94 protein-coding genes and 5 pseudogenes (1 of these 99 cut by a window edge) are annotated in these 115,343 nt (G+C 69.7%); 50 read left to right on the forward strand and 49 right to left on the reverse strand.

What is annotated here, in order from left to right; genetic code table 11:
• Positions 1 to 141: 141 nt before the first annotated feature.
• The 3 genes from G9272_RS05490 to G9272_RS05500 all read right to left on the reverse strand — a co-directional run bounded on the left by G9272_RS05490 (position 142) and on the right by G9272_RS05500 (position 1,871).
• Positions 142 to 552, reverse strand: a complete 411-nt coding sequence (locus G9272_RS05490) for a (R)-mandelonitrile lyase (protein WP_171395475.1) — start codon at positions 550 to 552, stop codon at positions 142 to 144.
• A 62-nt stretch (positions 553 to 614) separates the two neighbouring features.
• The gene (locus tag G9272_RS05495; RefSeq protein WP_171395476.1) at positions 615 to 1,457 is read right to left on the reverse strand and encodes an SDR family oxidoreductase; all 843 of its coding nucleotides are present in this window, start codon (positions 1,455 to 1,457) and stop codon (positions 615 to 617) included.
• A gap of 90 nt (positions 1,458 to 1,547) precedes the next feature.
• Positions 1,548 to 1,871 (reverse strand): carboxymuconolactone decarboxylase family protein, encoded by a 324-nt coding sequence (locus G9272_RS05500; RefSeq protein ID WP_171395477.1) that lies wholly within the window; start codon positions 1,869 to 1,871, stop codon positions 1,548 to 1,550.
• A gap of 193 nt (positions 1,872 to 2,064) precedes the next feature.
• On the opposite strand from G9272_RS05500, the gene G9272_RS05505 reads away from it, so the two are divergent.
• The 5 genes from G9272_RS05505 to G9272_RS05525 all read left to right on the forward strand — a co-directional run bounded on the left by G9272_RS05505 (position 2,065) and on the right by G9272_RS05525 (position 6,160).
• The gene (locus G9272_RS05505) at positions 2,065 to 2,928 is read left to right on the forward strand and encodes a helix-turn-helix domain-containing protein (protein ID WP_171395478.1); all 864 of its coding nucleotides are present in this window, start codon (positions 2,065 to 2,067) and stop codon (positions 2,926 to 2,928) included.
• A 94-nt stretch (positions 2,929 to 3,022) separates the two neighbouring features.
• Positions 3,023 to 3,745 carry a metal-dependent hydrolase gene (locus G9272_RS05510; protein WP_171395479.1) on the forward strand — a complete coding sequence of 241 codons (723 nt, stop codon included), beginning with the start codon at positions 3,023 to 3,025 and terminating at the stop codon, positions 3,743 to 3,745.
• 29 nt (positions 3,746 to 3,774) lie between these two features.
• The gene (locus tag G9272_RS05515; protein WP_253267715.1) at positions 3,775 to 4,320 is read left to right on the forward strand and encodes a helix-turn-helix domain-containing protein; all 546 of its coding nucleotides are present in this window, start codon (positions 3,775 to 3,777) and stop codon (positions 4,318 to 4,320) included.
• A gap of 18 nt (positions 4,321 to 4,338) precedes the next feature.
• Complete coding sequence (locus G9272_RS05520; protein WP_171395481.1) at positions 4,339 to 5,400, forward strand: threonine aldolase family protein; 1,062 nt, start codon at positions 4,339 to 4,341, stop codon at positions 5,398 to 5,400.
• A 52-nt stretch (positions 5,401 to 5,452) separates the two neighbouring features.
• Entirely contained in the window at positions 5,453 to 6,160 is a 708-nt protein-coding gene (locus tag G9272_RS05525; RefSeq protein WP_171395482.1) for a carbon-nitrogen hydrolase family protein, read from the forward strand.
• An 81-nt stretch (positions 6,161 to 6,241) separates the two neighbouring features.
• On the opposite strand, the gene G9272_RS05530 is transcribed toward G9272_RS05525, so the two are convergent.
• Positions 6,242 to 6,892, reverse strand: a complete 651-nt coding sequence (locus G9272_RS05530; protein ID WP_171395483.1) for a TetR/AcrR family transcriptional regulator — start codon at positions 6,890 to 6,892, stop codon at positions 6,242 to 6,244.
• Positions 6,893 to 6,958: 66 nt separating this feature from the next.
• Between G9272_RS05530 and G9272_RS05535 the strand changes: the two genes are divergently transcribed.
• Positions 6,959 to 7,621: an O-methyltransferase gene (locus tag G9272_RS05535; RefSeq protein WP_171395484.1), complete on the forward strand. Its 663-nt coding sequence runs from the start codon at positions 6,959 to 6,961 to the stop codon at positions 7,619 to 7,621.
• Between the two features lie 532 nt (positions 7,622 to 8,153).
• On the forward strand, positions 8,154 to 9,917 hold the full coding sequence (locus G9272_RS05540; protein WP_253267716.1) for an immunity 49 family protein: 1,764 nt from the start codon (positions 8,154 to 8,156) through the stop codon (positions 9,915 to 9,917).
• 12 nt (positions 9,918 to 9,929) lie between these two features.
• Here the strand turns inward: G9272_RS05540 and G9272_RS05545 are convergent, their stop codons facing one another.
• The gene (locus G9272_RS05545) at positions 9,930 to 10,700 is read right to left on the reverse strand and encodes an SDR family NAD(P)-dependent oxidoreductase (protein WP_171395485.1); all 771 of its coding nucleotides are present in this window, start codon (positions 10,698 to 10,700) and stop codon (positions 9,930 to 9,932) included.
• A 297-nt stretch (positions 10,701 to 10,997) separates the two neighbouring features.
• On the opposite strand from G9272_RS05545, the gene G9272_RS05550 reads away from it, so the two are divergent.
• Positions 10,998 to 11,699: a 2-phosphosulfolactate phosphatase gene (locus G9272_RS05550; RefSeq protein ID WP_171395486.1), complete on the forward strand. Its 702-nt coding sequence runs from the start codon at positions 10,998 to 11,000 to the stop codon at positions 11,697 to 11,699.
• A gap of 305 nt (positions 11,700 to 12,004) precedes the next feature.
• Here the strand turns inward: G9272_RS05550 and G9272_RS05555 are convergent, their stop codons facing one another.
• The gene (locus G9272_RS05555; protein ID WP_437184253.1) at positions 12,005 to 12,877 is read right to left on the reverse strand and encodes a SigB/SigF/SigG family RNA polymerase sigma factor; all 873 of its coding nucleotides are present in this window, start codon (positions 12,875 to 12,877) and stop codon (positions 12,005 to 12,007) included.
• A gap of 295 nt (positions 12,878 to 13,172) precedes the next feature.
• The gene (locus G9272_RS05560) at positions 13,173 to 13,652 is read right to left on the reverse strand and encodes an ATP-binding protein (RefSeq protein ID WP_437184254.1); all 480 of its coding nucleotides are present in this window, start codon (positions 13,650 to 13,652) and stop codon (positions 13,173 to 13,175) included.
• A 163-nt stretch (positions 13,653 to 13,815) separates the two neighbouring features.
• On the opposite strand from G9272_RS05560, the gene G9272_RS05565 reads away from it, so the two are divergent.
• Positions 13,816 to 14,184 carry an STAS domain-containing protein gene (locus tag G9272_RS05565; RefSeq protein ID WP_171395487.1) on the forward strand — a complete coding sequence of 123 codons (369 nt, stop codon included), beginning with the start codon at positions 13,816 to 13,818 and terminating at the stop codon, positions 14,182 to 14,184.
• A gap of 732 nt (positions 14,185 to 14,916) precedes the next feature.
• On the opposite strand, the gene G9272_RS05570 is transcribed toward G9272_RS05565, so the two are convergent.
• The 3 genes from G9272_RS05570 to G9272_RS05580 form a co-directional block, all read right to left on the reverse strand.
• Positions 14,917 to 15,210: a putative quinol monooxygenase gene (locus G9272_RS05570; protein WP_171395488.1), complete on the reverse strand. Its 294-nt coding sequence runs from the start codon at positions 15,208 to 15,210 to the stop codon at positions 14,917 to 14,919.
• Positions 15,211 to 15,291: 81 nt separating this feature from the next.
• Complete coding sequence (locus G9272_RS05575) at positions 15,292 to 17,853, reverse strand: glycoside hydrolase family 32 protein (RefSeq protein WP_171395489.1); 2,562 nt, start codon at positions 17,851 to 17,853, stop codon at positions 15,292 to 15,294.
• A 227-nt stretch (positions 17,854 to 18,080) separates the two neighbouring features.
• On the reverse strand, positions 18,081 to 19,043 hold the full coding sequence (locus G9272_RS05580; RefSeq protein ID WP_171395490.1) for a carbohydrate kinase family protein: 963 nt from the start codon (positions 19,041 to 19,043) through the stop codon (positions 18,081 to 18,083).
• A gap of 259 nt (positions 19,044 to 19,302) precedes the next feature.
• Between G9272_RS05580 and G9272_RS05585 the strand changes: the two genes are divergently transcribed.
• From G9272_RS05585 to G9272_RS05605, 5 genes are all read left to right on the forward strand, one after another.
• Positions 19,303 to 20,319: a sugar ABC transporter substrate-binding protein gene (locus G9272_RS05585; RefSeq protein ID WP_171395491.1), complete on the forward strand. Its 1,017-nt coding sequence runs from the start codon at positions 19,303 to 19,305 to the stop codon at positions 20,317 to 20,319.
• Between the two features lie 155 nt (positions 20,320 to 20,474).
• A complete protein-coding gene (locus G9272_RS05590) occupies positions 20,475 to 21,470 on the forward strand; it encodes an ABC transporter permease (protein ID WP_171395492.1) in 996 nt (331 codons plus the stop codon).
• A complete protein-coding gene (locus G9272_RS05595; protein WP_171395493.1) occupies positions 21,467 to 22,303 on the forward strand; it encodes an ATP-binding cassette domain-containing protein in 837 nt (278 codons plus the stop codon). The genes G9272_RS05590 and G9272_RS05595 overlap by 4 nt, the downstream gene beginning before the upstream one ends.
• 76 nt (positions 22,304 to 22,379) lie before the next feature.
• Positions 22,380 to 23,411 carry a LacI family DNA-binding transcriptional regulator gene (locus G9272_RS05600; protein WP_171395494.1) on the forward strand — a complete coding sequence of 344 codons (1,032 nt, stop codon included), beginning with the start codon at positions 22,380 to 22,382 and terminating at the stop codon, positions 23,409 to 23,411.
• 235 nt (positions 23,412 to 23,646) lie between these two features.
• The gene (locus tag G9272_RS05605) at positions 23,647 to 24,882 is read left to right on the forward strand and encodes an MFS transporter (protein ID WP_171395495.1); all 1,236 of its coding nucleotides are present in this window, start codon (positions 23,647 to 23,649) and stop codon (positions 24,880 to 24,882) included.
• A gap of 75 nt (positions 24,883 to 24,957) precedes the next feature.
• Here G9272_RS05605 and G9272_RS45120 read toward each other — a convergent pair.
• Positions 24,958 to 25,146: pseudogene (locus G9272_RS45120) on the reverse strand (hypothetical protein); the annotation flags it as partial.
• Positions 25,147 to 25,380: 234 nt separating this feature from the next.
• Here G9272_RS45120 and G9272_RS05610 point away from each other — a divergent pair.
• The 6 genes from G9272_RS05610 to G9272_RS05635 all read left to right on the forward strand — a co-directional run bounded on the left by G9272_RS05610 (position 25,381) and on the right by G9272_RS05635 (position 31,202).
• Positions 25,381 to 27,321: an ATP-binding cassette domain-containing protein gene (locus tag G9272_RS05610; protein WP_171395496.1), complete on the forward strand. Its 1,941-nt coding sequence runs from the start codon at positions 25,381 to 25,383 to the stop codon at positions 27,319 to 27,321.
• A gap of 63 nt (positions 27,322 to 27,384) precedes the next feature.
• A complete protein-coding gene (locus G9272_RS05615; RefSeq protein ID WP_171395497.1) occupies positions 27,385 to 28,527 on the forward strand; it encodes an NUDIX hydrolase in 1,143 nt (380 codons plus the stop codon).
• A 57-nt stretch (positions 28,528 to 28,584) separates the two neighbouring features.
• Positions 28,585 to 28,746, forward strand: a complete 162-nt coding sequence (locus G9272_RS45125; protein WP_171394564.1) for a hypothetical protein — start codon at positions 28,585 to 28,587, stop codon at positions 28,744 to 28,746.
• Complete coding sequence (locus tag G9272_RS44695) at positions 28,743 to 29,351, forward strand: NUDIX domain-containing protein (protein WP_253267717.1); 609 nt, start codon at positions 28,743 to 28,745, stop codon at positions 29,349 to 29,351. The genes G9272_RS45125 and G9272_RS44695 overlap by 4 nt, the downstream gene beginning before the upstream one ends.
• 28 nt (positions 29,352 to 29,379) lie before the next feature.
• Positions 29,380 to 29,919 carry an ArsR/SmtB family transcription factor gene (locus G9272_RS05630; protein WP_171401857.1) on the forward strand — a complete coding sequence of 180 codons (540 nt, stop codon included), beginning with the start codon at positions 29,380 to 29,382 and terminating at the stop codon, positions 29,917 to 29,919.
• Positions 29,920 to 29,936: 17 nt separating this feature from the next.
• Positions 29,937 to 31,202, forward strand: a complete 1,266-nt coding sequence (locus G9272_RS05635) for an MFS transporter (protein ID WP_253267718.1) — start codon at positions 29,937 to 29,939, stop codon at positions 31,200 to 31,202.
• A gap of 127 nt (positions 31,203 to 31,329) precedes the next feature.
• Here G9272_RS05635 and G9272_RS46125 read toward each other — a convergent pair.
• Both G9272_RS46125 and G9272_RS05645 read right to left on the reverse strand, forming a co-directional pair.
• Positions 31,330 to 32,057: pseudogene (locus G9272_RS46125) on the reverse strand (hypothetical protein); the annotation flags it as partial.
• Positions 32,058 to 32,295: 238 nt separating this feature from the next.
• Positions 32,296 to 32,778 (reverse strand): MarR family winged helix-turn-helix transcriptional regulator, encoded by a 483-nt coding sequence (locus tag G9272_RS05645; protein ID WP_171395499.1) that lies wholly within the window; start codon positions 32,776 to 32,778, stop codon positions 32,296 to 32,298.
• Between the two features lie 108 nt (positions 32,779 to 32,886).
• On the opposite strand from G9272_RS05645, the pseudogene G9272_RS05650 reads away from it, so the two are divergent.
• The 3 genes and pseudogenes from G9272_RS05650 to G9272_RS45130 form a co-directional block, all read left to right on the forward strand.
• Positions 32,887 to 33,353 (forward strand): annotated as a pseudogene (locus tag G9272_RS05650) (dienelactone hydrolase family protein); the annotation flags it as partial.
• Between the two features lie 74 nt (positions 33,354 to 33,427).
• Positions 33,428 to 33,637, forward strand: coding sequence for a hypothetical protein (locus G9272_RS05655; RefSeq protein WP_253267719.1), 210 nt, complete (start codon positions 33,428 to 33,430; stop codon positions 33,635 to 33,637).
• Positions 33,638 to 33,915: 278 nt separating this feature from the next.
• Entirely contained in the window at positions 33,916 to 34,071 is a 156-nt protein-coding gene (locus G9272_RS45130; protein ID WP_253267720.1) for a hypothetical protein, read from the forward strand.
• Positions 34,072 to 34,177: 106 nt separating this feature from the next.
• Here G9272_RS45130 and G9272_RS05665 read toward each other — a convergent pair whose 3' ends face one another.
• Together G9272_RS05665 and G9272_RS05670 are read right to left on the reverse strand one after the other, a co-directional pair.
• Positions 34,178 to 34,606 carry an ester cyclase gene (locus tag G9272_RS05665; protein ID WP_216377808.1) on the reverse strand — a complete coding sequence of 143 codons (429 nt, stop codon included), beginning with the start codon at positions 34,604 to 34,606 and terminating at the stop codon, positions 34,178 to 34,180.
• A 156-nt stretch (positions 34,607 to 34,762) separates the two neighbouring features.
• A complete protein-coding gene (locus tag G9272_RS05670; protein WP_171395501.1) occupies positions 34,763 to 35,353 on the reverse strand; it encodes a TetR/AcrR family transcriptional regulator in 591 nt (196 codons plus the stop codon).
• 102 nt (positions 35,354 to 35,455) lie between these two features.
• Here G9272_RS05670 and G9272_RS05675 point away from each other — a divergent pair, with 102 nt between their 5' ends.
• Together G9272_RS05675 and G9272_RS05680 are read left to right on the forward strand one after the other, a co-directional pair.
• Positions 35,456 to 35,887, forward strand: a complete 432-nt coding sequence (locus G9272_RS05675) for a tautomerase family protein (protein WP_171395502.1) — start codon at positions 35,456 to 35,458, stop codon at positions 35,885 to 35,887.
• On the forward strand, positions 35,880 to 36,890 hold the full coding sequence (locus G9272_RS05680; protein ID WP_171395503.1) for a zinc-dependent alcohol dehydrogenase: 1,011 nt from the start codon (positions 35,880 to 35,882) through the stop codon (positions 36,888 to 36,890). Before G9272_RS05675 ends, G9272_RS05680 begins: the two co-directional genes overlap by 8 nt.
• Positions 36,891 to 37,147: 257 nt before the next feature.
• On the opposite strand, the gene G9272_RS05685 is transcribed toward G9272_RS05680, so the two are convergent.
• Positions 37,148 to 37,816, reverse strand: coding sequence for a Type 1 glutamine amidotransferase-like domain-containing protein (locus G9272_RS05685; protein ID WP_171395504.1), 669 nt, complete (start codon positions 37,814 to 37,816; stop codon positions 37,148 to 37,150).
• 14 nt (positions 37,817 to 37,830) lie between these two features.
• On the opposite strand from G9272_RS05685, the gene G9272_RS05690 reads away from it, so the two are divergent.
• Positions 37,831 to 38,013, forward strand: a complete 183-nt coding sequence (locus G9272_RS05690) for a hypothetical protein (protein ID WP_171395505.1) — start codon at positions 37,831 to 37,833, stop codon at positions 38,011 to 38,013.
• 275 nt (positions 38,014 to 38,288) lie between these two features.
• Here the strand turns inward: G9272_RS05690 and G9272_RS05695 are convergent, their stop codons facing one another.
• The 4 genes from G9272_RS05695 to G9272_RS05710 all read right to left on the reverse strand — a co-directional run bounded on the left by G9272_RS05695 (position 38,289) and on the right by G9272_RS05710 (position 42,462).
• Positions 38,289 to 39,257, reverse strand: coding sequence for an aldo/keto reductase (locus G9272_RS05695; RefSeq protein WP_171395506.1), 969 nt, complete (start codon positions 39,255 to 39,257; stop codon positions 38,289 to 38,291).
• A gap of 33 nt (positions 39,258 to 39,290) precedes the next feature.
• Complete coding sequence (locus tag G9272_RS05700; RefSeq protein WP_171395507.1) at positions 39,291 to 40,274, reverse strand: aldo/keto reductase; 984 nt, start codon at positions 40,272 to 40,274, stop codon at positions 39,291 to 39,293.
• Positions 40,275 to 40,457: 183 nt separating this feature from the next.
• Entirely contained in the window at positions 40,458 to 40,871 is a 414-nt protein-coding gene (locus tag G9272_RS05705; protein WP_171395508.1) for a (R)-mandelonitrile lyase, read from the reverse strand.
• A 67-nt stretch (positions 40,872 to 40,938) separates the two neighbouring features.
• Positions 40,939 to 42,462 (reverse strand): MFS transporter, encoded by a 1,524-nt coding sequence (locus tag G9272_RS05710; protein WP_171395509.1) that lies wholly within the window; start codon positions 42,460 to 42,462, stop codon positions 40,939 to 40,941.
• A gap of 331 nt (positions 42,463 to 42,793) precedes the next feature.
• Between G9272_RS05710 and G9272_RS05715 the strand changes: the two genes are divergently transcribed.
• Positions 42,794 to 43,699 carry a helix-turn-helix transcriptional regulator gene (locus G9272_RS05715; RefSeq protein WP_171395510.1) on the forward strand — a complete coding sequence of 302 codons (906 nt, stop codon included), beginning with the start codon at positions 42,794 to 42,796 and terminating at the stop codon, positions 43,697 to 43,699.
• On the opposite strand, the gene G9272_RS46385 is transcribed toward G9272_RS05715, so the two are convergent.
• From G9272_RS46385 to G9272_RS05730, 3 genes are all read right to left on the reverse strand, one after another.
• On the reverse strand, positions 43,585 to 44,373 hold the full coding sequence (locus G9272_RS46385) for a PQQ-dependent sugar dehydrogenase (RefSeq protein ID WP_437184255.1): 789 nt from the start codon (positions 44,371 to 44,373) through the stop codon (positions 43,585 to 43,587). The two genes, G9272_RS05715 and G9272_RS46385, sit on opposite strands and share 115 nt — an antisense overlap.
• Positions 44,374 to 44,460: 87 nt before the next feature.
• The gene (locus tag G9272_RS05725; RefSeq protein WP_171395511.1) at positions 44,461 to 45,306 is read right to left on the reverse strand and encodes an SDR family oxidoreductase; all 846 of its coding nucleotides are present in this window, start codon (positions 45,304 to 45,306) and stop codon (positions 44,461 to 44,463) included.
• Between the two features lie 457 nt (positions 45,307 to 45,763).
• Positions 45,764 to 46,669 carry a helix-turn-helix transcriptional regulator gene (locus G9272_RS05730; protein WP_171395512.1) on the reverse strand — a complete coding sequence of 302 codons (906 nt, stop codon included), beginning with the start codon at positions 46,667 to 46,669 and terminating at the stop codon, positions 45,764 to 45,766.
• A 201-nt stretch (positions 46,670 to 46,870) separates the two neighbouring features.
• Between G9272_RS05730 and G9272_RS05735 the strand changes: the two genes are divergently transcribed.
• The 3 genes from G9272_RS05735 to G9272_RS05745 all read left to right on the forward strand — a co-directional run bounded on the left by G9272_RS05735 (position 46,871) and on the right by G9272_RS05745 (position 48,988).
• Positions 46,871 to 47,170, forward strand: a complete 300-nt coding sequence (locus G9272_RS05735) for a DUF2255 family protein (RefSeq protein WP_171395513.1) — start codon at positions 46,871 to 46,873, stop codon at positions 47,168 to 47,170.
• A 180-nt stretch (positions 47,171 to 47,350) separates the two neighbouring features.
• Positions 47,351 to 47,884 (forward strand): hypothetical protein, encoded by a 534-nt coding sequence (locus G9272_RS05740; protein ID WP_216377809.1) that lies wholly within the window; start codon positions 47,351 to 47,353, stop codon positions 47,882 to 47,884.
• Between the two features lie 66 nt (positions 47,885 to 47,950).
• Positions 47,951 to 48,988, forward strand: a complete 1,038-nt coding sequence (locus G9272_RS05745) for an SMP-30/gluconolactonase/LRE family protein (protein WP_253267721.1) — start codon at positions 47,951 to 47,953, stop codon at positions 48,986 to 48,988.
• A 30-nt stretch (positions 48,989 to 49,018) separates the two neighbouring features.
• Here G9272_RS05745 and G9272_RS05750 read toward each other — a convergent pair whose 3' ends face one another.
• Positions 49,019 to 49,621 (reverse strand): TetR/AcrR family transcriptional regulator, encoded by a 603-nt coding sequence (locus tag G9272_RS05750; RefSeq protein WP_253267722.1) that lies wholly within the window; start codon positions 49,619 to 49,621, stop codon positions 49,019 to 49,021.
• 154 nt (positions 49,622 to 49,775) lie between these two features.
• Between G9272_RS05750 and G9272_RS05755 the strand changes: the two genes are divergently transcribed.
• The 3 genes from G9272_RS05755 to G9272_RS05765 are packed head-to-tail and all read left to right on the forward strand — an operon-like array spanning position 49,776 to position 52,672.
• Positions 49,776 to 50,654 carry a CPBP family intramembrane glutamic endopeptidase gene (locus G9272_RS05755; RefSeq protein ID WP_171395515.1) on the forward strand — a complete coding sequence of 293 codons (879 nt, stop codon included), beginning with the start codon at positions 49,776 to 49,778 and terminating at the stop codon, positions 50,652 to 50,654.
• A gap of 49 nt (positions 50,655 to 50,703) precedes the next feature.
• Positions 50,704 to 51,975 (forward strand): sensor histidine kinase, encoded by a 1,272-nt coding sequence (locus G9272_RS05760; RefSeq protein WP_171395516.1) that lies wholly within the window; start codon positions 50,704 to 50,706, stop codon positions 51,973 to 51,975.
• Between the two features lie 4 nt (positions 51,976 to 51,979).
• A complete protein-coding gene (locus tag G9272_RS05765; protein WP_253267723.1) occupies positions 51,980 to 52,672 on the forward strand; it encodes a response regulator in 693 nt (230 codons plus the stop codon).
• A 428-nt stretch (positions 52,673 to 53,100) separates the two neighbouring features.
• Here G9272_RS05765 and G9272_RS05770 read toward each other — a convergent pair whose 3' ends face one another.
• The gene (locus G9272_RS05770; protein ID WP_171395518.1) at positions 53,101 to 54,003 is read right to left on the reverse strand and encodes a helix-turn-helix transcriptional regulator; all 903 of its coding nucleotides are present in this window, start codon (positions 54,001 to 54,003) and stop codon (positions 53,101 to 53,103) included.
• Positions 54,004 to 54,256: 253 nt separating this feature from the next.
• On the opposite strand from G9272_RS05770, the gene G9272_RS05775 reads away from it, so the two are divergent.
• From G9272_RS05775 to G9272_RS05795, 5 genes are all read left to right on the forward strand, one after another.
• Positions 54,257 to 55,102 (forward strand): helix-turn-helix transcriptional regulator, encoded by an 846-nt coding sequence (locus G9272_RS05775; protein ID WP_171395519.1) that lies wholly within the window; start codon positions 54,257 to 54,259, stop codon positions 55,100 to 55,102.
• Positions 55,103 to 55,551: 449 nt separating this feature from the next.
• Positions 55,552 to 56,391, forward strand: a complete 840-nt coding sequence (locus tag G9272_RS05780) for an SDR family NAD(P)-dependent oxidoreductase (protein WP_171395520.1) — start codon at positions 55,552 to 55,554, stop codon at positions 56,389 to 56,391.
• Positions 56,392 to 56,683: 292 nt separating this feature from the next.
• A complete protein-coding gene (locus tag G9272_RS05785; RefSeq protein ID WP_171395521.1) occupies positions 56,684 to 57,355 on the forward strand; it encodes a winged helix-turn-helix domain-containing protein in 672 nt (223 codons plus the stop codon).
• 23 nt (positions 57,356 to 57,378) lie between these two features.
• On the forward strand, positions 57,379 to 58,740 hold the full coding sequence (locus G9272_RS05790; RefSeq protein ID WP_253267724.1) for a sensor histidine kinase: 1,362 nt from the start codon (positions 57,379 to 57,381) through the stop codon (positions 58,738 to 58,740).
• Complete coding sequence (locus G9272_RS05795) at positions 58,737 to 60,689, forward strand: glycoside hydrolase family 9 protein (RefSeq protein ID WP_171395522.1); 1,953 nt, start codon at positions 58,737 to 58,739, stop codon at positions 60,687 to 60,689. The genes G9272_RS05790 and G9272_RS05795 overlap by 4 nt, the downstream gene beginning before the upstream one ends.
• A 12-nt stretch (positions 60,690 to 60,701) precedes the next feature.
• Here G9272_RS05795 and G9272_RS05800 read toward each other — a convergent pair whose 3' ends face one another.
• On the reverse strand, positions 60,702 to 63,428 hold the full coding sequence (locus tag G9272_RS05800; protein ID WP_253267725.1) for an MGH1-like glycoside hydrolase domain-containing protein: 2,727 nt from the start codon (positions 63,426 to 63,428) through the stop codon (positions 60,702 to 60,704).
• Between the two features lie 762 nt (positions 63,429 to 64,190).
• Between G9272_RS05800 and G9272_RS05805 the strand changes: the two genes are divergently transcribed.
• A complete protein-coding gene (locus tag G9272_RS05805; RefSeq protein WP_253268174.1) occupies positions 64,191 to 65,813 on the forward strand; it encodes a glycoside hydrolase family 76 protein in 1,623 nt (540 codons plus the stop codon).
• Between the two features lie 159 nt (positions 65,814 to 65,972).
• Here the strand turns inward: G9272_RS05805 and G9272_RS05810 are convergent, their stop codons facing one another.
• Both G9272_RS05810 and G9272_RS05815 read right to left on the reverse strand, forming a co-directional pair.
• The gene (locus G9272_RS05810; RefSeq protein ID WP_171395524.1) at positions 65,973 to 67,364 is read right to left on the reverse strand and encodes an amidohydrolase family protein; all 1,392 of its coding nucleotides are present in this window, start codon (positions 67,362 to 67,364) and stop codon (positions 65,973 to 65,975) included.
• A gap of 203 nt (positions 67,365 to 67,567) precedes the next feature.
• Positions 67,568 to 68,323 (reverse strand): Atu4866 domain-containing protein, encoded by a 756-nt coding sequence (locus G9272_RS05815; protein WP_171395525.1) that lies wholly within the window; start codon positions 68,321 to 68,323, stop codon positions 67,568 to 67,570.
• Positions 68,324 to 68,670: 347 nt separating this feature from the next.
• On the opposite strand from G9272_RS05815, the gene G9272_RS05820 reads away from it, so the two are divergent.
• Entirely contained in the window at positions 68,671 to 68,949 is a 279-nt protein-coding gene (locus G9272_RS05820) for an Atu4866 domain-containing protein (protein WP_171395526.1), read from the forward strand.
• A gap of 550 nt (positions 68,950 to 69,499) precedes the next feature.
• Here G9272_RS05820 and G9272_RS05825 read toward each other — a convergent pair.
• On the reverse strand, positions 69,500 to 70,774 hold the full coding sequence (locus G9272_RS05825; protein WP_171395527.1) for an MFS transporter: 1,275 nt from the start codon (positions 70,772 to 70,774) through the stop codon (positions 69,500 to 69,502).
• On the reverse strand, positions 70,771 to 72,168 hold the full coding sequence (locus tag G9272_RS05830; protein WP_171395528.1) for an NAD(P)-binding domain-containing protein: 1,398 nt from the start codon (positions 72,166 to 72,168) through the stop codon (positions 70,771 to 70,773). The genes G9272_RS05825 and G9272_RS05830 overlap by 4 nt, the downstream gene beginning before the upstream one ends.
• A gap of 31 nt (positions 72,169 to 72,199) precedes the next feature.
• Here G9272_RS05830 and G9272_RS46130 point away from each other — a divergent pair.
• From G9272_RS46130 to G9272_RS05840, 3 genes and pseudogenes are all read left to right on the forward strand, one after another.
• Positions 72,200 to 72,547 (forward strand): annotated as a pseudogene (locus G9272_RS46130) (hypothetical protein); the annotation flags it as partial.
• A 3-nt stretch (positions 72,548 to 72,550) separates the two neighbouring features.
• Positions 72,551 to 72,874 (forward strand): hypothetical protein, encoded by a 324-nt coding sequence (locus tag G9272_RS46135; protein WP_367398588.1) that lies wholly within the window; start codon positions 72,551 to 72,553, stop codon positions 72,872 to 72,874.
• A gap of 253 nt (positions 72,875 to 73,127) precedes the next feature.
• Positions 73,128 to 73,496, forward strand: a complete 369-nt coding sequence (locus G9272_RS05840; RefSeq protein WP_171395529.1) for an ArsR/SmtB family transcription factor — start codon at positions 73,128 to 73,130, stop codon at positions 73,494 to 73,496.
• A 93-nt stretch (positions 73,497 to 73,589) separates the two neighbouring features.
• Here G9272_RS05840 and G9272_RS05845 read toward each other — a convergent pair whose 3' ends face one another.
• Entirely contained in the window at positions 73,590 to 74,381 is a 792-nt protein-coding gene (locus tag G9272_RS05845; RefSeq protein ID WP_437184256.1) for an aquaporin, read from the reverse strand.
• Positions 74,382 to 74,429: 48 nt separating this feature from the next.
• Complete coding sequence (locus G9272_RS05850) at positions 74,430 to 74,744, reverse strand: ArsR/SmtB family transcription factor (protein WP_171395530.1); 315 nt, start codon at positions 74,742 to 74,744, stop codon at positions 74,430 to 74,432.
• A gap of 103 nt (positions 74,745 to 74,847) precedes the next feature.
• On the opposite strand from G9272_RS05850, the gene G9272_RS05855 reads away from it, so the two are divergent.
• The 4 genes from G9272_RS05855 to G9272_RS05870 all read left to right on the forward strand — a co-directional run bounded on the left by G9272_RS05855 (position 74,848) and on the right by G9272_RS05870 (position 77,849).
• Positions 74,848 to 75,480, forward strand: a complete 633-nt coding sequence (locus G9272_RS05855) for a low molecular weight phosphatase family protein (protein ID WP_171395531.1) — start codon at positions 74,848 to 74,850, stop codon at positions 75,478 to 75,480.
• 48 nt (positions 75,481 to 75,528) lie between these two features.
• Positions 75,529 to 75,948: an arsenate reductase ArsC gene (locus tag G9272_RS05860; protein ID WP_171395532.1), complete on the forward strand. Its 420-nt coding sequence runs from the start codon at positions 75,529 to 75,531 to the stop codon at positions 75,946 to 75,948.
• The gene (gene trxB / locus G9272_RS05865; protein ID WP_171395533.1) at positions 75,945 to 76,934 is read left to right on the forward strand and encodes a thioredoxin-disulfide reductase; all 990 of its coding nucleotides are present in this window, start codon (positions 75,945 to 75,947) and stop codon (positions 76,932 to 76,934) included. Before G9272_RS05860 ends, trxB begins: the two co-directional genes overlap by 4 nt.
• 132 nt (positions 76,935 to 77,066) lie before the next feature.
• Positions 77,067 to 77,849: a sulfite exporter TauE/SafE family protein gene (locus tag G9272_RS05870; RefSeq protein ID WP_171395534.1), complete on the forward strand. Its 783-nt coding sequence runs from the start codon at positions 77,067 to 77,069 to the stop codon at positions 77,847 to 77,849.
• A 521-nt stretch (positions 77,850 to 78,370) separates the two neighbouring features.
• Here G9272_RS05870 and G9272_RS05875 read toward each other — a convergent pair.
• Complete coding sequence (locus G9272_RS05875) at positions 78,371 to 78,739, reverse strand: MmcQ/YjbR family DNA-binding protein (protein ID WP_171395535.1); 369 nt, start codon at positions 78,737 to 78,739, stop codon at positions 78,371 to 78,373.
• Positions 78,736 to 79,131 carry an MmcQ/YjbR family DNA-binding protein gene (locus G9272_RS05880; protein ID WP_171395536.1) on the reverse strand — a complete coding sequence of 132 codons (396 nt, stop codon included), beginning with the start codon at positions 79,129 to 79,131 and terminating at the stop codon, positions 78,736 to 78,738. Before G9272_RS05880 ends, G9272_RS05875 begins: the two co-directional genes overlap by 4 nt.
• A gap of 234 nt (positions 79,132 to 79,365) precedes the next feature.
• Here G9272_RS05880 and G9272_RS05885 point away from each other — a divergent pair, with 234 nt between their 5' ends.
• Positions 79,366 to 80,196 carry a helix-turn-helix domain-containing protein gene (locus G9272_RS05885; RefSeq protein ID WP_253267726.1) on the forward strand — a complete coding sequence of 277 codons (831 nt, stop codon included), beginning with the start codon at positions 79,366 to 79,368 and terminating at the stop codon, positions 80,194 to 80,196.
• Positions 80,197 to 80,499: 303 nt separating this feature from the next.
• Here the strand turns inward: G9272_RS05885 and G9272_RS46140 are convergent.
• Positions 80,500 to 80,619: pseudogene (locus tag G9272_RS46140) on the reverse strand (NADPH:quinone reductase); the annotation flags it as partial.
• A gap of 433 nt (positions 80,620 to 81,052) precedes the next feature.
• On the opposite strand from G9272_RS46140, the gene G9272_RS05895 reads away from it, so the two are divergent.
• Positions 81,053 to 81,367 carry a class I SAM-dependent methyltransferase gene (locus G9272_RS05895; RefSeq protein ID WP_171401864.1) on the forward strand — a complete coding sequence of 105 codons (315 nt, stop codon included), beginning with the start codon at positions 81,053 to 81,055 and terminating at the stop codon, positions 81,365 to 81,367.
• Positions 81,368 to 81,651: 284 nt separating this feature from the next.
• Here G9272_RS05895 and G9272_RS05900 read toward each other — a convergent pair whose 3' ends face one another.
• From G9272_RS05900 to G9272_RS05925, 5 genes are all read right to left on the reverse strand, one after another.
• On the reverse strand, positions 81,652 to 83,739 hold the full coding sequence (locus G9272_RS05900) for a caspase family protein (protein ID WP_171395538.1): 2,088 nt from the start codon (positions 83,737 to 83,739) through the stop codon (positions 81,652 to 81,654).
• Positions 83,736 to 84,599, reverse strand: coding sequence for a hypothetical protein (locus G9272_RS05905; RefSeq protein WP_171395539.1), 864 nt, complete (start codon positions 84,597 to 84,599; stop codon positions 83,736 to 83,738). The genes G9272_RS05900 and G9272_RS05905 overlap by 4 nt, the downstream gene beginning before the upstream one ends.
• Positions 84,600 to 84,689: 90 nt before the next feature.
• Positions 84,690 to 87,230, reverse strand: coding sequence for a WD40 repeat domain-containing protein (locus G9272_RS05910; protein WP_171395540.1), 2,541 nt, complete (start codon positions 87,228 to 87,230; stop codon positions 84,690 to 84,692).
• Positions 87,231 to 87,816: 586 nt separating this feature from the next.
• Positions 87,817 to 88,602 (reverse strand): ABC transporter permease, encoded by a 786-nt coding sequence (locus G9272_RS05920; RefSeq protein ID WP_171395541.1) that lies wholly within the window; start codon positions 88,600 to 88,602, stop codon positions 87,817 to 87,819.
• The gene (locus G9272_RS05925) at positions 88,599 to 89,570 is read right to left on the reverse strand and encodes an ATP-binding cassette domain-containing protein (protein ID WP_171395542.1); all 972 of its coding nucleotides are present in this window, start codon (positions 89,568 to 89,570) and stop codon (positions 88,599 to 88,601) included. The genes G9272_RS05920 and G9272_RS05925 overlap by 4 nt, the downstream gene beginning before the upstream one ends.
• A gap of 71 nt (positions 89,571 to 89,641) precedes the next feature.
• Here G9272_RS05925 and G9272_RS05930 point away from each other — a divergent pair, with 71 nt between their 5' ends.
• Positions 89,642 to 90,451 carry a TetR/AcrR family transcriptional regulator gene (locus G9272_RS05930; RefSeq protein ID WP_253267727.1) on the forward strand — a complete coding sequence of 270 codons (810 nt, stop codon included), beginning with the start codon at positions 89,642 to 89,644 and terminating at the stop codon, positions 90,449 to 90,451.
• A gap of 81 nt (positions 90,452 to 90,532) precedes the next feature.
• Here G9272_RS05930 and G9272_RS05935 read toward each other — a convergent pair whose 3' ends face one another.
• The 9 genes from G9272_RS05935 to G9272_RS05975 form a co-directional block, all read right to left on the reverse strand.
• The gene (locus tag G9272_RS05935; protein ID WP_171395543.1) at positions 90,533 to 91,699 is read right to left on the reverse strand and encodes an NAD(P)/FAD-dependent oxidoreductase; all 1,167 of its coding nucleotides are present in this window, start codon (positions 91,697 to 91,699) and stop codon (positions 90,533 to 90,535) included.
• A gap of 36 nt (positions 91,700 to 91,735) precedes the next feature.
• Positions 91,736 to 92,449 carry a GntR family transcriptional regulator gene (locus G9272_RS05940; protein WP_171395544.1) on the reverse strand — a complete coding sequence of 238 codons (714 nt, stop codon included), beginning with the start codon at positions 92,447 to 92,449 and terminating at the stop codon, positions 91,736 to 91,738.
• A 2,053-nt stretch (positions 92,450 to 94,502) separates the two neighbouring features.
• The gene (locus G9272_RS05945) at positions 94,503 to 95,096 is read right to left on the reverse strand and encodes a malonic semialdehyde reductase (protein ID WP_171395545.1); all 594 of its coding nucleotides are present in this window, start codon (positions 95,094 to 95,096) and stop codon (positions 94,503 to 94,505) included.
• Between the two features lie 263 nt (positions 95,097 to 95,359).
• The gene (locus G9272_RS05950; RefSeq protein ID WP_253267728.1) at positions 95,360 to 96,193 is read right to left on the reverse strand and encodes a shikimate dehydrogenase family protein; all 834 of its coding nucleotides are present in this window, start codon (positions 96,191 to 96,193) and stop codon (positions 95,360 to 95,362) included.
• An 88-nt stretch (positions 96,194 to 96,281) separates the two neighbouring features.
• On the reverse strand, positions 96,282 to 97,232 hold the full coding sequence (locus G9272_RS05955; RefSeq protein WP_171395546.1) for a class I SAM-dependent methyltransferase: 951 nt from the start codon (positions 97,230 to 97,232) through the stop codon (positions 96,282 to 96,284).
• A 62-nt stretch (positions 97,233 to 97,294) separates the two neighbouring features.
• Positions 97,295 to 98,935, reverse strand: a complete 1,641-nt coding sequence (locus G9272_RS05960) for a bifunctional 3-(3-hydroxy-phenyl)propionate/3-hydroxycinnamic acid hydroxylase MhpA (RefSeq protein WP_171395547.1) — start codon at positions 98,933 to 98,935, stop codon at positions 97,295 to 97,297.
• A gap of 17 nt (positions 98,936 to 98,952) precedes the next feature.
• Positions 98,953 to 99,735: an arylamine N-acetyltransferase family protein gene (locus G9272_RS05965; protein ID WP_171395548.1), complete on the reverse strand. Its 783-nt coding sequence runs from the start codon at positions 99,733 to 99,735 to the stop codon at positions 98,953 to 98,955.
• A 4-nt stretch (positions 99,736 to 99,739) separates the two neighbouring features.
• On the reverse strand, positions 99,740 to 109,645 hold the full coding sequence (locus G9272_RS05970; RefSeq protein WP_171395549.1) for a type I polyketide synthase: 9,906 nt from the start codon (positions 109,643 to 109,645) through the stop codon (positions 99,740 to 99,742).
• A 30-nt stretch (positions 109,646 to 109,675) separates the two neighbouring features.
• A protein-coding gene (locus tag G9272_RS05975) for an SDR family NAD(P)-dependent oxidoreductase (RefSeq protein WP_437184360.1) crosses the window boundary here: on the reverse strand, positions 109,676 to 115,343 show its 3' portion. 4,739 nt of this gene lie beyond the right edge of the window; the window shows 5,668 of its 10,407 coding nt (coding positions 4,740–10,407); the start codon falls outside the window, past its right edge — the gene reads right to left on this strand; the stop codon is at positions 109,676 to 109,678.

Raw genomic sequence — 115,343 nt, forward strand, 5'->3', positions numbered from 1 at the left:
TTTCAGCGTGACACCGGCGACCGACAATCGCGCGTCGGCCACGTCCAGCGGCGCCCGGCCGCGGGCTGGGGGGTGGCAGGGCGTCGAGTCCGGCGAGGTCTGCCGTGCTCAGTTCCAGGTCTGCCGCGCCGGCGTTGTCCTTCAGGCCATGGTGCGCCGGCCGTTGTACTGCTCGTCGGTGACCTTCTCCAGCCAGGTGGTCTCCGGGCCGCCGTCACCGCGGCCCTCCCACAGGGCGAGGTGCTCCATGAAGGCGTCGGGGGCGGCGCCGTGCCAGTGCTCCTCGCCCGGCGGAGTGTGGACCGTGTCGCCGGGGCGGGCCTCGATGACCCTGCCGTCACGGCCGCCGATCAGGGCGATGCCGGAGACGATGTGCAGGGTCTGGCCCAGGGTGTGGGAGTGCCAGTCGGTCCGGGCACAGGGCGCGAACCGTACGAGGTTGAGGCGCGCCCGGGAGGGCTCCTGCCCGGCGTAGACGACGTCCCACCACACGTCACCGGTGAACCAGTCGGCCGGGGCCTTGCTGGTGGGCTGCTTCTTGAGGATCTCCATCGGCTTCTCCTGACGGTGCTACCGAGTCGGGGGTGTTGGGGGGGGGAGGATCGGGTCCGGGTTCAGGCGGCGTCGTCGTGAGCCAGGTCAGCGCCCAGCTCACGGGAGGCCTCCGCCTGCGCCAGCAGTTCCTTGGCCTTGGCCTCCGCGGTCGGGATCGCGTCGGAGCCCGCGACGAACCGCTGCGGCGGCTCCGGAAGTTCGGCGACGGCGAGCAGAGCGCGGGCGAGCTTGGCCGGGTCGCCCGCCTGCTGACCGTTCATGCTCTGCCAGGCGGCCTTCGTCGCCGCGGTGCGCTCCGCGTAGTCGTCGACGGACAGCTCCGCCCAGCTGGTGGAGGCATCCACCAGCAGCTCCGTGCGGAAGAAGCCGGGCTCCACGACCGTCGTACGGATGCCGAACGGCTCCACGTCGAAGCGCAGGGACTCCATCCAGCCCTCGACGCCGAACTTGGCGGCGGCGTAGGCGACACAGAACTCCTGGCCGACCAGCCCGGCGATGGAGGAAACGGTGATGATGTGACCGTCGCGCTGCCTCCGCATGACGGGCAGGACGGCACGGGTCACGTTCATCGGCCCGAACAGGTTCGTCTCGATCTGCTGACGCATCTGCGCGTCGGAGATCTCCTCGAAGTAACCGGCGTAGAAATTGGCGGCGTTGTTGACCAGCACGTCGATGCGGCCGAAGCGGTCCACGGCCTCCCGTACGGCGGCGTGGGCGTTCTCGAGGTCGGTGATGTCCAGGGCGGTCGCCAGCAGGTTGTCCTGCTCGCCGCCGAGGGCCTCGACGACCTGCTCCGGCCGACGGCCGGTGGCCACTACCCGATGACCGGCCTTCAGTGCCTCGCGGGCGATGTCGACGCCCAGACCGCGGCCGGCGCCGGTGATGAAAAGGACCTTGCTCATGAGGGTGGTGCTCCGTGGTGTGGTGGGGTGTCGGTCGTTGAGGGACCCGGCGCGCCGGGAACCATTGCGGGGGATCCCCTCCGTAGGGGGTTACCGACCGTTCTCGGCCAGGGCCTTCAGCTGGGTGACGGCGCTCATGGCATTGGGCCAGCCGGCGTAGAAGGCCAGGTGTGTGATGGCCTCGACCAGCTCTTCCTGGGTGACCCCGTTCTCCAGGGCCTTGGCCAGGTGGAAGCCGAGCTGGTCGGTGCGGTACAGCGCCACCAGGGTGGAGACGGTGACCAGGCTGCGATCCCTCGGGGACAGGCCCGGTCGTTCCCAGACGTCGCCGAACAGGACTTCGTCGGTCAGGTCGGCAAGCTTGGGTGCGATGTCACCGATGGCCTTCTGGGCTGCGGACTGCTGCTCCGCCATGATGCTGCTCCTGTCGTAGGGAAACGCACGGGAATTCCAAGAGGTTTCTGTCGGCCCCCTCGGCCGGGCACGTTCTTCACGCTCACACGCTTTCCCACGCGCGCAAAGAGGAGGGTTTCCTCCTGGGAGAGAAACATCCTGGGACAGATCTCTCCCACCCACGGTTCCGGTGACCGGTGCGAGACTGGCCGACATGGCCACCAGTGCGCACCTCAAGGAGCTGGGTGACTTCCTCAAGACCCGGCGTGCCGAGCTCAGCCCCCGCACCGTGGGACTGCCCGACACGAGGACGCCCCGGAGAGTGCCGGGCTTGCGCCGGGAAGAGGTCGCCCAGCTCGCCGCGATCAGCACGGACTACTACATCCGTCTGGAGCAGGGCCGTATGCAGCCTTCCGCTCCGGTCCTCCAGTCGCTCGTGCGGGTGCTGCACCTGAGCGACGACCAGCGGGACTACGTGTTCGAGCTGGCAGGCAAGGCGAACGACCGGCCCCTTCGGCGCTCCGGGCAGAAGGTGCAACCTCAGCTGCGGCGCCTGCTGGACGATCTCGCCGCCACGCCGGCCATTGTCCTGGGCCGCCGTATGGACATTCTCGCCTGGAATGCGCTCGGCGCGGCACTGGTCACCGATTTCTCCCTGATCCCGGAAAAGAAGCGCAATTACGTGCGGCTGCTTTTCACGGATCCGGCCATGAAACAGCTTTATCCGGACTGGGAACGCGTGGCCGGCACAGCCGTCGCCCAACTGCGCATGGAAGCCGCCAGGTATCCCCAGGATCCGCGGCTGACCGCACTGGTCGGCGAGCTGTCCGTGCAGGACGACGACTTCCGCACGTGGTGGGGCGGTCACCACGTCGCCGCGCTGAACGTCGGAACCAAGACCCTGCACCACCCCATCGCCGGGGAGCTCACCCTCGACTGGGACACCCTCACCGCCAGTACCGACCCCGAGCAGCAGCTCGTCGTCTGGACCGCCGAGCCCCACACCCCCTCCCACGACGGCCTGCGCCTCCTCGCCTCCTGGGCCGCGACGCATCAACAGGAGCAACACCAGCAGTAGTGCCGGGCGGCGGAGCGCACGGACGCCAGCTAAGGAACCGTTCAGTAAAACGAACGTCGCGTTCACTGCCTCAGGGGTTCGGTATAGTGAACGTATGGTTCATTCAATCGAGGCTCCTCGGGTGGGCGCACAGGTCAGCGTCTACCTCGATGACACCTACCTGGATCAGGTCGATTCGCGGGTGATCGCGGTCGGCGAGAGGGACGGGGCGCGATGGGCGGCCGTCGAGCACTGCGTGTTCCATCCGCAGGGCGGAGGCCAGCCCGCCGACCGAGGGTGGCTGGAGGACACGGAGATCGTCCCGGTCCGGGACCGCGAGTCGGGACTGATCGTGGCGACGGCGCCGGAGGGCGGCAGCCTTCCGCCCCTCGGCGAGGGGCAGAGGGTGCGAGCCCGGATCGACCTTCGGACCCGGACAGCTCACGCCGCGCTGCACACGGCCGGACACCTCGTCGAAGCGGTCGGACGGATGCAGGGGTGGGAGATGGTCGGCAGCAACCATTTCCCCGGCCAGGCACGCATCGAGTTCCAGGCACCCCAGTCGGACACGCGGCTGACCGACCCCGAAGGGCGGGAGGAGGCGACTGCCGCGCTGCGCGCCGCGGTGGCAGCCGCGGTCGCCGACGATCTGCCGGTCTTCGCACGGTGCCTCGCCGACGGGCGGCGCGTGGTGCACCTGGACGCCCTGCACGCTGCGCCGTGCGGGGGCACGCACGTGCGCAGCCTCGGCGACCTGGCCGAAGTGGTACTGCCGACGCTGAAGGTCAGGAAGGGCCGCATCCGCGTGTCCTACACCGCGACCCACAGGAGCCGCTGATGACGCCCCCGCCGTCCGGTCGCCAGCCCGTGAGCAGTACCGCAGCGGCAGTCGGCGCGAAGATCCGCCTGCGCCGCCAGCAGCGCGGCATGAGCGCCGCGGAGATGGCCCGGCGTGCCGGGCTCAGCAAAGCCACGCTGTCGCAGCTGGAGGCCGGCAACGGCAATCCGACGATCGACACCCTGGATGCGATCGCGATCGCCCTGCGCATCCCGATCGCCGACCTGCTGGCACGTGACGCCGACACCGGGCCGGTCTTCCGGCCGGGCACGGACATCGAGCCCGGCGAGGTCTCCCGGGAACTGCTGCGCCGCATCAGCAGCGGCAACAGCCTGGAGATCTGGCGGCTGCGCATCCCGCCCGAGACGGAGCTGCCCGGCGTCCCGCACGCCACCGGCACGATCGAGCACCTGCTCGTCGCCACCGGGCACGTCACCGCCGGCCCCGTCGACGCCCCGCAGGATCTGGGCCCCGGCGACATGCTCGCCTTCGCCGGAGACGCGCCGCACTTCTACCGCACCGGCTCCGAGGAAGTGGACATCACCGTCGTCTTCGCCTCCCCCATCAGCACCTGAGACCGAGGAAGACCTCTCATGAGCGCCACCATCGTCACTACTCCCTCCAGCCGTGCCTTCATCAGCGACAACATGGCCGGGGCGTCCCCGCAGATAGCCCAGGCCGTCGCCGACGCGGCCGCCGGGCAGGTCCTGCCGTACGGCAACGATCCCTACACCGACAGCGCCCGCCGCAGGCTCAGCGAGATCTTCGAGCGGGACGTCGATGTCTTCCCGGTCTCCACAGGGTCCGCCGCCAACGGGCTGAGCCTGGCCGCCCTGACCCCGCCGTGGGGCAGCGTGCTCTCTCACCCCGACAGTCACATCAACCACGACGAATGCGGCGCTCCGGAGTTCTTCACCGGCGGCGCCAAGCTGGTCGGTGTCCCCGGCCCCGACAGCAAGATCGACCCCGAAGCGCTGGAGGCGGCGGTGCGCCGCCGGGCCGGTGACGTGCACAGCGTGCAGCCGTCCGCGGTGAGCATCAGCCAGGCCACCGAGAGCGGCAGCGTCCACACCCTTGAGGAGATCCGCCGGCTGTCCGCCGTCGCCAAGGACGCAGGACTGCGCGTCCACATGGACGGCGCACGCTTTGCCAACGCCCTGGACCATCTCGGCGCCACCCCGGCCGAGATGACCTGGAAGGCCGGCATCGACGTCCTGTCCTTCGGCGCCACCAAGAACGGCGCGATGACCGCCGACGCCATCGTCTCCTTCGACCCCGCACTCGGCGCCGAGCTCGCCTTCCGCGCCAAGCGCGCCGGTCAGCTCGCCGCGAAGATGCGCTTCCACGCCGCCCAGATCGACGCGTACCTCACCGACGGCCTGTGGCTGCGCAACGCCCGCCAGGCCAACGCGATGGCCACCCGGCTCGGCGACGGTCTCAAGACCATCCCCGGCACCGGCCTGCTGGCCACGCCGCAGGCCAACATCCTCTTCTGCCGTCTGCCCCAGCAGGTCACCGAAGGACTCCTTGCCGAGGGCTACGTCTTCTACCACGACCGCTGGGAACCGGGGATCGTCCGGTTGGTCACCGCCTTCTCCCACAGCGCCGACGACATCGACCAGCTCCTCGACGCGGTCCGCCGCCACACCCACTGACCGACGGCCGGAGGACGCGGCGTGTGTCGGACGGGCTGGCATGCTGAGTTCCATGAAGATCGCGACAGCCCAGTTCACCTGTGTCCCTGCCGACATCCCGGCGAATGTGCAGCAGATGACGTCCCTGGCCACCGGGGCGCGCGAGCAGGAGGCCGAGCTGCTGGTGTTTCCTGAGCTGGCGCTGACCGGGTACGAGCTCGAAGCCGTTCTCGCCCGCCGCGATCTCTGGGTACGTGCGGACGACCCTCGCCTGGATGCGGTCCGGGAGAGCGGTGTCGCCACCGTCGTCAATTGCGTCGCGGCCACCGACGGGGAACGGCCTGCCATCGAGACGTTCGTCTTCGGGACCGACGGGGAACTGATCACCACGTATCGCAAGCAGCACCTGTTCGAGCACGAGCAGGACGTCTTCGTCGCAGGACGACACGACGGACGATTCGAGTTCGGGGGGCTGCGTTTCGCCCTGGCCACGTGCTTCGACAACCACTTCCCGGAGCTGATCTCCCGTGGGGCCGCCGAGGGATGTCAGGTTCATCTGGCCAGCTCGCTGTACGGCACGGGCGGTGGAGTGGAAGAGCTGGCGGCGGTGTATCCGGGGATCGCAAAGGACTTCGACATGCACGTAGTCGTGGCCAACCATGTCGGCCCGGCTGGTGCGTGGACGGGCTGTGGCCGCTCGGCACTGTGGGCTCCGGGCGGCGCCCTGCTGATGGAGGCCGACGCCGACACGAGCATGGTGATCACCGCCGAGGTCGGATAGGCCGTGCCCCCGATCTGCCGAGCAGGGCTTCCTTGAGGCGATCACGGCATCACACAGTCAGTCCCTGGGTGTGCTGATCGGTCAGGACTTCGTCCGCGCCGTCAACTTGTGCCGTCGGAGGAACGCGTCGACGAGCCCGTCGGTGAACTCGTGGCCGATCGGCTCGTCGGTCACCAGCACGCGGTAATAGAGGGGGCCTACGAGCTGGTCCGTCTCGGCCGCCATGTCGAGGTCCGGAGGCAGCTGGCCCCTGTCCACGGCCCGCTCCAACGGCAGGCGGTCGCGGCGGCGTTGCCCGTCAAGGTATCGGGACCGGAAGTCCTGGGCGAACACCGGATCATGCTGCGCCTGGGCGATCAGCGCCTTGAAGACGGCGCCGGGGTCGGACTCACTGAGGAACCACGCCAGTCGGCGCAGATAGTCGCGCAGGTCGAGGGCGATGTCGCCGAAATCGGGAGCCGTGAGGTCCTCGGTCGCGTCCTGGAGGAAGGCGTCCATCAGGACGTCGGTCTTGCTCTTCCACCAGCGGTAGATGGTCTGCTTGGCCACACCGGCCCGTGCGGCGATGCCCTCCATCGTGACGCCGGCGAAACCCTTCTCGACGAGCAGGCCGTCGGCCACCCGCAGTACCGCCAGCCGGGCCTGTTCGCTGCGTCCGTGCCGGTTGCCGTGGTGACGCCGCCCCGATCCGCCGGTGCTGCTCGCCTCGGCGGCGTTTGTCGCAGGTGCCATTTCCCCTCCCGTCGGTCAGAGTATCGCCTCTAGAGATAACGCAACGTTGCGTCTACTCTAGCGCCCATGACACACACCCACACGCTGGCCGACCCCCGCATCGAGACAGCCCTCAGTCGGATGTTCGAGCGGGCCGAGCAGGACGAAGTCACCGCCGCGCGCGTCAGCGCGCAGCTGCCCGGCGGGTTCACGACGCTGACACCCCAGGAGCGGGCCGACACCGTGGCGGAGGTCTACATGCCGATCTCCGCCAGGGGCGGGGAACTGCTGTACAACCTGGTCCGGGCCGCCCGCCCGGCCACGGTCGTCGAGTTCGGCATGTCCTTCGGGATCTCCACGCTGTACCTGGCCGCGGCCGTACGGGACAACGGCGCCGGACGCGTCATCACCACGGAACTCAGCAAGGACAAGATCGCCGCAACCCGCCGGACCTTCGCCGAGACCGGCCTGGACGACCTGATCACCGTGCTGGAGGGAGACGCCCGCGACACCCTCCGCGGCCTCGACGACCCCGCGGACTTCGTCCTGCTGGACGGCTGGAAAGAGCTGTGCCTGCCCGTCCTGCGGCTTCTCGAGCCGCGTCTGCGGCCCGGCACGCTCGTCGTGGCCGACGACGTCGGCCTGAGTGGCCTGCGGCCGTACCTCGACTACGTACGCGACCCGGCGAACGGATATCAGAGCGTGACGTTCCCCGTCGAGGACGGCATGGAGATCAGCTGCCGCCTCTGAGCGGCGCGGCGAAGCACACCCGGCCGGATCGGGATGAACCACCGGTCCCGCGCATGTCCCCTGCCAGTGCTGCGCTGCTGCGGTGAGACCTCACGCCCTCGCCGCCAAGAGGGCGTGCCCGAGGCCTGCATGACAGGTCTTCATGGCAATGTCGGGGGTCGTCGGCATGATCGCGTGCATGGATGTCACCTGGACGGCTGACGAGGCAGCCGCGATCCGTGCCGAGGGCAAGGAGGTCGCCCGGCTCGCGGAGGCCGGCCGCTTCCCCTTCGACGGCCGGTGGTGCGATTTCCGCCCCCCGCCCGACTGGGGCCTGCCGGGCAGGCCGACCGAACCGACCGCCACCGTCGGCCCCTGGGCGCCGAGTCACAGAGATCACTGCGCAGTTCGTACGCGGCAGGGGCCGAGACGCGCACCGTGTGGTGAGCGAGCAGCCGTGCCGTTCGGGGCCCGCGGTCGGCCGCACCTGCCGCGTGCGTGTCAGACCAGGCGTCTAGGCTGGCCATCAGACAAGTGATCAAGGAGCGGCGTAGTGCGGATAGAGCGTCACCAGGTGGGCGGGGCAGTGGTTTCGGCGGCGCGCGAGGACTTCGTGAACCGGATCGGAGGCCAGGTCCGGTCGATGTCGAAGGCCGGCCGGATGGCCACGTACGAGTGGACGTCGATCGCCGAGGAGTTTCTCGACTACCTGGGTGCCCTCTCTGTCGAAACGCCTGACCTCGACACCCCGGAGGCGAAGGCGGCGCTCAAGGACGCCACCGAAGCCGCGGCCGGCGCGGTGGCATTCGCGGCGTACTTCCCGCACTGCTCCTTCCACATCACGCTCAACTACGTGAACTTCGGCATGGGGTACGACGCCGGAGACGAGGAGGCGGCCGAGGAGAGCGTCACCCCGGGCGAGTGGATCGACGCGTTCTGTCTCGCCATCCTCTCGGACAAGGCCAAGTGGCACGGAGAGGCCTTCCACTTCGCCCGCCAGAAGTTCGGCGCCGTCGCGGACGGAACGCCCGCCGTCGAGCTCGCCAAGGGCTTCATGGCACAGGTCCTCGACGACACGGGAGACGACGACGCGGACTACCCCCCGAGCCCCCGGCAGAAGCTCGCCGCCCTCGACGCCGCGCTGGCCCGTATCCGCAGCCGGGAGGAGCAGACGGGCGAAAGCCTCCTCGACCGGCCGGACAGCGTGGCGCTCAAGACCCTGCGCGCGCTGGCCGCCGAGGACCAAGTGGGCTTCGACTCCGGACTGACCGCTCTCCTGCTGCCCTACAGCACCCTGCCTGGCCCGGGCGCCTCGGCGGGCAGCCTCCTCCCGCTCCTGCCGGTCGCCCTGGCCGCACTCGCGTACCGGACCTTGGGCTGGGCGCCGGCCCTCGAGACCGACTACCTTCCGCGCGCCCTGGTCACCGGCTTCGAGACCCGCGGCCCGCGCGTCGAAGGCTTCGGCCGCCGTCGGCGCCCGGAGGCGGTCGCCGCGCTGGCCGCCGGGCCGCTGGTGGTAGGACGGCCGACCCCCGAAAGGGCCCCGGCCCCGGAGAGCGAGGCCCTGTTCGACCAGTACACCCAGGAGGCCCTCACCCCGGTGGACGGGCAGCCCCCCGCCGTATGGCAGCTCGGGAGCGCCCTGCGCTACCAGGAGCTCCTCTTCAAGTGGCGTGCCTCGGACTCCGGCGACGTCACGGACGCCCAGCTCGCGAACCTGCGCCTGGCCTCCCAGTTGGGCGCGGCCCTGTTCCGCATCGCCCTCGCCGAGCCGGGCACCGAGGCCCGGGTGACGGTCGACGGCCGTACCCTCGGCTACCCGGCCACCCGTGGCGAGGAAGCGAGCGCGGGCAACTGGCAGACCGCCACCGCTTTCGCCCTGATCACCGGCGTACGCGAAGACCTCGCTCCGCTGGTCCTGACCGGCCCCGCCTTCACCACCGAGGACCGCTCCGCGTTCGCGTCGTACCGCGTGGCCCTCCACGACTACCTGAAGGGCGCGGACCCGGAGCCGGCGATGGAACGGGCGCTGCGGGACGTCGACAAGGCCAGGGACTGGGGCTTCTTCCCGCCGCCGGGGGCTCTCCTGTCGCAGCTCGTGGAGGGTGACGAGGAAAGCTTCAACCTCGCCCTGGCCGACGCTCTCGAAGCCCACCGCGACTACTACCGGGTCGCCGACCGCGCCGACGACCCGGACGCCCGGATCGACCTCAACGTCCTGGGCCTGGCCTGCCACGCCCGCCGCAGAGGCTGGAACGTCCGGGTCGAGTCCCCCTACCTGCCCGAGCGGTTGCTCCAGGCGGCCGAACCCTTCTGAAAGGGCTCCCCTCTATCGGGAGGCCAGTTTCCGCAGGAGCAGGGAGGAGACCGGGGTGGGCAGGGCGCGCAGCGTGCGGACCAGCGTCGCTGTGGGCCAGGGAAAGTACGCCTGCGCCGGTTCCTTCTCCAGGGCGCGTACGACGTGCCGGGCCGCCTGATCCTGGCTGATCCGGAAGGGCTTGGGCAGGCCGTCCTCGCTGATGCGCTCGGTGGCGACGAAGCCGGGGTGGATCGTGGTGAACCGGATGCCTCGGGGCGCCAGTTCGACGCGGGCGGCGTCGATGAGCGTGCGCGCGGCCGCCTTCGCCGCTGAGTACGGCCCTTGGCGGGGGATGCCCATCAGCCCGGCCAGTGAGCTGGTGTGGGCGATCAGTCCCCCGTCCTTCTGGCTTCCCATCTGCCCGATCAGCGGGATGAGGTAGTTGACGACGACGTCGTAGTTCAACGCCATGATCCGTGAGACGTCGTCCACGGTGACCTGGTCCATGGACATGTCCGGTCCCTGGCCGGCGTTGAGCAGGGCTATGTCGAGGGTCCCGTACTCCGCGGCCGCGGCCGCCACGACGTCGGCGGCCGCCTGCGGGTTCAGGGCGTCGGCGGCGATGTGCAGGCAGTCGCTGCCCGCGGCTCGTATCTCCTGTGCGACGGCGACCAGTTCGGGTGCGCGCCGTGCGGTGATGACGAATCGGTTGCCGCCGGGGGCGAGGTGGCGTGCCACCTCGGCGCCGATGCCCGACGAGGCCCCGACGATCAGGATGGTGCTGCCGGTGATGCGCGCCATGGCGTTCCTTCGCTCGAAGTCCCTTGCCCCGTCATAGCAGTCACACGAGTCACAGATGTCTCGGATGTCTCAGACAGTGTCACGTCTCTCTGCGGTTCTTCGGTGCCGGCAACTGTGCTGCTCCTCCCGCACGGCATGGTCGTCAGCGCGGCAGCGCTGGTTCGAGTCGGATGGTTCGGCCGGTCCGTTTCGTCACGGACGTGCGCGCCGACGCGTACCTCGTGATGTCGTGACCGTCGATGTGATGTGGATCACTCTCGGGCTGCTTCGGGGCGGGCGGGCGCGATCATCATGGGAATGGACACTCGTTTCGTTGGCATCGCTGAGCTGGTCGAGGCCCCGTCCGTGGCGGTCGTAGTCGACGTCATGCGTGCGTTCACCGTTGCTGCCTGGGCTTTTGGCCAGGGGGCGGAAAAGATCGTTCTTGCCGAGTCGCTGGACGACGCTCTGGCGCTCAAGGCTCGCCACCCGGATTGGGTGGCGCTCAAAGACGGTCCGCCCGCGCCCGGGTTCGACATGGTCAACTCTCCGGGCAAGCTGCGATCTGTTGACCTTGGCGGACGGACCGTTGTGCAGAAGACCACGGCAGGGACGGTCGGCGCCCTTGCGGTCAAGGAGGCGTCGTTGGTGCTGTGCGCCGGCTTCGTCGTGGCGGAGGCAACGGCTCGGCTCTTGCGGACACGCAGGAGTGACGGTGTCACGTTCGTGGTCACCGGCGACGATGGACAGGCCGACGAAGATCTGGCGTGCGCTCAATACATCGCTCGGAGAGCCACCGAGGCCGGGACGGATGCCGCTGTGTTCCTTCGCCGCGCTGCCGAGTCGCGCGCCGCCGCCGAGCTGACGCAGAGTGTGCGTCAAGGAGTCCATCCTGATGACGTTGCACTCTGCCTTGAGCTCGACCGGTTTCCCTTCGCCATGGTGGCGTCCTTGGAGGACTCGCTCATGATCCTGCGCCCACGCGCGATGCCTTCGCTGACGGACGAGGACCCGGTCTGACAGCTCGGTGCCCACGCCGTCGAACTCGCCCGGGAACCCTGATCGGTGCGTCGCCCTCGCACTGTGTATCTGAGGGCACTTGCACGGCCTGGTGTCGCTGGAGGTCCAGGCCACATGCACACCCAGACCACCGGCCCGGAAAAGCTCTTCCAAGAGGAACTCGCCCAGCTCATGGAGACGCCGGCCGTCCCGCGCCGGCGCTGAACGCCCGAAGCTGCTCAGCAGAGGGACAGGGAATCAGCCGTTGCGGCTGTCGGCTGCCCCGCTTGGGCAGGCGCGGGAGGTGACCAAGGGGGGCAGGGACGTCATGCGGGGAGGAGGCCCGTGCGGAGCCTGCCCAGGGTGCGGGTGAGCAGGCGGGAGATGTGCATCTGCGAGAGGTTCAGTTCGCGGCCGATGTCCGCCTGTGTCATCTCGCGGCCGAAGCGCATCTCGATGATGGTCCGTTCCCGCTCGTCGAGCTGCTGAAGCATCGGAGCGAGCGCGTGCAGGTTCTCGAACAGTGCCAGCGCCGGGTCGACATCGCCCAGGATGTCCGCGTACTTCGGTCCGCCGTCGCCGGAATCGTCGTCGACGCCGGGAGTGTCGATCGAACCGGCGACGTAGCCGTTGGCGGCCACCAGGCCCTCGATGATCTCTTCCTCGGTGAGGTCCAGATGAGCCGCGAGTTCCTGCACCGTCGGCGGGCGGTTCAGGCTGGTGGCGAGCGCCTCCCTGCTCTGGGCCAGGCTGACGCGCAGTTCCTGGAGGCGCCTCGGGACGTGCACGGCCCAGGTGGTGTCGCGGAAGAAACGCTTGATCTCGCCGACGATGTAGGGAATCGCGAAGGAGGTGAACTCGACCTCGCGCGACAGGTCGAACCGGTCTATGGCCTTGATGAGGCCGATCGTGCCGACCTGGATGACGTCCTCCATGTCCCCACTGCCCCGGTTGCGGAAGCGGCGGGCCGCGAAGTTCACAAGGGACACGTTCATCTCGATCAGCGTGTTGCGGACGTACTGGTACTCCCGGGTGCCCTCCTCCAAGTCCCGTAGCCGGTCCAGGAACAGCTTGGACAGCACGCGCGCGTCCTTGGGGGCGACCTTGCCTCCGTCCTCGATCCACGGCAGCTCGTCCACGACCTCCGGCGTTCCCGTGCTGCATGCAGATGCTGCGGGGGCGTTCACGGAGAGGGTCACGGTGCCGCCTTAGATGGAAAGCAAGATGAGGCTCTCCTGCCCGCTCCGGCCGCATGCATGTCCGACGGACACGGCCTCGGGCAAGTTGTGGGGGCGGCCACCGACGCCCAGCGCGCGCTGGGCGACCTAGACGGGCCTGTGCGGGCCGACCGCCCATCGGCCCATGGCGGTCGACCGAGAGGCTGTCGATGGGGCGGCCCAGCCTCTCAGCGATCACCCGGGCCCGCGCTCCAGCGCAAGGAGCACAGCGGAGCCTCGGCCATCGCGCGGTGCCGGGCCGGGGGCGGCGGCTCCGTCAGGCTGCGGGCGGCGGTGTCGCTGCCAGGGGGTCGCGCAGGGCGATGCGGGCCGTGACGCGTTTGCCGACCGGCTGCTGCTCGATGGTGAGGCCCTCGGTGACGGCCTTGACGATCTCCAAGCCGTGCTGGCCGATCCGGCCGGGATCGCTTGCCCGGGGTGCGGGAACAGTCGGATCGCTGTCCCACACGACGACGTCCACGGCGTGGGCGGTGATGCGCAGCTCCATCAGGACGGGGCCGGGAGCGTACTTACGGGCGTTGGTGACCAGCTCGCTGACCACCAACTGGGTGAGGTCCTTGGCCCTTGCGGATAAGGGCAGGTGGTGCTCGACGACGGCCCGGTCGAGGAAGGCGGCGGCGTGGTGGCGGGCGTCGGCGATACAGCCCACGTCTCCGCCCAGGGCGTGACCGGCACGCATCAGGTGTTCGTCCGGCGCCGTACAGCCGTCACCGTCGGCGTGGGATCCCACTGGCATCGCCCTCATTCCCCGTACGCGTGCCGGTGCCCCCGATCCCGTCGTACATGTCAGAGGCATGTTTTTCGGCACAGCCGCCCGAGTGTATGTGGCCGGGGCACTGGGGCAGAATCGTCCGTGCACGCCCTGAATCGGGGCAAGCACAAGCGCAGTCGAGGAGACGGTGACCCACATCGAGCAAGCGGACCGGCCGGACCGGTTCTCCGTCGTACACCGCATGGTCGGTGGCGTGCGTGTCGTGACCGTGGAGGGCGAGATCGACCACGACGTCAGGGAGTTGCTCAGCGCAGCCCTGTTGTCCGGGGACGGCGCGGCGCCGCCGTCGCGGGTCGTGGTGGACCTCAGCGGCGTGACCTTCATGGACTCCAGCGGCATCAACGTCTTCGTCACCGCCCACCAGGCCGTCAGTGCCACCGAGGGGTGGCTGCGTATCGCCGCCGCGCGGAAGCCCGTCCTGCACGTCCTCCAGCTGGTCGGCATCGACGCCCTCATCACCTGTCACCCCACCGTCGAGCAGGCCCTGGAGCCCTGACCGCTCTACCCGGGCCGGGGTCCGGGGCATTCTCCTGGCGTGCATGCCGCCGCACGGCTGCCTCGAGCTCGTGCCCCACCGGTTCCGCCCAGGGGCTGCCCCAGCGCGACGCATTTGCGGACATACCGGCCTTCTGCACCTGTGGCCACGTCTCCACGACGGCATCGGCCCCAAAGCGCCAGGTGCGCGTGCAGGTTCAGGTGACCGCGCGTGCCGTCCGTGGGGGGGGCAGTCCAACGGGCCGTGCGGTGCCGATCTGCCGCAACAGCCCTGCGCGGAACGGCCGTTGCGGCTCACCCCAAGGGCAGGGAGGCCGTACGGCGTCCACAGGGTCAACGTGTTGCCGTCGGCGCCCTACGAGCCGATGCTCCCACTGCCGCCACACCCGGCCACAAGCGCCTCCGCGGCACGGGCGGCTATGCTCGATACCGCGAGGCGCCTGGTTCTCGATTCCACGAGGTTCCTCCGATTTCACTGGGCACGGTCCTGGCAGACCGTGCCGGCGGCCGATGACACGGCCGTCTGTATCGGTGGTGCTTCGCCGTCTCCGGGGTCAGAGTCGGGGCGGCGAAGCGACCGATGCCGGTGCCCCGCGTGGGGGGCGATCTGGTCACTGACGAAGCCGATGGTGCTCGACCGCTTCAACCGCAGGCCACGCCACGGGCCGGTCCGTCGGGTGCGTACCCCAGTTGAGACGATGCTCGCCACATGCGTGAGGCACGCCCGGCGTCGTCACGCCAGTGGATCGAGGAAGGTCAGCACGGAGGCGTCCTCTTCGATCAGCGGGACCAGGAGGGCGTTGAAAGGGCCGCCGTAGGGGGCCTTCAGGTGCGCCTGGAAGGCGTCCTCGTCCCGGTACACCTCGAAGATCCAGAAAGCGCGCGGGTCGGCTTCCTTGGTGTAGACGTCGAAGGCGATGTTGCCTTCCTCCTCGCGCACCTTCAGGGCGTAGTCGCCGATCAGACGGGCGACCTCGTCCTGCGCTCCCTCGCGGGCGGTGAACTCGGCGAGCAGGGTCTTCTTCACGGTCTCGTGTCCTTGTCGGTTGTGGGCGTCGGTTGTGGGCGTCGGTTGTGGGTGTCAGTTACGGGGTGTCGGTCGTGGGTGTCACTTGTGGGCGGAGTCGAGGTGCCAGACCACGGCCTCGTCCAGCTTCACCGAGCCGTTCTCGGCGAAGACCTGCACTCCCTGGCCGGCGGGGTCGGGGAAGATCTGGTCGGTGATGACGGCTTCGCCGCTGCCGCCGAAGACCTCGACGGACGACCAGTCGACGAGGATCCGCAGCTTCACCTTGCCGTTCTTGGCCTTCAGCGGTGCGGTCTGGACGCCGGGGAAGGTGCTGTTGAAGTCGACGGCGCCGGAGTGGGTGCGGTCGACGTACAGCTCCTGTGTCGTGGTGTCGTAGCCGATGACGGTCTCCTCGCCATCGGCTCCCGCGCGTACCTTCAGGCCGAACCGGTCGGCGTCCTCGAGAGAGAACGTCGCCTCGATGTCGAGCGCCTTGCCCTGGGCCGCGGGGCCGATCAGGGGCTTGGAGGCGTTCTTGACGGTGACGCCGGCCGCGGACGCCGGGGACTTCTGCCGCAGGGACGTCACGCTGTTCACGGGCTCGCTGGTCAGCCGGATGCTGCCGTCGACCGTACGCAGGGCCATCTCCCGGGGGATGCTCTGCGCGCCGCGCCAGGGTGACGTGGGGATGGCCCCGCTGTAGTCCCAGTTGTTCATCCAGCCGATCATGTAACGCTTGCCGCCCGGCGTGTTCTCCCAGGACACCGCCGCGTAGTAGTCCTTGCCGTAGTCGGCCCAGTCGGCGCGCTGCACGACGGACTTCGCGGCCGTGTCGGCGGCGGTGAACCGGTCGGCGAGGAGGTGGCCCCAGCCGGCGGTGTTCATGTCGACGATCTGGATCTGCGCCTGTTTGCCGGCGTAGGGGCGCATGTCGAAGGAGGCCCAGTCCAGGGTCTCGCTGTTGGAGCCGGTGGCGCTGCGGACGACCTTGCCGTCGACGATCAGGTTGACGGCCGTCTCCTGGGAGACAGGCCGGGCCTGGGTGTCCGAGAGCATGATGTGGTCGACGTTGAGGTGGCCCCAGCCGCCGCTGTTGTCGTCGACGATCTTGATCTGGGCCTTCTTGCCGGCGAGGTCCTTGACGTCCCAGGAGGCCCAGTTGAGTGCCTCGCCGTCCTGTCCTGTGGTGCTGCGGACCACCTGGCCGTCGACGAGGAGTTCGACGGCGGTCGGGTTGTCGGAGCCGACGGGGTGGTTGCCGCCGCCGACCAGGAAGTCGACGTAGTCCTTGTCGATGGTGAACTCGGGCGAGGTCAGGGTGCCGGTGGTGGAGTCGCCGTTCAGGTAGCTGTTGACCAGGCCACTGCCCAGGAAGCCGGAGACCTCCTGCTGGTCGGGGAGGGTGCCGGCGGCCGGTGTGGTGCCGAAGGCGTCCCCGGTGGTCGTCCAGTCGCCGTAGGTGCCGCCCTCGAAGTCGGCGAGGACCGTGCCCGCGGGCGGCGGGCCCTGCTCCATGACGGTTCCGTCGACGTGCGGGTGCCGACCGCCGCCGACCTTGAAGTTCAGGTACTTGCTGTCGACGGTGAAGGAGGGCGAGGTCAGGGTGCCGGTGGTGGCGTCACCCGAGTGGAAGCTGTTGGCGAGGCCCTTGCCGTCGAACCCGTCGACCGTGCCCTGGCCGTCCACCGCCCCGGCTGCCGGCGCCTGGCCGAACGCGGTGCCCGTGGTCGTCCACGAGCCGAAGTCGGCGCCCTCGAAGTCCTGCACGACCGTGCCGGTGGGCGGGGTGTAGGTGCCCTTGTCGTCGGCGGTGAACTTCTTGCCGTCGAAGTCGCCGACGAAGTACTGGGCGGCCGAGCCGCCCGCGATGCCGCCGGGGTTGATGTTGACGACCAGGACCCACTTGATCTTCTCCTTGTCCCCGTCGACCGCGAGGGGGAACAGGTCGGGGCACTCCCACACGCCGCCCGTCGCGCCGGACGGCCCGAACTCGCTCTGCAGCTCCCAGTCCTTGAGGTTCTTGGACGAGTAGAACCGCACCTTGTGCTCGGCGGACATCGACACCGTCATCAGCCAGCTCTTCGTCGGCGCGTACCACTGGACCTTGGGGTCGCGGAAGTCCTTGGAGCCGATGTCGATGACGGGATTGCCCTGGTACTTGGTCCAGGTGCGGCCGCGGTCGGTGCTGTAGGCGAGCGACTGGGCCTGCTTGCCGCCGTTCTTGTAGGCGCTGGTGTAGATCGCCACCATGGCCGGGTTCTTCGTCGTACCGAACCCGGTGGTGTTGTCCCGGTCGACGACCGCGCTGCCGGAGAACACCATCTCCTCGTCGTCGTGCGACAGGGCGAGCGGCAACTCCTCCCAGTGCACGAGGTCCTTGCTCACCGCGTGGCCCCAGGACATGTCGCCCCAGGAGTTGCCGTTGGGGTTGTACTGGTAGAAGAGGTGGTATTCGCCCTGGTAGTACACGAGGCCGTTGGGGTCGTTCATCCAGTTCTTCTCCGGCGTGAAGTGGAACTGGGGCCGGTAGGTCTCGGAGTACGGCGGGGTGTCGGCGGCTACGGCCTGGGGGGCGAGCGGGGCTGCGGACAGGGCGCAGACGGTCGCCACCGCCGCTGTCATCCGCACGCGGGCATGCCGGGATACACGTCTTGAGCTCATGGTGTCTCCTGTGCCGTGGCAGTCCACCGGGCCGAGCCTGCGGCTCTGGCGTGGACCGCCCGAAAGTGACGCCCTGGTGGACATCGGCGTCGTCGTCCACGCCGCCGACCCAGGGGTGTCATCGTCGACTTGTGTCATCGATGACATCGGGTGCCCGATGATGAGCGGAATCCGGCCGAGGCGTCAACGGTCCGGGCGGGATTGCCCCCACGCGACCCGCCCGCCCGTCAGGCGCCGCCGGCGGTCGTCAGCTGCTCCAACTGGTTCCGCCACGGCGGATTGGGACCGGCGACCGAGCAGGTCAGGGCCGCGACCCGAGTGCCGAACCGGCAGGCTGCCGCGACCTCGTCGAGACCGAGACCGGCCAGCCGGCCACCGAGGAGTCCGCGGGCGCCGAGATGGTGCAGCAGGCCGGCGGTGAACGAGTCCCCCGCGCCGACGGTGTCGACGACGCGCGTGGCCACCGCGGGCACCCGCAGCCGTTCGCCGTCGAGCGAGGCCAGGGCGCCGTCGGCGCCGAGCGTGATCACGACGAGCCGTACGCCCGCGGCATGCCAGGTGTCGCACGCCTGCTCCGGCGGAGTGCCCGGCAGGAGGAGTTCCAGGTCGTCCTCGCTCAGGCGCAGGATGTCGGCGAGACCGCACCACTGCGCCAGCCGGGCGCGGTAGACCTCGGGGCGCACCAGCAGCGGCCGGACGTTGGGGTCGATGCTGATGGTGGCCTTCGGAGCCGCCGCAGCCAGGAACTCCTCCACCACCGGCCCGCCGGGCTCCCGGACCAGCGCCAGCGACCCGGTGTGCACGCAGGCCGTTTCGGACAGATCCACCCTTGCCAGTTCCTCCGGAGTCCACTGCCAGTCGGCCGTGTTCTGCGCGTGGAACGAGAACGCGGCCTGCCCGGTGGCATCCAGCTCCGCCACGGCGAGCGTGCTGGGCTCGGCGGCCGCCACGGCGTACGACAGGTCCACGCCGGACGCCTCCAGGTGGGCCCGGAACAGGCGGCCGAACACATCGCCGGACAGCCGCGCCAGGAAGCGGGCCGAGGTGCCCAGTCTGGCCAGGGACACCGCCGTATTCGCAGGTCCGCCGCCCGGCAGCACCCGCAGGGCGAGTTCGTTCGAGGCGTTTGCCGATTCGGTGAAGGCGTCCGCGACGCACTCTCCCAGAACGGTGATCTGACGCGGGCTCATGGGCTGCTCTCCCTCGGAAAGGCTCGGAAAGACCGGGCAAGGGGGCCGCGCGGCAACAGGGGCACTGACCGGCTGCGCGGCGACGGCGGCTACGGACGTTGCCGATTCGTGACGGGTAGAAGGCATTGACGTTGCCGGGATGCGGAGTCCATCATCCTCGCCAGGCGGTGTCAACGATGACATAAGTCAACGATGACACTCCCGAGCGGCATGCTCTGATCCCAACCCCGTGCCGCCCGCTATCCCACAGGAGTCGATCATGTCTCGCACCACTCGCCTGCCCTCCTCCCTCCTCAGAGTCGCCGCGGTCACGGGCGTCGCGGCGCTCACCCTGACGGCCTGCGGGTCCGGCTCCGGTTCGGACTCCTCGAGCTCCGGCTCGGGCGAGGTCAAGGTCGGTCTGATCACCAAGACCGACACCAACCCGTTCTTCGTGAAGATGAAGGAGGGCGCGGAGAAGGCCGCCAAGGAGAACGGAGCCCAACTGTCCACCGCGGCCGGCAAGTTCGACGGGGACAACGCCGGACAGGTCACCGCCATCGAGAACATGGTGGCCGCGGGGGTGAAGGGCATCCTGATCACCCCGAGCGACTCCAAGGCGATCGTGCCCGCGATCCAGAAGGCCCGTGCCAAGGGTGTCCTGGTCATCGCACTGGACACCCCGACCGAGCCGCAAAGCGCGGTCGACGCCCTCTTCGCCACCGACAACCTCAAGGCCGGCCAGCTGATCGGCGAGTACGCCAAGGCCGCCATGAAGGGCAAGACGGCGAAGATAGCCGCCCTCGACCTGGCGCCGGGCGTCTCCGTCGGCGTCCAGCGGCACGACGGCTTCCTGAAGGGCTTCGGCGCCACCGACAAGGACGTCGTGTGCGCCCAGGACACCGGCGGTGACCAGGCCAAGGGCCAGACCGCGATGGAGAACTGCCTCCAGAAGTCGCCCGACATCAACGTCGTCTACACCATCAACGAGCCGGCGGCCCTGGGCGCGTACACCGCGCTGAAGGCCAAGGGCCGGGAGAAGGACGTCCTGATCGTCTCCGTCGACGGCGGCTGCACCGGCACCCAGGCGGTCAAGGACGGCAAGATCGCCGCGACTTCGCAGCAGTACCCGCTGAAGATGGCCGCCGAGGGCGTCAAGGCCGTCGTGACGTACGCCAAGGACGGCAAGAAGGCGTCCGGTTACACCGACACCGGCGTCACCCTGATCACCGACAAGGCGCAGGACGGCGTCACGTCGAAGGACACCGGCTACGGCCTGGAGAACTGCTGGGGCTAAGCCCCCCCCACAGGACCGTACGACACCGCCACTCCCCTCAGCGGGGCGGTCGTCCCGCCTCCCCGACCAGGGATGGCCGCCCCCCTTGTCCCGGCGGCGGGGGCTTGCGCCCTCGCCCTCCGCCAAGGACATCTGTCTTCCGACAAGGATTTCGCATGACAGCGACGACAACGCCGTACGCCGAGCTCAAAGCACCGACCACGGCCCGCAGGCTGCTCACGGCGCCGACCACGGGCCCGTTGGTCGCCCTCCTCCTGGCCTGCGCCTTCTTCTCCCTCTCGACCGACCAGTTCCTCACCGGCGGGAACTTCTCGCTGATCGTGCAGCAGGTGATGGTCGTCGGCACCCTCGCCATCGGACAGACCCTGATCATCCTCACGGCGGGCATCGACCTGTCGTGCGGGGCCGTGATGGCGTTCGGCAGCATCGTGATCGCCAAGATGGCGGCCGAGGGCTCCGTCCCACCGCTGGTCGCGATCGCGCTGGGCCTGGTCGTCTGCGGCGGCTTCGGGCTGCTCAACGGGCTGTTGGTGCAGAAGATCCCGCTGCCGCCGTTCATCGTGACCCTCGGCATGCTCAACGTGGCGTTCGCGCTGACCCACATCTACTCCGAGGAGCAGACGGTCACCAGCCTGCCCGGCTCACTGACCGCCCTCGGGGAGACCTTCCCCCTCGGCCACACCGACATCACCTACGGTTCCCTGGTCACCATCGCCCTGTTCCTGCTCCTCGCCTACGCGCTGAGCAGCACCGGCTGGGGCCGGCACGTCTACGCCCTGGGCAACAGCGCCGAGGCCGCCCGGCTGAACGGTATCCGCACCTCCCGCCTGACCATCGGCATCTACACCGTGGCCGGCCTGCTGTACGGCATCGCCGCCGTGCTGCTCATCTCCCGCACCGGAGTCGGCGACCCGCAGGCCGGGCAGACCGACAACCTCGACAGCATCACCGCCGTGGTCCTCGGCGGCACCAGCCTCTTCGGCGGACGCGGCTCGGTCCTGGGCACCTTCATCGGCGTCCTCATCGTCGGTGTGTTCCGCAACGGCCTCCAGCTGATGGGCGTCGCGTCCATCTACCAGACCCTGATCACCGGCGTTCTGGTGATCCTCGCGGTCACCGTCGACCAGATCTCCCGGAGGAAGGCACGATGACCGCCACCCCCGCCCTCACGCCCGTTCTCCAGGCCCGGGGCCTGGTCAAGCGGTACGGACAGGTCACCGCCATCGACGGCGCCGACTTCGACCTGCTGCCCGGCGAGGTCCTCGCCGTCATCGGCGACAACGGCGCCGGCAAGACCAGCCTGATCAAGGCGCTGACCGGCGCGGTGGTCCCCGACGCGGGCGAGATACGCCTCAACGGCGAGCCCATCACCTTCTCCGGGCCGCAAAGCGCACGCGCCCACGGCATCGAGACGGTGTATCAGGACCTCGCCGTGGCGGCCTCCATGGACATCGCCTCGAACATGTTCCTCGGCCGCGAGCTGCGCCGCCCCGGTGTCCTCGGCAGTGTCTTCCGCATGCTGGACAAGAAGCGCATGCGTCAGGAGGCCGCCGAGCACATGGCCGACCTGAAGATCGGCCTGCGCTCGCTGACCCAGTCGGTGGAGACGCTCTCCGGCGGACAGCGGCAGGCCGTCGCGGTCGCCCGTTCCGTCGCCTGGGCGCGCAGCGTCGTCGTCATGGACGAGCCCACCGCCGCCCTCGGCGTCAAGGAGTCCGGCCAGGTCCTGGATCTCATCCGCCGAGTCCGCGACAAGGGCATGCCGGTCGTCCTGATCAGTCACAACATGCCCCACGTCTTCGAGATCGCCGACCGGATCCACGTCCACCGGCTGGGCCGGCGGGCCGCCCTGATCAAGCCCTCCGACTACTCCATGGCCGAGGTCGTCGCCATCATGACCGGCGCGCTCAGCATCGACGAGGACGGAGATACTGTCGTAGCGGATTCGGAGGCCGCGAAGGCCGCCGGAGTCCAGGCCACCTGACAGCACAACCCAGCTCTCGCATCTTCCGGCCGAGGCCGCGGCCGGAACAGAGAGCCCTCAGGAGACGGTTTCCTCCATGGCAGCGAACCGCCGCCCTACCCTGGCCGACGTCGCCCGCGAAGTCGGCGTCAGCGCCAAGACGGTGTCCCGAGTCCTCAACGAGGACGGACCCGCCTCCGCCCAGACCAGGGAACAGGTACTGGCCGCAGTGGCCAAGCTCGGCTTCCAGCCGAACCTCATGGCCCGCAACATCCGCGTCGGCGGCCCGGACACCACCATCGGCCTGGTCATCCCCGACCTCGCCAACCCCTTCTTCGGAGCCGTGGCCCGCGCCATCGAGGACACCGTCCGCGATCGCGGCCTGACCCTGCTCATGGGCTCCTCCGCGGACGACCCCGACCGCGAACGAGCCCTGACGGACAAGTTCCTCGCCCGCCGCGTCAGCATCCTGATCGTCGTTCCGTCCGTCGGCGCCGACCACTCCCACCTCAAGTCCCACCGTACGGCGGGACTGCCCGTGATCTTCCTCGACCGACCCGGTGTCGGCCTCGCCACGGACAGCATCGTCAGCTCCAACCGAGCCGGAGCCCACGACGGCGTCGCCCACCTCATCGCCCACGGACACCGGCGCATCGGCTTCGTCGGCGACCTGCCCCCGCAGCTGTACACCCGCCGTGAACGTCTGGCCGGTTACCGCTCGGCGCTGCGGGAAGCCGACATCCCCTACGATCGCCCGCTCGTCACCAACGCCCACGACCAGCAGGGCGCCGAGGCCGCGACCGCCCAACTCCTCGGCCTGGCCGATCCGCCCACTGCCCTGTTCGCCGGCAACAACATCATGGCTCTGGGCATAGTCGCCGAACTGGCCCGCAGCAAGCGCAAGGACGTCGCGGTCGTCGCCTTCGACGAGGTGGCGCTCGCCGAGGCACTCGAGCCGGCGCTGACCGTCGTCGCCCAGGACGCGGAAGAACTCGGCAGAACGGCGGCGACCACCGCGCTGACCCGACTCGACGGCGACCGCACCCGCGCCCGCACCATCATCGTCCCCACCCGGCTGATCGTCCGAGGCTCGGGCGAGCTTCCCGTCCCTGCGCTTCAGGAGGCGTGACCCTCGAGTCGGCACCGAGGCGCGGCACCGGGAACGCCGAGATCGGGCCGGCGGAAGCAGGGGTTCTTCGCCGTTGCGCCCAACGGAGTTTTCGGCCCGCTCGGCTGCGGAGATCGAACAGATCCTCGCCCGGCACAGCCGGAACTGCCGGACTCGGCAAGTCTCTTGCTATTGCAAGTAATATGCAACAGGCTTGACGGGTCCTTACTGCCTGCCTGTGACGTGGAGCCTTGTCATGCCCCGCCTGATGCCGGACACCGGACCGCAGCGCGTCCTCGCGACCTCGAACTTCGTCTATACCGTCGGCAGCGGCCTGTATCTGACCGCTGGGGTGCTCTACTTCACGGAGGCGGTTCACCTTCCGGCAAGCCGGGTGGGGCTCGGACTCGGCATCGCCGGCCTCGTCGCTCTGGCGCTGGGTGTCGCGGTCGGTCATCTGGCGGACAGATACGGAGCACGCGGCGTCTACGCCGCCACCCTTGTGGTCCAGGCACTGGCCACGGCCGGCTTCGTGCTGGCGGACAGCTTCTGGCCGTTCGTTCTCGCGGTCACCGTGGCTGCCGGAGCCAAGGCGGCCGGAACAGCCGCGCGCAGTCCACTCATCAGGCACTACGGAGGCGACCGGCCGCAGGAGTTCCGCGCCTACCTCCGCGCGGTGACCAACGTCGGCATCTCCCTCGGTGCCGTGGGAGCCGGGTTGGTGGTTCAGGTGGGCACGCTCACCGCCTATCAGCTCATGGTCATCGGCAACGCGATCGCCTTCGTGGTCTCCGCGGCGCTCCTCATCTCCCTGCCGCCGGTCACGCCCCTCGCCGCGACCGGCGGCCCTCGCTGGACAGCTCTCAGAGACCGCCCCTACCTGCTGCTCACCGCACTCGACGGGATCATGGCCATCCAGTTCAAGGTGCTCACCGTGGCCATCCCGCTCTGGCTGGTCGGTGCCACCACCGCCCCGCACTGGCTCATCTCGGGCACCATGCTCACCGGCACCGTCATCGTCGTCGCGTTCCAGGTGCGAGCCAGCCGCAACGTCGATTCCCCCACAGCCGGCGGAAACGCCTACCGCCGAGCAGGCGTGGCCTTTCTCGTCTCCTGTTCACTGATCTCCCTGTCCGCCGGCATCCCCGCATGGGCCGCCGCGGCGCTGCTCCTCACCGCAGTGGTGATCCACACCGTCGGCGAACTGTGGCACTCCGCCGCAGGCTTCGAGGTTTCCTTCGCTCTCGCCCCACCGCACGCCACCGGCCAGTACCTCGGCGTATTCGGGCTGGGCGCCGGACTGGCCGAGGCCCTCGGACCCGCGTTGCTCATTTCGCTGTGCATCACCTGGGGCCGCCCCGGGTGGTACGTCGTGGGAGCCCTGTTCGCACTGACGGGTCTGGCAGCACCACTCGCCGTCCGCTGGGCACAACGACACCACCGTGCCGGGCAGCCGCAGACCGACTCCATGGAACAGGCACAAGCCGCCTGAGCAGCCTGCCGGAGCAGTCCGACAGCCTCACCCGCCGGCCCGCGGGTCCAGATCGAATCGCCCTCGGGAGCCACCTCACGACGGCCCGGCCGGCACCAGGACCCCAATACCCGCCAGGCACGGAAAGGACGGTGCTCTCACAGCCGGGCGCTGACCCGCCCTTCGAGAAGCTCCGGCAAGCCATCCGACCAGCGCGCCGACCGCGTACCAGAACAGGTCCGGTGCATTGAAGGTGGAACCGAGGATCAACCGAGCAGCGGTGCTGTGATCCGAACCGGTCAAGGTGATGCGGTCTACGGCTTGTTGCTCGCAGTGTCGGCGTTTCGGCCATTTCCGGCCCGGAGCCGATCCAAGCCAGACCAGGGATCCCGCGCCCACGAGGTTCCCTCACCCAGGAAACAGGGGGCTCCCCGGCACGGCCGAATGACGTGTGTTCGATATCGCAGCCGGGTCGTTAGACCTCACGACTCCGCCACAGCGACCGTCCCAGGGGGAACGATGACCTCGGCCATCACGCAGGATCAGCCGCCGCAACCACCGAAGGGCACCTCGCAGGGCGACGAACCGCAGGAGGCCGGTGTTCGAGAGGAGGAATACCTCTACCGCGACGAGTCGCGGCTCCAGGCCGGCTCCCTACTGACGTCCCGCACCATGGCACGGCGCCTGCCCTCGCTCGTTCGGCGCTCGGTGCAGATGGCCTGGCGGGTGGACCGCAGCGCGACCATCGGACTGCTGGTGTGCCAGATCGGTACGGGCGTCCTCGCGGCTCTTGGCCTCCTGGCCGTCACGGGCACGATCACCGCGCTGATCTCCTCGGGCGGCATCACCGAGCGGCTGTGGGACGCCGCTCCGCAGCTGGCCGTCATCGCAGCCGCCACCGGCCTGCGCGCGCTGCTGGGCATCACGGTCGTCTGGCTGACCGGACGTCTGCGACCCGTTCTCGGCCGGGCCGCGGAGCTGACGATGGTCGAGGCCGCGCTCGGCGCAGAACTGGCCGCGAACAACAAGCCCGGCTACAACGACGCCTACGACATCGCCGACCGCGGCGCCCAGGTCACCCCCGACCTCGTGGAAGAGGCGCAGGACGTCATCGCGGCGACCGCAACGCTCACGGCCGGCGCAGCCGTCCTGACCGTTCTGCACCCGTTGCTCCTTCCCCTCCTCTTCCTCGCGTGCCTGCCGCAGGCCGCCGCCTATGTACGCTCCGCCCGGGTGATCTACCTCGCCGGGCTGGAGACCTCCGGGCGGCGCAGGATGCTGGGCAAACTGCGCTGGCACATGGCGTACATGGAGTCCAGCGAGGAGATGCGAGCCTGCCTGGCCGGCCCCTTCCTGATCGGCCGGTACCGAAAACTGGCCGCCTCGGTCAGCGCCGCTGAGCGCGAGGCCGCGAACACGGGCGCGTGGATGGGGCTGGCCGGTGCTGTTGCCGGCGGGGTCGCCTCGATCGCTGTGTGGGCGGCGCTGCTGTGGCTCCTCGCCTCCGGCCGCATGAGCCTGGCAGCCGGAGGCGGTGCCGTCTTCGCCCTCCAGACGGCCACCGGCTCCGTGCGCGGCATCATCAACGGCGGGGCCCGCCTGGTGCGCACCGGCTGGTACGTGCAGGACTGGCAGAACTTCCTCGACAACGCCCACGGCCAGGCCATGACCGACTCCCGCGGCACCGCTCCCCTGCCCGCCGCCCCGGTGCGCTTCGAGGTCCGCGACGTGACCTACCGCTACGACGGCGCCCCGAAGGACAGCCTGAGCGACGTCTCCCTCCACATGCGGCGCGGCGAGATCGTGGCGCTGGTCGGGGAGAACGGCTCCGGCAAGACGACCCTCTCGCGCCTGCTGTGCGGGCTGCTGCTGCCCACCGAAGGCGAGGTGGCCTGGGACCACGCCTGCACGGCGGACCTGGACCCGTGGGGGGCGTGGGAGCACGTCGCTTTGGTCCCGCAGAAGTTCACGTACCTGCCGCTGACGATGCGCGACAACATCACCTTCGGGCAGGGCGACACCAGCGACGCAGCCCTGCTCGCCGCGTGCGAGGCGTCCGGCGCCGCGGAGATGCTGCCGGGCCTCCGCTCCGGCATCAACACCCTCCTGACCAGCGAGTGGTTCGGCGGGCAGCAGCTCTCCGGAGGCCAGTGGCAGCGTCTGGTCCTCACCCGCGCCTTCCACCGGCAGGCGGCACTGCTGGTGATGGATGAACCCACGGCAGCCCTCGACGCACGCGCGGAGCACCGGATCTTCGCCGGCCTGCGCGAACTGGCCAAGGACCGCGCCATTTTGCTGATCACGCACCGGCTCACCAATGTGGCCGTAGCCGACCGGATCGTGGTCCTGGACAAGGGACGGATCGTCCAGGAGGGCACCTACGCCCAGCTCACCCGGGAGCCGGGGCTCTTCCAGTCCCTGTGGGAGCTGCAACGCCGGATGAGCGGCAACGCCGCCTGATCACCACTCCCCGGTCCGCACCGTACACACACGCCCGCCCGCCGTCCTGAAAGGCAGAGCCACATGACCTCTCCCGTCCCCGCCGCTTCGGATCGCGTCGCACCACGTGCCGCCCCGTCCGCAGCGCCGTACGCCGCGTCCCGGCACGCGGTGTGGCTCGGCGCTGCCGCGATCGTCACCGACCAGGTCGGCCGAGTCCTGCTGGTGCACCCCACCTACCGCAAGGACGACCGGTGGCTGCTGCCCGGAGGCGTCGCCGAACCCGGCGAACACCCGCACGTCACCTGCCGACGCGAGATCACCGAGGAACTGGGCCTGGCAGACCTGCCCCTGTCGGGCGTTCTCGCCGTGCACTCCCTCTCGTCGCACCACCCCGACATCCAGCCCGGCATGCCCTGCCCCGGAGAGATCCGCTACGTCTTCGACGGCGGAACCCTCACGCCCGACCAGGTGGAGGCTATCCGCCTGCCGCGCGAGGAGCTGTCCGAGTTCGCCTTCCTGGAGACCCGGGACGCGGTGCAGCGGCTGCGCCCCTTAGACGGGCAGATCATGCTCGCCGCCTACCGTGCCCGGCTCGGGAACACCGCCACCGTCCACCTCGCCGACGGCCGGCACATCCTCGACGTCCCGGCGCTGGATCGCTATGACGTCCACGTCCGCTACCGCCCCTTGTGGGACAGCCCCCTCAACCGCAGCCCCGTCCCCGAGCGGTTCCCCGTGCAGCAAGCCTGGGCATGGTGCTTCGTCCCCGACGGCCGGGTCGTCCTCGTGGCCGACCCCGGCCCCCGGGGCGCGCTGCCCATGCTGCCCGGCGGCACCGTGGAGAAGGCCGACACGACGCCCGAGGACACCCTCCACCGCGAAGCCGTGGAGGAAGCCCAACTCACCCTCACCGACCCGGTGCGACTGGGCTGGGTGCTCGACGAGACCGGCGAGGTCTACGGCGGAGTGGGGCCCAACGCCCGACTCCGCCTGGCCGCCCGGGTCACCGAAATCGGACCGGCGGCCGTCGACCCCGCCACCGGCCACCCCTTCGCACGCCTGCTCGCCACCCCAGCCCAGGCAGCCGCCCTGCTGGGATGGGGCCCGCCAGGAGCGCGGCAAGCCCTGCTCGCCGCCGAAACAGCCCGGCAACGGTGGGGCTTTCCCACCGCGGGACGCACCGTCATCGAGGAAGTCCCTGCGGAGGGGATGCGGCTGAGCTGACACGCACGCCCCCCGCCTCAACTCCTACCGCTCCGCGCCCCCCTCTGAGGTACATCTATGCCGCTGTCGCACCACCACATCCGCACCACCGTCGAGACCTACCTCGCGCATCACCCTCACGAGCGCACGCAACTCGGCGGCCTCGTGGACGCCCTCGACCGGCCCACCGATATCGAGGAAGAAGTCGCCGGCATCGAGTGGCGGCCCGTGGACAGGTGACCTCCCCCTCCCTGCGGGAGAAGCTGCTCAAGCTCACGCCCGCCGTCGAACCCGAGGCCGCCAACGCCTCCGCCCTGATCTACAACGACCGCGGCGAGTATCTGCTCCACCTGCGCGACTACTTCCCCGTCCAGATCTGGGAGCCGGGCATGTGGTCACTGCTGGGCGGCGGCCGCGAGCCCCAGGACGCCACGCTGGAACACACCGTGCGGCGCGAACTGGACGAGGAAGCCGTCCTCCACATCGCCGACCTGACCCCGTTCGGCATCGAGGAAGCAACCGATGATGCCGGCACGACCGTTCCCATTGCCATCTACGCCGGCCGCTGGAACGGCGATCCCCGCGAACTACACCTGACGGAAGGGGTGATGCTGGCCTGGTTCGCCCCCCTCCGAACTCCACCGTTTGCGCATCGCGCCCACCACCAGCGACCTCGTACGCCGCCACGCCGCCCGGTCGGCACATCCTGCACCGGGTCCCGGAGCGGGGCCGCAGCGAACGATGAGCGCCAACCGGCTTCCCCGCACGGCACGGTCCTCGACGTCATCGGCGTCTCACGTGCTGGACAGGCCATTTCGGACGCCCGAACAAAACCCCTTGCCTAATGGTCAAGAAGTGTTGACCATTAGGGGCGTGCCTACCGATGATGTTCCCGAGACGCTCCACGTCACCACGGACGAGCAGCTGCGCGCCGTCTCCAATCTCACGCGGCACCGGATCATGGCCGTGCTCCGCTTCGAGCCCGCGACGATCACGCAGATCGCCGAGCGGGTGGGCCTTGCGAAGGGGAGTTCCAGCTATCACGTGCGGCTGCTGGAGCGGGCCGGCCTGGTGAAGGTGGTACGGACACGGAAGGTGCGGGGGGTCACCGAGCGGTACTACGCGATGGCCGCGCGGGCGATCGTGCTGCCGGATCCGGGCGAGGGAGGGCCGGATGTGCTGATGCGGCATGCGGTGGCGGACCTGGAGGCAGCGCCGGCGGACGGCGAGCGGCACGTGCGGATGGCGCATCTGCGGCTCACCGAGGAGCAGTTCGCCGAGCTGGGGGCGCGGCTGGAGGCTCTGGCGGACGAGTACCGGGAGCTGTCCGATCCGTCGCTGCCGGACGCGTCACTCGTCTTCGCACTGTTCCACCCGACACCGCGCGAGCAGGCCGAGGGGGGCGCCAAGTGACCTCAGGTGTTCGGAAGTTGCCGACCGGGTTCGGACGGCTGTGGACTGCGCAGACGGTGTCCTCGCTCGGTGACGGGGTGTCGCATGCCGCGCTGCCGCTGCTCGCGTTGACGTTGACGCGGGATCCGATGGCGCTCGCCGTCGTCACGGCCGCGGGGACGCTGCCGTGGCTGCTCTTCGGGGTGCTCGGCGGTGCGCTCGTGGACCGCTGGGACCACCGGCGCACGATGTGGGTCGCGGACACGGCTCGCGCGGTGCTGCTCGCGATACCGGCGGCAGCGGCCGTGCTCGACGTGCTGAGCATTCCGCTGCTCGCGGCCGTCGCCTTCCTGCTCGGCCTCGGCGGGCTGTTCTTCGACACGGCCGCCACGGCCTACCTGCCGGATCTTCTCGGCCGCGACCCGGCGCTCCTGGAGCGCGCCAACTCCCGCCTGCGCGGCGCCCAGACCGCCATGTCCGGTTTCGCGGGACCGCCGACGGGCAGTGCGCTGCTCGCGCTCGGGCGGGCGCTTCCGCTGCTCGCCGACGCGGTGTCGTTCGCGCTCTCCGCACTGCTCGTACGGTCGCTGCCTGCCGCACCCCGGCCCGTACCGCAGGCCCGTGAGTCGCTGCTACGGCAGGCGCGGGCCGGCGCCTCACACGTATTCCGGGATCAGTTGCTGCTCGGGCTCGCGCTCCGCCCGGCGGTCGGGAACATCGCCTTCCTCGCCGTGGAGACCGTCCTCGCCCTCTTCGCGCACGACCGCCTCGGCATCGACACCTACGGCTTCGGCCTGCTCCTCACGGCGGAGGCCACCGGCGGCCTGCTCGGCGCGGGCATCGCCTCCTTCCTCGGCCGACGACTCGGCACCGGCACCGCACTGACCTGCACAGCCGCCGTCGAGGGACTCGCCATCCTGGGCCTTGCCGCCGCCCGGAACCCGTACGTCGCCGGCCTCGCACTCGCCGTCTGCGGAGCGGGCATGGGCGCCACGATGGTGCTCGGCCCCTCGCTGCGGCAGGCGATCGTCCCGGCCCACCTGATGGGCCGGGTCGCCTCCACCTCCCGCATGCTCGCCATGTGCGCCGCCCCGTTCGGCGCCTTCCTCGGCGGCTGGCTGGCCACCACCTACGACGTACGCACCCCGCTCTACACCGCCGCCGGCCTCCTCCTCACCATGACCGCCGTCACGTCGACCATGACCAGCAACCGCCGGGTCGAGGCGGCGCTGCGTGCCGCCGCCCCGGCCGATGATCCAGATCACCCGGAATCCCGGGATTCCGTTCAGGAGCATGCCATTTAGGGCTCCGCGAGGTCGTTGAGCCAGTGCTAGACCCAGCTCGGCGTTCCTCGCTTCGGCCCGGAGCGTCGGGTGCCTGGCCTCCACAAAATGCAACGAGTGGCCCAGCGGGCCGGGTGCGCCACCGTCAATAGGGGCGCACGGTGTTGTAACGCAGGGCAAGCTTCTCGCGCATCGCCGCCTCGGCCGACGCGTCGACCTCAGGCACCAGGGCTTCCACGGTCGCCACCGCCGAGGAGACTGCCGTACGCGGCACGGCTTCCTCCACCGCCGTCAACAGCGCGGTCCGCCGCGGCTCCGGTGCCCGCTCGATCGTCTGCGCCTTGCTCAGCTGCCCGTACCGGGCCAGCGTGGACAGCCGGTTCACCGGCACCCGCGACAGGTTCACCCGGCCCAGCGCGAACGCGGAGATCTCCTCACCCGCTCCATCGCGGGGCCCGTCGTCTTCGTCGGCGGCGTGCGCAGCCGCTCCAGTTCCGAGACCCGCTTGCCGTCCGGCACCACCAGCGGTTCGGCCTGCGCAGGCGCGAGTGCGGGATCGGCCCGGTGCGTGGCCCTGGCCACCGCCTCGTACAGGCGCCGCTCGGCCACTGTGCGGGCCTCGGACACCTGCCGGGCCGGCACCGAGACGCCCGGCAGCAGCACCCGGTTCTTGCGCAGCCACGTCACTGCGTGGTTGAACAGCGCCACCGTCCCCTCAGCGTGCGTCCACGCCCGCCCGTACGCCGCAGCGCGATCAGATCGCGGCTGTCATCGTCGAGGAAGAAGAACCGCTCCAGCTCCGGACGCGTGGGGAGCGGTGATCGTCCCGTACGTCTCGGCCTGCTCATCAGTCAGAAACTGAAACTCCACCGGCACGAACCGGACCGTGGCCACCCGAGATGCCCCGCTCGGCGGGTATCGCCGAACCCCAGCAGCACCACCGGACGGTGCGCCAACCGACGAAGACCAATCTCAGCGGCACTTTCTGTACCGCAACTACTCACACCCGGGGAGGCCCGTGGGTTCAGCGGAACTGAAGCTTCTTCAGCGGGAACTCGCGGATCGGTCCGTGTGCATCAGTTGGGTGTATCCGTGGGTTCGGTAGAACGCGGGGTCAGGAGGTCCGGGTGTGGTGGTCCAGCAAGCGGGTGAGCGACTGCACGAACTGGTCGCGTTCGGCCGGACTCAGCGGTGCGAGCAGTTCGTCGTGGAGGTCGTCCAGGACCTTGTCGAGGCGGCGTAGGTGACGGCGGCCTCGGGCGGAGATCGTGATGATGTTGCGGCGCCGGTCATCGGGATCCGGCGCCCGCTCGACGAGGTCACGCTCGGCCAGTTCGTTGAGCACGCCGACCATGTCGCTGCGGTAGATGCCGGAGCGTCTGCTCAGCTCCGCCTGGCTGGCCGGCCCGTGCTCTTGCAGTGAGGCGAGCACGGCGTAGTGCCACTTGCGGGCATCGGCCCGGGCTAGCCCCTCAGTGATCAGCCGGTCCGACCGCATGGTCAGCTGCGACAACAGTCGGCTCGCCCGCCGACTCAGCCTGTCGGGCGTCTTGAGCGCGCCGTCGTCGGGCATATCCGCGGCTTCGGCTCTGATCATGGCGCCCATCCTATCCATTGCGTTAGTCAGACTAACGATGTACGTTCACTCGCGCCGAAAACGTTAGTGCGACGAACGTTTATCGAGTGAACTCCAAGAAGGAAGCTCTTGCCCACCAAAACACTGCAGATCCCCACCACAGACGGCCAGGCCGACGCCTTCGCCGCCTTCCCCGACCACGGCGAGCGGCACCCGGGGGTGCTGATGTATGCGGACGGCTTCGGCATCCGGCCCGTGCTGCGGGAGATGGCCCGCGAACTGGCCGGGCACGGGTACTACGTGCTCGTCCCCAACCTCTTGGCCCAGCACCGGTGATCGAACTTCCCGAGCACATCGGAGAAGAGGTCCGGCCCGCGCTCATGGCCCAGGTCATGCCCTTGATCGGGGCGCACACCGTCGAACGTGTCCTGAGCGACGCCGACGCCTACCTTGGGTTCCTCACCACTCAGCCCGAGGTCGGCGCCGGACCGGTCGCCGTGACCGGCTACTGCATAGGCGGCCTCCTGGCGATGCGTACCGCCGCCGCCCACCCCGGCCAGGTGGCCGCCCTCGCCGCGCCGCCGGCTGCGTCTGGAAGGGGCGTGTCCTGCGCCCCCTCTCGGCGAAACGGGCCCACGCGGCCGTGATCCGGGACCGTTCCAGGAACCTGTTGCGTTCTGCGGACATGGCGATCGCCGAAGCGCGCCGCCGGGCCGCACGCGGCGAACCGGCCATCGTCACGGTCGGGGACGTGACCAGGGTGGCGTGCCAGCACTACGGGCACGTCTTCGTGGAGCGCGAAGAGGCAGCTGCCGCCCTCCGCCAACGCTATGAGGCCGCCGACTGCCGGGCGGACTGCATGACCGACGCTTTCGACTGACTGCATTGTCGGCAGGTGCTTGACGCCAAGGGCGCCGGAGTCGTCACCTGATCGGTGGTCATGCCGAAAAGGCTCGGGCAGTCCCGGCTGCGCTGTATCTGCGTGAAGCGACTTTGAAGCTTCAGCACCGTGCGAAGGCCGGGCCCCACGTAAGAAGGATCCCGCTGGACTCGGCTGACGAGATCCACCTTGAGTCCGTCGGCTGTTTCTCCAGTACGTCCGTGCGAGTCGCAGCTGGTGGGCATGGTCGAGGACCTGTCCGATCCCAGCATTGTGGCGTGCCCGCGCACTTCCATTTGCTGGTCGGTCAGGTACTTGATGAGCGCGGCGATGGTCGCCTCGTGCGTCTCCGTGCCCTTGTCGAGGTGGGCAAGATCAACCACCGCTCGGCCGGCGCGCCCGCCGCTCGGCCGCTCGACGCCGGGGAAGGTTGAGCGGCCCGGGTCATGCCCGATGGCCTGGCTGTGATCAGGCGAGCCGTAGCAGGAGAACAGCGGGCCCGTCGTGGTTCCTGGCATGGAGGGCGGCTGGCCGGGTGGGTCAGTGACCGGTCGTGGTGGGCGCGATCTGCTGCATGAGGCTGATCATGTCCGGGGCGACCCACTCTTCGGCGATCTTGTCTCCTTCGATGCGGTACACCTCGACGCTGCGGTAGGCGACCGTCCGGCCGGTCGCCTCGAACTGCTGGAATGCTCCCAGGTGGGTTCCCTGGAAGTTGACCAGCACCGTGACCTTGTCGCCGGCGCCGAAGATGTCCTGGACGTCGATCTTCAGGTCCGGGAAGGCGTCCAGCATGGCCTGGGTGCCGAAGCGCCAGATCTCCCGGCCGTGCAGGGGCTCGGGGCTGCCGGGGACGTTGGCGATGAAGTCCTCCGCCATCAGCTCCGTCGCCGCGTCGAGGTCGCCGCGCTCCACGCACTGGTACGCCGTGCGCAGCAGAGTCACGTTCTGGTCGGTGGTGGTGGTCATCTCCATTGTCCCTTCGGAGGGGGAGGCCCCGGCATGGTGAGCGCCCAGGGGTGATCGATGTGGCCGTCATGGACGCGGACGGGCGCAGGGAGGTCCGGGCCGAGGTCATCGAGCGCGCCCTGACCGCCCTTGGCTGAGCCCCGGAGTCCTACACCGTCAAGCCGGACGGTCGATAGCCCCGACGATCAGCGCTTCGAGCTGCTGCGCGATCCGATCCAGGGGCTGCGCGCCGCGCTTGGCGCGGCACATGGCGGTCGCGCCCTCGACCGATGCCACGATGAGGGCCGCGAGACCCTCGGCCTGGTCGCGGGCCACTCCGTGCTCCTCCAGCGACTCGGCGAGCAGCCGCTCCCAGCCCTCGAACGCCTCGGCGGCGGCGACGAGGGCGGGCGGGATCTCGTCGGCCGGCGGTTCCTCGACGGAGACGGCCAGCACGGGGCATCCGGCCCGGAAGTCACTGTCGACGACGATGCCGCGCCACAGGGCAAGGAAGGCGCGCAGACCGGCGACCGGACCCGCGTCGAGTTCCTTGCGCAGGATGCCAGCGACCGCCCCGCCCGCGTACCGCACGGCCTCGGTGGCCAACTGCTGCTTGCCCTCGGGGAAGTAGTGGTAGGTCGATCCGAGCGGCGCCCTGGCGTGTTTGGCCAGGTCCCGGATGCTCGCGGCGTTCAGACCGCGCCTGCTGATCAGGTCGGCCGCACCGGCCACGATGCGCTCACGCGACGGCGCGCTGGATTTGGCCAAGGCCGTACTCCCCTCTGGCTATAACGATCGTCATACCCTACCGTGATCTCCGGCTATAACGATCGTCATAGGCCGTGCGCCCGCCGAAAGGAAGACTTCGTCATGCCGATGATCCGGCTCACCGTCCCGCCCGGTTCCCTCACCGAGGAGGGGCGTAAGACCGTCCAGCGCGACCTGGCCGCCGTCCTGCTGCGCTGGGAGGGGGCGCCCGACACCGCGTTCTTCCGTGCCCAGGCGTGGAGTTACCTGGTCGAGCTGCCCGAAGGGGCGCAGACCACCGCCGAGGACGACGCGCCCCGCTTCCTGGTGGAAGTCACCGTCCCGCAGGGCGCCCTGTCCGAGCGCCGCAAGGCGGGCCTGGTCGAGGGCGCGACGAAGACCGTGCTGGCCGCCGCCGGACTCGCACCGGACGACGCGCTGTGTGTGTGGGTGCTGGTGCACGAGCAGCCGGACGGCACCTGGGGTGCCGGAGCCTCCGTCATCCGCTACGCCGACCTCGTCGCCCTCGCGAAGGGACAGCAGGCCGATGCGTGAACTGACCTACGTCGCCCGGCGCACCGTCGAGTGGCGCGAGGCGCCCGACCCCAAGCTCCGGTCCGACCAGGAGGCGATCGTCGCCCCGGTGGCCGCCACCTCCTGCGACGTCGACTCCGCGATCCTTGCCGGACACGGCTTCATCGACCCGCCCTTCGCCCTCGGTCACGAGTGCGTGGCCCGGGTCGTCGAGACCGGCGACGACGTGACCGCGGTAGCCCCCGGCGACCTGGTGGTCGTCCCCTGGTCCATCAACTGCGGCGCCTGCGACCACTGCCGCTCCGGACTCACCGCGCATTGCACGGCCGTACCGCACATGGCCATGTACGGCGCACCGATCGGCGGCAGTTGGGGCGGTCTCTTCTCCGACCTGGTCCGGGTACCGTACGCCGACGCCATGCTCGTCCCCCTGCCCGCCGGCCTCGACCCGGTCGCCATGGCCTCGGCGAGCGACAACTGGTCCCTGTCCTGGCGCCTGGTCGCCCCGCACCTCAAGGCCAGGCCGCGCGCCCGTGTCCTGGTCGTCGCCCGCGGCAGCATCGGCCTGTACGTGTGCGACATCGCCCGCGCACTCGGCGCCTCCGACGTCCTGTACGTCGACCCCGACCCCCGGCACCGTGAGATCGCCCGCGGCTACGGCGCCGCCACCGCCGAGACGCTCGAACCCGTCCGGCACGGCTTCGACATCGCCGTCGAGGCCACCGGCCGTGTCGACCAACTCGCCCTCGCCGTCAGGTCCGTCGCCCCGGAAGGCATCTGCGAGTCCGCGGGCAACCACTTCCGCCCCGGCGAGCTACCTCTCCTCGACATGTACCTCACCGGCGTCACTCTCCGCGTCGCCCGCGACAACGTCCGCAACCACATCCCGGACGCCCTCGAACTCGCCCGCTCCGGCCAGGTCGATCCCGCACGCGTCGTCTCCCACGTCCTCGACTGGGATCAACTCCCCGACGCCCTACCGGAGAAGCACCTCAAGCCCGTGTTCGTCCGCGCCGAGGGCTGACCGCGTCGCGGCCACGACCCACTACGCCCCGACCGAGAACCCATGTACAGCCCCGTCACCGGAGCCGGCAGACCCCTCGCCCCGCCCATGGAGGTGACTCCGGACAGTGGGGGTAGTTCGTCGGCCAATGCGCCCTCGGTATCGCCCACGAGGGTCCGCCCGGTCAATGGCACGGTGGCATGAGCGCCATGCCGCTGGACGAACCGCTTGAAAAGCACCGACCGGAAACAGGCGGAGCCACCGCATCGCGTGTTGAGTCACGAATGAAACCGCCACCGGCCTTCGGAGATGACGTCCACTTTGTCGTCGCTGACGCGAATCGCCGTGTCGTCGTCGATGAAATAGATCGGGAAGTCCGCCCGCTCGACGACTCGATCGGCCCAGGCGTCGTCCCGCTCCGGGAAGTCCGGCGAGTACAGGTGCGGCTTCAGATACCAGTCGAAGAAACCGAATGGCGACTCCACCGTCGTAGCACCGAGCACGTGCAGGTCCGCAGCATCCCCGATGACGTCGGCGGAATGTTCGGTGAGATTCCGGCTGAAGATCATCGATCCGGCGCTCACCCCCACATAGACCCGGCGCTCCAGCACTTCCAGGAAGCCCTCGGCCAGACCGTTGCCGGTGATGCTGCGCGCGAGATGGTAGTGACTGCCGCCCTCGACATAGATGACGTCGGCGTGCAACAGCCGGTCAAGCACCATCTGCCGAGGCAGACCGTTCAGCTCCAGGATGTCGAACTCCCGCCAGCCGAGATCGTGCAGCCGGCTCATATTCGCGACGACCCACCCGTGGTCACCGGGCTCGGCGACGGATGCCGTGGGAACGTACACGATGTTCGCCGACTCGAACGGCTTTCCCAGCAGGTCCCGCAGTGCATCCCGCAGCGTCGCGTTACGCAGGCCGCTCGCCGTCAACAGAAGCTTCACCGGGGGAGCCAATCATGGCTGCCAGGCACGCGCAAACGCACCAGGGAGCCGCCACCGCCGTCATCCTGGCTGAACCAGACGGCTTCGCCCGCTGGGCCCATGACCACGCGCCGAGAACATCCACTTGGGTCAGCCACACGCGGATGGCGATCGCGCCGTCCATCGTGCAGCGGGGGCTGGCGGTGCCGACGACGTGATCCCCTCCTGGCCCTGCACCGCGTGATCCACACGCTGCGTGACCAGCATCTCCACCGCCCGGATTTGTGGGCCGGCCTGATGCACAGCGGTCCCTGACCGCGCTGTTTCGGTAGAGGAGTCGGGGCGTCGGTGATCGCCATCTGTCGGCGGCCACCTGGACCTCGTCGACCTCCCGGACGAAGCCTTCGCCGTGCCGCCTGCCGGTTGTTCCGTTCGGGGTCGAGGTGTCGGTCCTCGTGAGCGGTTCGGCCGACGGGGCGTCGGCACGGGCCGCTCAGAAGTAGCGGCCGCCCTGCGGGGTGGGCAGCGCGTCGAGTTCGGCGAGGTCCTCGGCGCTGAGTTGCACATCGGCCGCGCCGGCGTTGTCCAGCAGGTACTTCGGGGTCTTGGTGCCGGGGATCGGGACGACATACTCCCCCTGGGCCAGCACCCACGCCAGCGCCACCTGCGCCGGGGTGGCACCGATGCGCTCGGCGAGCTGCCGGACCTTCTCCGCGAGGGCGAAGTTGGCGCGCAGCGCCTTCTGTTGGAAGCGGGCCAGGCCGCGCCGGAAGTCGTCCTGCGGCAGGTCGTCGAAGGACGTGAACCGTCCGGTGAGGAAACCCTTGCCGAGCGGCGAGTACGGCACGAAGGCGATGCCCTGCTCCTCGCAGTACGGCAGCACCTCGGTCATCCAGTCCCTCGTCCAAAGCGACAGTTCGGACTGCACCGCCGTGATCGGGTGCACGGACTGGGCCCGCTTGATCTGTTCGACGCTCACCTCGGACAGCCCGATGTGGCGTGCCTTGCCGGCCGCCACGGCTTCCGCCAGCGCGCCGACGCTCTCCTCGACCGGCACATTCGGGTCGGCGCGGTGCAGGTAGTAGAGGTCGACGTGGTCGGTGCCGAGCCGCCCGAGGCTCTCGTCGATCGAGCGCCGGATGTGCTCCGGACGGTTGTTCAGGCCGGGTACGGGTTCGCCCTGGGAGTTGCGGGTGAGGGCGCCGACCTTGGTGGCCAGCACCGCGCGCTCCCGATGGCCCCCGGCCAGAGCCCGGCCGAGCAACTCCTCGTTGGTGAGCGGGCCGTAGACGTCAGAGGTGTCCAGCAGGGTCATCCCCAGGTCGAGGGCCTGGTGGATCACCGAGATCAGCTCGGCCTCATCGCGCGGGGTGGCCAGGTCGTAGCCGAAGCTCATGCCCATGCAGCCCAGGCCGATGACGCCGACCTCGGGTCCGTCGGGCCCGAGTGTGGTGGTACGCATGCTTTCCTTCTCAGTTCGTCGGGTTGATCGGGGTCAGCGGTTGACCAGACGCATGCCCGCCTCGTGGAGGCGGTCGCCTGCGGCGGGGGCGAGGTTGTTCAGCCGACCGAGCTGCTCGGCGGTCAGCGCGATGGCGTCGGCCGCGGTGTTCTCCTCGACGCGGGAGACCCGCTTGGTGCCGGGGATCGGGGCGATGTCGTCACCCTGGGCCAGCAGCCAGGCCAGGGCCACCTGCGCGGGGGTGGCGTCGACCTCGGCGGCGACGGCCTCGACCTCCTCGACGATGCGCAGGTTGCGCTTGAGGTTCTCCTCCGTGAAACGCGGGTTGTTCGCACGCCAGTCGTTCGCCTCGAAGTGCTCCGTGGCGCGGATCTTGCCGGTGAGGAAGCCGTGGCCCAGCGGCGACCAGGGCACCAAGCCGATGCCCAGCTCCCGCAGCAGCGGCAGGATCTCCGCCTCCACGTCCCGCGTCCACAACGAGTACTCCGACTGAAGAGCGGCGATCGGGTGGACGGCGTGGGCGCGACGGATCGATGCGGGCGCCGCCTCGGACAGGCCGATGTGGCGGACCTTGCCCTCGGTGACCAGGTCGGCGAGGGCGCCGATGGTCTCCTCGACAGGCGTGTTCGGGTCGACACGGTGCTGGTAGTACAGGTCGATGTAGTCCGTGCCGAGCCGCTTCAGCGAACCCTCGAGCGCGGTGCGGAGGTTCGCCGGGCTGCCGTCGATGTGGCCCATGCCGCCGCTCGTGTGCGAGTACATGCCGAACTTCGTCGACAGGACGACCTGGTCGCGGCGGTCCTTGATGGCCCGGCCGACGAGTTCCTCGTTGACGAAGGGACCGTAGGCCTCGGCGGTGTCGAGCAGGGTGACGCCGAGGTCGAGTGCCCGGTGGATCGCCCGAATGGACTCGCTGTCGTCCGGGGTCTCCCCGGGGCTGAGATAGACGCCGGACATGGTCATGGTGCCCAGGCCGACACGGGAGACGTCAAGGTCTCCCAGGTTGATGTGCTTCATGACGCCAGTGCTCCGCAGGTCGGTTCGAAACGGATCTTCAGTTCACACCCAGCGTGCCCGCCGCGCTCGCCGGATGGCAGGCCGGGCCAGGACAGTGAGCGGGGTTCAGTGGTGTGGCAGGGCACCCCACGGCCCCGTCCGCCCGAGCTCACGGCGGGGGCGCACAAGGGGCTGCGGTCTCCCTCAACAGGTGCTGGTACGCGGGCCGTTGTACTGCTCGTCGGTGACCTTCTCCAGCCAGGTCGTCTCCGGGCCGCCGTCACCGCGGCCCTCCCACAGGGCGAGGTGCTCCATGAAGGCGTCGGGGGCGGCGCCGTGCCAGTGCTCCTCGCCCGGCGGAGTGTGGACCGTGTCGCCGGGGCGGGCCTCGATGACCCTGCCGTCACGGCCGCCGATCAGGGCGATGCCGGAGACGATGTGCAGGGTCTGGCCCAGGGTGTGGGAGTGCCAGTCGGTCCGGGCACAGGGCGCGAACCGTACGAGGTTGAGGCGCGCCCGGGACGGTTCCTGGCCCGCGTAGACGACGTCCCACCACACATCACCGGTGAACCAGTCGGCCGGAGCCTTGCTGGTGGGCTGCTTCTTGAGGATCTCCATGGGGTTTCTCCCTGGTGGTGCGGTGCGTGAAGCCGTGACGACGTATCGGGTCGGGTGTTGTTCCGTGTCAGTGCGCGGCCACCGGGACGTCAGCCTCCTGCCCGGCATCGGCGGCACTCGTCTCGCCGGAGCCGGAGCCGAAGCCACCGGCGTTGACGAGGACGAAGGCGATCAGCGCGGCCAGTGCCATGACGCCGGCGGACCAGGCGTAGGCCACGGTGTAGCCGTGGACGGCTGCCTGCTGCGCGGCCGATGCCGGGGTGGCACCCGCTACGGCGTGCGCGGCGAGCCAACCGGTGGTGGCGCCGGCGGCGATGGTGTTCAGCAGCGCGGTGCCGATGGAGCCGCCGACCTGCTGCGAGGTGTTCACCATGGCCCCGGCCACACCCGCGTCCTGCGGGCGGACACCGGAGGTGGCCTGACTGATGCCGGCCATCGAGGCGATGCCCATGCCCAGGCCGAGCATGATTTCCGAGGGCAGGACGTGGCTCCAGTAGGAGCTGTCGGCCGTCAGCCGGGTCAGCAGCAGCATGCCGAGCGCGGCGAGGAGTATGCCGGGGCCCATGAGGAGGCGGCCCGGGACGCGGTTGACCAGTCGGGCGCCGATCTGGGTGGAGCCGATGACCAGGCAGGTGACCAGGGGCAGGAAGGCGATGCCGCACAGCACGGGTGAGTAGCCCTTGACCAGCTGGAAGTAGTAGGTCAGAAGGAGGAACTGGCCGAACATGCCGATCATGGCCAGGCCGATGGCGAGGTAGGCGCCGCCCCGGTTGCGGTCGGCGACGACACGCAGTGGCAGCAGCGGAGCCTTGGTACGCGACTCGACCAGGACGAACGCGGCGAGAAAGAAGACCGCGGCGAGGAGCAGACCGATGGTGGTGGCGGCGCGCCAGCCGGCTTCCTCGGCCTTGGTGAAGCCGTAGACGAGGGTGACGAGTCCGGCGGTGGCCATCAGGGCGCCGGGGATGTCGAGCCTGTCGCGGTTGCGCTCCTCGTCACGGTCTCGTACGTACACGGCCGCGCCGACGGCGGCCACCACCGCGAAGACGATGTTGACGTACATGCACCAGCGCCAGTCGACGTACTGCGTGAGCGCGCCGCCGAGGATCAGGCCGATCGCGCCACCGGAGACGGCGATGGAGCTGAAGATGCCGAAGGCGGTGGCGCGTTCCTTGGCCTCGGTGAAGGTCACCGTCAGTAGCGAGAGCGCGGCGGGGGCGAGCAGGGCGCCGAAGACGCCCTGGAGGGCGCGGGCGCCGAGCAGCATGCCGGTATTGACGGCGGCGCCGCCCAGTGCGGAGGCCAGTGCGAAGCCGATCAGGCCGGTGAGGAAGGCGCGCCTGCGTCCCCACAGGTCGCCGATCCGTCCGCCGAACAGCAGCAGGCCGCCGAAGGTGAGGCTGTAGGCGGTGATCAGCCACTGCCGGTTTCCGTCGGATATGTGCAGGGCTTCCTGGGCGTGCGGGAGCGCGATGTTCACCACCGTGGCGTCCAGGACGATCATGAGCTGGGCGATGGCGATGAAGACGAGTGCCTTCCAGCGGTGCGGGTGGGGTGCCGGCGCTGTGGCGGTGGCGGAGCTTGTGTGCATGGTGGGCTTTCCGTTGCAGGTGTCGGGTCTCGGATGCGGTGTCCAGCGCCGGTGCTGGAGGGCGGAGAAAGTCACGCTGTGCCGCCGCCGGGGGAGGCGGCCGCGTGGCCGACTGGTCGTCGAGTCCGTCCGGAAGCCTGCCGGGCGCGGTCGCGAGCCAGATCGTCATGCTGCGGGGCTGCCCGGAAGCGGGGATCCTCTACGAGCGTCAAGCCTGCATCGCCGACTCGCCGTGTGGCAGACCGCGCTGTGCCCCGGAGCGCTGTTCAGTGATGTGACAGGGCACCCCACCTGCCTTTCCGGCAGGTAGGAGGGGGGTCAGACTCGAACCATGGATCGTGAGCAGCACAGCAGCGCCACCGAGCTGGGGCGCTATCTGCGCGCCCGCCGGGCCCAGCTGACCCCCGATGAGGTGGGTCTGCCTGCCGGCACCGGACTGCGCCGCACACCCGGCCTGCGCCGCGAGGAACTGGCCACCCTGGCCAGGATCAGCATCGATTACTACACCCGCCTGGAACGCGGCAGGGAAACCCACCCCAGCCCCTCCGTCATCGACTCCCTCGCCCGCGCACTCCGGCTCGAGGAAGAGGAACACGAACACCTGCGCAGCCTGGCCGCTTGTGCCGCCCGTACCACCCCGGAACCGCCCACCGCACCCGGCCGTACCGTGCGTCCCGGCATCAAACTGCTCCTGGAAGCCATGCGGCCGCACCCCGCCCACGTGGTCGGCCGCACGGGCGACGTGCTGGCGTGGAACCCGGGCGGGCTGCGGCTGCTTTCCGGGATGGAGGACTGGCCGGCGAAGCAACGCAACATCGCGCGCTACCTGTTCCTGCACCCCACGGCCCGCGATCTCTTCGACGACTGGAGCAACCAGGTCCGCGGTTGTGTCGGTCGGCTGCGCGCCCTGGCCGGCACCGATCCGGACACCCCGGATCTGGTGGTACTTGTCGGTGAACTCCTGCTCAAGAGCCCGGAGTTCGCGCGCCTGTGGGAGCGTTACGACGTCCGGGTGCACTCCCATGGACGCAAGACGTTCCACCACCCGGATGTCGGCGACCTCACCCTCGGCTACCAGTCCATGCAGCTGGAAGGCACCCCCGACCACCGCCTGGTCGTGTATTACGCCGAGCCCGGCACCGCGGAGTACGACGCGATGGTCCTGCTCGACCTGGCGGCGTCCGACTCGGCGCACGCGTCGAGGATCGGAGCGGCGCGTACCGGGGGCGCGGACTGATACAGCACCAGGACGCGGGGCCACCCCCGCTCAGGTCGCGCCGTGGTCTCGGCCCCGATCGTGGGCGCCACCAAGCCCCACCACCTGGCCGACGCCGTCGCCGCACTCGACGTCTCGCCGGTGCCGGCGTAGAGCATGCCGTCCGGGCCGAAGGCGAGGCGACCGCCGTTGTGGTACGTCCCGTTGGGGATTCCCTCCAACACCACTTCCGGGCTTCCCAGTTGCTCACGCTGGGGGCGCGAGGTGTCGTACCGCATGCGGACGATGCGGTTGTCCGAGGCGGTCGTGAGGTAGGCGTACACCAGGCGGTCGGAGGCGAAGTCCGGGGAGACGGCGAGCCCGAGCAGGCCGCCCTCCCCCGGCAGATCCTGCGCTCCCTGCACGCTGCCGGCCTCGGTCTTCGTGCCGTTGTCCGCGTCGACACGGGTGATCCTGCCGTCGTCGCGGGAGGAGACCAGCAGGTCGCCGTCCGGCAGCGGGGTCATGCCCCACGGGGTGTCCAGTCCCTGCGTCACGGTCCGGAGGACCCGCACTCGTGAGGAACCCGAGCCCGTGTCGTCCGCTTCGGATGACGAGGTCGGCTCTTCCTCACCGCCCGAAGTGCAGCCCGCGAGCATCAGTACGGCGGCGGCGCAGACCGCGGCCCAGGGAGTTCTCGGAGTGGGACGGGGCACGGCGGGGGTTCCTCTCGATGATGCCGATTGTGGCGTGGGTCAGGGGGCACACCGGCTGTGGTGCCCGCGGGCCCCGCCGACGGTGTGTCAGCTCTGCGCCCGGCCCACGGGCCACACCTGCGCGGTCCGCAGGGCCGCGATCACGCCACCGTCGGCCAGAAGGTCGGACCCGGTGATGAAGCCGGCCTGGTGCCCGAGCAGGAAGGCCGCCGCCTCGGCGACGTCGTCAGGAGTGCCGATGCGTCCGGCGGCCGACGTCTCGATCATCTGGCGGTATCCCTCGCCGCCGGGGCCGGACATCTCGTCCTGGGCCAGGGGGGTGGAGATGATGCCGGGGCTGATGCAGTTGATGCGGGCGCCGTGCCTGCCCCACTCGACGGCGGCGGCCTGCACGCGCAGCGCGTTGCCCCGCTTGGACAGGGCGTAGGCGGCGCCGGAGTCGCCCACCTTCTCGGGGGCGAGGAACGGCAGGGCGAGCAGCTCGGCGACGGGGGTGGTCGCCAGCGCGCGCTCGGTGTCGTACGGGTAGGCACCCGCCATGTGGCCGGCCATGCTGGAGATGACGACACCGGCGCCGCCGGGCGCGATGACGCGCGCGAACTCGTCGAGGACCAGCGCGGTGCCGAGCAGGTCGACGTGCAGGACCTGCTCCGTGGTGCCCTGTACGGGCGAGACCCCGGCGCTGTGCACGACCTGCGTGACGGGGCCCAGCTCCGCGGCCGCGTCGGCGAGCCGGGCGACCGCGTCGTGCTCGGACACGTCGACGAGGTGCGTGCTCACGTCATGGCCCGCGCCGCGAAGCTGTTCGGCGGCGACGCCCAGTGCCTTGTCGCTGTAGTCGGCGAGCAGCACGGTCCGGCCGATGCCCACCCGACGGGCGATCGCCAGGCCGATGCCGCCCGCGCCGATGATGACCACTACGTCCTTGTCCATGGTCTGTCTCCCTGGGAGCGAAAAGGGTGGGGTCTGTGCAGAGGAAGGGCTCTTCCACGAACATCCAGCCTGCTCCGCGGCCCCGCGATGTGGCAGACCGGGCGGTGCCCTGGAGCGCTGTTCAGTGACCTGTCAGGGCACCCCTCGGACGGTCACGCGGCCCTGGCGAGAAGGCTGCGGCGGGGTGACCGACATGGGTTCGTGGATTTGCCCGGATACGCCGGGCTCGGCAAGGGCGGCGCGGGTGTCGATGCCGGTGATCGGTCCGAGGGCCACGGTGCTGTCGACGACGACCGCTGACGGCTGTGATCTCGGCGCACGCTCCAGCCTGTGCCGGGCGTCGGCGAGCCGCCAGGGAGTGTTTTACGTACGACTCCCGTGCCTACGTCCGGCAGCAGCAGTCAACCCCAGCCGGCGCATGGCGTGATGACGCGATGACGTGCCTGATGCCTGTTCGCTACTGCGCAGGCGACGCCGACGGTTTCGAGGCCCGGTCCCGCGCGTCCCGCGCGGCCTTGTCGAGGAGGACCATCGCGTCGTAGTCACGGGTGTCGGGCTCGGCGTAGAAGACGACCAGGTGCTGGCCGTTGGTGCCGTTCAGCGTCATGCCCTGGTAGCCGAGGGCCAGGTCGCCGACCTCGGGATGGTGGTAGGCATGGCGACCCCCGGTGTTTCCCCTCACGTCGTACCGGTCCCACATGCGAACGAACTCCGGGCTCTTGCGCAGGAGTTCGTCGACGATGAGAGCGAGGTCGGGGGCGCCCGGCTCGATGCCGGCCAAGCCCCGTAGCCATGCGACGCAGCTGCGGACCGCGTTGTCCCAGTCGTCCCACAGTTCACGGGCCGTGGGGTGGAGAAAGACGTAGCGCGCGAGGTTGCGCTGCTCGCCCTGCCAGTCCTCGATACCGGCGAACAGTCGAAGTCCGCCGGGGTTGGCGGCGAGCAGTTCGAAGGTGCGGCCGACCACGTACGCGGGATTGGGCCGCAGGCTCTCCAGGATCAGCTGGGTGCCCGGGGGAAGGGACCGGCTGGGCACCGTCGCAGACGCGGTCACGTGCCCGTCGGCGCTCGCGGCCAGCTCCCGCAGATGCTTGTGCTCGGCCTCCTCCAGACGCAGAACGCGTGCGATGGCGTCGATCACGGACGGGCTGGGACGGGTCTCGGTCCCGCGCTCCAGGCGCGCGTAGTAGTCGATGCTGATGCCCGCGAGGGTGGCCAGTTCCTCGCGGCGCAGCCCGGGCGTACGGCGCACCCCGGAGCTGACCGGCAGACCGACGTCGCCGGGCGTCACCCGGGTGCGGCGGGCTCTCAGGAACCGTCCCAGCTCTGTGCCGCCGCTGCCGCTGTGCTGCTCACGTGCCATGTCTTTCAGTGTGGCAGCCCCGTGACCGGTGTGGCGAAGCACGAGACGGCGAGGGGTGCCCTGTCACAGCACTGAACACGGCAGCCTGGCGCAGCACGGTCTGTCACCGGTCGGGTCCACCCGTCAAGCTGAGGGCTTGCGGATGATCCCCCGGTTCCGCAGCGTGCTTGCGGGCCCGTGGGCATGCCCGTGGTGAACGGGGTGACGATCCCCGACGTCCTGCGCGCCCGCTTGCCGATCGTGACGACGCTGCTCATCGTGACCTCGCAGCCGCCCGCCTGCGGCGAGGACCACATCCGTACGTACGAAGGAGACCGACCCATGGCGACGGCATGGACGAACGACGAGCTCGACAGGGTCGGGTCGGCGGAGGAACCGGTGATCGCGTCCGTGTGCCGTGACGGTGCGCCGAGCAAGCCACGGACGATCTGGGTCGCGCGCGTGAGTGACGGGATCTACGTCCGTTCGGTGTACGGCCCACCTCCGACTGGTTCTGCCTGAAGGGCGTGGGAGGTGCCCCCATCGCCGCGGAGATCATCAAGGCCATCACGAGCCCCGAGGCGTCCTCCACGGCTATGCGGCTCATGCCGCGCTGACCCCGGATTCCCGAACATCCCGCGCACTGAGCGGGCCTCCCGCGGCTTCCCGCCGCGCTCGCACCACCCGCCCAGGAGATGAAACGTGCTCGGTCTCGAACTCGTCGTGGTCCTGTGCGCGACCGTGCTCGTGTGCCAGGTCGCGGGAGACCGCCTCCGTATCCCCCCGCCCATCTTCGTGACCTCCGGCGTCATCATGCTGACCCCCGTGGTGCAGGGCCTGCTCCTGCCCCGAGTGGTCCGCTGGGCCCGGCTGCCCCACGACACGTCCGCCGAGGAGGAGCGCTCCCTCGCCGAGACCACCGCCGCCGAGGAGGCCCTCAAGGCACTGCCGGACGTGGCCGCCGACCTCGGCACCGCTCCGGAGGTCGCCGAATGGACCCGCCGCGAGTACGAGACCCGCCTCCGCGTCGTGCGCGCAGACGACGACTCCGACGACGTGGTCCTGAGCCACAAGGAGGACTACACCGCCCTGCGCCTCGCCCTCCTCGCCCGCAAACGCGCCACCGTCGTCAGACTCCGCGACGAGAACCACATCGACGACACCGTGCTGCGCCAGGTGCAGGCGTACCTCGACATCGAGGAAGTACGCCTGTCCGGAGCCGAGTTGAGCGACTGACCCGCCCCCGTCCCTCATGTCCCGCCTCACGCGCAGCCACATCTGCGCCCCTTCGAGAAAAGTGCGATGAACCACATGGAAATCTCCACAGCAGTCCCCGCCGTCCTCCCCCTGAAGAAGCGGTTCAGGCTCGCGGCGGCGATCGCCGCGACGGCGGCCGTTCTCGTCTCGGCCCCCCACGCGTCCGCGACGACGGGACAGACGTCCCACAAGCCGGTCGTCACCAACGTGAAGACCCTCGCCACCATCGACTTCACCTCCGGCGACTCCCCTGAGAACATCACCGTCAACCCGGACAGCTCGCTGACCATCTCCATGCTGGGCAGCGTGGCGGGCAAGCGTCCGGCACTGGTGCGGATCGACCCGTCCGGGCGCGGCAAGGTGATCGTCGCCGGGCAGCAGGGCGACACGTTCACCGGCAACACCCGCGACCGCAACGGCAACATCTACTACAACGTGGCCTCCTCCAACGCCTCCCGGGCCGGCATATGGAAGCTGCCTCCCGGCGGCACCCCGCGCCGGATCGCCGCCCTGCCCACCGACGGACTCCCCAACGGCCTGGCCCTCGACTCCACCGGACGCACCCTGTACGCGGCCGACAGCAACAAGGCCACCGTCTGGACCGTCCCGTCCTCCGGCGGAACGGCGACCGCCTGGCTGACCGGCCCCGCCCTCGCGGCAGACCCGTCCGCACCCGTACCCCTCGGGGCGAACGGGCTCCGCTTCCACAAGGGCGCCGTCTGGGTCTCCAACCTCGCGAAGGGCACCCTGCTGCGGATCCCGGTCACCGCCACCGGCGCCCCCGGCCGGATCCACACCGTCACCAGCAGCCTCACCGGCGTCGACGACTTCAACTTCCTCAGCGACCGCTCCGATGTGGTGTTCGCCGCGCAGAACGGCGTCAACCAGATCGCGGTCGTCCACCCCGACGGGACCACCGAGACCGTCCTGAGCGCCTCGGACGGCCTCGCTTCCCCCACCTCCACGGCGGTACGCGGAAACCGGCTCTACATCACCAACGCCGGTCTCATCGAGCCCCACGACGCGAAGGTGCAGCGCGGAACGATCGACCCCGCCGCACTGAACTGCGGCCCGACCGCCTGAACCTGCCGCAGCCCGGTATCCGTGTCGTACCTATCGCGGTGCGAGTGCGGCGAAGGCCTCGTCGAGCAGATCGTCGAGGTCGAGGTGGCCGTCGGAGGCGGTCCAGTGGTTGACGGCGATGTTCAGGCAGTCCACCGCGGCGGCGGCGCGTACCAGCGGGCCCAGGGCCGTGGGTCGCGAGGGATCGCCGCGTTCGGCGAGGGCCTGGGCGATGACGGGGCGCCAGCCGTTCTGCTTCTCCAGGGTGCGGGCGCCCAGTGCGGGAGTCTCCATGATCAGGCGAGACATCGCGAGGGCGCCGTCCGGGGCCTGGCGGTAGGACTCGGTGACGGTGTCCAACGCGCGCCGAAGGGCCGTCCGGTCGTCCTCGCCGGCGGGCCGGGCACGTACCGCATCGGCGACTTGCTCGCCCTGCCCGTCGACGGCGCCCAGCACTGCGTCCTCCTTGCTGCCGAAATAGCGCAGGAAGGTACTGCGGGACACGCCGGAGGCCGCGGCCAGGTCATTGACGGTGACTTTCTCGAACCCCTCACGGCGGAACAGGTCGAAGGCCACCTTGGCGAGCTCGGACTGGATGGCCGTCCGCGCGATGTCCCTCGTGCTCGTACGTGCTGCTCCTGCTGCTCCGCTCAAACAGGCCGACCGAACCGGCCGGCAGGCGCGGCGCATCCCCCGTGAGAGCTACCCGGACCGTCCCTGCGCGGGTGATTCGCGGATGCCGGCGGATTTCTAGCGTGGCCGTCAGGTCGGTCGCCGTCGGAGTGGCCGTTGCCACAGGGAGGTCACGATGAGCACGCCGTCCGCCGAACAGCACGACGCAGGGTCCCGCCCGGACGAGGACGGTGGCGGCCGGAGTGGTCGTCTCGGCCTGATCGTCCGCGCTCCGCTCGGCTGGATGCTGACGGGCATGGTGGGTGTGGGCCTGGTCTCGGGGCTGACCGCGACCGGCCCCGGGCCGGTGCCGGTTCTGGGCGCGGTCGCCGCGGTCGCCGTGTACTGGGTGGTGATGCGCCGGGTCGCGGGACGCTCCACGCCGGAGATCGCCCGGCAGGGAGCCGGCCAGGAGGCGCTGCGCGGCGGTGCGGTCGGCCTGGGCTTCGTCCTGGTCTCCGCCCTCCTGATCACGGTGTTCGGAGGCTACTCGTTCTCCTGGGCGGGCAACGGCTTCTTCTCCGTCGTCTGGTCCGCGGCGATGGTGCAGGCCGGCGCCGCGGTCACCGAGGAGCTGATGTTCCGCGGTTTCGCCCTCCAGGCTCTGGAACAGCGGTGGGGCAGCCGGGCTGCCATCGTGATCACCGGGCTGTTCTTCGGCGTCGCCCACCTGGGTGCTCCGGGAGCCGGCGTGTGGAGCGCGCTCGCCATCGCCCTGGAGGCCGGTGTGATGCTCGGCGTCGCGTTCCTGTGGCGGCGTAACATCTGGTTCGTCACGGGTCTGCACTTCGCCTGGAACACCGCCGAGCAACTGCTCGGCATCCCGGTCTCCGGACACACTCCCAAGGGTCTGTTCACGGTCGACACCCACGGCTCTGCCCTGCTCAGCGGCGGCACCTTCGGTCTGGAGACGTCGATCGTGCCCGTCCTCATCGGTGTGCTGCTCACCGTCCCGATGTTCGTCCTCGCCGGCCGGAGCGGCCGTCTGCGGCCCCGGCGTCTCGTCCAGCACTGAGACGGGGCCGACTCACGGGACAGCGGCTCATTGGAGGAAGAGGCAAGCGATGTTCCATCAGGGCCTTTTGCGGACAGCGTGGTTGCGGATACCGCTCGAACGGTGGAAGGAGCAGGACGCCTTCCTCAAGGATGGTGTCCTCGCCCTGGCGCTTACCCTGCTGGCCTTCGTGCCGACCCTGTCGGCCATCGGGGCGCAGATCGGCGATCTGCCCGAGCGGCCGGCGAACGCGCCGGCCCTCGGACTGATCCTGGCGCAGACCCTGCCGTTGGCGGCCCGCCGTCGCTGGCCCGCGGGCTGTCTGGCTGTCGTCGCCGTCGCGTTCGCCGTGCACCAGGCGCTGGGTTTCGCGACGACGTTCGGCAGCATGGGGCTGTATCTGGCGCTGTACTCGTCCGGAGCCCACCAGGTCCGCTTCCGCCAGGGTCTGGCGGGCGTGGCGAGTGCGGGGTATGTGGCGCTGGCCGTCGTCCTGCACCGGCTCGGCTCCCCACAGGACGTGACGGACTATCTCGCGTTCTATCTGGTGCTGGCCGCGGTCCGGTTGGCGGGGAGCGGTGTGCGAAAGCGGCGCGGGGAAGAGGCGGAACGGCGGCGGCTGGCCGCCGAGGTGGCCACTGCCGCCGAGCGGGCGCGGATCGCCCGGGAGCTGCACGACGTGGTCACCCACCATGTGACGGCCATGGTGGTGCAGGCGGACGCGGCGCAGTTCCTGATCACGTCCGCGCCGGAACGGGCCGCTACGGGCATGGCCTCCGTCAGCGACACCGGCCGCCGGGCCCTGACGGAGCTGCGGTATCTGCTCGGGGTGCTGGAGGCGACCGGCGAGTCCACGACCGCCGGGTCCGCGACCGACGGCCCCGCCCATGAAGGCTCCTCGCACGGGAGCCGGGGACCCGCCCTCGGCCGGGTGGGAGACCTCGTCGAGCAGGCCCGCAGGTCGGGTCAGCCGGTAAAGCTCAGCGAGCGGGGCGAGCGGCGGCCCCGGAGCGTGGACGTGGAGCTGGCCGCGTACCGGGTGGTACAGGAAGCGCTCACCAACGCGATGAAGTACGCGACCGGGCAGCCGACATGGGTCCTGGTCCGGCACGGCGAGGATCGCGTCGAGATCGGGGTGACCACCGACGGCCCCGCCCCCGTCACCTCGCCGGCGGCCGTACCGGCCACCCGCGAGCCGGGCCCCGAGGGCGGACGAGGGCTGGCCGGGCTGCGTGCCCGGGTGCGGATGCTCGATGGTGAACTGGAGGCCGGACCCCGGCCCGGGGGCGGGTTCGAGGTCCGTGCCACGATTCCGTCCGAGCCCGAGCCCGTTCAGGAGTGACCCCGTGAGCGATGCGCCACCACCGATCCGTGTGCTCGTCTGCGACGACCAGGAACTGGTGCGGACCGGCTACGTCACCATCTTCTCGGCCCAGCCCGACATGGAGGTCGTCGGCGAGGCCGAGAACGGGCACGCGGCGGTGGAAGCCGCGCGGCGGCTGCGCCCCGACGTGGTCGTGATGGACATCCGGATGCCCCTGCTCGACGGCATCCAGGCGACCCGGCAACTGGCCGGCCCCGGCGCCGGGGAACCGCCGAAGGTGCTGGTCGTCACGACGTTCAACGTCGACGCCCATGTCTACGACGCGCTGCGCGCCGGAGCCAGCGGCTTCCTCCTCAAGGACGCGCCGCCCGCGGAGCTGGTGAACGGCATCCGGACCGTCGCCCGGGGCGAGGCCCTGCTGGCGCCCGCCGTCACCCGCCACCTCATCGGCCACTACGCCGAGCACCTACGCCCGGCCGAGTCCTCCCGGCCGGCCAGAGAGGACGTCGTACGCGCGCTGACGCCCCGCGAACTGGAGGTGCTCCGGCAGATGGCCGAGGGGTTGTCGAACGCGGAGATTGCGGCGGAGCTGTACATCACCCCCGAGACGGTCAAGACCTATGTCTCGCGGATCCTGGCCAAACTCGCCCTGCGCGACCGGGTCCAGGCGGTCGTCCTCGCCTACCGGCTCGGACTGGCGTCCGGCACACCGTGAACCGGCGGGCCGGACCGGCACCCCACCCGCACCCGCACCCGCGAAGCACAGCCACAGCCACAGCCACCGGCACCGGCTCAGCGCCGATCCATCGGTTGATCTGCGGCGGTGAGCCCGACTGCTGGTCGCGAACAGGCCCCGCAAAGCTGGGGTTCATTGGACATCTGTCCTGCCTGTCGTCATTCGATGGCTTCTTGACGAAGGCGGTCACGGCAGGTCCCACGGCTTCGTTCCGGGGACCGGGACGCACCGTTCCACGATTGCCTACGCGCCGATGAGGGTTGCAGTGTCCGGTGGGCGATGCACAGGCCCTGCTTCGCCTCTTCCTCGGTTCCGCACCGGACGGGGTCCTCGTGTTCCAAAGGCCGCGTTGTTCCTGGGTGCGACAGGACCAGCCTCCATCCGGGCTCACATGCTCATGTTCGCCGCTACTGCTCGTTGACGGCGAGACCGGCCACGGGCGCAGCCGCCTGGGCCTGATTCGGCTGGGCGCGATTCGGCTGGGCGTGATTCGGCTGAGTGGCCGTGGCCCTCAGCGTCTCGAAGGCGGCCGCCGTCGGGCCGGCCGGTTCGGCTTGATAGACCACCAGTTGCTGGTGCGGGGCCCCGTTGACCGTGAAAGCCGCGAATTTGATGTGCAGGTCTCCGACCTGGGGGTGTTTGAGGTGCTTGCCTTCCTGGGACTTGCTCTTGACGTCGTGCAGCTGCCAGATCCCGGCGAACTCCTCGCTCTGGGCGGACAGTTCCGCCACGACTTCGGCGATGCGGACCGATTCGGGGTCGTGTCCGTAGGCGGCCCTGATTTCGGCGACACAGGAGTGCGCGGCTCGCTCCCATTCCTGGTAGAACTCGCGCCCTGCCGGGTCGACGAACACCATGCGGGCGAGGTTGTCGAACTGGTCGAACCCGATATGGAGAGCCGTGGCGAGGGAGTTGGCCGCCATGATGTCGAGGGCCGGGCCGACGACGAAGGCCGGAGTGTGATCCCATCCGTCCATCAACTGCAACAACTGCTGGCTGACGTCCGTCTCGCCCCGGTCGCGCGGGCGTTGCGAGGCGGTGAGGCAGAGGCGGTTGAGATGGTCTGTGGCCTCCGCGTCCAGTTTGAGAGCCTGCGCCACGGCGTCGAGGACCTGCGGAGACGGGCTGTTCTCGCGTCCCTGTTCCAACCTGATGTAGTAGTCGGAGCTGACTCCGGCGAGCAGCGCGACTTCCTCTCTGCGCAGTCCCGGCACCCGGCGTCGCCCGTGTTCGGGCAGACCGACGTCGTGTGGCTTCAAGGCTTCTCGGCGGGCTCTGAGGAAATCACCCAAAGGTGTCCCATTGCTCATGCGGCAAGACTAGATGGTTCTCAGCCGATGAAAGGTATCGGTCGCATAATGCAACACAAAATGACGCATCTTCCACGCAGGGTAATTGTCCGCCTTGCTCGACCGGGTTTGCCGGTCCTCCGTGACTCGCTGCGGAGGCCCGGCTGTCGGCAGGGGCAGCTGAGAGCGCGCCCCCGGGGGACCGCAATCCTGGGTGTAATGCACCCACCGTCGGCAGAACTCTTCCCGGCGTTCTCCGCCTAGCCTTGGCAGCATGGACAACGACACACACCCTGACTCGGTTGGAGGGCTGGGTCAGTTCCTCCGCTCCCGCAGAGAACGCCTCAGCCCTGCCGCGGCAGGACTGCCCGGCGCAGGCCGCCGAAGGGTGCCCGGCTTGCGGCGTGACGAGGTCGCGACGCTCGCGGGTGTCAGCCTGAGCTACTACGGCCGACTCGAGCAGAGCCGTGAACTCAGCCCCTCGCTCCGGGTGCTGGAGGCCATCGCCCGCGCACTGCACCTCGAGGAAGAGGACAAGCGGGAACTCTTCCGGCTGGCCCGGCCGGCAGCCCGCCGCACGAAGTCCCCGGTCCGGGTCGAGCGAGTCCGCCCGCACCTGCGGCAACTGATCGAAAGCTGGACCAGGACGCCGGCCTTCATCATCGGCCACGCCCAGGACCTGCTGGCCACCAACGCACTGGCCGACGCTCTCTACCGTGACTTCGCCCAGCACGACAACGTGCTGCGCATGCTCTTCCTGGACCCCGCGGCGAAGTCGTTCTACCAGAACGCGGAGCGGGCCCGGCATCGTGCGGTCGCCGACCTTCAGCAGACCGCCGCAAGCACTCCGGAGGATCCCCGCGTCCTGGAGATCGTCGGTGAACTGTCGGTGCGCAGCGGCGAGTTCCGCTCCCTGTGGGCACGCGAGTACACCCGGGTCCCGCCCTACGATGTCAAGCAGGTCAACCACTCTGTCGTGGGAGACCTGGAGTTGCGGCACGAGGCCCTCACCATCCGCAGCACCCCGGGCCAGCAACTCGTCATCCTCCAGGCCGAGCCGGGCTCCCCCTCCGCCGACGGACTGGCCCTGCTGGGCTCCATCAGCGCACCCGAAGGCTGATACTGGGTATTCCTCTCGGCGGCATCGGGAATTCCTTCCAGGAAAGCGCTGGAAAGACATACCTGGCTCGATTCCGGCGGATCGAAAACCAGCTGTCCCCCATCCCCGGTTTCTCCCTGCGGTTGATCTGGTGGGGCAGTGGGCTGCGCTCTCCGCGGGCCTCGGCTTCCGGCACCACTTTGCAGCAGCAGGCTGCCTACGGACTCCGGTCAAGGTTCCAGGCCGGCGCAACCCATGGACCAAGGGGCCGCTGCTGCCGTGACCGATGGTCCTTGGCTCATTGGAGCCGCTGCTCAGCCTGTGGTGCTTCGCCCGGACGTACGCCTCGTCTTCCTGGGTGTGGGACTCCCAGGAAAAGCGCAGCCTTCATGGCTTCGTAGCGGACGGGCACACTCGAACACGTCAACAGGAAATCCCCGAAAGGGGAAGCGACGAAAGAGGTTTTCCCCATGGCTACGTGGTTTGTCACCGGCGCCTCCCGTGGAATCGGTGCGGAAATCGCCCGTGCCGCTCTGACAGGGGGTGACAATGTCGTGGTCGCCGTACGGAATCCGGAGCGGGTGCCGGACGATCTGAAGAACTCGGACAAGGTTTTCGCGGTCGCCCTGGACGTCACGGACAACGACAGCATCCCGCAAGCGGTCGAGGCCGCCGTGGACCGGTTCGGCGGCATCGACGTGCTGGTGAACAACGCCGGCCGCGGCTTGCTCGGCGCGCTGGAGGAGATCACCGACGCGGAGGCCCGGTCGCTGTTCGACCTCAACGTCTTCGGCCTGATCAACGTCACCCGCGCCGTACTGCCCGTCATGCGCAAGCAGGGATCGGGCCGGCTGGTGCACATCGGTTCCCGCTCCGGTTTCGAGGGCGAGCCCGGTGTCAGCCTCTACTGCGCGTCGAAGTTCGCCGTCGCCGGCATCAGCGAGGCGCTCTCCGTCGAGATGGCGCCGTTCGGGATCCAGTCGATGGTCGTCGAGCCCGGTGTGTTCCGCACCGACTTCCTCGACGCCGGCTCCTTGTCGGTCGCCGCGGATCGCATCGCCGCCTACGACGACACCCCCGCGCACGTGACGCTGGACTGGATCGACCGGGCCAACCACGCCCAGCTCGGCGACCCCGTCAAGGGCGCCGCCCTCATCGTCGAGGTCGCCTCCACCGAGAAGCTGCCCACGCACCTCTACCTCGGGCGCGACACCCTTGAGCGGCTCGACGTCAAGTACCAGCAGGTGCAGGAGGATCTCGCCCCGTGGCGCGAGAAGTCCGCCGCCACCGCGCACAACGACGCCGCCTGACGCACCGCCGGGCGCCCGACGCATCCGGGCGCCCGCACCCACCCGGCTCTCCCCACCTCCCGAAGTCTTCCGAACGAACCTTCCGGTCAAAGAGGTTGAGGTTCTGTGATGTCTGCTGCCCTGCTCACCGGCGCTCCCTGGCCGGCCGTCTCGCCGTCGTCTCAGGCGCCTCCAGCGGCATGGGCATCGCCGAACTCGGTGCCACCGTGGTCGTTCCGGGTGGCCGCGTGCACGCCGCCGGGGCCTTGTGGATCACCGGGCCCCGGCACCCACACCGTCTAAGCTCCGGGCCATGCGCGTATTGGTCTTGGAGGACGATCCCGAGCTGGGGCCCGTCGTCGCTGCTCAGCTACGTGATGCGGGGTTCGCGGTGGACCTTGCGCGGACGCTGGCCGAAGCGGATCTCAAGCTCTCCGTCAACAGCTACGACTGTGTCGTGGCCGACCGCTCGGTTCCGGACGGCGACTCACTCACGCTGCTCGCCGCACATCGGCGGACGGGATCGGCGCTGCCCTTTCTGCTGCTGACGGCACTGGACGCGGTGAGCGACCGGGTGGCCGGCTTCGAGCACGGGGCGGACGACTACCTGGTCAAGCCCTTCGCCTTCGCCGAACTGGTCGTACGGGTACGGGCGTTGTGCCGCAGGGAGCAGCCCGCGCGGCTACCGGTCCTGCGGGCGGGTGATCTGGAGGTCGATCTTCCACGGCGCCGTGTGTCGAGGGCCGGGGTGCTGCTCAGCCTGTCGGCCAAGGAGTTCGCGGTCCTTGAGCTGCTGATGCTGCGCGCGGGTGAGGTCGTCACGCGCACCGAGCTGATCGAGAGCTGCTGGGACGAGGCGAGCGAGCCGATGTCCAACGTGGTGGACGTCCTGATCGGGCAGCTGCGACGGCGGCTCGGGCCGCCCGATCCGATCGGGACGGTGCGCGGCGTCGGCTACCGACTGGGCGACGAGGCGCAGGCGTGATCCGCCGGGACGCCGCGTCCTCCATGTCCTCCCTTTCACCCGCCGTGGCCCGACTGCGGCGCACCCGCCGGTTGATGACCCTCCTGTTCGCCTCGACGACCGCCGCCTGTCTCGTCGTACTCGCCACTGTCGCCATCCGCATCGATGCCGGATCCCGCCGGTCCGGCCTCGACCACGAGGTCGGCAACCGCGCCGTCGGCCTTTCGCGGGCGGTCTGGTTCGACGCGGGGACGCTGCACCTGGAGCCGCTGCGCGAAGACGAACTCGCGCAGGGCGCACAGGTGTTGGCCGTCCTGCACGCGGCGCCGGGAGAATCGCCGTCGGTTCGGAACGTCGTTCCCGCGCGCTCGGCGCTGCCCGATCAGGACCGGCTCGACGAGATCTGGCGGAGCGTCCTGGAAGAACAGGACACCGTCCTGGTCAGCGCCCCTTCCACGGACGGCGGGCGGCTGAGGTGGGCGGCGGCATCGGTCTGGGACGACGACCGGATCGGTGCGGCCGTACTGGTCGGCACGGAGCTGGCGCGCAGCGAACGCGATCACGACGTCCTCGTGCGCTGGCTGGCGCTCGGCTGCACGGCTCTCGTCTGCTGCGCGGCGGCCGTCGGCCACCTGCTGTCCGGCCGGGCCATGCGTCCCGCCCTGCGCGGGCTGGGGCAGCAGGAGCAGTTCCTGGCGGAAGCGGCGCACGAGCTGCGTACGCCGCTGGCGACGTTGCGGCTCGTGGTGGAGCGGGGTGGTTCTTCCGGTTCTTCCGACGAGGCCCTACGGCTGGTGGACCGGCTGAGCCGGCTGGTCACCGGGCTGCTCGCCAGGGCCCGCGTGGAGGCCGGTGCGCAGCGGGCGGAGCTGGTGCCTCTGCGCCTCGACCAGCTGGTGGAGACCACGGTCGAGGAGCTGCCTGACCATGAGGGCGTCACGGTGAGCTCCCAGCCGGTGGTGGTGCTCGGGGATCCGGATCTGCTGGCTCAGGCGGTACGGAACCTGGTGGAGAACGCCCAGCGGCACGGTGGCCCGGCCGGGGCGCCTGTGGAGGTCACCGTCGCACCGGGCCTGGTCACGGTCCGCGACCACGGGGCCGGGGTGCCGCTCGCGGACCGGGAGCGGGTCTTCGCCCGGGGAGTCACCGGGGAGTCCGAAACTGCCTCGGGAACGGGAACGGGAGCGGTCGCGGGAACGGGGGCGGGAGCGGGAACGGGGGCGGGAGCGGGAACGGGGGCGGGGCTCGCCATCGTCCGCTGGGTCGCCGAGCTGCATCACGGCACCGCTCATCTCGCGGACGCTCCCGGCGGCGGCTTGATCGCCGAGCTCCGGCTGCCGGCGGAACCGGCGGCCCGGACGTCCTCATCCTCATCTCATGAACGCCCCGGCACCGTGGGCGCATGAACCCTCTGCGCAAACCGTGGCTGCTGGTCGCCACCACCGCGGGACTTGGCACCCTGCTCCTCGCCGTGACCCTGCACGGCCTGCCCTACGGCGGCGACACCACGTCTGCCTCGACCATGGTGGCCATCCGGGTCGACCAGGTCGGCTATGTGCGCGGCGAGGAGAAGCAGGCGTACGTCATGGGGCCCTCTGCGGTTCTCGCGGAAGCGCGCTTCACAGTCGTCGACGCCAAGGACAAGATGGTCGCGGCGGGGAGGCTCGGAGCCGCCACCGGCCGCTGGAACGCCAAGTACCCCTCGGTGCGCACCGTCGACCTCTCCGCGCTGAACACCCCCGGCACCTACCGCATCGTCCTGACCGGGACCGCGGCCGGCCGCTCCCCCGCCTTCCGGATCGCCGACGCCGACGAGCTGATGACCCCGCTCGTCCGTGACAACGTCCGCTTCCTACAGGCGCAGCGCGACGGCGCCGACGTGCTTCCCGGTGCCCTGCGGCACGGACCTTCGCATCTGGCCGACGAGAACGCGACCGTGTACGCCGACCCGGAATACGACGAGGAGGGCAACGAGCTGCTCGACGAGCAGCTGACCCCGACCGGCGACCAGGTCGACGTCTCGGGCGGCTGGTTCGACGCCGGCGACTTCCTCAAGTTCACCGGCACCACCTCCTACTCGGTCGCCGAACTCCTCTTCGCCCAGCGCGACCTGCCGAACGCGACGGAGCTCTCCGACGAGGCTTCGCACGGGCTGGACTGGATCGACAAGATGTGGGACGGGGACAGCGAGACGCTCTACGCCCAGGTCGGCATCGGCGCGGGCAACGACGCCGTACGGACGGATCACGACGTGTGGCGACTTCCGGAGGCCGACGACCGACTCGATGTGTCCCCCGGTGACCCGGACTACACGATCAAGCACCGGCCGGTGTTCCGCGCGGCCGACCCGGGCGAGCCGATCAGCCCAAATCTGGCGGGCCGCGTGGCCGCGGTCTTCGCCCTCGCCGCACAGCGCGCGGCCGACACGGCCCCGGAGGAGGCCCAGGACTGGCTGGACAAGGCCGCCGCCGTCTACGACCTGGCGGACACCGGCCACGACCCCGACGAGCAGCTCGTCACCGCGTTCCCGGACACCTTCTATCCCGAGGACTCGTGGCAGGACGACATGGAGTTCGGCGGCGCCGAACTGGCCCTGGCCGCACGGGAACTCGGGGATGACCGGGAGGACGACTGGGCCGACGCCGCAGCCGGATGGGCCGGTGACTATCTGGACTCCGACGTCAAGGGCACCCTCGACGTCGCGGACGTCAGCGCCCTGGCCCACGTAGACCTGACCACCGTCCTGGCCGGCACCCGGACGAACGGCATCGGGGCCGAGGAGCTCTACGAGGACCTGCGCCGCCAGCTGGAGGACGGTGTCGCCCGCGCCGAGCACGACCCGTTCGGAGCCGGCGCCGTCTACGACGACTTCGACGCCGTACCGCACACCTTCGGGCTGGTGGCCACCGCCCGCCTCTATGCCAAGGCCACCGGGGACACCCGCTATGCGACCTTCGCCGGCCGGCAGCGAGGCTGGGCCCTCGGCGCCAACCCCTGGGGAACCAGCTTCGTCATCGGTGCGGGTGAGGTCTACCCGCACTGCCCGGAACACCAGCTCGCCAACCTCAGGGGCAGCCACGACGGAAAGGGCGCCATCCTGCGGGGCGCTGTGGTCAACGGCCCCAACGCCGCTGCGAAGCTGGAGGAGTTGAACAGTTTCCCGACCATGAAGAAGTGCGCTGCTGCCCCGCCGACAGGGGCCTGGACCGACTTCGACGGCAAGGGCGCGCGGTACGTCGACGACGTGGGCGCCTGGCAGACAGTGGAGCCCGCACTGGACTTCACGACGACGGCACTGCTGGCCTTCGCCCTGACCGCGCAGGGCGAAGGAGGCGAAGGAGGCGAAGGCCAGTAGTCCTGGCGCTCCTCAGGACGTGAGGTAACAGGACTTGCTCACGCCGGGCAGCGGATCGGTGCCGAATGCCGCCGTCGTGCAGCCGGCTCCACCGGTGAACGACTTGTACACGAAGCGGCCTCGAGCTCCGTAGGCGATGGTCTGCTGTCCACTGAAGGCGCACGTGCCACCTTCGGCGGAGCAGGTCGTGGCGTAGCCGACCGGGCCGCCACTCGCGGTGTAGCAGGCCTTCGACTCACCTGATATCGGGTCGCCGAACGTGGCATCGGTGCACGGGGTGTCACCGGTGGCCGTGATCGTGGCGAACGCTCCGAAGGCCCCGTACATCACCGGCTGTCCCGCTGCGGCCGAACAAGTTCCGCTCTGGTCGGCGCACTTGGTCCAGCCACCGGCCGGGGCTCCTGCTTGCGGCAGATAGCAGGACTTGGCCACGCCGTCGATGGGATCGCCGAAGTGGGCGTTGGTGCAGGCGACGGAGCCGTTCGTGACCTGGTGGGCGAAGTTGCCGTTGGCGCCGTACGCCACGTCACGGTTGTAGCCGGGCACGGCGCAGGTGCCACCCTCGGCCGCGCAGACGGTGTATCCGGGCGGGCCGTCCACGTCGGCGACGTAGCAGGACTTGACGAGATCGGCCGCCGGATCGCCACCGAACGAGCCGCTGGTGCAGGCGGTGCTGTCGGTCACTGTCCTGTACGTGTACGTCCCGGCGCCGTAGGCCACCGAGCGGGTGCCGCTGAAGGAGCAGGTGCCGCCCTCGCCCGCGCACCGGGTGAAGCCCGCGCGCAGGGCGCCGGTCCCCGGTTCGGCAGGCGGAGCGGGATTCCCCAGTCCGGTGGCGTTCACGGTGTAGCCGCCCGGAGCGACGCCGGTGAGATAGACGTAGGTGTCGTCCTGGCTCGCGCCGGTGATGCCGGACGTGGGCGTGAAGGTTCCGTTGCTCCAGACGACGTTGCCGTTCACGGACACCGAGATGCTGGAGCCGCCGAACTTCGGGACTCCGATACGGCCGGTGGTGCCGGACGGACTCGAGAGGTGTGCCGTGTAGGTGCCGGCGGCGGGGTCGCGGGACCAGGACCCGCTGATGGCGCCCTGCGGCATGGTGATGCGGCCCTCGGCGCTGGTCAGATCGCCGGGGTGCGGGACGAAGCGGTACGCGCCGTTCGCCGACTCCGGTGCGGTGCCGAGCACGTCGAAGCTGAGCGTGGAGGTGGGCGCGCTGGACCAGCCGTGGGCCAGGCTCATGAACGAACCGCCGTAGGCGAGGCCGCCGTCGGCCTTGATGCCCTCCCAGAAGGTGCTCTTGGTGCCGATGTCGCTGTTGAGCATGTGGCCCCAGGTGCGGCGGATCTGCGTCAGGGCGGTGTGGTCGTCGTTGGCGGCGAAGTGGGCGTTCAGCTCCATTCCGCCGGCGAAGGGCGAGACGTTGCCACCCCATTCGGGAGTGGTGGGGCCGTAGATGCCCCAGTTCTTCCCGAGCCCCGCGATGACGCTCTTCGACTTGGCCGTGGAGTCGGTCAACCCGTACCAGACCGCGAGCGAGTTGCCGTCCTGCGGGTACAGGGCGCTGGTCGGGTTGTCCTTGTACATGCCCTTCGAGGCGTCCCACAGACGGGAGTTGGCCGCGACCTTGACGGCGGCCGCCTTGTCGGCCCAACTCGCGGCGAGTGCGCTGTCGCCCTTGGCCCGGGCCAGGGTGACGCCGCCCTTGAGCGCGGCGTACAGCAGCGCGTTGGCGGAGATGTTCTCACCGCCCTGGCCGGACCGGGCCCAGTCCTGGGTACGAGTCACGTTGAGCAGGCTGTTGCCGTTGATCTTGTTGATGATGAAGGCCATCCCGCGCGTGTAGTCGGCCCATTCGGAGTCCAGCCACGCCCGGTCGCTGGTGTAGGTGTAGTAGGTGGCCGTGCCCAGCAGCGTCCAGGTGTGGTAGGTGTCCGAGCCGGTGAGGTTGAAAGGCGGGCCCGACCAGGGGATTTCGCCCTCCGCCGACTGCGCGTTGTACATCGTGGTCAGCGCGTTGCGGGTCGAGGTGAGGTCGCCCGAGTACACGTACTGCGTAGGTACGGCGATGCCCAGGTCGCCCGGCCACACCGTACGGTCGCGCTTGGCCCCGTCGACCAGGACGGAGTCGCCCACGCCGACGGTGGCGCCGTTGTCCCACGCCGAGGCCGGTGGCGGCCAGGCGCGGCCCTCGTCGGAGGCGATCGTGTTGAGTTGCACGGTGTACGCCCCGGCATACCAGATGCGGTTGAGCAACTCGTCGCTGGAGGAGAAGTAGTTGGCATAGTCGGCCGGGTTGGCCTTCCCCGGAGCCGCGGTGAAGGCAAGGCTGACGCCCGTGAGGTCCACCCAGCCCGAGGTGTCGAGGAAGACGGTGAGATAGCGGAAGCCGCCACGTTGTTGCGCGGTGGGCACCGTGTAAGTGCCGTTGGCGGAGACCGTGGCATAGAGGGCCCCGTCTTCGCCGTCGCGGCCGCTGCTCCGGTCGCTGTTGTTGCCCACGTACAGGGACGACTCGCTGAAGGCCAGGCCAACTCTCCGGCCGCTGTCGCTGGCACTGCCGAATGACAACGTTGCCACACCGCCGACCTCTTTGCCGAAGTCGAGGGTGACGGCCGACTGCGAGCCGGAGATCCGCGTCGGCCGTCCACCGAGGACGTTCTGCGGGTTCGCGACGCTGCCGGACGTGCGGTGGACAGCGGTCGGCTTGAGAGTGCGTGAGGTCGGCGAGTAGTTCAAGGCATCAAGCTCCGCTCGGGGCCTGGAGGTTGAGGTTCCCGCCGCGGACGCGGACGGGGCTCCGCCACCAGGCGGCGCGGGAGCCACGGCCAGTACGGCGGCCGCGACCACGGCGAGGCTGAGCAAGTGGTACCGACCTGGCGATCTGCCCAGCGGGGAACGGCGACGCATGGGAACCTCCCGGAGCGGGTGCGGGACATACGACAACACGATTTATGAAACGATTCAAAACTGTGGCCTACGAGACCGGCGACCGATCAGGCAGCGGGAAACGGGAGGGGCCTCGCCGAAGTTCCACCGATGATGGGCGCGCTGAATCGAGGTGTCAACCCGTCGCGACCACCGCGAACTCCCCTGCAACCAAGTCCCGTTGATGGCATTGACAGGGACCTGCCCAGCCGGTTCACTGCCTGGGAGACAGGTATGGACCAGTGCGCGATTCCGGCCCGGCTCGGTGAGAGCCGTCGGCCCGGCCACGCCCACCAACCGGTGTCCCCCATCGTGAAATCGAGGCGAGTTGCCGTGTCCTCACGAAGCTCAGACATCGTTGTCAGACCCCGGGTTCTCAGCTTCCTGCTGACGGTCGCCCTCGCCCTCGCGGCACTGGTCCCGGCCGCGTCGCCCGCGGCCGCCGCCACCCCGGTGTGCGTCCTGGCCTGTGACACGCTCGACCCCTCACAAGCCCGGCAGGAGAGCTTCCCGGTGCCGACCAAGGATCTCAACGGCCGACGCCTCGTACTGCACGTGTCCGACGCGGACGACATGGCCTGGGCCGGCATCGACAACGGCGTGCCCGGCGACGCGGTGTGGCTGGACCGCTCCTGGGACGGCGGCGCCACCTGGGAAGGACTGCTCGGCAAGGCGAGCGTCCCGACCACCTGGACCGGCACCAGGACGCTGATGTACAACATCACCGATCCCCGCAACCACAGGCGCGGGCTCGTACGGGCCTGCGGCGACGCGAGCGGGGTCGGCTGCACGGCGTGGGTCTACCCGACCGTCTGCGACACCGTCTGTGACGGCACCGACGCCGGTCAGGCCGCCGGCGACGACCAGCCGGTGCGGTCCACGACCATCTACGGCCGCACGGTCCGACTGCACGTGGACCAGAAGAACTCCATGGCCTGGGCGAGCATCGAATCCGGTGGCGCGGGCGACGAGATCTGGCTCGACCGTTCCTGGGACGGCGGCTCGTCCTGGCCCGACGGCTCCTCCCTCGGCCGTACCAGCACGCCGTCCGGAGCCACCACCACCCGTACCGCGATGTACGCCACCCGCGACCCGCGCGGTCTCCTCCACGGCGGAGCGGTCCGCGCCTGCGGCCGCGAGGCCGGCCACAACGAGGGCAGTTGCACCGCGTGGGTCAGGCCCGCGCCGACCAGGGCGCGCGCCGCGGCGGATGCGCTGATGACGTCGTACGACCCCTACAACGGCTGGTGGCCCAGCAGTTGGTGGAACTCCGCCGCCACCCTCACCTCCCTCATCGACTTCGCGAGGACCACCGGCAGGCACGACCACGACTGGGCCATCGCGCGCACCTTCGAGCAGAACAAGGGTGTCTTCCCCGCCGGTGTGCGCGGTTCGGACGCGATCGAGGGCCACTTCATCAGCCGTGCCATCGACGACTCGGGCTGGTGGGCCATCGCGTGGCTCGACGCGTACGACTACACGGGCGACTCCCGCTACCTCGACGAGGCCGTCACCATCGCCGACTACGTCCAGCAGTACTGGGATCCCAGCACCTGTGGCGGGGGCGTGTGGTGGGACCGTGAGCGGACGTACAAGAACGCGGTGACGAACGGGCAGTACCTCTGGCTGACCACAGCGGTGCACCAGCGCATCCCGGGCGACACGGTGTGGCTCCAGCGGGCGAAGACGGCCGCCGCCTGGTACAAGGCCAGCGGGTTGATCAACTCCTCGAGGTTGGTGAACGACGGGCTGACCTCGGACTGCGCCAACAACGGAAGCACCGTGTGGAGTTACAACCAGGGACTGGCCATCGGCGCCTTCACCGAACTGTGGAAGGCGACCGGGGACGACTCGCTGCTGACCACCGCACGCACCCTGGCCGACGCCGCCGTCAGCAGCCCGACGCTGACCCGCAACGGAGTGCTCACCGAGTCCTGCGACATCGGATCGGCGTCCTGCGACGACAACCAGAAGCAGTTCAAGGGCATCTTCATGCGGAACTTCGCCGACCTCGCGAAGGTCACCGGTTCCAGCACCTATCAGGCCTACGTCCAGAAGCAGGCGGACACGCTGTGGGCGCAGGACCGCAGCTCCCTCAACGCCCTCGGCCAACGCTGGGCCGGCACCAGCCCCAACCAGACCGACTGGCGCACCCAAGCCGGCGCCCTCGGAGCACTCACCGCCGCCGCGGGCTGACGACCGGTTCCGGCGCGCAGGGCGGGGCCGTACATCTGGGCAAACGGCGTTGAGCGCGGTACGAACGGCCGATGGGCGCCACCGGGATGCGGTGGGTCCCCCGGCCGTGGGAGGAGCGGCCGGGAGACGATGGAGGGGACGAGCCAGTGGGCGGGGTGTTCAGGCGGCCGGGGTGTTCAGCACGTACTCGCGCGAGGCGTGCACCTCGCTGCGCAGGGCGGCCAGGTCGACGTCGAGGACCTGGCCGTCCCACTTGCGGGGCTCGCCGTTGATGAGGACGGCGCTGATGTTGCGGGCGTCGGAGCCCAGGACGATCGTGCCGATCGGGTCGTTTAGGGGCATGTTGTTGAGGTCCTCGGCCTGGATGACCAGCAGGTCGGCCTTCTTGCCCGGGGTGAGGGAGCCGGTGACGGCGGCCAGACCGTTGGTGCGGGCGCCCTGGAGGGTGGCGAAGTCGAGGACGTCATGGGTGGTGATGCGGGAGGGCTGCCCGTCGGTGCCGTAGGCGGCGTTCACGGCGCGCATCCGCTGGATGGCGTGAAGGGCCCGCATCTGCGTGAACATGTCGCTGGCGAGGGCGACTTCGACGTCGATGCTCAGTCCGGGACGGATACCGACGGACAGGGCCTCGTCGACGGCGGGGATGGCTGTCTCCAGGCCGATCTGCGCGTCGGAGGTGGGGGCGAGGGCCACAGTGGTGCCGGTCTCCCCCATCGCCTTCCACGCCTCGGAGGTCAGCCCGGTGGAGTGGATGAGGGTGACGTCGGGGCTGAGGATGCCGTCCTTGGCCCAGCGCAGGACCGCCTCGGAGCCGGACGTGCCGAAGACGGCGTCCACGCTCACTCCGATGCCCAACTCCTTCGCGAATCTGGCGAGTTCAGGACCGTAGGCGAGCGCCGGTCCGGCGATCTCGTCGGTGGCCAGGGTCGCAAGGCGCAGCGTGAGCAACTGGTCGTCACTGCTGAAGTACTGCTCCTTGACGCGGGTCAGGTCGCCGGGCCACTGCCGGTCCCACGTGCCGAAGTGCGGGCCCATGGAGGCGTGCACGCCGCGGATGCCGGTGTCGACGAGGGCCTCGACGGCGGCGTCGGAGTGCTCGCGGGTGCGGGAGTTGTGGGAGAAGTCGAGCATGGTCGTGATGCCGCTGTCGATCGCGGTCAGCGCGGCCAGTCTGGTGCCGATGTACATGTCCTCGGGCCGGTAGACCGTGGCGTACCCGGCCAGGGTGGCCATGACGTAGCCGCCGAGGTCGTCGACGTCCGGCATGATCCGGCGCAACTGGGCCTCCCAGGCGTGCCGGTGGGTGTCGACGAAGCCGGGGGTGAGGATCGTGCCGGTGGCGTCGACGACCACGGCATCGCCCGCGTCGAGGTCGCGGCCGACGGCGGTGATCGTGTCGCCCTCGACGAGGAGGTCGCCGCCGTCGATGACGCCGAGGTCGGGGTCCATGGTGACGACGGTCGCGCCGGTGAACAGGATGCGCCGCCGGTCGGCGGGCCTGCGCCGGAGCTCTTCGAGCACGGCGGCGCCGGTGGTGTCGTTGACGTTCATGAGAGGTCTTCTTTCCGGACGGCGGAGACGGCCGGGAGGATGGGCCGTCCGCTGGAGAGGGGTGGGAGGGCGGGTCGCCAGGGGCGGCCGAGGCTGCTCGAACACCAGCCTCGGTCTCGCGCCCGCTGCGGCGACCAGGCCGCGGATTCCCCGGGTGTCGCGCACCCAGGATCGGGGCCGTGGGAGCGCCGACCGGGGGAGGGTCAGCCGAGCTTCATGACGTAGCCCGCGTGGTGCAGTTCGTCGCCCTGGAACTCCCCGTAGGCCCAGAAGCCGAGGTCGTCCAGGTAGTCGATGCGGTCGCCGTCGATCCAGTACCGGCCCTGGTAGGCGTGCGGGCGCCCGCCCCGGGTCTCGTCGTAGCGGCCGTCGGCGGTGAGCTCCTGGTGCAGGAAGTCGTTCCTGTCGATCCAGACGCCGACGCGCGGGCTGCCGGTCAGGTCCGCAACGGCCGGGATGCCCGCCTCGGGGGCGGTGGACCGGCCGGGGACGCCGGTGCCGGCCCACAGGACCGGCCTGCCGGTCGCGACGAGTGCGCGCACCTGCTCCGGCCTGGTCATGAGGGCGGCCACCGCGCTCGGTACGTCGGCGGCGAACTCGTCGGGCACCACCAGGAAGTCGGGAGTGTTGCCCGGGGTCAGCGTCGCGACGTACTCCGACCGGTGGCCGCGGCCGCCGGCCAGCGCCACGGTGTCCACGACGGCGGGAGCGATGGTCAAGCCGGTGCAGTCGACGACGATGGCCTTGTCGTCCCCCGCCGCGGTGACGATGGCGGGGCCGACCCCTACGATCAGGGAGCCGACGAACAGGAGGTCGGCGCCGGTCATGGTCCCGATCAGCGGGTCCATCGTCAGGATGCGGGCGTTGGTGAACAGGACGGGACGCCCCTCGTCGTTCGAGAGGATCTCGTCGAGGGCCTCGGGGTTCCAGCTCGCGGTGCTGGTGTCGGTGATGCTCATTGCGTGCTCCTCGGTGGAGTCGCCTCGTCGGTGTGGCCGATACGCGAAGTGAGCGCCGGTGCAGGTCCGAGGCGAGTGTTCGACAGCTACGGCGGCTGCTCGACCACCAGGTTCGTCGTGCGGTGGAATCCGAACCAGGCCGCGGTGTCCCCAGGTGTCCCGCACCCAGGATCCGAGTCGCCGCGTGCGACGGAGGGGACATGGGGCGGTCTCGGACGGCCCGCGCCGCTGCCGCACCGCACGAAGGGCCCCGTCGCTCGCGATGCTGGGTGCGCGGCACCCAGGAAGCCCTCACCTGGGGAGACGGCGGCCTGGTCGTCACCGGCCGCCGGGGCGATCGTAGAGCCATGACCAGCAACGACACGTCCCGCGACCCGCACCCCTACGTCGGAATGTGGGTGACCGCGGACGGCCATATCCGCCAGGAACTGCTGCCGAACGGCCGCTACGACGAAGCCCGCGGCAACCGCCGCAGCGCCTACACCGGGAGTTACACCGTCACCGGCAACCACCTCGACTACGTCGACGACACCGGCTTCACCGCCACCGGCGACATCCGCGACGGCGTCCTCTTCCACGAGCACCTGGTCCTCTACCGCGAGGGCGACGAGCATGCCCGGCAGTGAGCCTGACCATGACCAAGGTCCACCTGCGGGTGACCGCCTCCGCGCACCCCGAGTGTTCCTTCGGGCCGTTTTCCGTACGGGCCGTTTCTCCATTCGGCGTCCAGCCACTCACAGAGGCCACATGCGGCGACTTCCCCGGCCTCGAGCCAAGACATCCGTGCAGTCAGAGCAGTTCAAACGGCCGCCGGAGACAACGCTGTTGAACTCACGAGCAGCGGATTCAGTCCGTTTACCCAAAGTCCCGAATCCGCACGCCCGCTGAGACGTTTTCACAGGTCACAGGCCCGCACTGTGGGGCGGGTTGGACTCGAACCCACGGCCGCCGGATTATGAGTCCTTTGAGGATCTTGGCGGTCCTTGCCGATTCACGCCGTTCTTGCAGGTCAGACGTGCTGATCAATGTCAGCCCTGTCTGGTGCTTGTCGACCTGCCCCTGTCCTGGTGGCCCCGCAATGGCCCCTGACGGTCCTTGAGGCGAACCCTCGTCACAGCAGCCGCCGCGCCCACCCAGTTCAGCCATGAAGACGGAACCTTCGCACAGCGGAGTCCGTTACCGACGCGAGCTGCTCCACCCCTTGTACCTGGGTGGAGCATCGGCCCCCTGACACGGCCGTGGTGGCCTGGTCGCGGTGGCGATGAGGGCGGCGCAGCCTGAGATTACTGCGAGCAACGCGAACAGGTGCGGGTATCCGCCGAAGGGTGCTGCGAGGGCGGCACCCGCGAACGGTGCGAGGGCTGCGGCTGTGGTTGCCGGAGCCGTGAGGAGCCCGGACAGGTGGCCGTAGTGGCTGGTGCCCCATCGGTCGGTGACGGCCGTGGCCTGGAGCAGGGTGAGGTTGCCACGGACCATCCCGGCCGCGATCGAGAGGGCGATCAGGAGGGCGTACGGGCCCGGGACGATGGCGAACGCGGCGGTTGTCATGCCACCGAGCGCGAGGAGAGCGACCGTTCGCGCGGTGCTTCCGATATGGCGGGCGAGGGTGGCGTACAGCGTGCGGCCGAGCGTCTGGCCGGCGCCGCCGAGGCCGAGCGCCCAAGCGGCCTGGGTCGTGCTGTAGCCGCGATCGAGGAGCAGCGGTACCAGGGCGACGACCACGGCATACATCGCGAACGACGAGAGCGTGAGGGCAGCGGCCAGCAGCCAGAAGGTGCGGCTGCGCGCGACTGCCGCCGTACCGCCGACCAGGCTGGTGGAAGGGCGCGGAGCCTTGGGCCAGGGGCCACGCAGGGCCAGAGCGTGGGCGGGGACCGTCACGGCCGCCAGTACGGCGGCCAGCAGTAGGTAGGTGGTCCGCCAGCTGAAGTGGTCGGCGAGTAGGGCCGTCAGGGGTGCGAAGACGGTGGAGGCGAGGCCTCCGGCCAGCGTGACGATCGTCAGTGCGCGGATGTGGTCCGGGGCCCACCAGCGGGTGAGTGCGGCAAAGGCGGGCTGATAGAACGTCGAGGCCATGGCGAGTCCGGCCAGCGTCCAACCCGCGAAGAAGACCGCCGGATTGGGGGCGGCGGCCACGATCACCAGGCTCAGTGCGCCGAGGACCGATCCTGCGGTCATGACGAGACGCGGACCGCGCTGGTCCAGGATGCGGCCCACGCGAATGCCCGCGAGGGCGGAGACGACCAGGGCCAGGGAGAACGCCGCGGTGGTTGTGCCTGCGGACCATCCGGTCCGGGAGGTGATCTCCGGGTTGAGTACCGGGAAGGCGTAGTAGACGATGCCCCAGCTCGTGATCTGGGTGGCGCAGAGCGCCGGCAGGGCGGCACGGGGCCGCGACCGGTCCCCTGTTCCGGTCGCGGCCCCGTCAGTGAGGGCGTGGAGGTCGGTCACGAGCCGCAGCAACCGCCCGCCTGGTTCTGCTCGTCCGACTCGACGGCCGGGACGGTACCGATCTGGACGAGAGCGGGCGCGGGCGCGCAGCACCCTCCGGCGTCCTGGTCGGCCTCGGGGGCGTCGAACAGTCCGGCGCCGCCGCACACTCCGGTCTCCGGGAGGGTGAGTTCGACGCGGTCGGCGGATTCCAGGTCGCCGGCAATAGCGGCTGCGACGGATCGGACCTGCTCATAACCGGTCATCGCCAGGAACGTCGGGGCGCGGCCGTAGGACTTCATCCCGACCAGGTAGATGCCCTGTTCGGGGTGGGACAGTTCGCGGTGACCGTGCGGGTAGACGGTGCCGCACGAGTGCTGGTTGGGGTCGATCAGCGGTGCCAACTCGACCGGGGCCTGGAGGCGCTCGTCCAGGTTCAGTCGGACCTCGGAGAGGAAGGACAGGTCGGGGCGGAACCCGGTCAGCACGATGACCTCGTCCACCGGCTCCAGCCGTCGGCCGTCCTCGGCGATCAGGACCAGGCGGCCGCTGTCGTCGCGCTCGATGGCGTCGGTGCGGAAGCCCGTGACCGCGTCGGCGTGGCCGTCGTCCACCGCGGCCTTCGCCGCCAGGCCCAGGGCACCGCGGGCGGGAAGCTGGTCGGCCGAGCCACCGCCGAAGGTGGAACCGGAGATGCCACGGCGCAGGACCCAGACCGCCTTCGTGCCCGTGCCGTCGTCGGCCTTGGCGAGGTCGGCCAGGTAGGCGAGCGCGGTGAAGGCGGACGCTCCGGAGCCGATGACCGCTGTGCGCCTGCCTGCGTGGCGGGCCCGGGCGGCGGGGTCCTTCAGGTCGGGGACCTGGTAGGTGACGCGGTCGGCCGCTGCCTTCTCGCCGAGGGCGGGCAGTCCGCTGGCACCGGCCGGGGAGGGCGTGGTCCAGGTGCCGGACGCGTCGATCACCGCGCGGGCGAAGATCCGCTCCTCCCGGCCGTCGGCGTACTCGACGTGCACGACGAAGGGCTGGCTCTCGCGGTCGGCGTCGACGATGCGATCGCGGCCGGTCCGCGAAACGCCGGTCACGGTCGCGCCGAATCGGACACGCTCGCCGAGGACCTCGGCGAGGGGCTCCAGGTACTGCCCCGCCCAGTCGCCGCCGGACGGGTAGGTCGCCGGGTCGGGCCTGATCCAGCCGGTCGGAGCAAGCAGCTTCTCGGCGGTCGGGTCGACCACCTCGCCCCAGGTGGAGAACAGCTTCACGTGTGACCACTCCCGCACCGCTGATCCCGCGGCCGGTCCGGTCTCCAGGACGAGCGGCTCCAGGCCCTGGTCGACGAGGTGAGCGGCGGCGGCAAGACCGGCGGGACCGGCTCCGACCACGACGACGGGCAGCTCGGTAGGGGCAGGCGCGTTCACGGCGACTCCTTGCTTGTTTCGACATCTGTCGATGGCTTGCGCGGCCCAGCATGGCACCTGTATCGATGAGCGTCAACATAGACATTCATCGAAACTGTGCGGATTCCTTCGTGGCACACACCGACGTCGTCGTCATCGGGGCGGTCAGTCCGGACTCGCCACGGCTCATGCGCTCCTGCGGCAAGGCCTACGGCCGGTGGTGCTGGAAGCGTCCGAACAAACGGCCGGTTCGCGGCCGCGCCACGACGACAGCCTCACCCTCTTCTCGCCCGCTCGGTACAGCTCCCTGCCCGGCCTGGCGTTCCTTCACGCGGCGGAGTACCGTCGGCCCGGCCTGTTCGCCGGGCAGAGGGTGGTGGTGGCAGGAGCGGGCAACTCTGCCGTGCAGATCGCCGCCGAGCCGGCCCGCACCGCGCGCGTCACGCTCGCCAGTCGGGCACCGGTGAAGTTCGCCGCTCAACGCATCCTCGGCCGTGACCTGCACTTCTGGTTCAGGCGCACCAACTTGGACACGGCTCGACCCGGCCGCTTCATGCGCACCCCTCCCACGCAGTTGGTGATCGATGACGGCCGTTACCGCGCCGCGCCCACATCCGGGGCCCCGGAGAGGCGGCCCGTGTTCACCGGCATCGACGGCTCGAAGGCCATCTGGTCGGACGGGAGTCGCGAGGAGGTCGACGCGATCGTGACGGCGCCGGGCTATTGACCGGACCTGCCCTACCTCGCCGGTCTCGACGGCGCCCTGGACGTCACCGGCCACCCGCGGCTTCGCGAAGGCATTGCCGCCTCCATCCCCGGGCCGGCCTTCGTCGGTCTGGAGTGGCAGCGGAGCCTCTCGTCCGATTCGCCGCGAGGCGTGGGCCGGGACGCGGCCCGGGTGGCCCGCCGCCTGGCCGCTGATCATGCGTACCGCTGAGCGACCCTCCCCCGCTTGGTTCGACATGTGTCAACATAGACGCATGTCGAACATCAAGGCGTTGCCGCTACTGGAGCCAGAGGTTGCCGAGGGCGTCGTGCCGTGCTGCCCGCCGCTCACCGAGCGCCCCCTGACGGCCGAGGAGGCCGAACGGACCGCCGCGATGTTCAAGGCACTCGGCGACCCGGTGCGGCTCCGGCTGTTCTCGCTGGTCGCCTCACACGAGGGCGGGGAAGCGTGCGTGTGCGACATCTCCGACGTCGGAGTCTCGCAGCCGACCGTGTCCCACCACCTCAAGAAGCTCAAGGCGGCCGGCCTGCTCACCTCCGAGCGGCGCGGCACCTGGGTCTACTACCGGGTGGAGCCGTCGGTGGTGGCCGCGATGGGGCAGATGCTCGGCTCCCTGGGCTAAGGCCTTCGAACGGACCATGCGGACGGCACAGGCGGAAATCGGCGGCAACCCCGGACGGACCGCCGCCGATCACCGCCGCCTACTTCCTGCGGGTCATTCGGCGGACCGCGCCGGGCGGAATATGAGGGCCACCAGGCCCAAGCCGACCACGCCACCGATGAGTTGCGCGCCCACGAAGCCTGCGATGGAGCCGGGTGCGATACCCGCGAAGGTGTCGGAGAAGGTGCGCCCGATCGTCACCGCGGGGTTGGCGAACGACGTGGACGAGGTGAACCAGTACGCGGCGCCGATGTACGAGGCGACCGCGACGGGTGCGAAGCGGAGTTGGCCGGTGCGGGCCAGGCCGAAGATCAGCAGGACCAGGCCGGCGGTGGCCACCACCTCGCCCAGCAGGAGATTCCCGGCCGAGCGGTCGTGGGTGGACCACTCCACCAACGGCTTGCCGAACATCGCGTCGGCCAGGACCGCACCGGCGATCGCTCCGACTACCTGCGCGGGGACGTAGACAGCCGCCTCGCGGCCCGTGACGCCGTCGCCGCCCCGCCGCGCCGTCCACCACTCGGCCAGCGTGACCACGGGGTTGAAGTGGGCCCCCGAGACCGGGCCCAGCAGCAGGATCAGGACGCCGAGGCCGAAGACCGTGGCGATCGAGTCGGCCAGCAGTTGCACACCGACATCGCGGGTCAGCTCGGTGGCCTGGATGCCGGAGCCGATCACGACGGCGACCAGGAGGGCGGTGCCGATGAACTCGGCCGTCGCCCTGGCGGTCAGCGGCGTGCGGGGCGGGGTGGCACCCGGGGCGGGCTGCGGGCCGTGGCCCGTCACGGCGGAGGCGACGGCGGCCTCCCCGGCTCTGTCGTTCTCGGTGGCCTCGGTGGCGGTCAACAGGACTCCTCGGTGCGTGCGACGGCGACGGCGAAGACGGCCGCCGGGTCAGGGGCAGGACCGCTTGACGTTGTTCTCGGTGGTGGCGCGCGCCGTCTCGGCGAGAGCGGCGAACTGTCCCGCGAGAGAGGCGATGACATCGGGCTTGAGCCGGTAGTAGGTGAACCGGCCGCACGGCTCCGTCTCCACGACCCCGGCCTCGCGCAGCACCTTCAGATGGTTGGAGAGGTTGGTCTGTCTGACCCCGGTCTCCTCGATCAGGTGCGTGCTGCACAGCGTCTCCTTGGCGAGCAGGGTGACGATCTGGAGCCGGACCGGGTCCGCGAGAACCCGCATCAGATCAGTGTCGACTGACATCATCATGGGCTGATACTGTCACATCACTCCAGGCTGATACCAGCCCGGGGTGATCCTTGGGACCCGCATCCCCACGCACGTGGAGACCCATGCCCCGAAGGGGGATCCCATGACCGCTCCGCCCCCAGTCCTGCCTGACGATCACCTGGCCTCAGGCATCGCCCGTCTCGCCCCGCGCTACCGCGGGCGCTTCTCCCCGCAGACCATCCAGCGCCTGGTCATCGACTCCTACGAGCGCCTCGCCGAGAGCGCCCGTGTCCGCACTCACCTCGTGGTACCGGCCGAGCACCTCGCCACCGACCGGCTGGACGCGCTCGCCCACATCGAGGGCGCGCCGGGCAGCGGGCTGCCGGGGGTGCTGTTCGTGTGCAGCCACAACGCAGGCCGCTCCCAGATGGCGGCCGCCCTGCTCGCCCACCGCGCGGGCGGTCACGTCGTCGTCTCGTCGGCGGGCACGTTCCCCGCAGCCGAGGTCGAGCCGGTTGTCGCGCAGGTGCTGATCGAGGCCGGTGTGAACCTTGCGGACGCGTTTCCCAAGCCGCTGACGAGCGAAGTCGTGCGGGCCGCCGACATCGTCATCACCATGGGCTGTGGGGATGCGTGCCCCGTACTGCCCGGCCGCCGCTACCTGGACTGGCCGGTCACCGACCCCGAGGGCGCCCCGATTGCCGTCGTACGCGGCATCCGCGACGAGATCGACGCCCACATCACCGGACTGCTCGCCTCGCTGTCGAGCATCTGAACCCGACTGCCGTACACGCATCTTGATCGATTCACGAAGGAAGAACCGATGTCCTCCAGCCCGCTCGCCTCGGTGCTGTTCGTCTGCGTCCACAACGCCGGCCGGTCGCAGATGGCCGCCGGATTCCTGTCCCACCTCGCGGGCGACCGGATCGAGGTCCGCTCGGCCGGCTCCATCCCGGGTGACCAGGTCAACCCGGCCGCGGTCGAGGCCATGAAGGAAGTCGGCGTCGACATCGCCGACGCCAAGCCGAAGGTCCTGACCACGGAAGCCGTTCAGGCGTCCGACTACGTCATCACCATGGGCTGCGGCGACGCCTGCCCGATCTTCCCCGGCAAGAAGTACCTCGACTGGGCCCTGGAGGACCCGGCCGGCAAGGGCGTCGAGTCCGTGCGCCCGATCCGCGACGAGATCAAGACCCGCATCGAGGCTCTGATCGCCGAGATCGACGCCAAGCAGGAGGCGTGACCTCCGTGACCGACACCGGCATACGCGAGGTCATCGTCATCGGCTCCGGTCCCGCCGGATACACCGCCGCCCTCTATACCGCCCGGGCCCAGCTCAAGCCGCTCGTCTTCGGCGGCGCGATCTTCGTCGGCGGGTCGCTCACCACGACGACCGAAGTAGAGAACTTCCCCGGCTTCCCCGAGGGCATCGACGGCCCGGACCTCATGCTGAACATGCGGGCGCAGGCGGAGCGGTTCGGTGCGGAGATCGTCGAAGACGATGTCGTCTCCGTCGACCTGCTCGGCCGGATCAAGGAGGTCACCGACTCCGCCGGCACCGTCCACCGCGCCAGGACGGTGATCGTCGCGACCGGTTCCGGTTACCGCAAGCTCGGCCTGCCGAACGAGGAGGAGCTGTCCGGCCGGGGCGTGTCCTGGTGCGCGACCTGTGACGGCTTCTTCTTCCGCGACCGCGACATCGTGGTCGTCGGCGGCGGTGACACCGCGATGGAGGAGGCCACCTTCCTCACCCGCTTCGCCCGCTCGGTCACCGTCGTCCACCGTCGCTCCGCCCTGCGCGCCTCCCAGGTCATGCAGAACCGCGCGTTCGCCGACGACAAGATCTCGTTCGCGTTCGACAGCGAAATCGCCGAGATCAAGGAGAGCAACGGCATGCTCGGCGGCGTCGTCCTGCGCGACGTCTTCACCGGCGCCACCCGCGACCTGGACGCGACCGGCCTGTTCATCGCCATCGGCCACGACCCGCGCACCGAGCTGTTCGAAGACCAGCTGGCCTTGGACGGGGACGGCTACCTCACGGTGCAGTCCCCCAGCACGCGCACGAACATCCCGGGCGTCTTCGCCGCCGGCGACGTCGTCGACCACACCTACCGTCAGGCCATCACCGCCGCTGCCAGCGGCTGCGCGGCCGCCCTGGACGCCGAGCGATACCTTGCCTCGCACACGGCGGGCGAACCCGGACCAGAGCTGGTCGCCGTCTCGGCGTAGTGCCGCAGCGGTTGTTCACCACCTTCGGGAGGCGGTTGGATCAGGCCGGGTCGATGTTCACGAAACCGAGAGGCACCCGATCCGGAGCCTGCTCGCGGCGTATCGGGACGGTGGTCTCCCAAGGGGGCTGTGGTGGCGTGGTCAACGGGGTTGCTCGGGTTCGTTGCCGGGCTCCTGATATCGGTGGCCACCTCGCCCGTCGGGGTGTCCGGAGCGGTCTTTCTGCTGCCCGTTCAGGTCAGCGTCCTGGGTGTGCCGAGTCCGGCGGTGACGCCGACGAACCTGCTGTACAACGTGGTGGCCGGCCCCGGCGCTCTCCTGCGCTACTGGCGGGCCGGGCGGCTGGGAGGACCACTGACCCGTCTGCTCATCGCGGGTACTGTGCCCGGCGTCGTGATCGGCGCTGTGATCCGAGTCTTCGCCGTTCCCGGCCCACGGATCTTCCGCCTTCTCATCGCCGCGTTGCTGCTGCCGCTCGGACTGTGGCTGGGGCTGCGGACCGTGCTCCCGGCACCAGTCCACGCCATTCGCCGGCCATCGCCTCGCGCAACGAGGGCCCTCGCCTTGTCCGTTGGGGTCGCCGGGGGCATCTACGGGATCGGGGGCGGCTCTTTGCTCGGCCCGATCCTCGTCGGCCGCGGAGTACCTGTGGCCGCCGTCGCGCCGGCCGCTCTGGCCTCCACGTTCGTGACATCCGTCGTCGGCGCGGCCACCTACGCGCTGCTCTCCCTGGCCGCCACAGGCGATGTCGCTCCCGACTGGTCGCTGGGCCTGTCCTGCGGCCTCGGAGGCCTGGTCGGCGGGTATCTCGGCGCTCGCCTCCAACCTCACCTGCCCGACACCGCACTCCGGCTCCTGCTGGGCACCCTCGCCACCGGCATCGGCACGCTCTACGCCATACAGATCCTGGACTGACCACACATGGCTCAGCCCTGATGAACGCGGTGCGCCCTCCGTGGGACCGTTGCCACTTCGGGCCGTTCCCCGGCCCCTGTACGGCCCCCGTACGGCCCCTGGGTCTTGGGGCGCCCCTCAGAGCAGTCGCCCGGACCGCGAGCGGCACCCTTGAACACCAACTCCGCCGCGGGTCAGAGGGGTTTGATCTCCTCGGAACGCTGCCGAACTCCAAACCCACGAGCAGCGGATTCAGTCCGTTCAGGCGAAGTTGACGATCCGACACCCAAAAAAGAACGTTTCCGCAGGTCAGATCACGTGAAAGGTGGGGCGGGTGGGACTCGGCCCATGGCCGACGGACTTTGTGGGGCGCAGGCGGTCGGCGACTGGCCGGGAGAGCCCCTCATCGAAGAGTGGCAGGATCGCTACGGTCGGTTTCCATCGGTCTCCCGGGTCGCAGGCGGGCGTGTGCGGACGGGGCGAGCCCTTTCACGGGACGCTGACGAGCGAGGGCTCGCCGTTCGCGGGGAAGCTCCCGGCGCTCATCGGGCACCAGGGCGGTCGCTTCGCGGCAGCCGCTCGGCGACCAGGTCGTAGGAATCCTCGACCGCGTCGGTGACCAGCCGCTCGGTGATGCCGGGTCCAGGCCCGAGCGAGATCCAGTGGCGTTTGTCGAGATAGCGGCCCGGTGTGATCGAGGCGTAGCCGCGTACTTGCGCGCGGGCGTGTTCGGGTTCGCACTTGACCGTGATGATCTGATCGTCCGGGTCGTCGGTGACGATCAGGAACACCTTGCCCGCGACCTTGTACACGTCGAGTCCCGGGGTGAAGGGGTATCCGTGGCTGACGTCGGGGAGGGAGAGGGCCGCCTGGCGGGCGGTGTGCTGGAGCCGGTCGCCGGCCGCGCTCACCGGGCCGCCCGTGCGCCGGTGCCGTAGGTGTGCGGGTCGACGGGCCGCTCGGCCTTGGGCAGGTGGGCGACGACGAGCCGGTAGGAGTCGGTGACGAGCTCCCCGACGAGCTCCTTGTCGACGCCTTCTCCGCCCTCCAGGGTGATCCAGTGCTTCTTGTTCATGTGGTAGCCGGGAGTGATGTGGCTGTACTGCTCCCGCAGGGCGTGGGCCTCGCCGGGGTCCGCCTTGAGGATCACGACGGGACGCCCCGGGACGTCGGTCATCAGCATGAACACCTTGCCGCGTACCTTGTAGACCTCCCAGTCGGGGCCGAAGGGGTGCTCCAGCTGGGCTCCGGGGAGTTCCTCCGCGCAGTCGGCGGCGGTCTTGTGCAGGGCCGATCCGTTCATGGGTGGTGAGCCTTCTCGGGTGGTGACGGACTGTGGCGTCGAAGGAGGCGCAGGGCGCGCCGCGCGAGCGCCGTGGCATGTCCCATCCTTCCGTCGAAGCCGACGGGAAGGGCGGTAGGCTGCGGACACGTGATGGTCGACAAGCGACACTCCGGGCCGAGCGGGCAGGCCGGACCGGCTGCGGTTCCGCTGTACGGTTTCCAGCCCCCGGTCGGTACTCCGTACGGCCTTGAGGTGAGTACCGTCGAGGATTTCTTCGCCCAGCACGACGACTGGCCGTGGAACCCGCCCCGTCCGGGCCGTGCCACCTTCCACTACCTGATCCTGGTCACCGAGGGTGAGTTGCGGCACGACGTCGACCACGTCACGCGGACCGTCGCCCCCGGCGAGTGGCTGTGGGTGCGTCCCGGGCACGCGCAGTGCTGGCATCCGCCCGGCGCGGCCCGCGGCCCGTTCATCCTGTTCGAACCGGACGTGCTGCGGCCCGACCTCGCCCGTCTCCTGGCCCCGCTCACCGCGCACGAGGCCCCTGCCGTGCTCAGCCCGCACCCCGACGACACCGCCTGGCTCCAGCAGACGGCACTCCAACTCCTGGACGAACACCGCGCACTGGGGCGCCGCCCCCTCGGCATCCACCACGCCCTGCGGCGCAGCCTGCTCGAATCGCTGCTGCTGCGCCTGGCCAACTCTCCGGGCATCGCCCCCATCGGCACGGCCACGGCCGGCACCGGCCGTGGCGACAGGTACGGGCGCTTCCTGGACGCCTTGGAACTGCACTTCCGCGAGCTGCATCAAGCCGCGGACTACGCCGAGTTGCTCGGCTGTTCGGTCCGCACCCTGAGCCGTGCCGCCCGGGACGCCACCGGCAAGGGGGTACGTGAACTCATCGACGAGCGGCGCCTCCTGGAGGCCCGGCGCCTGCTGGGAGGTGCCCGGTGGGATGCCCGGACCGTGGCCGTCCACCTCGGCTTCACCGACCCCGCGAACTTCGGCCGCTTCTTCCGCGACCGCACCGGTCTCACCCCGGCCGCCTACGCGGCCGGCGAGGCGAGGACCGACGTGTGACGAAACCCGGCGCAGGCCCCTTGCCCGTCAGGAGGCGATGGCTGCCTTCGCGGTCTGCGTGAACGCCCAGTGGGAGTGGACGATGTGCCATTCGCCGTCGATCAGCCGGTACGCCTCGGTGGCGTTCCAGGCGCGCAGTTGCCGTTAGTTGCCGTCCTCGAGGACGTAGGTGTTCAGGCAGTAGGCCAGGACCGCGAAGCCACCGCTGTCGGCGACGCTCACCGCCGGGTTGAGGTACTCACTGCGCGTTGTCGACCGTCGCGCATCGGGGTGGTTGGTTGTCGTTTCTCGGTTGCCCAGGTCTCAGCCCTCCAGGACGACGACGTGCTTGCCCGGCGTGGTGCCGGACTCGACGTCGGCCTGGGCGTCACGGACCTGTTCCAGGCCGTGGTAGACCTTCGCGACCGGGACTTCGAGGCTCCCTGCCGGACAGCGGTCACCTGATGGTCACCAGGCGACGCCCGTCCGCTCCTCTTCTTCTCCTGGCCCGTCGCCGGGCAGGCGAGGGCGACCTGAGCCCTGCCGTCAGCGGGCTCCCTGGCTCGACACGCTGGCTTGCCCAGGAAAGCCGGTGCAGCTCGCGGGCCCGAGCATGCCCGCTGGTCATGCTGCCGCATTGGGCGGTGATCTTCCTGGCCTCGCCCAGGAACGCGAGCCGGCTACAGAAGGCGACGGGTGGGGTGTGACGTGGCGGGGGAGGGCTTCGTTGATCTTCTGAGGTTCGTTCTCGGGGGCCGGTACCTGCCCTGGAAAACAGTGCGGGGGCGAGGGAGGAACACAGCGGCAGGACGTCTGTGGCCGCCGCTGCGGAGCCCACTCCCACTGCGCTCCCGTCGCCTTCACCGTCGCGGATGCAATAGCCGACTTCCCCGCCGGCCCCTACGACGTCATCACGTGCGTCGCCACGATCCACCACCTGCCGTTCACCCAGGCACTCGCCCGATTCCGCCGTCATCTGGCGCCAGGAGGGACCCTGGTGATCGTCGGCCTGTCCCGCGCCCGGACCCCGGCAGACCACCTGTTCGGCGCCGTCGCCATCCCAGCCAACGCCGCCATGGGCTGGCTGAAGAACAAGGGTCGCGCATCGCCGCGGCCCGTCTCCATGACAGCCCCTACTCACTCAGCGGACATGGCCGTCGGTGGGGCCAGCCGCTCTCCCTGCGGGTGGTGATCCAGCCGCGGTTGATCCAGGCGTAGAGGGTGGAGGTGGTCCTGTCCGGCTCGGCGGCCAGGTGCTCGAGCCACCACCCATCCGGACCGGCGCTGCTGCCCAGCCCGCGCACACCTGTTCGCAACAATCCGAAGCCGGACAGGGCCCGTTGGCGACCGTCACACCGGCCTGACCAGTCGCGGAAGGCTTCCAGAGCCGCTCGAGCGCAGCGCGCGCGGTCCGCCGGATCGTGGACACGCAGCAGGGCTCCCGCCGAGGGAGCTGCGGCATGTCCCCGACTGCGTTCATCCGCTCGGCAGTCGGAGCAGTTCGCGCCAGCGGTCGCGGAGGGTGGCGCGCAGCAGGTCGTGGAAAAGACGGTAGACGGTCGTGTCGTCCTCCCGGTCGGTGACCAGATAGGCGCCGAGGCGGGAGCCAAGGAGCCACGCGATCTCGGCGTCGCCGTAGTAGCCGCCCTCGTCGTCGACGGCATGGGCGACCAGGGGCCAGATCCCACGCCAGGGCAGTCCGGAGCCGTGGGCGAAGGCGACCGCGCGCAGCAGGACCACCGCGCGGCGGCGGTCGTCGGGTTCGGGCAGGCTGTGGTGCAGGTCCTGACGAAACACGCCGAGGACGCCCTCCCCGAGGGCGGCGAGCCAGCCGGGGTGGTCGGCGGTGATGACCCCGCCGCTCGCGGCCAGTGAGGACGCGGCCATCCGGCCGATGAGGAACGACCGCCCGGCGCGCTCCCCGAGCGCGGTCGCCACCGACTCGGTGGCCCCGGCCGGGGCCACGGCATAAGGCGAGCCACGAGTGTTGCGCAGGATGCTGTCAACGTAGGCGACGACATCGTGCTGGTTCCACCACGGCGCCTGGTCCACGACGATGCGGCGGGCGCGCAGGGCGGCTTGGGCGGTGTCGGCCATGGCTGCCGTATCGGAGGCGGTCACTGGCGCATGAGGGGATTCCTCGTTGGCGGCCAGGGAGCGGACCCCCACGAGGAGCCGGATGCGCGGGGCGTCCGGGTCGGGTTCGAGGCGGGCGAGGACCTCGCGAAGGAGAGCGTGTGGGTCGGCTGCCTCGTCCAGGGCGTCGAGGACGATGGTGAGGGGCCGTCGCCGACCGCGCAGCCAGGTGTGCCACGACGCCAGCCGCTCCTCGACGGTCGGCTCGAGGTGGTCGCCGACCGGTGCGGGCACCAGGAGGGCGTGGCAGATCTGGGCCAGGATCCGGGTGTGCAGCTTGCCGGTGGCGACCACCGCCACGTCGACGGCACCGGGCGGCGGGCGCAGGACGGCGGGGACGGCAGCCGCATCGGCCGCGTGCCGGTCGAGGAACTGCTCGTCGCTCAGGGTGACCAGCCGCGCCAGGACAGCGGACTTCCCGCTGCCCGCGCCGCCGGTGACGATCGTGGCACCGGGTGCTCCCGTCGCGGCGGCAATGAGTTCGCGCATCAGGTCGGCGCGGCCGGTGAACAGCCAGCCCTGCTGTCCGTCGTTGGCGACGCCCCGGGAGCGGGGCCCCCAGTGCGTCTCCAGGTCGCGCCGGTCGAGGGCGAGGTCGTGCCGGGCAGCCCTGACCTCGACCGTCGGATCGGCCCGGTAGTGGGGGTTCGGCAGGCACAGATGCGGGCGGTCGCGGCGGCTTCCGTAGAGCGGGTCGAGCAACTGGCCATCGCCCAGGTGGTATTGCACGCCCGCGAGGAAGTCGTTGACCGTCAGATACGGGTCGTGTCCGTACTTCTCCCCCTGCGGCGACGCCAGTTCGGCGAGAAGGGCGGAGATCGCCCCGGTCAGCGCGCCGGTGACAGCCTTCTGGTTCCTGGTGGCGCTGGGCAGCACCACCCAGGTGTCGGGAGGTTCGGCGTCCCGGCTCTGGGCTTCCAGGGCGACCCGGCCGGCGTGGCAGGCGTCGAGGATGAGCAGCAGATGGCGGATCCGGGTCTCCGCCAGCCAGCCGATCAGATCCGCTGTCCGGAACGCCGTCTTGCCGACCTTGGAGGTGTCGGTGGTCTTCAGGATCAGATAGTGGGTGCCGTCGGCGGTCAGGCCATGGCCCGTGACGAACACGACGGCGGCGTCACTGTCACGCCACTCCTCGTCGGCGGGTGGTTCTTCCAGCGCGTCGCGGATCTGCCGCTTGGTGGGGTTGGCGGCCAGTTCGGGATAACCGCACCGGAAGCGGCGGCCGTTCAGCCGCTCGGCACACAGCCACTCCCGCATGGCCCTGACCTCGTCGCCGACCGCGAGGGACTCCAGGTGCGGGTCGTCGTACTCGCCGGTGGCGATCGCGACGAAGTGGCGCCGCAGGACCTCCTCGTCGGGGACGCCGGGGCCCTCTCCCCTGGTGTCGTGGCTTGCGGCGACGTGCGCCCCGGTGCCGTGGCTGTTCACGCGGCACCCAGGTGGGGAAGGACGCCCAGCAGGACCTCGCCGGTGGCCCTGCGGTTCAGATAGCGCTCCACGGCATGGGCGTCGGCCCCGTTTTCCACCACGATCTCGTCTCCCTCGCCCATCTGGGGCCACCAGGTGCGCAGCGGTCCGGCGCAGGCCACTGGATCGCGCGCATCCCGTACGTTGACCCACGCGGGGACCTCCAGCGCGCCGACGTGCAGATGTCTGCGGACCATCCGCAGACCGAGAGGTGAGCCGAGCGTCAGCAGCAGCTCGACGCCGTGGCCAGGGTTGCGGCGCAGGTACTCGTAGGCCACCACCGACCCGAGCGAATGCCCGATCAGCACCCGGCACTTGGAGCCAACGGTCCCCTCGACCCGTGCGTCGACGCGTGCTTTCACATCGCCGTCGTGCAGATAGCGTCGGACCTGCCGCAGCGCGCCGACGGCCAGGACTCCGGCGGCGGAACCGAAGCGCCGGTCGATCGCGCGCATCAGCACCTGAACGGTCCGCGGCATGCGGGCACGTCCCTTGTCGGCCGCCCCTTCTGCCAGCGCGATGTCTTCGGCGCTCACCGTCTCGGTCAGCGCCTCGACGACGTCCGCCAGCTCGCGCTCGTCCATTCCCTCCGACACCGTGTCGGAGTAGGCGGACTTGGTCACCCCGCCGGTCCCTCCGCCGGCTCTCCCGGGGTCGAGGAAGACGTCTCCGTAGAACGCCAGGTCCAGGGGCGGCTGAGCCACCTCACGGTCCAGCGCCCGTTCCAGGCCGTCGGCCAGGGCCGGCGTCCACGCCGCCAGCAGCTGGTGACGGCCCAACTGGTGCTTGGCGATGCCGTGCACTCCGACCAACTCACTCATCGTTTCCCGTCCCTTGGTGGAAGTCCGTCACAGAGGCCCTTGGTGGAGCCATGGGGGAAGACACCGAACCTGCCTCGTGGACACCGGCGTTCATGTGGCGGCGTGGAGCTCCAGGCAGGCCACACCCGCACCGGCGAGAAGGATCCACAGATCGCCCTCCACATCGACCGCGCACAGTCCTAGTACGCCGCTGGTCGTCGCCAGCGGATGTGCGATCTCCGAACACGTCCGCAGATCCCAGAGACGCACGGTTCCGTCGCCGCCTCCGGTGACAGCGACGACCCGCCCGTCGGGCAACACAGCCGTGGTCACCGCGTGTACGGCGCCGGTGTGGCCGGTCATCGGCTCGCCGACCGCGGCGCCGGTCGTCAGGTCCCACACCCGCACCGCCGTGTCGCCACCGCTGACGGCGGCCACCCGTCCGTCGGGCAGCACGGCCACCGTCGCCTCGCCGCCTCCGGTGACGGCGACCACCCGCCCGTCGGGCAGCCGTGCCGTGGCCAGCGCACCGACCCCCTCGGCGTGGCCGGTCATCGGCTCGCCGACCGCGGCGCCGGTGCTGAGGTCCCACATCCGCAGCCCCGCGTCGGTGCAGGCCGCGACAGCGACCATCCGCCCGTCGGGCAGGGCGGTCACGGCCAGTGCCCGCACGCTTCGGTCGTGGCCGGTCAGCTCGTGGATCCTGGCACCCGTGACCAGGTCCCACACCCGCACCCTCCCGTCCAGGTCCCCGGCGGTGACGGCGACCACCCGCCCGTCGGGCAGCCGTGTCGCGGCCAGCGCAAACACGCCGAGGAAGTAGCCCGTTTCCAGGTCGCGGACCAGGGCTCCGGCGGCCAGGTCCCACACCCGGACGGTCGAGTGCCAGCCGCTGCACATGACCGCGACGACGCGTCCGTCCGGCAGCACGGCCGTGACCGCGGTCCCGACCCCACGGGTGTGGCCGGTGTCCAGTTCGGCGATCGGCGCTCCGACAGCCAGGTCCCAGACCCGCACCGTCTCGCCGCTGCCGGTGAGCCCCACCGTCCGCCCGTCGGGCAGCTCGGCCGTCGACACCGCACGGATGATGCCGGAGTGGCCGGCCAGGGGGCCACCCCCCGGGGCGGCACCGGCGAGGTTCCAGACCCGTACGGTCCCGTCCTCGCTACCGATGACGGCGACGACCTGCCCGCCCGGCAGCACCGCCGTGGCCATGTCCCGGACTTCGCTGGTGTGACCGACCGCTATCTCACCGTTCGGGGCACCCGTTGTGAGGTCCCACAGCCGTAGCGTCCGCCCGCTGCTGCTGATCGCCACCATCCGCCCGTCGGGCAGCGCCACGGTCGCCACCGCCGCGACACTTCCGTCGTCACAAGCCGTCAGGTCGCCGAGAGCGTCGCCGGTGACCAGATCCCACACCCGTACGGTGCCGTCATCGCGGCCGGTGACGGCGATGGCGCGGCCGTCGGGCAGGGTCGCCGTATCAAGCGCCCACACCGCGCCGGTGCGTCCGATCGGTGGGTTGCGGACCGGGGCGCCGCCGAGGATGTCCCATACCCGTATCCTCCGGTCCGATCCACCGCCGAGCACCGCGACGACGCGGCCGTCAGGGAGTGCCGCGGTGGCCAGCGAGATGACGCTGACGCCCTGGGGAGTCATCGGGTCGCCGACCGGGGCGCCCGTGGCCAGGTCCCACACCCGGGCAGAGCCGCTGTCGGACTCGCTGCACCCGAGGACGGCGACGACGCGGCCGTCCGGCAGGACCGCCGTGGCGAGCTCCGGGGCCCTGCCGGTCCAGGTCAGCGGGTCACCGATCAGGGCGCGGGTGGCAATGTCCCAGACCCGTACCGTCCCTGCCTGACCGCCAGACGCCGTGACCGCCACGACCCGTCCGTCGGGCAGCACCGCCGTGGCCAGCGCCCGTACCTCGTCGGTGTGGCCAGTCATCGGGTCCCCGACCGAGGCGCCCGTGACGAGGTCCCACACCCGTACGGTCCCGTCCTCACCGCCGGTGACCGCCACCGCGCGCCCGTCGGGCAGCACCGCCGTGGCGACCACCCGGACCCCGCCGTGGTGGCGAGCGATGATCTCGCCCCGGTCGGCCGGCCAGTGCACCCATCTCGGCCGCCAGACCGAGCCGGGATGGGTCACCCCGTCCAGGGGGAGCCCGCATGCGGCCAGCCGGAACCGCAGCGCGTCGGCGTTCGCCGCCGGCTCCTCCCATCTCCAGGCGTGGGCGACCTGCCGCCAGATCGAGAGGACGTCCCCGTCAGGTCCGTACACCCCGGCCGTCAGGGCCCGCAGTGGCAGGGCGTCGACATACGGCAGGAACTCCAGGGACAGCAGCGCGTCGTCCAGCACCTGTCCCTCGGCCGCGTGTTCCACCAAGTGCCGGCGCACATAAGCAGGCGGGGCGATCACTGCCCCCGCCAGTGGGCGCGGGCGGGTCAACGGGGCGAGTTCCGCGGCGATCCGCGCCTCGACGGCCCGCACTTCAGCAGCGCGGACCGCGGCGTCACGCGATTCATGACGGCGCGCCTCGGCGTCGGGTACCTCGCCATCGTGTACCCCTGCGTCACGCACCGCGCCGTCGCGTGCACGGTGAGCCGACGACTCACCCCGATCGTCGTCCTGCGCACCCTCAGCTGCCATGTCCCTTGCCTCCCCGCACAGTTGTAGAGGACGAAGAGCGGCTGCGGGCCTCAAGGACACCCATGATCGACATATGCGCCTCCCCGACCGTTCCTGACCGTTTGCGACGCCCAAGTCCGGTCCAGCCGACGGTCTCTTGGCCAGCGTCGGTCCAGATGGGGATGCCGACGAGGTGGAGTGCTGAGTGCCGGCTGGTGGGCGATGGCGAGTTGGTTTGTCGGTTCGCGTGGCCAGGCCGCGCCACTGCTTGAGGCGGTTGATGCACCGCTCGACGGTGTTGCGCTGCTCGTAGGCCTGGGGGTCGAAGCGGGGCGAGCGGCCTCCGTGGCGGCCCCGCCGCCGGCGATGGCCGATCCGGTCGGACGGCTGCGGGATGACCGCGCGGATGCCGCGGCGCCGGAGGTGGCTGCGGATGGCACGGGTGGAGTGCGCGCGGTCGGCCAGGGCAACGAGCGGCCGGGTCCGTGGCCTCCCAGGTCGATGCCGGACAGCGTCCCGGCGTCACCCCCGAGGAGGCCGATCGTGATCACTGTTGATCTCAATGCTGAGCTTGGTGAGCCGTCCCCGGCCTGGCCGGGGACGGGTTCTACAGTCCCGCTCGGGCGAAGCGGCGCGCCGAGAGCGGTACGAAGATGACCAACAGCAGGCCGGCCCACAGCAGGGTCGCGGTCACCGGATGGGTCAGCGGCCATGCCGCGTCCGGCCCGGGGGTACCGGGATTGCCGAACAACGTCCGGGTCGCCGTCGCCAACGCGCTGAGCGGGTTCCACTCACAGATCACCCGCAGCCAGGTCGGCATCCCGTCGGTGGGCACGAACGCGTTGGACACCATGGTGAGCGGCAGCGTCAACGGCGCCAGGTTGGCCGCGGTGGACGCATTGCGGATCGCCAGTCCGAGGTAGGTACCGACCCACGCAAGCGTGTAGCGGAGCAGCAGGACCAGGCCGATGCCGGCCATCGTCTGCGCGATGCCGTTGTGTGCACGCCAGCCGACGATCAGCCCGTACACCATCATGACCACCAGTCCGTACACGCCGATGAGCGCCTCCGCGCCGCTCTGGCCGAGCGGCACGGACACACGATTGGTCGGCATGGAGCGGAGGCGGTCCATCACCCCGCGCGACTGGTCCATCGCGACGCCCACCATCGCCGAGGACAGCGCGGTTCCGGTGCCCAGCACGAACATCCCCGGCATCATGTATTCGCGGTAGTTCGAGGAACCCGGAATCCCGATCGCACTGCCGAACACGAATCCGAACAGCACCACGAACACGGTCGGCATCAGCATGATGGTGAGCAGGGTTCCGGGTTCGTGGCGCAACCTCAGGAGGTTTCGCTGGGTCAGAGTCCAGCCGTCGATGAGGACGTTCATGCCACTGCCTCCCGCACTTCGAGCGACTTCTCCGGGTCAACGGTCTTGCCGGTCAGGGAGAGGAAAACGTCATCGAGGCTCGGCCGGCGAATCCCGACATCGCGGATCACGGCGCCGGACGCGTCGAGTTCACGCACGATCTGCGGCAGGGCCGGCACCGCATCCACCGCGGCGACGACGATGTGTGCTCCGTCCGCCTCCGGGCGTCGGCCGGTGAGCCTTTCCAGCACCGACATGGCAGTCGCCACATGGTCCGTGGATTCCACCACGACGTCGATGTGGCTGCCGATCCGGGACTTGAGTCGGGTCGGGCTGCCTTCGGCGATGAGATTGCCGTGGTCGATCACGCCGACGGTGGCGGCGAGTTGGTCCACCTCCTCCAGATACTGGGTGGTGAGCAGGACCGTGGTGCCATCGGCGACCAGTTCGCGGACGGTGTCCCAGATCTCCATGCGGCTCCGGACGTCGAGCCCGGCGGTGGGCTCGTCGAGGAAGAGCACCTGGGGAGCACGCAACAGGCTGGCGATCAGGTCCAGTCGGCGGCGCATTCCGCCGGAATAGGTGCCGACCAGCCGATCGCCGGCGTGGGCGAGGCTGAACCGGTCCAGCAGTTCCTCCGCGCGCCGCCGGGACCCACGCGCGCCCAGCCGCGACAGGCGGCCGAAGATCCGCAGGTTCTCCCGGCCCGTCAGTTTGGCGTCGAGCGTGGCGTCCTGGCCGGCCAGCCCGATCACCTTTCGCACTTCGCCCGGATCCCGAGCGACGTCGAATCCGGCGACTACCGCCTGACCGCCGCTGGGCCTCGTCAGCGTGCTCAGGACCTTCAAGGTGGTGCTCTTCCCCGCGCCGTTCGGGCCGAGGAGGCCGTAGACGACGTGCGGCTGCACCACCAAGTCGAGCCCGGCCAGCGCGGCGACATCCCCGTACTGTTTCCGTAAATCCTTCGTGTACATGATCGCGTTTTCCATGCTCATCCCCTCACCGGGTGCGGTGTACGCGGTTTCACCCTAGGTCACTGGGTACGGCGTACGCAAGGACGGTGTACGCAGTTGAAGGCAGCGACTGGGTACGCCGCACGCAGATGACCGGCAACGGCGGTAGGATGGCGGCCATGTCGGACCCGCAAGCAATCATCTGGATGCGACCGGAGAAGCCCGCACGAGGCCCGGCCCCTGCGCACAGCCGTGGGGAGATCGCCGCGGTGGCCATCAAGATCGCGGACTCCGAAGGGATCGACGCCGCGTCGGTGCGGAACATCGCCAAGGAGCTCGGCACCGGCACGATGACCCTGTACCGCTACCTGCCCACCAAGGAAGACCTGTACGCGGTGATGATCGACAACGCGACGGGTTTCGAACCTCAGGAGCCGACCGGAAATCTCCGCGCCGACCTGACGATCCTGGCACGCCGCCGCCGGCAGATCTTCCTGCGGCACCCCTGGCTTGCTCCGCTCCTCGCCACCCGCCCGATCATGGGCCCCAACATCCTGCGCGGCCTGGAACGCGATCTCGCCCTTCTCGGCGGCTGCGATCTCGACATGGACGAGACGCTCGACGTGCTCAACCTGCTTCTCTCCTGGGTCAGCGGTGCCGTGCAGGCCGAGTTGACCGAGCAGGCGGCCACCTACCAGTCCGGCGTCGACCGCCATGCCTGGCGTTTGCGCATGAAGCCGTACCTGATGTCCTTGCTCGAGACCGGTGAGTTTCCGTATCTGAGCAAGATGACGCAAGCGTCCGAGATCGGTGACGCTGACGAACGGTTCGAGAACGGGCTGTCGATGATCCTGGACGGAATCGAAGCCCGGTTCACGACGACCACCGAGAACAGCGGATCGCGCTCGGCCGAATAGGCCAGGTCGGTGACGCTCAGCCGATCACTCGGAGCACACTGCGCACTCAGCCTTTGCGGGAATCGCGGCGGGGACCGTCGGCTACTGCTCGCCCAGACTGGTGGCCCGTTGATCCACCTCGCTGCCCGAGCGCCCTGCATCGGTGAATCGGGTGGGCCGGAAGGCCCGGAGGAGGCCTTGTTCCTGATCGGTTGTGATCTCGGTCGCGACCAGGCGCCCCAGCACCGGCGCCAAGGTGACCCCACTGTGCGACACCAGGCAGTAGACGCGGGACTGCGCAGAGGCATAGCCGGCGACGGTGTGGCCGTCCGCGGGCAGAGACCGGAAGCCGACACGCAGGTCGATCTCCAGTGCGCGGCTCGGGTCGGGCAGCAGTGCGGAGAACCGCCGAGCGAGGGTGCTCGCGATGTCCCCGTCCGCGGACGGGGGGTCTTCGGGATCGACGCCGGCGTTCAGATCGAGAGCCTGCACGACGGCATGCCCCCCGGCCGCAGGGCGGAGATTGAGGCCGGGGCTGTGGACCACACAGCGCAGGTCGAGTTCCGATGATCTGGCGTACCCGAGCAAACCGACGGTCTGTGCCCCGCGGCCGGCATCCGTCACCATGGGAACGTCGATGCCGGCCCGCGCGGCGAGCCGTTGTGTCCAACGTCCTGCCGCCAGGACGACTCGATCACCCCTGCGGACCTCTCCTCCGGCCAGGGTTACGGACACTCCATCAGGCCGGTCGTCGATGGCCACGACCTCGCCGATCGCGCACTTCGCTCCATGCTGTTCGGCGTCCGCCAGCAGGTTGTCCACGAAGAGATCCGGCAGAACGTATCCCTCGCTGGGGAAGTGCGCGATGGACGTGATCGTCGCCGGGATCCGGAGGTCGCCCGCGATCCGCAATGCTTCGGCACGCGTGACCCAGCGTGCGGGGTAGTCCAGGGCCTGAAGTCGTTCCACGTTGCCGACGAGCCACTGCTCGCTCGCGGCGTCCGCCCACTGAAGCGCCCCGCTGCGGAAGTACGAAGGCGCGCCGCGCAGTTGCTCGGCCAGCCTGGCGTGCTCCTCCATCCCTGCGAGGTTCAGCCGGTGGTAGTCCGGGTCGGGCTTCCGGCTGGAGTTGGTCCACGCGAAGGTGGTCGCGCTCGTACCGGTGCCGGCTCCCGACTGATCGAGCAGGAGTACGTCTTCGCCCGCGACGGCAAGCTGCCTCGCGACGCTCACGCCCAGCACGCCGGCACCGATGATGATGACCTTCATTGTGTGCACACTTCCCTTCTGGCAGCGACACGCTGCTCACATGGCCGGGACGGGCAGCTCCAGGAAGAACTCGGCGGTCCCGGGACGGACGAGGGTGGTGACCACCTCGACGGTGCTTCCGTCGTCGGCACGCAACTCCCTGCGCCTCATCAGCGCAGGCGTTCCGATCTCGCTGTTCAGCAATGCGGCGTCGTGCTCATCGAGGCTCACCGGGTCGAGGTAGACCCGGATCGCGTCGATCGGTACACCTCTGCGCTGGAGATACGGGAGGGTGACGAGGTCTTCGAGGTTCTCGTTCAGCAGGTCGGGGGCGACTGCGAAGAGAACGACGTGCCGTTCGACGGACTGTGGCTCCTCGCGTACGTCGAGCTTGCGACGGACCAGTTCGACCACGGCCGTGTCGGCGGAGGCGCCGGGGAGGGCCAGGACGGCGTCGGTGGCCCTGACGATCCGCGCGGAAACGACCTCATGTCTGCCCGGCACTCCCTTTGCGGCTGCTGTGGGGGTGACGAAGTTGAGCAGATTGATCTGCCGCGTCACGTCCGCGACAAACGTTCCGTGGCGCCGCCGGCGGATCGCCAGTCCCGACTCCGCCAGGTCGTTGAGGACCCGTTGGGCCGTGGCACGGCTGACGCCGTACTGGGTGGAGAGATCCTTCTCGGTCGGCAGCCGCGCGCCGGGGGGCAGGTCCCCGGCCCGGATCTTCGCTTCGATCACTCGCCTGATCTGTACGTACAGCGGCACGGTCATGCTCAGACCGTACATTCGGTCAATTGACTGGTAGCAGTGAGCCGACCAGCCCGGTCCTCGGCGGCCGCGCCTGGTTGGCGGGGCGCTGTTCCTGACCCGCCCTGCGCATCTGCCGGGCCCGGTCACGGGTGCCCCCTGAGCCGAGCCCGGCGACGGCACCGAGGCATCCGGAGCGTTCCGGAACGCCGATGACGGGTGATCGGGCCCCTCTCCGCCGATGCGCTGAGGACCCACAGGGCCCCGACACCGGCCGCCGCCGTAACGACAGTGCAGATCTCTTTCAGCCTGTGGTCGAGCACCAGGTGGCCGGATCCCTGCCTGATTCGTCATGTCGGTCTCCCGCGTGACTGCACGGTGAGCACCACCGCACAACTAGACCGTACAATTAGCCAATTGACCGGTCAATAGGCCGCCAAGCATCAGCACCAACCTGGGCAGGATCGCGTTCATGATCTCGCGCAGGTCGTGTTCGGAACTCCCAGCGGGCATCCGACAGATCGCTCCGATACGGGCGTAGTTGCGGCAGTTCTGGTCGTGCCGACGGGACCCAAGTGCGCCCAGGCATACAACACCGGCAGGCAGACCGGCCCGAAATGGTTCCGCCGACCGCTCCACGTGTCGCCCCCCGGAGGGGCCGGGCGATGCAAGGACCTGCCGGACCGCACCGCCCTCTACCGAATCCGCGTCGCGGCCTCCCACGATGCCTCCGCCTACGGGTCGGCATCCGAGTCACCGCCGTCCGGGACTCCACCCTGCGCCCGGCCCCCGCAACCGAGACCGGGACGCCCGCCCGCCCGTCCGTCGTCCGCTTCGCACCCACGCTCGGCGTAGTCGGCATCAAGTCAGCACGGGAGTCGGCACCCAGCCACCAAATCATGCCCGAACAGTGCAACTTGGACAGCGCTCTCACGGGCTCGATTGGGGCTCTCGTGGAGGCCCCGCGACGCCGTCATGGTGGTCACACGCACCTCCGCATCCAGAACTATGGCGTCCCACCACATGTGCCGCTGACCTGCGGATTCCTACGGTGTGGCGACACGAACACGTCCCCGCCAACCGCTTGGAAGTGGTGCCGATGCCCTCCCCCGCGACCGCTCCCCCATCCCCGGGAACCCCCGCCGGCCTCAAGCGCATCGTCGCCGCCAGTCTCATCGGCACGACCATCGAGTGGTACGACAACTCATCCGATCTGGGCTAGGACTTGCGGTTTCGCCTCATTGGCCGCCAGAGAATCAGCACCGAACCAGCACCGGAACTCGACCGTGCCGGCTGGGGCGGCGGACGAGAGTTCGACTCAGCACGAGGGAAAGGGGCCAGAGGCCAGCAGGTCTCACAGACAGTAGTCAAACTCCCGTCTCGCCGGCGCCCCATCGTGCGTCGCTCCGTCATCGGACAGGCACGACCTGGCCTCATCGGCCGAGCACTGGATCGTCCCGGCCGGTACCTCCACGGTCTCCCTGCTCCACCGCGACTGCGGTGGTGAGGTCCGGAGCGTGGTGACCTGCGCCTCCGGACACGAGATCACCGCGCCCGGCGAGGTCACGGCGGCCCCGGGTCCCGGGGCGAAGCCTGCATCCGCGACCGATCAACCGGCGCACGGCGGTGGGTAGTAGGGGCGCGAGAACGGCTGCCCGCGATCGAAAACCCGTAGCGGGACGAGCTGAAGTCGGCGGAGAAGTCATCGTCGCATCGGCAGCAGAGGCGATCTGCGGGTTGCGGCGGCAGAGGCCCAGTCCGCCACAATGCACGCCGCGGGACCACCGGCCACGCCCGTTTATGGCGGGGGCCGGTATGAAGCCGGAACACATCGCGCCCCGAGGCCCGGGCGGGAATCAGTACACGCCACGTCCCGGCTGAGCGCAGCGTTCGGAACCGGACGACATGGAGCGCCACGGTCAGCTATCAGGTCAGCGAAACGCCGCGGGCGGTGCGGCCATGCGGGCGCAGGGCGACGTTCAACGTCTCCGTCGCGGGCCCCGCCCCGCAGGGAACGCCCAACCTGTCCGTGGGCTCACCCGGTCGTCGACCGGGTGAGCACGGCTGAAGGGGTGCGTCAGACCGTCGTGACCACCTGGTCATAGGCAAGGCGGGGGGAACGGTCGAACCATGCGTTCTCACCCGGCTTGCCCATGTTGACCACGGCGAGAACCGAGTGCTCGCCGTCGGCGAAGAACTCCTTGTTGATGCCATCGGCATCGAATCCGGTCATGGGACCGGCGGCCAGGCCCGCGGCCCGAATTCCGAGAATGAAGTAGCCCACCTGGAGAGAAGCGTTGAATTTCGCGGACTGCTCCCGCACGCTCCGGTCAGAGAACATGAGGTCCTTGGCCTGCGGAAAATACGGGAACTGCTCCGGAAGCTCCTCGTGAAACTCGTTGTCCGCGGCGAGAACCGCGACCAGCGGCGCCGTCTCGGCCTTCTTGTTGTTCCCTTCGGCGAGGTGCTGGACCAGACGCCGGCGAGCCTCCTCCGAACGAACCAGGACGATACGGAGCGGCTGCTGGTTCATCGACGTGGGAGCGTACTTGACCAGGTCATAGATGGCCTGAACCTGCTCGTCGGTCACCTGTTCCTCGGTGAACGTGTTGGCGGTACGGGCTTGCCGGAAGAGCAGGTCCTGTGCCGCGGGGTCGAGACTGAGAGACATGGATGCATTCCTTGTGAACGAGGGGCGGGTCAACTCGTGGATGAATTTCGTGACCCATTTCTGCACGGTCGGCAGGATATCCGAGCGAAGCTGCACTTGCCTACCGCAAAGCGGCAATGGCGATATCACCTGACCCGTTTTCAGCCATCATGCAATGGTGGCTGGGGACACGCATTTCCCATTCACGGCATTGGAGATTGCGGATCGTTTTCCAGGGGGTGGTCCCCTTGTGCACCGGCCTGTCAGTCGGTGGTTCAGGCTCGTCAGTCGGCGGTTCGGGGCACGCCCAGTCCGAAGAACGTGCGGTAGGAATCCATCTGGCCGGTGAGCATGTGCATTCCGTGGTGCACCTGGTGGCCCTGCGCGGCCACCTCCCGCAGGAGGGGTGTTTCTCTCGGCTTCATGATGATGTCCGCCACCACGCTGCCGGGAGGCAGAGCATGGGGCGAGAACGGGAGCGGGTCGTCTGGGCGCAGCCCGAGCGGAGTGGCGTTGACGGCGATGTCGCTGTCGTGCAGCGGCGGTTCGGGGGCGGCGCGGACGCGGCCCGGCCAGTGTTCGGCCAGCCGGTCGACGAGCGCGGTCAGGCTAGGCCCGTCCGGATCGGAGACGGACAGACTGTCCACACCCGCGGTGAGCAGGGCCGCCGCGATGGCGCTGCCCGCTCCGCCCGCGCCGACCAGTGCCACTTTCCTGCCCCGAGGGGAGTGACCGGCCCCGACGAGGCCCGCCACGAATCCCGAGCCGTCGAAGTTCGCGGCGAGCCAGGCACCGTCGGGTTCGCGCCGCAGAGCGTTCGCACTGCCGGTTGTCTCCACCGTGCGGCTGCGCCGGTCGGCCAGCTGCGCGGCGGCCACCTTGTGCGGCACGGTGACGAAGAGGCCGTCGAGGTTGCCGACACACCGCAGAACACGGACCACGTCTACGAGGTCGTCGCGCCGCACATGCACGGGCACCAGCACCGCGTCGATACCCAGCCCGGCGAAGACCGGGTTGAGCAGCCCGGGCGACTGCACCTGGGTGACCGGGTCGCCCAGGACGGCGTACAGACGGGTGGTTCCGCTGAAGGGTCCCGGGTGCGGAGCGTCGGTCATCATGACCCTTCCTCATGCCTGGGCGGTGGTGCGTGGGCGGCAGTTGTCGGCAGTGCCCCGACGCCGGATGCGGGAGCTCAGCCGACGAGGATCAGATCTTCTTGGCCACGTAGTGCCGGTAGCTGTCCACCGGGGGCATGAACTGTGACGGCAGCACGCCCATCTTCTTCAGCAGTCTGGTGGAGCCGCTGTCGGTGTAGCCGGCGAAGGAACCGCCCACGGCCTCCGGGCCGACCCGCTTGGCCATGTGCCGCTGGATGGCACCGACCCGCTGCTCCCGCAATGCCTTGTGGAAGGACCCCTCCGGGGACAGCCGCCCGTGGATCGCGGCCTGCACCTGGGGCGAGATGTCACGGTCGAGCACCCACTCCAGGCCGAGGTCCTTCTCCTGGAGCTCTTTCAGGAATGCGTGGCGCTGCGTGGTGTAGAGGTCGACGTGCGTGAAGTAGCCGCCTGGTTTGAGCACCCGCGCCACCTCCTTCAGGAACTTCTCCAGGCTCGGGTAGTTGTGCGCGCTCTCGATGTTCACCAGGACGTCGACCTCGCCGTCGTCGAACGGCAGGTTCTCCGCGTCGCCCTGGACATAGCGCAGGCCCTTGCGGGACAGCGAGGCGTTGGCCCGCTTGACGGCCTGGTCCGACAGGTCGAGGCCGATCAGGCTCTTCGCGTCGACGACGCGGGAGAGGAAGTTCAGGCCCTCGCCCAGTCCGCAGCCGACCTCGAGAACGAACTTGTCCGCGTAGTCGTCCAGGTCGAGCGGCACCTCCCTGAGTGCGGCGAAGTACAGCTCCTCGGAGAAGCCATCCGTGTCGTAGTCGAGGAATCCGGGAACGCGGGCGCTGATCTCCTTGGCCACCTGGTCGTCGTGGTAGCCCCAGTTCCACAGGATGCCCTTCTTCGACATCCTGGCCTGGAGGTCGTAGCTGGTGGAGATGTTCTTCTTGTGTGTGCCCTCCTTGGCGCTCTGAGCGTCCTGATCATTTGTCAGGTTGATCTCGTTGACACTGGTGAACAAGCCATACATGTCTTCGCGTGCACCCATATTCCGTGTTCCTCTCTCATAGTGCTGCCCGAAAGCGGTAGATCCGCCAGGGCGGGGGTTTCTCAGTCGGCAGCCGGGAGCGGTGTCCCCAGCCGGTGGGCGAGTTGGTCCACCAGTTCGCGCAGTTCCTCGGGTCCGTTCGCCGCGCCGAAGACGGTGAAGTCGGGGCGCACCAGCACGGCCGTCGCACCGTTCTCGGCCAGGTACGGCAGATAGCGGCCCTCGATGTCGACCACGGCGCCGGGACCGGACTTCCCCGGTTCCGTGTCCGCGGGCAGGACGTGCGCGCAGCGCGTGCCGAGACCGTCGAGGAAGGCGCGCCGCCGGTCGTCGAGCAGCATCGCCGGATCGCTGACGGCGAGCAGTACGAAGCCCAGGCCGACGATCTCGTCGAACAGTCCTTCCCCTTCGGCGTCCGCCACCCTGGCCTGCGGGAACAGGGTGCCGGCCGGCCTCAGTGGCGTGCCGTCGCCGGTCAGTTGGAACAGGCCTTCGTCGAAGGGGATCACGGTCGACATCGGCAGCGCGGCGGCGCCCTCGCGGTCGCGGGCGGCCAGCATGATCGCGTCCCGGTCGGCGGCGGCTGCGGGATCGGTCACGCAGATGACCTTGCCGAGTTTCACGGACGTGGTGACGGCGTTCTGGACGTGCGCCCGGCGCTCGACGGTGTAGGTGTCGAGCACGGAGTCGTCGGCGAGACCGCGCAGTGCCAGGTCGAGCTTCCACGAAAGGTTGGCCACGTCCCGGAAGCCCGAGCACATGCCCTGCCCCGCGAAGGGCGGCATGAGGTGTGCGGCGTCCCCCGCTATCAGCAGCCGGCCCTTGCGCCACTCCCCCGCCCAGCGGGCCTGAAAGGTGTAGACGGCGTGCCGTTCGAGTGTCGCGTTGTCCGGGTGGACGGAGAACATCTCCAGCATGCGCCACAGGGTGTCGTCGCGCTTCAGCTCCTCGATGTTCTCGCCCGGCAGCCGCATGAACTCGAAGCGGCGGTGCCCAGGGCCGGCCGACACGGCGGTCCGGGGCCGCTGCGGGTCGCAGATCTGTAGGTTGTTGGGACGGAAGTCGCGCGGCTCGTCCAGTACGACGTCACAGATCAGCCAGTCGTAGAAGAACCCGAGGTCGGTGAGAGAACTCTCCATGGACTCCCGGACGAAGCTGTTGGCCCCGTCGCACCCGACGACGTACCGCGCGGTGAAGGTGTGTTCCTGCTCGTCGGCGTCCTCGGAGATCACCTCGACCAGGTCGCCGCGGTCGTCGAGTTCGACGACCTCCTGTCCGCGGACGACCCGCAAGTTCGGGAAGTCGGTGCCCCGCTCGATGAGCGTGGCCTCCAGTCCCGGCTGGTACATGGCGGTCGCTTGCGGCCAGCCGCAGTGGCCGTTCGCGGCGCTCTCCATGTGCAGCAGGGTGTCGCCGGCGGCGTTGCGCCAGGCGTAGTCCCGTGAGTTCTCCCCGAACTTGTCGAGGAAGGGCCCGATGCCGGCGGCCGCCAGGATACGGGCAGCCTCGTCGTCGAAGCCGACGGCCCGCGGCATGGGGTACGGCTGGGACCAGCGCTCCACGACCGTGACCCGCCAGCCGCGCCGGGCCAGCAGGATCGCCAGCACCTGCCCCACCGGGCCGTAGCCGACGACGGCCACGTCCGTGTCGGTGACGGCGTCCGTCTCGGTCCCGGCGCCGGCCGTCTGCGTCTCCACTGTCATCTCCGTCCGGTCCCGCCTCAGCCGTTGCCTGTGCCGACGAGGATGTCCTTCGCCACGCGCTCGAACTCGGCCTTGTCGATCAGGGTGCGGATCGTTTCGTGACCGTTCTCCACCCTCAGCAGCCGCCTGCCGGTGAGGACGAGCTGCCCGTTTTCGGTGGCACGGCCGCGCAGCACGGTCCCGGCGAACAGCGAGTCCTTCACGATCTGCTCGGCGGCGGAGTCCCGCGGACCGTCCCAGTCGGAGACGGCGCGGGCTTTCAACTCGAACCGGTACACCGACCGCCAGTCGCCGGTGGCGGCCCTGCGTTCCAGCACGTGGTAGGTGCCGTCCACCGTGAGCCGATAGGAGCAGCCGAACTGGTGCTGCACCTCGTCGGTCATCCGCAGCGGTTCCAGATACGACGGTCCGGCGAAACCCACGTCGACAAGCCAGGTCTCCCCGTCCAGCCGCACACAGGTGAAGGTGTGCTCGAAGTCCGGCCCGAACTGCCCGTTGGGCCAGCGCTGTGACGCGGCCAGGATCGAGACGTCGTAGCCGAGTTCGGTCAGGAGCCTGCGGAACAGGCCGCTCAGGTCGTGGCACACACCGCCCGCGCCCTCGACGACGATCGCCCGGAACGTGTCGTCGATGTCGATGTCGACGACGTTGCGGAAGCCGGTGAAGCTCTTGATGAAGTGACTGCTGTCGTAGGCCAGCGACATCAGGTGCTTCTTGTGCAGTGCACGAAGCGTCTCGGAGCTGGGCTCGGGCACCTCCGTGAACCCCAGACGGTGCAAGTAGGTCTCCACCTCGAACATCCGGTTACTTTCCCTTCTCCGTGTGGTCCCACTTGGCCAGCAGCTCACGCAGCCGCGAGACTGCTCGCGTACGCGACGCGTCGTCGTGCAGCGCCGGAGCCAGTGCCGATTCCAACTTGCCGATCTCCTCGGCGACCGTCTCCGGTGTGACGGTCAGTTCGGGCTCAAGGGTGTCCAGCATCAGCTCGGCGATCATGCCCGCGGTGGGGAAGTCGAAGATCAGGCCCTGCGGCAGGTCGAGTCCTGACACCCGGTTGAGGCGGTTGCGCAGTTCGAGACCGGTCAACGAGTCGAAGCCGATGTCGAGGAAGGCGAGCCCGTCCTCGACCACCGTCGAGCCGTCGGCGTGACCGAGCACCTGTCCGGCCTCCGCCAGCACCAGGTCGGTGAGGACCGTCAGCCGCTCCTGCGGGGACAGACGCAACAGCCGCGCCCGCAGCGCCTCGCCGTCGTCGCCCGTCTTCGCATCCTTGCCGCTGCCGGTGCCGGTGCCGGTGACCGTGAGAGCGGCGGCGTCGGGCAGTTCTCGCAGCAGCGGGCGTTCCCTGGCCACCGTGTAGGACGGCGTGAACCGCGACCAGTCGATACCCGCGACCACGAGGTGCCCCTCGCCACCCACCATCGCCTGGCCCAGGGCCTCGACCGCGAGTTCAGGTTGCATCAGCTCGATGCCGACCTCCGCGAACTCCTCGGCCACGGTCTCGTCGACCATGCCGCCGCCGGCCCAGGCGCCCCAGGCCACAGCGGTCGCCGCCCGGCCCTCGGCGCGCCGCCGATGTGCGAGCCCTTCGACGAAGGCGTTGGCGGCGGCGTAACCGCCCTGCCCCGCACCGCCCCAGACAGCGGCGCCGGAGGAGAACACCACGAAGGCGTCCAGCGGACGGTCGGCGAGCAGGGCGTCGAGGTGCACGGCACCGGTGACCTTCGCCCGGCCCACCTCGGCGAACTCCGCGACGCTACTGTCCGGGAGTTGCACGGGTTCCTGTGCGGCGCCTGCCGTGTGGAAGACAGCGGAGACGGGAACGTCGGACGGAACTGCCGCGATCACCTCGCCGAGCGCGGTCCGGTCGGTGACGTCGCAGGCCACGACGGTGACGCGGGCACCGAGTGCGGTCAGCTCCGCCTCCAGCGCGTCCGCCCCTTCGGCGGCCCGGCCGCGGCGACTGAGCAGCAGCAGGTGCTCGGCACCCCGACCCGCGGCCCATCGCGCCACGTGTGCGCCGATGCCACCGGTTCCGCCGGTGACGAGGACCGTGCCGCGTGGCGTCCAGGGTTCCCTGGACACCGTGCCGTCGGCAGCGGCGGACTCGGCGCGGGTCATACGACGCGCGTACGCGCCCGTGGCCCGGATCGCCACCTGATCCTCGCCGTTCCCTCCGCAGAGCACGGCGACCAGCCGGCCCAGCGCCGTCTCGTCCGGCCTGGCGGCCACATCGACGAGCCCGCCCCAGGACCTGGGGTGGTCGAGGGCCAATACGGTGCCGAGCCCCCAGATCATGGGCTGAGTCTCACTCCTCACCTCCCTGTCCTCCCGAACCGCGACGGCTCCGGAAGTCAGGCACCACAGCGGGGCGGTGACGTCCAGATCTTTGAGTGACTGGACAAGGGTGACGGTGGCGGCCGTACCCCGCGACAGTGTGGGATGGCCGGCGTCCGGCCGCTCGTCCAGTGGCAGCAGGGACACCACCCCGACCGGCCTCGCCGTGTCGAGACCCACCCGGACGAGTTCCGCCAGGCCCTTCCGGTCCTCACCGTCCACATCCACCCGTACGACGCGGCCACCGTGCGCGGTTAGCGCGCCGCTCGTGGCCTCCGCCATCGCGTCGGCCTGCCCTGCGGGCACCAGCATCAGCCAGGTGCCGTCGGCGACGGCCGCACCTGATAACAGTGTGTCGGTTATCGGCCGCCAGTCGATCCGGTACCGCCAGCCGTCCAGCACAGCCTGGTCCCGGCGGCGGCGGCGCCACGAGGACAGGGCGGGTAGCACGCCGTCCAGGGCGGACGCATCGAGCCGCAGGGACCGGGCCAGCGAGTTCGCGTCGCCGCTGTCCACGATGTCCCAGAACGCCGCGTCGACCGGATCGGCCACCTTCTCGGAAACGGCCGGTTCGTCGCCCTCGATCCAGTAGCGCCGGCGCTGGAAGGCGTACGTGGGCAGGTCCACACGGCGGGCACCGGTACCGGCGAACACCTTCTCCCAGTCGACATCGACACCACGCGAGTGCAACTGCCCCAGAGCGACCAGCAGCGCACGGTCCTCCGGCATGCCCCGCCGCAGCGACGGGACACAGTCCTGCGCCACCATCCCCGACAGCACACCGTCAGGACCCAACTCCACAAACGTGGAGACCTTCTGCTCCCGTAACGTCTGCACACCGTCGTGGAAACGGACCGTGCCACGCACATGCTCCACCCAGTACTCCGGCGAACACAACCGACCCGCGTCCGCCACCTCACCCGTCAGATTCGACACCACCGGCAGCACAGGCTCGTTGTACGTCAGCCCCGCCACAACCCGACGGAACTCCTCCAGCATCGGATCCATCAACGACGAATGAAAAGCATGCGAAACACGCAACCGCTTGATTCGACGGCCCTCGAACCGGGCCACCACCGCCGCAACCGCATCCTCCGCACCCGACAGCACCAACGACGTCGCACCGTTGATCGCGGCAACACTCACACCCTCGGTCAGCAACGGCGTGACCTCGCCCTCCGCCGCCTCGACCGCGAACATCACCCCACCCGACGGCAACGCCTGCATCAACCTGCCCCGCGCCACCACCAAAGCCGCCGCATCCTCCAACGACCACACACCCGCCACATACGCAGCCGTCACCTCACCAATCGAATGACCCGCCACATAATGGGGACGCACACCCCAGGACCGTACAAGGCGAAAGAGCGCCACCTCGACGGCGAACAGAGCCGGCTGCGCATACCGCGTCTCGTCCAACAGGTCCCCGCCCTCGAAGACCAGATCCTTCAGCGAACGGCCCAGACCCTCGTCGACAACGGCGCACACCTCATTGAACGCATCCGCGAACACCGGGAACACTTCATACAGTTCACGTCCCATCCCGGCCCGCTGCGCACCCTGACCCGTGAACAACACACCCAGACGACCCGCAACCACTGTTTCCGGCCGTACCGACGCGAGCCCCTCCCGCGCCTCGTCCACCGAACCCGCCACCACCACCGCACGATGATCGAAACGAGCACGCGTCGTCGCCAGCGAATACGCGGCGTCCGTGAGGCTCAGTTCACGCTCCCGGTCAAGGAACTCAGCCAGCCGCACCGCCTGAGCACGCACCGCCTCCGGCGACCTGCCCGACACCACCAACGGCACCACACCATCACGCACCACACCACCCGGCACCACCGCACGCTCCACCGGACCCGCAGGCTCAACAGCCTCCAAAATCACATGCGCATTCGTCCCGCTCAGGCCGAAGGAGGAGACCGCCGCGCGGCGCGGACTGTCCGGCACCGCCTGCCACTGCTGCGACTCGGTCAGCAATTCCACCGCGCCGGCCGACCAGTCCACCTTCGGCGACGGCTCGTCCACGTGCAGCGTCTTCGGCAGCACACCGTGCCGCATCGCCTGCACCATCTTGATCACACCCGCCACACCCGCAGCGGCCTGCGCATGACCGATGTTCGACTTCAACGACCCCAGCCACAACGGCCGGTCCACCCCGGGCCGCTCCTGACCGTACGTCGCGATCAACGCCTGCGCCTCGATCGGATCACCGAGCGAGGTGCCCGTACCGTGCGCCTCCACCGCATCCACGTCGGCCGCCGACAGGCCGGCGTTCGCCAACGCCTGCCGGATCACCCGCTGTTGGGAGGGTCCGTTCGGAGCGGTGATGCCGTTGGACGCACCGTCCTGGTTCACCGCACTGCCCCGCACCAGAGCCAGCACCTCATGGCCGTTACGCCGCGCGTCCGACAGACGCTCCAACAGCACCAGGCCCACACCCTCAGCCCATGACGTGCCGTCCGCACCCGCCGCGAACGACTTGCACCGCCCATCCGCAGCAAGGCCCCGCTGGCGCGAGAACTCGATGAAACTGCCGGGCGTGGACATCACGGCCACACCGCCGGCCAGGGCGAGCGAGCACTCACCATTCCGCAGCGCCTGCATGGCCGAGTGCATCGCCACCAGCGACGACGAACACGCCGTGTCCACCGTCACCGCCGGACCCTCGAACCCGAAGGTGTACGCCACCCGACCGGAAATGAAGCTGCCCGCGTTGCCGTTGCCGAGGAAGCCCTCCAGTTCCTCCGGTACGCGCGTGAGGTTGGTGGCGTAGTCGTGGTACATGGCGCCGGCGAAGACGCCCGTCCGGCTGCCCTTCAGCGACGTCGGATCAATACCGGCCCGCTCCAGCACCTCCCACGACGTCTCCAGCAGCAACCGCTGCTGCGGATCCATCGCCAACGCCTCACGCGGACTGACCCCGAAGAACCCCGGATCGAACTCCCCCGCATCATGCAAGAACCCACCATGGCGAACCGTCGACCTACCCACCGCGTCCGGATCAGGATCGAACAACCGCGCCACATCCCAGCCCCGGTCCTCCGGGAACGCCGAGATACCATCACGCCCCTCGGCCACCAGACGCCACAGATCCTCCGGCGAAGCCACACCACCAGGCAGCCGGCACCCCATCGCCACAATCGCGATCGGATCCTCCGACACCGAAACAGCAGACAGCCCCCGGCCCGCCACCGACTCAGCGGCCACCGCCTCCTCGCCCACCAACTCCACACGCAAAAACTCAGCCAGCACACCCGGCGACGGATAATCAAAAATCAACGTCGCCGGCAACCGAAGACCCGTCACCGCATTCAAACGGTTCCGCAACTCCACCGCCGTCAACGAATCAAAACCAAGATCGTTGAACGCCTGCCCCGCACCGATACTCCCCGCACCCGCATGCCCCAACACCACCGCAACCTCACCCGACACCAACTCCACAAGGTGACGTTGCTGTGCCTCATGGGTCAGCGTCGCGAGGCGATCCGCCAAGGTGTCACCAGTGGCCGACCCGGTGTCTGCGGCCGCGGTGCGCGCCGTGCGGCGCGGCCGGCGGACCAGCCCGCGCAGCATTGGCGGCAGCTGCCCAGCCCGTGCCTGCTCCGTCAGGGCGGCGAAGTCGAACTTCACCGGAACGAGCATGGAGGCCTCGCCGGAGAGGGCCGTGTCGAGCAGGGCCATGCCGTCCTCGGTGGCCAGCGGGAGCACTCCGCCCCGGCCCATACGGGCCTGGTCCGACTCGCTCATCGTCGCGATCATTCCGCCGGACTCGGCCCAGAGGCCCCAGGCCAGGGAGACGGCGGGCAGACCCTGCGCCCGGCGCCACTGGGCGAAGGCATCCAGGAACGCGTTCGCCGCCGAGTAGTTGCCCTGCCCCGGACCACCGAGCACACCGGCGGCCGAGGAGAACAGGACGAACGCCGAGAGATTCATGTCGCGTGTCAGCTCGTGCAGCGTCAGCGCGGCATCGACCTTGGGCCGGAAGACGGCGCCGATCCGCTCCTGCGTCAGGCTCGCGATCACACCGTCGTCGAGGACTCCCGCCGCGTGCACGACGCCGGTCAGCGGCGCGTCGGGCGAGACCGCTGCGAGAAGCTTCTTCACCGCCCTGCGCTTCGACATGTCGCACGCCACCACGGTGACGCTCGCTCCGGCCGCCTCCAGTTCGGCCGTCAGTTCCTCGGCGCCGGGAGCCTCCGGTCCGCGACGGCTGGTCAGCAGCAGGTGTCGTACGCCGTGTGCGGCGACGAGATGCCGGGCGACCAGGCCGCCCAGCGTTCCGGTGCCGCCGGTGACGAGTACGGTCCCCGTGGGATTTAGTACAGGGCCGGTAACGGAGTCGGCCGCGGCCCGCACCAGCCGGGGCGTGTGGACGACGTCGGCGCGCACCGCCACCTGAGCCTCCCCGGTGGCCAGTACACCCGCCAGGGCCGGCCGGGACGCCTGGACTTCGTCCACGTCCATCAGCAGGACGCGGTCCGGGTTTTCGGCCTGCGCAGCGCGTATCAGGCCCCAGACTGCGGCGCCCGCCGGGTCGGTCACTTCGAGGTCGCCGGAGACCCCGACCGCGCAGCGCGTTACGACGAGCAGGCGGGTCGACTCGAGTTCCGGTGCGGCAAGGAATGTCTGAAGGATGCCGAGGACACGGGCGACGAGGCCGCGGACCCGTTCGGGGCTGACGACACCGTCGACGGCGTCGACGATCAGCACGTCCGGCATCGACGCGCCGGACCGCACCAGTTCCTCGACGTCCAGGGCCATGGAGACCGGGTGCGAGACAACCCCGGCAGTGGTGCCGGCTGTCGCTCCGGTCGGCACCGCGGTCCACTCGACAGCGAACAGGGCGTCCGCAGCGGGACCGGTCCGCCCGGCGGCTTTGACCTGCTCGTCGTCGACCGCGCGCAGCACGAGCGACTCGACCGACGCGACGGGGGCGCCCTCGCCGTCGGCGAGTTCCAGCGCCACCGATTCAGGTCCGGTGGGCGTCATGCGCACCCGCAGGCTGGTGGCGCCAGAGGCGTGCAGAGTCATGCCGTTCCACGCGAACGGCAGGATGAGCTTGCCCTCCTCGGCCTTCCGCTCGGTGAAGGCGCCACAATGCAGGACCGCGTCGAGAAGTGCGGGATGCAGGCCGAACCCGGCCGCCGCCTCGGCATCGTCCACCGGGAGCGCGACCTCGGCGTAGATCTCCTCTCCGAGGGTCCACAGCGTGCTGAGGCCCTGGAACAGCGGCCCGTACGCGTATCCGGCGCTCGCCTGGTCCGCGTAGAAGCCGGTCAGGTCGACGGGTTGCGCACCCTCGGGGGGCCAGACCCCGAAGGCGACGTCGAGGGCCGGTGCGTCGTCGTCGAGCTGGCCACTCGCGTGACGCACCCACGGACTGCCGGCCTCGGTGTCGTCGGGCCGCGAGTACACCGCGACCGACCGGACTCCGCTGCCGCTGTCCTCACCGACCGAGACCTGGATACGCACCGCGCCCCTGTCGGGGATCACCAGCGGGGCTTCGATGATCAACTCACGCAGGGACCGAGCACCCACCTCGTCCCCGGCACGGACAGCGAGTTCCACAAGAGCAGCACCCGGCAGCAGGACCGTGCCGGACACGGCGTGGTCCGCCAGCCACGGCTGCGCGGCCAGCGACAACCGGCCGGTGGCAACCACACCACCGGTGTCGGGAACACTGATCACCGAGTCGAGCAGCGCATGCTCCACCGCGAACGCGGGATCACCGACCGACACGTTCGAGTTCAGCCAGTAGCGCTGGCGCTGGAAGGCGTACGTGGGCAGGTCCACACGCCGGGCACCGGTACCGGCGAACACCTTCTCCCAGTCGACATCGACACCACGCGAGTGCAACTGCCCGAGGGTGACGAGCAGCGCACGGTCCTCCGGCATGTCCCGCCGCAGCGACGGGACACAGTCCTGCGCCACCATCCCCGACAGCACACCATCAGGACCCAACTCCACAAACGTGGAGACCTTCTGGCTGCGTAGCGTCTGGACACCGTCGTGGAAACGGACCGTGCCACGCACATGCTCCACCCAGTACTCCGGCGAACACAACCGACCCGCGTCCGCCACCTCACCCGTCAGATTCGACACCACCGGCACCGCAGGCTCGTGATACGTCAGCCCCGCCACAACCCGACGGAACTCCTCCAGCATCGGATCCATCAACGACGAATGAAAAGCATGCGAGACCCGCAACCGCTTGATTCGACGGCCCTCGAAACGCGCCACCACCGCCGCAACCGCATCCTCCGCACCCGACAGCACCAACGACGTCGCACCATTGATCGCAGCGACACTCACACCGTCACCAAGCAGGGGCGTGACCTCGCCCTCCGCCGCCTCGACCGCGAACATCACCCCACCCGACGGCAACGCCTGCATCAACCTGCCCCGCGCCACCACCAAAGCCGCCGCATCCTCCAACGACCACACACCCGCCACATACGCAGCCGTCACCTCACCAATCGAATGACCCGCCACATAATGGGGACGCACACCCCACGACTCCACCAGCCGGAACAACGCCACCTCAACCGCGAACAGCGCCGGCTGCGCATACCCCGTCTCGTCCAACAGCGCCGCCTCATCACCAAAGACCAGATCCTTCAGCGAACGGCCCAGACTCTTGTCCACTGCCGCGCACACCTCGTCAAAGGCATCCGCGAACACCGGGAACACTTCATACAGTTCACGTCCCATCCCGGCCCGCTGCGCACCCTGGCCCGTGAACAACACACCCAGACGACCCGCAACCACTGTTTCCGGCCGTACCGACGCGAGCCCCTCCCGCGCCTCCTCCACCGAACCCGCCACCACCACCGCACGATGATCGAAACGAGCACGCGTCGTCGCCAGCGAATACGCGGCGTCCGTGAGGCTCAGTTCACGGTGCAGTTCCAGGTGGCCGGCCAGACGCCGGGCCTGCGCGCTCACGGCCTCAGCCGTTCTGCCCGACAGGACGAGGGGTACGAGCCCGCGCGTCGCGGTCGGTTCGGGAGCGTCCTTCTCGACGGCTTCCAGGATGAGATGGGCATTGGTGCCGCTGATACCGAAGGAGGAGACCGCCGCGCGGCGCGGACGGTCCGGCACCGCCTGCCACTGCTGCGGCTCCGTCAGCAATTCCACCGCACCCGCCGACCAGTCCACCTTCGGCGACGGCTCGTCCACGTGCAGCGTCTTCGGCAGCACACCATGCCGCATCGCCTGCACCATCTTGATCACACCCGCCACACCCGCAGCGGCCTGCGCATGACCGATGTTCGACTTCAACGACCCCAGCCACAACGGCCGGTCCACCCCGGGCCGCTCCTGACCGTACGTCGCGATCAACGCCTGCGCCTCGATCGGATCACCCAACGACGTACCCGTACCATGCGCCTCCACCGCATCCACGTCGGCCGCCGACAGGCCGGCGTTCGCCAACGCCTGCCGGATCACCCGCTGCTGGGAGGGTCCGTTCGGAGCGGTCAGACCGTTCGACGCACCGTCCTGGTTCACCGCACTGCCCCGCACCAGAGCCAGCACCTCATGGCCGTTACGCCGCGCGTCCGACAGACGCTCCAGCAGGACGACTCCGACGCCCTCGGCCCACGCCGTACCGTCCGCACCCGCCGCGAACGACTTGCACCGCCCATCCGGCGCCAGACCCTGCTGGCGCGAGAACTCGATGAAACTGCCGGGCCGGGCCATCACGGCCACACCGCCGGCCAGGGCGAGCAAACACTCACCGTTCCGCAGCGCCTGGATTGCCGAGTGCATCGCCACCAGCGACGACGAACACGCCGTGTCCACCGTCACAGCGGGTCCTTCGAACCCGAAGGTGTACGCCACCCGGCCCGAGACGATGCTTCCGGCGGCCACGGCCGCTTCGTAGTCGTGGTACATCAAGCCGGCGAAGACACCCGTCCGGCTGCCCTTCAGCGACGTCGGATCAATACCGGCGCGCTCCAGCACTTCCCACGACGTCTCCAGCAGCAGCCGCTGCTGCGGATCCATCGCCAACGCCTCACGCGGACTGATTCCGAAGAACGCCGGGTCGAACTCCCCCGCATCGTGAAGGAAGCCGCCCTCCCGAACGTAGGACTTGTCGGCCAGACCGGGGGTGGGGTCGTAGATTCCGTCGACGTCCCAGCCCCGGTCCTCCGGAAACGGTGTGATGCCGTCACGTTCCTCGGTCACGAGACGCCACAGGTCCTCCGGTGAGAGGACACCGCCGGGCAGTCGGCACGCGGCCGACACGATCGCGATCGGTTCGGACGAGGCCGCAAGGACCCGGTCGCGCTCCTCCTTGAGCTGCTCGTTCTCCACGAGCGAGGCGCGCAGTGCCGCGACAAGCTTGTCCTCGGAAACAGACATTCTTGAGTTCCTCCGTAGGCCGCGACGGGCTCAGTTGGTGGTGTTGCCCATCGCGCGTTCGATGAGGTCGGCGACGTCCATGTCGGCGATCATGTGCGCGGCGTTCTGCCGTGTCTCCGAGGAGGCGGAAGTGGCCGCGCCGGAGTCCGCGGCACCGGGGGCGGCCACGAGACGCAGCAACTGCCCCAGCACACCCAGTTCCTCGAGCCGTGCGAGGGGTACAGAGGCGAGGGCCTTGCGCAGTCCGGCCTCGTCCACGTCGGCGAGTTGCACCGTTCCCGTCGCGGCGTCGGGGACCAGCTCCGCACGCAGGAGCTCGGTGATCGCGGCGGGTGACGGGTAGTCGAAGATCAGCGTGGCCGGCAGCGGGATGCCCGTCACCCCCGCCAGCCGGTTGCGCAGCTCGACCGCGGTGAGCGAGTCGAAGCCCAACTCGCTGAACGCCTGCCCCGGGATGATGTTTCCGGCGTCGGCGTGCCCGAGCACGACGGCGACTTCGTCGCGGACCAGGTCCAGCAGCCTCTCCGTCTGCTCCTCCTCCGGGAGCCCTGCCAGCCGGTCCGAGAGGGTGTCGGCGGGGACAGGTCCGCCAGCAGCGGCGGTACGCCGGGGTCGGCGCACCAATCCCTGCAACATGGTCGCCAGTTGGCCGACCCCCACTTGTGCGGCCAGCGCCGTGAGGTCGAACTTGACCGGTACCAGCGCTGGTTCGTCGGCACCGAGACCGGCGTCGAAGAGCGCCATGCCCTCATCGACGGACAACGGCCTGACACCGCTGCGCCGCATGCGTGCCTGGTCCGTCTCGTCGAGGGCACCCGCCATGCCGCCTGTGTCGCCCCACAGGCCCCACGCCAGTGACACGGCGGGCAGACCCTGCCCGCGGCGCCACTGCGCGAAAGCATCCAGGAACGCGTTCGCAGCCGAGTAGTTGCCCTGCCCCGGACCACCCAGCACACCGGCGGCCGAGGAATACAAGACGAACGCGTCCAGGTCCATGCCCTGGGTCGCCTCATGCAGCGTCAATACCGCATCGACCTTCGGACGGAACACCCCCGCCAAACGCTCCGCCGTCAACCCCGCGATCACACCGTCATCCAGCACACCAGCGGTATGCACCACACCCGACAACGGAGCATCGGCAAGCATGTCATTCAACAGCCCGGCCAGCGCATCACGATCAGCCACATCACACGCCGCCACCCGCACCACGGCACCGGCCTGCTCCAGCTCCGCCTTCAACATCTGCGCCCCGGGCGCCTCCAGACCCCGCCGACTGGTCAGCACCAAACTGCGCACACCATGCACAGCAACCAGATGCCGCGCCACCACAGCACCCAGCGTGCCCGTCCCACCCGTCACCAACACCGTGCCACCCGAACGGAACACCGGCTCAGCCGACGACGGGGACACGACGCGTGACAACCGCGGCACGAACACCCCGCCCGAACGCACCGCAACCTGCGGCTCACCCAAAGCCACCACACCCGCCAACACCTTGCCGGCAGGCACCGGTTCACCCACCCCCACATCCAGCAGAACCATCCGGCCGGGATTCTCCGCCTGCGCCGAACGCACCAGACCCCACACCGCAGCCGCCACCGGATCCACCACACCAGACCCGCCCCCCGCAGCAACATCCACCGCGCCCCGCGTCACCACCACCAAACGCCCCGAACCCGACGACACAAGAAACGACTGCACAGCAGACAGAACACCAGCAGTCACCGCACAGACAGCCCCGGCATCCAGCGCAGCCGACGGCACCTCCAAGACCTCCGCATCGGCCGTGGCATCCGCATCATCACGCACCGGCAGACGAGACCACTCCACCCGGAACAGCGCATCACCACCACCGCCACCCGACACCCGCAACTGCTCCTCAGTGACCCCCCGCACCACGAGCGACTCCACCGACGCAACCGGAACACCCGCACCATCGGCCAAGTCGAGCGACAGCGACTCCGCCCCCGTGGACGTCAGCCGGACCCGCAACGACGACGCACCCGAAGCGTGCAGGGACACACCACTCCACGCGAACGGCAGTCGTACGCCTTCGCCCTCGTCATCTGAACCATGCGGCTCCGCGAAGGCTCCAGCATGCAGCGCGGCGTCCAACAGCGCCGGGTGCAGACCGAACCCGGCAGCCGCGTCCACTTCTCCCGACGGCAACGCGACCTCGGCGAACACCTCGTCGTCCCGGCGCCACACCGCACGCAATCCCTGGAACGCCGGCCCATAGCCATATCCACGGTCGGCCAACCCCTCATACAGGTGCGACACATCCACGGCCACCGCACCCTCCGGCGGCCACACACCCAACCCCGCACCGGCCGCGGGCACATTCCCGCCCAGCTGCCCACTCGCATGACGTACCCAGGCGGAATCCGCATCGGCGTCATCAGCCCGCGAGTACACCGCGACCGACCGGACTCCGCTGCCGCTGTCCTCACCGACCGAGACCTGGATACGCACCGCGCCCCTGTCGGGGATCACCAGCGGGGCTTCGATAATCAACTCACGCAGGGACCGAGCACCCACCTCGTCCCCGGCACGGACAGCGAGTTCCACAAGAGCAGCACCCGGCAGCAGGACCGTGCCGGACACGGCGTGGTCCGCCAGCCACGGCTGCGCGGCCAGCGACAACCGGCCGGTGGCAACCACACCACCGGTGTCGGGAACACTGATCACCGAGTCGAGCAGCGCATGCTCCACCGCGAACGCGGGATCACCGACCGACACGTTCGAGTTCAGCCAGTAGCGCTGGCGCTGGAAGGCGTACGTGGGCAGGTCCACACGCCGGGCACCGGTACCGGCGAACACCTTCTCCCAGTCGACATCGACACCACGCGAGTGCAACTGCCCGAGGGTGACGAGCAGCGCACGGTCCTCCGGCATGTCCCGCCGCAGCGACGGGACACAGTCCTGCGCCACCATCCCCGACAGCACACCATCAGGACCCAACTCCACAAACGTGGAGACCTTCTGGCTGCGTAGCGTCTGGACACCGTCGTGGAAACGGACCGTGCCACGCACATGCTCCACCCAGTACTCCGGCGAACACAACCGACCCGCGTCCGCCACCTCACCCGTCAGATTCGACACCACCGGCACCGCAGGCTCGTGATACGTCAGCCCCGCCACAACCCGACGGAACTCCTCCAGCATCGGATCCATCAACGACGAATGAAAAGCATGCGAGACCCGCAACCGCTTGATTCGACGGCCCTCGAAACGCGCCACCACCGCCGCAACCGCATCCTCCGCACCCGACAGCACCAACGACGTCGCACCATTGATCGCAGCGACACTCACACCGTCACCAAGCAGGGGCGTGACCTCGCCCTCCGCCGCCTCGACCGCGAACATCACCCCACCCGACGGCAACGCCTGCATCAACCTGCCCCGCGCCACCACCAAAGCCGCCGCATCCTCCAACGACCACACACCCGCCACATACGCAGCCGTCACCTCACCAATCGAATGACCCGCCACATAATGGGGACGCACACCCCACGACTCCACCAGCCGGAACAACGCCACCTCAACCGCGAACAGCGCCGGCTGCGCATACCCCGTCTCGTCCAACAGCGCCGCCTCATCACCAAAGACCAGATCCTTCAGCGAACGGCCCAGACTCTTGTCCACTGCCGCGCACACCTCGTCAAAGGCATCCGCGAACACCGGGAACACTTCATACAGTTCACGTCCCATCCCGGCCCGCTGCGCACCCTGGCCCGTGAACAACACACCCAGACGACCCGCAACCACTGTTTCCGGCCGTACCGACGCGAGCCCCTCCCGCGCCTCCTCCACCGAACCCGCCACCACCACCGCACGATGATCGAAACGAGCACGCGTCGTCGCCAGCGAATACGCGGCGTCCGTGAGGCTCAGTTCACGGTGCAGTTCCAGGTGGCCGGCCAGACGCCGGGCCTGCGCGCTCACGGCCTCAGCCGTTCTGCCCGACAGGACGAGGGGTACGAGCCCGCGCGTCGCGGTCGGTTCGGGAGCGTCCTTCTCGACGGCTTCCAGGATGAGATGGGCATTGGTGCCGCTGATACCGAAGGAGGAGACAGCGGCCCGGCGGGGGCGGCCGTGAGCCGCCTGCCACTGCTGCGGCTCCGTCAGCAATTCCACCGCACCCGCCGACCAGTCCACCTTCGGCGACGGCTCGTCCACGTGCAGCGTCTTCGGCAGCACACCATGCCGCATCGCCTGCACCATCTTGATCACACCCGCCACACCCGCAGCGGCCTGCGCATGACCGATGTTCGACTTCAACGACCCCAGCCACAACGGCCGGTCCACCCCGGGCCGCTCCTGACCGTACGTCGCGATCAACGCCTGCGCCTCGATCGGATCACCCAGCGACGTACCCGTACCGTGCGCCTCCACCGCATCCACGTCGGCCGCCGACAGGCCGGCGTTCGCCAACGCCTGTCGGATCACACGCTGCTGGGACGGACCGTTCGGAGCGGTCAGACCGTTCGACGCACCGTCCTGGTTCACCGCACTGCCCCGCACCAGAGCCAGCACCTCATGACCGTTACGGCGGGCGTCCGACAGACGCTCCAGCAGCACCAGGCCCACACCCTCAGCCCATGACGTGCCGTCCGCACCCGCCGCGAACGACTTGCACCGCCCATCCGCAGCAAGGCCCCGCTGCCGCGAGAACTGCACGAACGCGATCGGTGTGGACATCACCGCCACGCCTCCGGCCAGGGCGAGCGAGCACTCACCATTCCGCAGGGACTGCATCGCGGAGTGCATCGCCACCAGCGACGACGAACACGCCGTGTCCACCGTCACGGAAGGGCCCTCGAGCCCGAGAGCGTACGAGATACGGCCGGAGGCCAGACTGCCCGCGGCCACCGCCTCGCTGTAGTCGTGGTACATGGCGCCGGCGAAGACGCCCGTCCGGCTGCCCTTCAGCGACGTCGGATCAATACCGGCCCGCTCCAGCACCTCCCACGACGTCTCCAGCAGCAACCGCTGCTGCGGATCCATCGCCAACGCCTCACGCGGACTGACCCCGAAGAACGCCGGATCGAACTCCCCCGCATCATGCAAGAACCCACCATGGCGAACCGTCGACCTACCCACCGCGTCCGGATCAGGATCGAACAACCGCGCCACATCCCAGCCCCGGTCCTCCGGGAACGCCGAGATACCATCACGCCCCTCGGCCACCAGACGCCACAGATCCTCCGGCGAAGCCACACCACCGGGCAGCCGGCACCCCATCGCCACAATCGCGATCGGATCCTCCGACACCGAAACAGCAGACAGCCCCCGGCCCGCCACCGACTCGGCCACCGCCTCCTCGCCCACCAACTCCACACGCAAAAACTCAGCCAGCACACCCGGCGACGGATAATCAAAAATCAACGTCGCCGGCAACCGCAGACCCGTCACCGCATTCAAACGGTTCCGCAACTCCACCGCCGTCAACGAATCAAAACCAAGATCGTTGAACGCCTGCCCGGCCCCGATACTCCCCGCACCCGCATGCCCCAACACCACCGCAACCTCACCCGACACCAACTCCACAAGGTGACGCTTCTGCTCGTCGACCGTGAGCGCCGCCAAAGAACCGGTCAAGGAGTCGCCGATGGTGCTGCCGGTATCGGCGACCGCGGTTCGGCGTGGCCTGCGGATCAGGCCCCGCAGCATGAAGGGCATCCGGTCGGTTGCCGCC

Source organism: Streptomyces asoensis (assembly GCF_013085465.1).
GTDB lineage: Bacteria > Actinomycetota > Actinomycetes > Streptomycetales > Streptomycetaceae > Streptomyces > Streptomyces cacaoi_A.

Coding starts and splice junctions, on each gene's coding strand:
- G9272_RS05680 (WP_171395503.1), top strand. CDS start 35,880: ATGCGTGAACTGACCTACGTCGCCCGGCGCACCGTCGAGTGGCGCGAG.
- G9272_RS05690 (WP_171395505.1), top strand. CDS start 37,831: ATGGCTGCCAGGCACGCGCAAACGCACCAGGGAGCCGCCACCGCCGTC.
- G9272_RS05790 (WP_253267724.1), top strand. CDS start 57,379: ATGTCCTCCCTTTCACCCGCCGTGGCCCGACTGCGGCGCACCCGCCGG.
- G9272_RS05560 (WP_437184254.1), bottom strand. CDS start 13,652: ATGCCAGTGGGATCCCACGCCGACGGTGACGGCTGTACGGCGCCGGAC.
- G9272_RS05490 (WP_171395475.1), bottom strand. CDS start 552: ATGGAGATCCTCAAGAAGCAGCCCACCAGCAAGGCCCCGGCCGACTGG.
- G9272_RS05955 (WP_171395546.1), bottom strand. CDS start 97,232: ATGGGTGCACGCGAAGACATGTATGGCTTGTTCACCAGTGTCAACGAG.
- G9272_RS05920 (WP_171395541.1), bottom strand. CDS start 88,602: ATGAACGTCCTCATCGACGGCTGGACTCTGACCCAGCGAAACCTCCTG.
- G9272_RS05760 (WP_171395516.1), top strand. CDS start 50,704: ATGTTCCATCAGGGCCTTTTGCGGACAGCGTGGTTGCGGATACCGCTC.
- G9272_RS05730 (WP_171395512.1), bottom strand. CDS start 46,669: ATGGCACGTGAGCAGCACAGCGGCAGCGGCGGCACAGAGCTGGGACGG.
- G9272_RS05840 (WP_171395529.1), top strand. CDS start 73,128: ATGTCGAACATCAAGGCGTTGCCGCTACTGGAGCCAGAGGTTGCCGAG.
- G9272_RS05710 (WP_171395509.1), bottom strand. CDS start 42,462: ATGCACACAAGCTCCGCCACCGCCACAGCGCCGGCACCCCACCCGCAC.
- G9272_RS05725 (WP_171395511.1), bottom strand. CDS start 45,306: ATGGACAAGGACGTAGTGGTCATCATCGGCGCGGGCGGCATCGGCCTG.
- G9272_RS05575 (WP_171395489.1), bottom strand. CDS start 17,853: ATGAGCTCAAGACGTGTATCCCGGCATGCCCGCGTGCGGATGACAGCG.
- G9272_RS05795 (WP_171395522.1), top strand. CDS start 58,737: ATGAACCCTCTGCGCAAACCGTGGCTGCTGGTCGCCACCACCGCGGGA.
- G9272_RS05950 (WP_253267728.1), bottom strand. CDS start 96,193: ATGATGACCGACGCTCCGCACCCGGGACCCTTCAGCGGAACCACCCGT.
- G9272_RS05820 (WP_171395526.1), top strand. CDS start 68,671: ATGACCAGCAACGACACGTCCCGCGACCCGCACCCCTACGTCGGAATG.
- G9272_RS05810 (WP_171395524.1), bottom strand. CDS start 67,364: ATGAACGTCAACGACACCACCGGCGCCGCCGTGCTCGAAGAGCTCCGG.
- G9272_RS05535 (WP_171395484.1), top strand. CDS start 6,959: ATGACACACACCCACACGCTGGCCGACCCCCGCATCGAGACAGCCCTC.
- G9272_RS05615 (WP_171395497.1), top strand. CDS start 27,385: ATGACCTCTCCCGTCCCCGCCGCTTCGGATCGCGTCGCACCACGTGCC.
- G9272_RS05770 (WP_171395518.1), bottom strand. CDS start 54,003: ATGAGCAATGGGACACCTTTGGGTGATTTCCTCAGAGCCCGCCGAGAA.
- G9272_RS05530 (WP_171395483.1), bottom strand. CDS start 6,892: ATGGCACCTGCGACAAACGCCGCCGAGGCGAGCAGCACCGGCGGATCG.
- G9272_RS05880 (WP_171395536.1), bottom strand. CDS start 79,131: ATGAACGGATCGGCCCTGCACAAGACCGCCGCCGACTGCGCGGAGGAA.
- G9272_RS05645 (WP_171395499.1), bottom strand. CDS start 32,778: ATGATCAGAGCCGAAGCCGCGGATATGCCCGACGACGGCGCGCTCAAG.
- G9272_RS05785 (WP_171395521.1), top strand. CDS start 56,684: ATGCGCGTATTGGTCTTGGAGGACGATCCCGAGCTGGGGCCCGTCGTC.
- G9272_RS05590 (WP_171395492.1), top strand. CDS start 20,475: ATGACAGCGACGACAACGCCGTACGCCGAGCTCAAAGCACCGACCACG.
- G9272_RS05520 (WP_171395481.1), top strand. CDS start 4,339: ATGAGCGCCACCATCGTCACTACTCCCTCCAGCCGTGCCTTCATCAGC.
- G9272_RS05940 (WP_171395544.1), bottom strand. CDS start 92,449: ATGACCGTGCCGCTGTACGTACAGATCAGGCGAGTGATCGAAGCGAAG.
- G9272_RS05970 (WP_171395549.1), bottom strand. CDS start 109,645: ATGTCTGTTTCCGAGGACAAGCTTGTCGCGGCACTGCGCGCCTCGCTC.
- G9272_RS05700 (WP_171395507.1), bottom strand. CDS start 40,274: ATGAAGCACATCAACCTGGGAGACCTTGACGTCTCCCGTGTCGGCCTG.
- G9272_RS05905 (WP_171395539.1), bottom strand. CDS start 84,599: ATGAGTGAGTTGGTCGGAGTGCACGGCATCGCCAAGCACCAGTTGGGC.
- G9272_RS05745 (WP_253267721.1), top strand. CDS start 47,951: ATGAACCACATGGAAATCTCCACAGCAGTCCCCGCCGTCCTCCCCCTG.
- G9272_RS05605 (WP_171395495.1), top strand. CDS start 23,647: ATGCCCCGCCTGATGCCGGACACCGGACCGCAGCGCGTCCTCGCGACC.
- G9272_RS05500 (WP_171395477.1), bottom strand. CDS start 1,871: ATGGCGGAGCAGCAGTCCGCAGCCCAGAAGGCCATCGGTGACATCGCA.
- G9272_RS05850 (WP_171395530.1), bottom strand. CDS start 74,744: ATGATGATGTCAGTCGACACTGATCTGATGCGGGTTCTCGCGGACCCG.
- G9272_RS05580 (WP_171395490.1), bottom strand. CDS start 19,043: ATGAGCCCGCGTCAGATCACCGTTCTGGGAGAGTGCGTCGCGGACGCC.
- G9272_RS05665 (WP_216377808.1), bottom strand. CDS start 34,606: ATGACCACCACCACCGACCAGAACGTGACTCTGCTGCGCACGGCGTAC.
- G9272_RS05705 (WP_171395508.1), bottom strand. CDS start 40,871: ATGGAGATCCTCAAGAAGCAGCCCACCAGCAAGGCTCCGGCCGACTGG.
- G9272_RS05510 (WP_171395479.1), top strand. CDS start 3,023: ATGGTTCATTCAATCGAGGCTCCTCGGGTGGGCGCACAGGTCAGCGTC.
- G9272_RS05595 (WP_171395493.1), top strand. CDS start 21,467: ATGACCGCCACCCCCGCCCTCACGCCCGTTCTCCAGGCCCGGGGCCTG.
- G9272_RS05805 (WP_253268174.1), top strand. CDS start 64,191: ATGGCCTGGGCCGGCATCGACAACGGCGTGCCCGGCGACGCGGTGTGG.
- G9272_RS05505 (WP_171395478.1), top strand. CDS start 2,065: ATGGCCACCAGTGCGCACCTCAAGGAGCTGGGTGACTTCCTCAAGACC.
- G9272_RS05780 (WP_171395520.1), top strand. CDS start 55,552: ATGGCTACGTGGTTTGTCACCGGCGCCTCCCGTGGAATCGGTGCGGAA.
- G9272_RS05550 (WP_171395486.1), top strand. CDS start 10,998: ATGGACACTCGTTTCGTTGGCATCGCTGAGCTGGTCGAGGCCCCGTCC.
- G9272_RS05815 (WP_171395525.1), bottom strand. CDS start 68,323: ATGAGCATCACCGACACCAGCACCGCGAGCTGGAACCCCGAGGCCCTC.
- G9272_RS05695 (WP_171395506.1), bottom strand. CDS start 39,257: ATGCGTACCACCACACTCGGGCCCGACGGACCCGAGGTCGGCGTCATC.
- G9272_RS05935 (WP_171395543.1), bottom strand. CDS start 91,699: ATGAAGGTCATCATCATCGGTGCCGGCGTGCTGGGCGTGAGCGTCGCG.
- G9272_RS05945 (WP_171395545.1), bottom strand. CDS start 95,096: ATGTCTCTCAGTCTCGACCCCGCGGCACAGGACCTGCTCTTCCGGCAA.
- G9272_RS05965 (WP_171395548.1), bottom strand. CDS start 99,735: ATGTTCGAGGTGGAGACCTACTTGCACCGTCTGGGGTTCACGGAGGTG.
- G9272_RS05545 (WP_171395485.1), bottom strand. CDS start 10,700: ATGGCGCGCATCACCGGCAGCACCATCCTGATCGTCGGGGCCTCGTCG.
- G9272_RS05585 (WP_171395491.1), top strand. CDS start 19,303: ATGTCTCGCACCACTCGCCTGCCCTCCTCCCTCCTCAGAGTCGCCGCG.
- G9272_RS05755 (WP_171395515.1), top strand. CDS start 49,776: ATGAGCACGCCGTCCGCCGAACAGCACGACGCAGGGTCCCGCCCGGAC.
- G9272_RS05600 (WP_171395494.1), top strand. CDS start 22,380: ATGGCAGCGAACCGCCGCCCTACCCTGGCCGACGTCGCCCGCGAAGTC.
- G9272_RS05495 (WP_171395476.1), bottom strand. CDS start 1,457: ATGAGCAAGGTCCTTTTCATCACCGGCGCCGGCCGCGGTCTGGGCGTC.
- G9272_RS05925 (WP_171395542.1), bottom strand. CDS start 89,570: ATGGAAAACGCGATCATGTACACGAAGGATTTACGGAAACAGTACGGG.
- G9272_RS05675 (WP_171395502.1), top strand. CDS start 35,456: ATGCCGATGATCCGGCTCACCGTCCCGCCCGGTTCCCTCACCGAGGAG.
- G9272_RS05525 (WP_171395482.1), top strand. CDS start 5,453: ATGAAGATCGCGACAGCCCAGTTCACCTGTGTCCCTGCCGACATCCCG.
- G9272_RS05715 (WP_171395510.1), top strand. CDS start 42,794: ATGGATCGTGAGCAGCACAGCAGCGCCACCGAGCTGGGGCGCTATCTG.
- G9272_RS05775 (WP_171395519.1), top strand. CDS start 54,257: ATGGACAACGACACACACCCTGACTCGGTTGGAGGGCTGGGTCAGTTC.
- G9272_RS05855 (WP_171395531.1), top strand. CDS start 74,848: ATGACCGCTCCGCCCCCAGTCCTGCCTGACGATCACCTGGCCTCAGGC.
- G9272_RS45125 (WP_171394564.1), top strand. CDS start 28,585: ATGCCGCTGTCGCACCACCACATCCGCACCACCGTCGAGACCTACCTC.
- G9272_RS05910 (WP_171395540.1), bottom strand. CDS start 87,230: ATGGCAGCTGAGGGTGCGCAGGACGACGATCGGGGTGAGTCGTCGGCT.
- G9272_RS05610 (WP_171395496.1), top strand. CDS start 25,381: ATGACCTCGGCCATCACGCAGGATCAGCCGCCGCAACCACCGAAGGGC.
- G9272_RS05960 (WP_171395547.1), bottom strand. CDS start 98,935: ATGACAGTGGAGACGCAGACGGCCGGCGCCGGGACCGAGACGGACGCC.
- G9272_RS05860 (WP_171395532.1), top strand. CDS start 75,529: ATGTCCTCCAGCCCGCTCGCCTCGGTGCTGTTCGTCTGCGTCCACAAC.